The sequence below is a fragment of the Sporosarcina sp. FSL K6-6792 genome (assembly GCF_038004885.1).
Taxonomy (GTDB): Bacteria; Bacillota; Bacilli; order Bacillales_A; family Planococcaceae; genus Sporosarcina; species Sporosarcina psychrophila.
In genome coordinates this window covers 1-115,343 of sequence record NZ_JBBOSA010000001.1, presented here as the reverse complement: position 1 = coordinate 115,343, position 115,343 = coordinate 1, and the positions used below count along the sequence as shown (strand labels likewise).

Here is a 115,343-nt window from a genome sequence, read left to right as displayed (position 1 = left end):
TGTTGCCAAGTGTCGACTTTGTCGTTCTGTAAATCCAGCTAATTGACCTTTTTCAATCGCCTTGGCCATAAATCGGTTCATATTTGATGAACCACCAATATCACCACCTGAGATTGGCAAATTCTTCGTCACACACTTATTAAAATGACGAATTTCTTCATGACTAAGCTGATCAACTATTTTATCCACCACAGTTTCCGCCATTTTACGATAGCCGGTCAATTTCCCACCTGCAATTGTAATAAGACCTTTCTCCGATTCCCAAATCTCATCTTTTCTCGATACTTCCGACGGACCTTTGCCCTCCTCATGGATGAGTGGTCTGACTCCTGCCCAACTTGACTCTACGTTTTCCGCTGTCAAGTTAAGACTAGGGAACATATATTGAATCGCATTTAAGATATACGAGCGATCCTCTTCAGTAATTTGCATCACTTTCGGATCTCCTTCATAGAATGTATCCGTTGTTCCCACATAAGCTTTTCCATCGCGAGGCACTGCAAAAATCATACGTTTATCGGGTGTGTCAAAATAAACTGCTTGGTGCAACGGAAAGTCTTTTTGATCGAATACAAGATGCACACCTTTTGATAAAATTAAGTGTTTTCCTTTTGTTGTAGCCTCGCCTTCGATCCCCTTCACATCATCTACCCAAGGTCCAGCCGCATTGACAACTTTTTTCGCCTTAATAACAACTTTTTTATTTGTTAATGTATCTAACACTTGCACACCAGCAATTTTTTCTTGTTTATAAATAAAGGTTTCTGCTTTCGCATAGTTTGCTAAGGTTGCGCCTTTTTCAGCGGCCGCTTTCATAACTTCAATTGTTAGGCGAGCATCATCAGTGCGGTATTCGACGTAAATGCCGCCGCCTAATAATCCTTCTTGTTTCACAAGCGGTGCTTTCTGAAGGGTTTCTTCTTTTGTTAACATCCTTCTTCTTTCAGCTTTCTTAACGCCTGCGAGAAAGTCATATACTTTCAAACCAAAGGAAGTCGAGTATTTGCCAAACGTTCCTCCTTTATGAAAAGGAAGGACCATCCATTCTGGAGTCGTGACATGTGGTCCATTTTCATAGACGATTGCCCGCTCTTTTCCAAGTTCCGCTACTTCTTTAATTTGAAATTGTTTTAAATAACGTAATCCGCCATGGACAAGTTTTGTCGAACGGCTTGAAGTGCCCGAAGCAAAGTCTTGCATCTCGACAAGCGCTGTTTTCAACCCACGTGCCGTAGCATCTAAAGCGATTCCAGCTCCTGAAATTCCGCCTCCGATTATGAGTAAATCAAATTCCTCTGTTGCTAATTTGTCTAATGTCTCTTCCCGTTCTAATGATGAAAAGTTTGTCATTTATCTCGTCTCCTTCTAAATTATGGTATTTTATAAGTGAAAAAGAGACCTCAAGAAATAAGTTGCGATACGCAACCATTCCCTGAGGTCTCTCATTAGCTCAAACCCAATATATTAACTTACATCTAGTTTATCATATATCCAATGAATTACATAATAGTTTGTTTCATCGGTAGATACAATCGTCGTCCCCTTGTTCATTTGTATACAATGACTTTTATTTTCAGGATTAAATACCAATGAATCCTCCGCAATCACCTGCAAAAACAAGCCATTTGGAATCCGATAATGCTTGTTTTTTCATTAAATTACTTTTCATTCAAATCCTCACATTTATCAGAATTCCATCATGAATTTGATTATATTTTGATAGTTTCTTTCTCAATACTATCTACTTTAATACTAGTAATTATTGAACCATTTACCTCTTGAACACCTTCTACCCTTTCATTCACCTCATGAATTCCCTCAATTTTTTTAGGAATTAATACAAGAAATAACAAAGACCCCGCCGCAAGTGCTATAAAAATCAATGACGTATTAGCTAACGCATTTACTCCATTGCCTTTAGCGGCGAATAAAGCAAACCCTACTAGTGCGAAAGAAGCCCCTAAACGTTGTGCAACATTCTCAATCACTGTATTAGTAAATGTAATAACATTCATACGGGATAAAGTTGCTTTTGAAACAATAATCGCTTTTATTACTGGGTTATTGAAACCAGAGCCAATTCCTATTAAACTCATTGCGATAAATAGATACGTAAATGAAGCATCTATCTTAACCATGGTTAGCATAACTAAGCCTACAATAAAAGTAACTATACCCGTTCCGAGCATCACACGAGCAGAAAACCTTTTAATAATTCTACCACTCAATATTGCAGCCCCTGAAGCCCCTAAGAATATCGCCATTTGCAAGATGCCAACAGTCGTAGCAGATTTCCCTTGTACATTTTGCACAAAAAATGTCAATAAATACATGACGCCCGCGAACCCAACCAGCAACAAAACAGCCATCACTGTCGGAACCCAAAAACTTCGGTTAGTCACATAATTCAAGTCAAGCAGAGGTTCTTTCCGTCTTTTTTCAACACTGATTAATAAGAATAAGCCAATAGCAAAAACCGCAAAGGAAGGCAGCCACAAACCGGAAGTAAATCCATAATTATTAATAAACGTTGGGATTGTTAAAAGACCTACTAATACAACTAGTACGAAAACCACACCTAAGAAGTCGAAAGAACGTCGAGTCTCCATTTTAATACTTGGTACGCCTAAGAAAAACAATGAAAATGCGACGCCTCCAAGAACTGCAGTAAACCAAAAACTAGATGTCCATCCTAAAGTATCTACAAATATCCCGCTTAATACCGGACCAAATAGGGCACCAATAGTAGATAATGCGATAAATAAACCAAGTGTCTTTCCACGCTTCTCGCCCGTGAAAAACCTTCCGGCATAAGCAATGCCAGAAGGAGCTATAGCAGCGCCGGCCATTCCTTTGAAAAAGAGACCTACTACTAATACCCAAAAAGCCGGTGAAAGTGCAACCAACATAGATCCTATCACCATAAATACTGCGCCTAATAGAATAACAACCTTTAGACTAAAAGCATCACCTAGCCATCCTAATAAAGGCTGGAATCCAGTTAGGCCAAGAGCAAGTCCTAACTGCATCCATACCGCATGCCCTGGACCTAAATCAAAACTTGCTAACATGTGGGGATATGCTGGTAGGTGTGTAGCTAAACTTAACATAACAAAGAATGTCCCAAAGCATATAAAATAAAAACCTCTAGTAATTGATTTCTCATCAAATAATTTTTCTTCCACTATTATTACCCCCTTGGTTTTTAAGTAGATACGTTCTGGTTGGAGTCGTAGGAAATCTAGCCAAACACCGCAATAAGAATATTCAGTTAATTTTACGGATTTTCTTTTGCTTAACTCCCCTTTTGAATTATCTCCTACTTCCATTTCCACATTGAACAAGCGTATCGAAACCAGCAAAAAAATGTTGAATACGGAGCACTTATTCAGAATTTAATGCTCACTTCAACTTAATCCCCAAACAGTTCACTTAGAAAAGAGCGACCAAGAATTAATTCACTTAAATTAACGTCTTCAACTTCTCAATTTCATTATAAAAATGGGGCAACTGTATAGTTGCCCTTAAATTTACTATCCTAGCTCGATAACACACGCTTTTTTATGCGTGTATTCTAGTATCGAATCGGTGCCGTATCCACTTTCTTTAAATCCACCAAATGGTAACCCAGGACCTACCCTGCCATAAGTGTTCACCCAGATATTACCTGCCGCAATTCTACGAATCATCTGATGGGCACGACTCAGATCATTCGTCCATACCCCTGCACCTAAACCAAAAGAGGTATCATTTGCAATTGCAACCGCTTCTTCTACTGTATCAAAAGGCATAACAGTTGCAACCGGACCAAAAATCTCCTCTTGGCAGATGCGAAGGGAATTACTGTTAACCTTTAACAATGTTGGTTCGACCCAATAACCCTCGGATAGTTGCGGCTGGTCAGAAAAGAAAACTTCTCCACCATGTCTTCCACCAAAGACTATTTCAGCTCCCTCTTCTACACCTAAGTCAATATAAGAACAAACCTTCTCATACTGCGCCAAGTTGGCGATTGGCCCCATTGTACTTTCCGGATTCATTGGGTCACCTAGTCTCGTTATTTCTGGATTCAACATTTTTCCTTTAATGCGTGTTATCATCTCCGCGAAGATAGATCGTTGAATAAGTATTCTGGAACCGCCGACACATAATTGCCCTGCGTTTCCTGTAAAAATACTTCCGGTTATTCCATCAGCCGCTTTATCTAAATCTGCATCTGCAAAGACAATATTTGGAGACTTTCCTCCAAGTTCAAATATTAATGGTTTAGGATTTCCAGCTATAGTTTGAGCAATTGCCTTAGCAGTTGTTCCAGAACCAGTTAAGCTCACTTTGTTTATTTCTGGATGACTAACTAAAGCATCTCCTATTTCACTACCTAAACCCGAAATAACACTAAGTACACCTGGAGGTAGAATTTCGGCTAACAATTCACCATAACGTAGTGAAGATGCCGCTGCGTGCTCCGATGGTTTAATTATTACTGTATTACCTGCTACAAGAGCATAGGCTGCTTTTATCGTGAATGTAAACAGTGGTGCATTCCAAGGCGTTATCCCTAACACTACCCCTAAAGGTTCACGTAGCGTACACCCGAAGCTACTCTTTCCCATTTGAATCGTTTCACCTTCACTGCCTTCAGATGCGGCTCCCGCCGCATCATACCATATTTGTTTTAGCGCAGGAATAAGACCATAGCTAGTTTCCCTAATGACCCACCCATTTCCCCTTGTTTCCAACGCTGATAATTCCTCACCATGCTCGGCTAGTAAATCACCAATGCGCCTCATGTATTCTGCCCGTTCTATAGAAGGTAGTTCCGCCCAGCTTGGAAAAGCTTTACGTGCTGAAGCTACGACCGTTTCAACATCTTCTATAGTACTTCTTGGTATTTTAGCCCAAACCTTGCCTGTTGAAGGGTCAATATTATCTAACATGTCTCCCGTAGATGCTGGAGTTTGATCCCCGTTTATTAGATTATGATACTTTTTCAATTCATTAGCAGTGATCAAAACTAATTCACCCTTTCTAATGGTTGGGATAAGTAGATTTATATTACCATCCTAATGCTAAAGCTACCTGTTCATTGTTATGTTGAGTTGAACCAAGATAATTTTCAAAGAACCGAGCACGCTTCAAATATAGGTGACAATCGATTTCTTCAGTGAACCCAATTCCACCATGGATTTGGATATTTTGCGAAGCTATGCGGATAAAAGCTTCTGTTGAAAAAGATCTTGCACTGTGTATCGCGCCTTCACGGTCTTCATAGTCATTTTCAAGTGCCCAGTTAGCGTAATGACTTAAAGAACGAGCTGCTTCCAAGTCCATTTTCATATCTGCAATCCGATGCTTAATTGCTTGAAAACGACCAATTGGTTGACCAAATTGCTTGCGAATAGTTGCGTAATCTGTGGCCATATCAACAACCCGCTCCATACCTCCAACCATCATGCTGCTAAGCGCTGCATTCAAGTATAATAATCCCTCTTGTAAAATTGGCCACCCTTGATTGATTGGGCCAAGTAGTTGTTCTTTCGAAATTCTTACATTAGTAAAGGTTAACTCAGTTAGGTGACGCGTTTCATCTATACATTGTTGTACTTTAATTACTGTTTCATTTGTGCGATCCAGTAGCACTAGGGATAGCCCATCTCCCTCATTACCTTCATCCGTCCGAACGAGAAGTATAATTGTATCAGCTAGATCCCCATCAGGAACCAATGTTTTAATCCCATCTATAATCAAATCATCGCCATCTAATCGTGCACAACACTCAATTTCATCCGGATTGTAGTCTTTCTTCGGTTCTAACCAAGCAAGGGTTATACTTCTAGATCCTGATGCAATATCCGTTAAGTACTTTTCTTTCTGTCCTTCCGAACCATACTTCTCAAGTAGCGGGACCGCCAAAGCCATTGTTTCCAAATAAGCCCCTGGCAATATCACTTTTCCGATTTCCTCAAAGACAGGAACGAGGTCTAATGCTTCGAGACCTAGACCTCCATATTCTTCTGAAATAGTGATACCCATACAACCAAGTTCAGCCAAACCAGAAAAGACTGATTGTAAAGCTTTTATATCACCTTTAATAAACTCCCTAGCAACCTTGGTTTGTCCAACGTCATTTAAGTATTTGCAAACAAACCCACGGAACATTTCTTGTTCTTGATTTAACGAAAAATCCATATGATCCACACCTCCATTTAATCTATCGGCCCATATCTTTTGGCAAACCAAGTATTCTCTCTCCAATTGTATTGCGGAGAACTTCACTTGTTCCTCCACCAATCGTCATTCCAAATGACTGAAGAAATTTCTCTTGCCAGCTTGAGTCCACAAGTGCATCTTCTTTCCATAAAACGCCCTGATGACCTTGAATCGACATAGCAAATCCAAATAACTCTTTTGTTAATTCACTGACCATTAGCTTATCCATTGAACCTTCTGCACCAGGTTGACCATCTTTAAGCGTTTTTGTCAGGTGTCTATAATAATTCAAGAGAGAACCACGAAAACGAATATAGATACTAACCATCTTCTGACGTATAAAAGGATCTTTTAGCATTGGCTGTCCATTTACACGAAGTTCTTTTGTTAACGCAACTAATTCATCAAACTGTTGCTCTAACGTAAATAATTGAGCTCCAATACCTGTACGTTCATGCATGAGCAAGGCAATCATGACTCTCCAACCTTCATCAAGCTCACCCACCATATCAGTGTCATACGCGACTGCATCGGTTAAATACACTTCATTAAACTCTTGCTCTCCGTCCATCTGTACAATCGGTTTAGTCTCAACTCCTGGTTGATTCATATCTAAGAGAAATACAGTGATTCCTTTGTGTTTTTTTTCTTGATGGCTTGTTCGAACTAGCAAGAAGCATCGATCGGCCAAATGGCCAAAACTCGTCCAAACCTTCTGACCGTTAATAATCCATCGATCACCTGACTTTACAGCACTCGTTTGAATAGCGGATAAGTCCGATCCAGCATTTGGTTCTGAGTATCCTTGACTCCAAACTTCTTCTCCAGTGAGTATTTTATTAATATACCGTTCTTTCTGTTCTTCAGTGCCTATTTGCATTAATGTCGGAGCAACCATGTGAAGACCTATATAATTGACAAGTGGTGGCGCCTTTACCCGTACCATTTCTTGTTGGTAGACGATTTCTTCCATCAATGTAGCATCTCGTCCCCCATACTGTTTAGGCCAAGCAATAGCTGCCCATCCACCTTCATATAAAGTATTTTGCCACTTTCTCAAGAAATCTGAGTACTCATCCACTTCTTCGGGCAATTTTCTATTTCCTTCTAACCATCCTGCTGGCAGGTTATTCTCTAGCCATGTCCTTAATTCCAAACGAAATTCTTCTTCTTTCTTTGTGAATGAGAAATCCATAAATTATTCCTCCTCCTTGTAGAGTTGTCTATTTCACTGAAATCCATTGTGGAAGTGCTCTGTCTTCCAAGATATCTTCCCATATCATTTGAACAGGCATGCCAATTTCAATATCTTCTGGTTTACACTGCAGTACATTACATGTGATTTTCACTTCTGGTACTTCTGCTAACTCAGCTTGCGCAATAATCAATGGCAATTCATCCTGGAAACCAGGTAAGAATGGGCGATAGGAAATGACATACGAATAAATTCTTGCTTTTACATCACTGCCAAGATTTATCCAGCTAAGTTCCGTGCTTCCACACTTTGCACAACTTGGTCCAGGAGGATGTGCATACTCATGACAACTATCACATCTTTGCAAGCTCAACTCATGGCGATCGGCCGCATCCCAATAAGGACTGTTATCTTGATTTTTGAGTGGAATTGGTTTTTGGTATCCCATTGTAATCCCTCCTAATTTCTAAGTATCATTGCACCGGCAATATCTGGACCACTCCAGCCCGTACATATTCCAATTTCACATTCTTTCACTTGACGATCTGTTCCTTTATACTGATGGCGCAATTGCCTAACAATTTCTAGCACGTTATTCATACCGTGTGTATAGCCTTCGGATAACATCCCTCCAGCTGTATTGGTTGGCAACTTGCCACCTATCCGCAAATTACCTTCTGCAACAAAGTTTCCGATTTCCCCTTTAGGCGCAAGACCATACGCTTCAAGTTGGCGAAGAACTACCCAGCTAAAACAATCATAGATAGAAGCAACTTGAATATCTTCCGGCTTCACACCGGCAGACTTATACAATTCAGCTGCCACATAATCTGATGCCACCTGGTCCAAATCGGACCAATAATGAGCATGTGGATGACATTGCCTAGCTGACATCCCCATAATATATACAGGTTTTGATTTACAATCCTTGGCTCTCTCCGCCGATGTCACAATAATTGCGTTTGCTTCATCCAACTCAAGACAAGAATCATGTATATTAAATGGATAACTGATATCCGGAGTTTCTAGATACTGTTGCATTGTCAAAGGTTTACCATGCAAAAATGCTTTTGGATTCCTTTGCGCATGCTCATAGAAACTTGTGCAAACATGTCCAAGATGTTCTTTAGTAATTCCCGTTTTATGCATATGACGAGTTGCAAACATACCAAACCACTGTGAAGGGCTTGCGGAACCATATGGAATAATATAACTTCCACCTGGTAAAGCTTCTTGTAACATATCAGGATCATATCCACGACCCACACGTTGCCCTGAACTACCGTTCATAGAGCGGAAGATTAAAACAGTATTTAATTGTCCCGTTTCAATTAGTCCGACAGCATCTGCTATTAACATCTCCGTACTGCTCCCACCACCTAAAATATCCTTAACATACTTCGGACGGACACCTAGATAGGTTGCCAACTGATGGGAAGTACAAGAGTCATTCTCGTTATAACTCATAAACCCATCAATATCTCGAGCATCTAGACCAGCATCATTAAGGGCCGCTCTGGCAGCATCTAATGCTAAATGCAGTGGAGTTGTTCCAGACTTTCGCGAACGTTCACTTTCTCCTACTCCAACAATTGCATAGCGGTCAGCTATTTTCCCCATGATAAAACCTCCGTATTTCTATTTACTTGGATTTTTCTTATCGAAAACGTAATGTGGACTTACCGGAACCAACTACCTCACCAGGTGCTTTTTCAGCTTTTAGTGCTAAATCAACAAAGCGTACACCAACTTCTTCATAAACCTTTTCTACAATTGCGGAACATGTAATTCGGTCACCTGGTCTGGTCACTGCACCAAATCGCATACGAAATCGAGATGGTTCGGCACAATCTCCAGCGATCCCCATGACATATTCACCCAAAAACCCCATCACCAACATGCCATGGGCAATTACGCCATCCATTCCAACCTTTTGAGCAAATTCATCATCCGTATGTAGCGGATTGAAATCTCCTGATGCACCTGCATACTTCACTAATTGTACTTTTGTAATCGTTTGCTTTGTTAATGATTCAAGCTGCTGTCCTTCTTTCAGTGACTCAAATTCCAACACCATTCGATTCCCTCCATTTCTTAGTTGGCCAAATTCCGATACACAATCGTCATTTGACTGATTGCCACCATCTCTCCAGTACCATCCCTCATTTCAGTATCAAGTACTAAGAACTGCATACTCCCGCTTTTACCAACACGCTCATATAAATCAGCTATCTTCATCTGGCAGTGTAGACGATCTCCCGGACGAATAGATTGGTAGTAAATAAATTCCTGTTCCCCATGTAGCATTCGTCTAGTATCAAGGTCAATTGGCAACTCTCCACCTTCCGACGCAACAGCAATTGGAAAGGTGGGAGGTGCAATCAGTCCTCCATACGTTGTTTTGGCAGCATATTCTTCGTCAAGGTATAATGGATTAGAATCACCGATTGCTTCTACAAATTGTCGAACATGTCTTTTCTCTACTTCAAAAATAAATGATTTCCCTGATAAACCAATAATACTTTTATCTAAATCCACCTAATTTACCCCCCAACTAATGTTGTTTGATTTACCGAATCTCGGACTACAAGCATAGCGTCTGCTGCCTTAATTCCTTTCTCGTATACAATAAGAGGATTTATATCCAATTCATCTATATAATCACCATAATCCGAAACTAAAGCTGATACTTTTAATAAAACATCGACAATCGCATCTACATCGACTAGCGGTTTACCACGAGCTCCTTTAAGGATTTTGTAACTTTTAATTTCTTCAATCATTTCAAAAGCATCATTTTTTGTTAGTGGTGCAACTCTAAACGAAATATCTTGAAAAATTTCTACAAATATTCCTCCTAGACCAAACATAATAACGTGTCCGAAAACGGGATCATTTGTTACACCTACAATCACTTCGACTCCTTCGGGTAACATCTCTTGTACTGAAACGCCATTGATTTCAGCATTCGGATTATAGTTATTTGCATTCCGAATAATTTCTTTAAAAGCGTTACGTACTTCTAGTTCATTTTTTATATTCAACCTAATTGCATCTGCTTCTGATTTATGGAGTATATCCGGCGAATCCACTTTTAGAACTACGGGATATCCTATCTCATTTGCATAACGAATAGCTTCTTTTTCCGTGGTGGAAATGGCTCTAGTAGTTGTCGGAATCCCATATGAATTCAATATATCACTGGCTTGGGATTCGCTTAATTTGGTTCCGGGTAGTAATAAATCTGCCAACTCTATTTCCCCCTTGATTTCCGGTACTTTTTGAATAGTACCTTGTTTGGCTTTTCTGTATTTATCGCTATATTCAACTAACTTCGCCAGGGCTCGTATAGGATTTAAGTTTCCCGGAATGACAGGAATTCCATTTTTCTCCAACTCAGAGGCCGATACCGGAATAGACATTCCTTCTAACGGAAAAGTTGTTATTAAAATGAATTTACTCGAATTTCTACACAGGTCCATAAATTCTTTCAGCAATGGATCATCTGCTTTCCACCGCATCGGAAATTCTGTAAAAATGATAATATCAGTATCTGGATCATTAACAAGAACTCTAAGGGGTTCAAGATATAACTCTGGATTTGAAACAGCTGCAGCTGCTGTTAAATCAATCGGGTTGGAAGTGCTCGCAAATGGCGGGATATTGCGTTTTATTTCCTCCTGAACGTTAATTTTCAAAGGGTTAATTTTAAGTCCATAAGCTTCACAACGGTCTGCTTCATTTATTCCTCGACCACCTGAACTCGTAACAATTACAGTATTTCCACCAGCTGGTAGTTTTTTTGTAAGAAATAGTTTAGAGAAAGAAATGATATCTTCATAATCATCTGCCCGAACAATTCCAGTTTGTTTAAAAAAGCCATCATAGATTTTATCTGAACCCGCTAATGAACCCGTATGAGAGGCCGCCGCTCTAATACCTGCTGAACTACGCCCTGTCTTCAAAATAATGATTGGCTTATTTATAGTTAATGCTTGTTCCGCAAGCTGTCGTAATTTCCCAGGATTCTTTTCTCCTTCTAAATAGCCACTAATTACGCTAGTTTTCGGATCATGAATCATATACTCAATTACATCTGAAAATTCCGTTTCCACTTCATTTCCCACACTCACAAAATAATTGAAGCTAAGCCCGCTCTGGGCAGCTGCAATATAAGTTAAAACTCCAAATGCGCCACTTTGTGTAACAAAACCTACACTTTTTTGATCATTTAAAGGGATATTTGTGAGGCCCGCCGAAAAAGTACCGATTAATCCATTAGTAGTATTCACTAACCCCACACAATTTGGACCGATAAGTCGAATGCCACTCTCTTTGGCAATTTTGCAAATTGATTGTTGTTCTTTGATCCCTTCTTCTCCTGCCTCGGAAAACCCCGAAGCAAAAATAATTGCGGCTTTAACCTTATTTCGAACACACTCCTCAAGACTTGACTTCACCCTGTTAGCGCTTACACAGAATATCGCTAAATCAATTTGCTTCGATACTTCTGATAGAGAAGAATAGCATCTTAATCCTTCAATCATTTCCGATTTCGGATTTATCGGATAAATATCGCCCTTAAATTTCCCATCCAATAAAGCTTTCACTTGCATATACCCTATTTTCCCTTTATTTTCAGATGCCCCCAATATTGCTACAGAGGTAGGATTAAATAATGGTTCTAGCGTTAAATGTGAAGCCGGCTCATGAGTCATTTCTCAACACCCCTTCTTATATTAATGAATATCCTATTAGTAATCTTAAATGATTGAGTTATTTTATTCTGAAAATTAAATCAACTGAGTTAATTTAATTGTTAAGCTGTGAAATTATTAAATAAATGACGATAACGCCTTTCATATCAAGGGTTAAAAAAAGCTCCAGATTATTTATGATCTCAATAAGCCCGACAACCGTACATACCAACCCCGACAAACGACTAATATGAACGCAGCAATAAAAAAGAACCCCATGCACAATACTTACCTGTGCACAAGATTCTTCTACTGTCTCTCCTATAAGACTGCTTCATTGAGCTTAAATTTCATGTTATGTCGACAGAAGATTTCCCCCAAGAGATTCCACCCACTTTATCATACGTGTTTGTATTTTATTTGATGGCATTTTTATTTCTCTTTCAATATTACTTAAATAGGAAACTGATATATCTAATTCCTCTGATACCTGCAATAAAGTAAATCCAAAACTTTTTCGGATTGCTCTAATTTGTTCACCGATGTGTTCCACATCTCTTTGCTTATCCATGAACTTTGGTTGTTCGGGAGATTTACGTTGAACTTTTCGATTTCTTTCTATCGGACGATAATGTTCCTTAATTGTTACGGGGGGCTCAATCAAAACCGTTGAATTTTCCCAAATTCGGGACCACCCATTAGTAGATGCAATCGATTCATCCCATTTCTCATAATGCCACGCTGCAATGACCCCATCCTCAAGTAATGTGTCAAAAGCTTGTTCCAATCTATCTCTCGTACGAGACGGTGTACGCTCGTTCATTTCTTTACCTGTCGCTTCTAATAGGGTTCTTATTTTATGGGGCTGCAAATAGTCTCCTTTTCTTGCTTGGGTTCTCCACCTCCAACTTAAATATCTAATGAGGTTTTTTTCCCATCTTTGTCGATAGGGATTATATTGTAACGCTTGTATGGGAAGTAGTGCGACCTGTCTCCCTGATCCGTAAAGATAGTGGGAAAATACTTCACCGATAGTAAACACAAACTTCTTTTCCATCGGTTGTTCTTCTATATGATGCTGATCGCCATTTTGATTATTAAAAATAAACGCTCGTCCTTGTAGTTTCATCTGAATAGGCTTTCCTTTTTTATAAACAATTGCTTTTTCCAAATCAATCCACAAACTCTGCACTCTTGAGAGCGCTTTCAAAACTTGTTGTCGTTGATCAATTTCATATCCACCTCTTCGACCACTCCCCCCCAGTTTTTGTTTTAAACCGCGAATGGATAACAAATCATCAAGATGAATTTCTATACTATCTTTATGATGCTTTGCCTTGGATAAAAAAAAACAACAAAGTGCGTCAAATATATCAACATCCAGTTCCGATAATTCCTTTGTTAGACTCCAAGCCTTTTGAACTGTAGTGTCATCAATTGATATTCCTTTGTCGCTATATTTGCATGGGATTATTTGTACTATTCCTTCGACACTTCCTTTACTTAATCGAACTGTTGGCCAAGGCGTGTGCTCATAACTCATAAATTTCTTTTTAGAAAGTGCTTCCCTTACCAATTGATAAGGTGCATTACTCATCACAAGTAAGTTGCCTTGATCAATCAATGTAAATGTAATATCTTTTTTCACTACCAATCCTGACTGCTTATCTAACTGCGCTTCTTCTTTAACATCAAGCAGTTCCATTATTCCCTCGATGGAAATTTCATCAATCCCCATTAAGGACATCACTTTTTTTATCCACGCTAGTGTATAATTATTTATTATTTTTGTGAATTTCTCCATGAACGCTAAGTCTTCCGAAAAACTTTCAGTAATAGACTTGTAAAATAACTCATTTAATTCGCTTTTATTTAATTTCTCCATTTCACTAAAGCCAATCGAACTTTCTATATCTTCAAGAATCCAATCAGTTAGATAAATTCTAAACCAATTGCAAAAGTCTTCCCAAATAAGGTTTTCATTCAAAAATGTATCCTTTTTCAAAATGGAATCGAATTTTTGTATCAAGTGATCTATAAAACCTTTATCATTTAATTTCGAATGAGTTTTTATAGGGATTCCAAGATAGTCTTCATATTTTTTTATTAAGTAACCAACAATATTTTCACCTATACGCAAAATTAAATGATTTCTAGCTGCTAGGCGTAAGTTTATAAATAATTTTTCATTTTCTTGATAGGATTGCTCCCAAATAATAAATGTATTAGATTTGAAGTTATTTTGGAAGACTGGCATATTTGTTATATTTCCCTGAATAATATTCTTATAAAGTGATTCCTCAGAACCATTATCACTAGGCTTTATTTTTTGGTTATAAATACATAGCACTTGAAAACTATTAATCTTACTTGACAAATTTCCAGATAAGGACTTATTTCTATTAGTTGAAGGAACAATGTCATCTATCTCAAACCCATTAAAATTTCTCAATTTGGAGACCCCCTAGCAAGCTAATTCTATTTAGCTTACCACAAAATATTTATTAATTCAGCATTTTCAAATTACCATTACTTTCTTTGCAAGAATCGCTCAGACTTCCAGCTTCATGAGTATATGTAATGTAAGCATTTTGATAGATAGGTACTAATTCTGATACTTGTCCAAGCCGAGAATATACACCTTATTACTTTGAAACATCAAGGGGTTCTTCAAAAAAACCTCTCTAATTCAAGGTGGTGAAAATAGAAAGATTCTAATCTCAGCCGTAAAGCCTGTCTAAGAGCTTTTCATATTTCTCTACTAATAGAAGGTAAGCAGACATACACTTTAGTAACTACGACAAGGGGCAGGCTAATATAGCTGGATAACAAAGGGTGGAGGCGTCTTATTCATTGATGGAAAAAGCACTTATTTTCATAATTTTATTGAGAATTTTATCAGGAAGTATTGATATTACAGCAGCAATGTTTATGTTTAAATTTAATGATTTAGAAAAAGCCTTTTATATCAACACCCTACTTGCTTTAGTAGGTCCATGTATTTTAATTATTACGACAGGAATAGCATTGGTTGGACTAACTGAAAAAATTTCATTCGTAAGGATGATTTGTCTCTTTGGCGGAATTTTACTCATCCTTATCAGCTTAAAATCTAAATAAGAAAAGCATAAGTCCCTTCGGTGAATAAACCGATAGGACTATAAGCTTGCAACCTTGTAAAAAAAAGTTTATTTTTCTATTGCATTATAATAAATTAAATGTTATTATCCGAATAGAAGTTTAATAGCGGATCACATGTTACTGACTCGATCAGGCATGGTGGTAAACTTAGAAGGTTTTTTAAAAATCTTCTTTTTTACCCCATGCCTTTTCTTGTTCTGCTCGTTGTGATTGCACAATATAAATCGAGGGATACGAGCCCTACATCACCGACAATAAAGGAGTCCACAGACATGCTTTCAAAATTATTCAAGAAGAGTAAATTACAGATATTCGCACCTATTAATGGAGAAATAATCCCACTTGACCAAGTTCCGGACCCAGTCTTTAGCCAAAAAATGTTGGGCGAAGGAGTCGCTATCATGCCAAAGCAAGGTAGTATTCATGCTCCTATAGATGGAACTGTCATCTTAGTATCCGATACAAAGCACGCCATTGGCCTCCGTTCAAGTGATGGGACAGAAATTCTTATTCACATCGGATTGGAAACGGTTTCATTAAAAGGAAATGGTTTTACAGTATTAGTCAAAGCAGGCGACGCAGTTTCGGTCGGTCAATCACTTATCGAAGTAGATTGGGATTATATTCGCGAACATGCCAAAAGCATTATAACACCCATCGTGATTACAAATAGTGCGGAACGGAATGTAAAGTGCGAAGTTGCAAAAGAAGGCATCATGGGAGAAACAGTGTTAATGACAATTTCCACTAAGTAATGCATGAGTATATCCAGTGAAAAGAAGGCGGTGACTTTCGATGAAAATAACAAAGATTCTCAATAATAACGCTGTCGTCGTACTAGATGGCCAGCATGAGAAGATTGCTGTTGGCACTGGGATTGCTTTTAATAAGAAACGCAACGATATTGTGAATGTCAAAAAAATCGAAAAGTTATTTGTTATGAGGGAGAATGACAAGTTACAGCAGCTTCTAAGTCGAATTCCAGAAGAGCATTTCACCATCTCAGAAGAAATTATTACATACGCAGAGGCGTATATGGGCACGAAATTAAACGAGCATATTCACATCGTCCTTACTGATCATCTGTCATTTGCAATCGAAAGAATTAGAGATGGTATTCATCTAAATAATAAGTTATTGCATGAAATAAAAATACTTTATAGAAGAGAATTTGAAATTGGGCTTTGGGCAATCCAACATATAAAAGAAAGATGTCAAGTGGACATGCCTGAGGATGAAGCCGCTTATATTGCCCTTCATATCCATACCATGAAACCGCAAGGAGGTGATTTGCATCAAACCGTAAGACAAACGGCGATTATTAGAGACATGGTCCAAACAATCAAGGAACACTTAATGATCACGATTGAAGAGAATGATATTTCTTATCATCGCCTGATTACGCATCTTCGCTCCGCCTTAACAAGAATGAATCAGTATGGGCTTCACACGATGGATGAGGAAATGTTGGTCATGATTAAAAAGAAGTTTCCTCTTTCATATAATTGTGCAACCGAGGTTGCAAAGGAATTAGTTGTGTTACATGCAGTCGAGCTGCATGAACAAGAGTTGGGCTATATCGCACTTCATATTGAACGATTAAGAAAGCAATAAAGTTAACATGAGTCGTCATCATATATATTCTTCCGAACAAACTATCTAAAAACTATGAATAGGGGTGAGTTTAACATGATGAAATACCTTCAAAAGCTTGGCCGTTCTTTGATGTTACCTGTAGCTGTATTACCTGCTGCGGCAATTTTAATGGGGATCGGGTATTGGATTGACCATGATGGTTGGGGTTCAGGAAACGTATTAGCTGCCTTCTTAATCAAAGCCGGGTCTTCGATTCTCGACAGCCAAAATATGTCTATTCTTTTCGCAGTCGGGGTTGCACTGGGTATGTCCAAAGATAAGGATGGCTCTGCCGCGTTAAGTGGTTTGGTCGCTTTCCTCGTAACTACGACATTGCTATCAACAGATTCGGTAGCTATGTTACTTAGCACGGATATTGCTAATGTAAATCCTGCATTTGAAAAAATTGAAAACCAATTTATCGGGATATTGTCTGGAATTATCGCATCCATTATGTACAATCGTTTTAGTCATGTACAGTTACCGGATGCACTTGCCTTCTTTAGTGGAAAACGCTTAGTTCCCATTATGACAGCTGCCGCTATGTTAGTCGCTTCAGCAGCATTATTCTTTATCTGGCCTATTGTATACACAGCTTTAGTTAGTTTTGGTGAAGGTATTAGTGGATTAGGTGCTACTGGTGCAGGATTATACGGCTTCTTTAACCGACTATTGATCCCTACTGGATTACACCATGCATTGAACTCCGTATTTTGGTTTGATGTTGCTGGTATTAATGACATTGGTAACTTCTGGGCTGGAACAGGCACGAAGGGTGTTACCGGAATGTATCAGGCAGGTTTCTTCCCAATTATGATGTTTGGGCTACCAGCTGCAGCACTTGCAATGTATCATACAGCTAAAACAAAAAGAAAAAAACAAGCAGCATCTTTGATGTTAGCAGCAGGTTTCGCTGCATTCTTTACAGGTGTTACTGAACCACTTGAATTTGCATTTATGTTCTTGGCACCAGCTCTTTATGTTGTGCATGCTGCGTTAACAGGTTTATCGTTGTTTATTGCCGCTACGTTCCACTGGACGGCAGGATTTGGATTTAGTGCTGGTTTTGTCGATTTAGTCTTGAGTTTCAGATTACCACTTGCTAACCAACCCTATATGTTAATCGTTCAAGGTTTAGTCTTTGCAGTCATTTACTACTTCCTATTCCGTTTCTTAATCGTGAAATTCAACTTAAAAACACCAGGTAGAGAAGACGATGAGGATGTAGCAGATGAGGACGTAGACGGAGTAGCAAGCACAACAACAGGTAATAAATTCTCAGGCATGGCCGCTACGATTTTTGATGGCTTAGGCGGAGACGCTAACGTAACTTCCGTTGACTACTGTGCAACACGCTTACGTGTAGAAGTAAAAGATATGAATGCGGTCAACCAAAAGAAAATTAAAGATACAGGCGTACCAGGAATAAACGTGGTAGGTCCACAAAGTATTCAAGTTATTGTTGGCACAAATGTACAATTCGTTGCGGATGAAATCGAAAAAATCCGCAAATGATAATATGCGATTATAAAAAAGACCAGGTCTCTGCAGATCTGGTCTTTTTGTATTTTAAAAACAACTATATATGTAGAACAAATGAATACGGCATATGCGCTTTACAAAGTCTTTTGGGAGGTCACTGAAAAAGCTCCAATACTTAGAGCTAATTAGAACTCCTACCAATACCGCTTCGCCGCTTTGTGGATGCCTCCCGCGATAAGCCAGAAAGGAGACCGCTTTCAGTCTTATCGCTCCGGCTACCACGAAGTCGCGCCTTCGCTGGATGGACTATGTGAGAAAGAGCATTTCGTTATCGGAATGAGACCTGCAATCTCTAGTGCGTCCTTCTTGAACGAAATCACTTTCAAAAAATAATCACATTATAATCTCGGCATATACACTTCGAATCATAACTCTCTTCAATAATGAACAACGCTAGCGTAGGCGCGGCAAAGGGGTAGCCGAAGCCGTGAGACTGGATGCGAAGCGCCAATCCAGGCTTAGGGCGAGAGGCATCCCCAAAGCGCCAAGCGTTCTACAATCCATACCCCGAATTACACCTCTCTCATTATTGAGCGCCACAATAGATTCAATAGGATTTTTTAATTCAACATATATACTTATGAATACCTGTATAAATTGAGCGTATGCGCCTTACAAGAGGTAGCCGATGCGGGTTTGATGAAATATTTCACTATATACATACTCGTGATTACTACCTTCTCTTTACTAGCATTCTTAGCCCAATAAATAGTGCCCATGCATCATTCTTTTCATCAATAAAGAACCGAATCGGCTTCTCGAGCGGCATAATAACTAGTGTTGTCTCATTACTTGCACGAAGTGCGTAGGTTTTATTATCAATTGTTGCCATGACGGTTTGATCTTCTAATGAAATATCAACTTGGGACCCTTCAGCTGATATATATGTCCCGAGTACACGCTGTTTTTGTTCTTTAGTCATTTCAAATTCAGGCTCTGTGTTTCTCTTTTGGTCGATTGGGATACCTAATGCAGTATTCACAGCCGCAAGCCAAATTGCGTCGGCACTTACACCGCTCATATTCGCTAAAACGACAGCAACAATTCCCTTTTCTGGAATGAAACCAAAATTAGAAGATACACCCGGCTGGCCTCCGCCATGTTCGACTAATGTAACCGCTGAGTAATTTGGAGTCGTTTGAAGGGCAAACCCATAAAAACTCTTGCCATTCGTTTGATGAACGGGTTGTGCCATTTGTGAAGTATACGCCCTACTGACAATATTCCTTTCAAGTACATCCACATAGATGTTTCCGTATTTCAACAAATCAACTACCGTCGACCGAATACCACCCCCAACGGCATAATTTCCTAACGTCGGCCACGGACATGCTACCGGCTTACCATCCTCCAGCACATATGGTGTTGTGACATTTTCAAAACTCTGTAATCCAAGAAGATTATATGTCGTTCTGGTCATTTGTAAGGGGTTTATAATTTGATTATTGATATATGCCTGATAATTTTCACCAGTTATTTTTTCAATAATTGCGCCCAGTAAGAGAAACATATCATTGTTATAGCACATATATTCCCCAGGCTTCCCTACCCAGCTCCATGCTTTTTCGTTTAAATAATGAAGATGTTCATCGAATTTCGTGAGTTGTTCCTTTCGCTCCATTGTTGCAAGACCTGTTGTGTGAGAAAGGAGGTGACGTATTTTTATATCCTCCATATCGGCATAATCGACTAATTGAAATTCAGGAAGATGCTCGATCACCGCGTCTTCAACTTGTAAACGCCCTTCTTCTGCCAGTTTCATAATAGCAAGTGCGGTAAATGATTTTGTGATTGACGCGATTCCGAAAATCGTTTCTGAGGTGACCGGCTCATTCGTTTCAAAATTCCTTGTCCCAAATCCTCGCTCATAAATGGATTGTCCGTTTTTCGAAAGTGCAACTGCAACACCCGGTATTTGTTCCTTTTCCATTACTTCCTCTATAAACTTTTCAAATTGTTCCCACTGCATCAATTGTATCAATCCCTTCGTAAGTTTATTGTTATTAAGTAGATAGGTAGTATTAGACAGGAAATGATTGTGTTAATAATAAGACTGTATAGGTTGAAATCTAGAACACCATTGAATCCGCTGCGGCACTCGGGGATGCCTTCCGCCATAAGCCAAGAAGCTTTGCTGCCAGTCTTAGGGCTTCGGCTACCCCTTTTAAGGCGCCTTCGCTTAATTAATTATAGATATTACATTTATAGGGATTATGCTAGTAGATAACGTTATCTTAAGCGATCTTTAGCAAACAAAAAAGTTGCCCCTGCTAATCAGGACAACTCTACATTAATTGGAACTGCATCTTGTCGGGACATTACTTTTTCATCGTGCAAATGACACGCGACAAAGTGGCCCTTCTCTACTTCCATAAACGCCGGTTCAAGTTCCGCACAAACTTTCATCGCTTTCGGACATCTCGTCCGGAACCTACATCCACTTGGAATATCGATTGGACTAGGGACGTCACCTTTCAGGACAATTTGTTTTCTAGAGCGCTCCAGGTTCGGATCGGGTAATGGGATAGCTGAAAGTAGAGCCTCTGTATAAGGATGCAATGGTTTCTCATAAAGCGTTTCACTTTCCGTTAACTCCACAATTTTCCCTAAATACATAACTGCAATTCGATCGCTTATGTATTTCACCATTGATAAATCATGCGCAATGAATAAAAAAGTAAGCTCTTTTTCTTTTTGGAGTTTCTTCAATAAGTTGACGATTTGGGCCTGTATCGATACATCCAGTGCAGCGATTGGTTCATCTGCGACAATAAATTCTGGCTCAACGGCCAATGCACGTGCAATACCGATACGTTGCCTTTGCCCTCCGCTGAATTCATGAGGATACCTTTGCGAATGTTTTTTGTTCAAGCCAACAAGCTCTAGCAGTTCATTCACTTTTTCTTCCCGTTCTTTCAATGATAACTCGGATGAATGAATGACTAGCCCCTCTGAAATGATTTCCATAACAGTCATACGCGGATTCAATGAAGAATAGGGATCTTGGAAAATCATTTGCATATTGCGCTTCTTCTTTTTTTGCTCTTGTTTACCGCGTTTTGAATGGACTACTTCATTAGCAAAAAGAATTTCTCCACTCGAAGGCTCATAAATTTGAGTAATGGTTCTCCCGACTGTCGATTTCCCACATCCTGACTCACCAACAAGACCCAGCGTCTCCCCTCTTTTTATCGTAAAACTAATTCCATCAACGGCTTTTAATGTACTATTCTTATTAAGCTTGAAATGTTTTTTCAATTCTGTAACGACTAACAAATCTTCATTCATATTCATTATTTTGCACTCCTAACTTTTTCCGGGACATGTTCGGCCGGCGTTCGCACATCTTGCAGCCAACATGAAACTGAGTGACTTTCACCAAGCTGCGTCGTTTCTGGATGGAAGTCATGACAGACCTTCATCGTATACGGACAGCGGGCAGCAAATGGACAGCCTGTACCAAGTGTTGCTAGGTCTGGCGGTGAACCCGGAATAGGAATAAGTGGTTCGGATCGACTGGCATTCAAGTTAGGCATGGAATGAAGAAGTCCTAACGTATACGGGTGTTGTGGTTTATAAAAAATTTCATCTAGCGTCCCTTGCTCCACGATTTCACCCGCATACATGACAGCGACTCGATTAGCCATGTTTGCGACAACGCCAAGATCATGCGTTATTAAAACAATTGCCGTATCCATTTTTTCTTGCAAGTCCTTCATTAACCGCAGGATTTGCGCTTGAATTGTTACATCGAGAGCTGTTGTCGGCTCGTCAGCTATTAATACTTTGGGATTACAAGCAAGCGCCATTGCAATGACAACGCGCTGCCTCATTCCACCTGAAAACTGATGCGGATATCCATCTAGGCGTTCTTCAGCATTCGGTATACCGACCATTTTAAGCATTTGAAATGCTCTTTGTTTGGCCTCTTTTTTTGTCATCTTTTGATGTTTTATGAGGCCCTCCATAATTTGTTTCCCGATTTTCATCGTCGGATTCAAGGATGTCATTGGATCTTGGAACACCATTGATATTTCTGAGCCTCTTACCTTCTGCATATCACTTAACGATAGTTTTAAAAGATCCCGCCCCTCGTAAGTAATGTCCCCTTGTGGAATTAAGGTATTATGCTTTGGTAAAAGACGCATAATTGACTTTGCGGTAACGGATTTCCCTGAACCTGATTCACCAACAATCGCCAACGTTTCACCTTTGTTTAACTTAAAATTCACACCTCTTACTGCCTTAACCGCACCTGTTTGGGTCTGGAAGGAAATGTGTAAATTATTGACTGACAATATTTCTTCATTCATTAAAGACCCACTCCCTATTTTCTCATTTTCGGATCTAACGCATCACGTAATCCATCAGCGAGTAGATTGAAGCAAATCATAATCGTACTTATTACAAGTGCTGGGAATAGTAGCTTGTATGCGAAATACCTCATAGATTTATAACCATCTTCAATTAACACACCAAGCGATGCTTGTGGCGCCTGCAATCCTAAGCCTATGAAACTTAAAAAGGCTTCGAAGAATATAGCTGTAGGAATTGTAAACATGATGGTAACGATAATCGGCCCCATTACGTTTGGCAATAAATGCCTCCAAATCAATCTAGAATTTGATGCACCGAGCGTTTGGGAAGCTAGGACAAATTCTTGACTTTTCAATTGCAAAATTTGTCCGCGTACAACACGTGCCATTCCTACCCACCCGGTTATCACCATCGCTAAAATAATGGACGTAATACCCGGTTCAAGAATGAGTATGAATAAGATAATGATAATCAAATTCGGTATTCCCATTAATACTTCAATTATTCGTTGCATAACATTATCTACTCTGCCTCCGTAGAAGGAGGAGATACCGCCATAAACGACACCAATAACTAAATCTAAAGCCGCAGCAACAAGCGCAATGAAGAGTGAGATTTGCGTTCCTTTCCATACCCTTGTCCATAAATCCCGGCCAAATTCATCTGTCCCGAACCAGTAATTTGCTTCTATATTTCTTTTTTCATAAACATCTACACCTTTTATATCTGTTCCATCAAAACCAAGCCACCCAAGTCCAGGGACTTTTGCAGGTAAATTAGAGTGAACCAAGTTTTGACTTCGGTACGTATGTTCATTCATTAAGGGACCTATTAGGGCCAAAATGATTAGCAATACGAGTAAAACCAGTGAAATAACTGCTCCCTTATTCTTAAATAATCGGTGGAATGCCTCTTGCCAAAATGAGACAGATGGCGAGTTGATGTCTTCCAATTCCATTGGATCCAGCGGTGCGGGCACGAATAGATCAGCTGTAATTCCATCTGTATTCATTTTAAAGTTATCCGTAGATTTGCTTTGAATGGACGAATCTTTTTCGATTTTGTTCATGCCTGTCCCCCCTGTTTATAATCAATCCGAGGATCCAGAAGACCATATAAAATATCAACAATAAAGACAACGAATATGAACAACGCACTATAAAACAAGGTAATTCCCATAATTACGCTATAATCGAGGACCATAATTGACAATGTGAACTGTTCCCCGAGACCAGGTACTGAAAATATCTTTTCAATAACTAATGTTCCTGTCATGATCGATACTGCTAACGGACCGAGCATCGTAACAACAGGGATTAGCGCATTTCGAATGACATGTTTCGCCATAACCGTGGATTCGTGCAAGCCTTTTGCCCTTGCTGTCGTCACATAATCCTGTCCTAATACTTCGAGCATTTCACTTCGGATGAAACGTGCGACCGTTGCGATAACTGTTACGGAAAGTGCGAACGACGGTAAAATGGTACTCGCATAACTTTCCCATAGAGCAACAGGTAACAATTCATACTTCACACCGATGAAGTATTGTAGCAATGCTGCAAAAACGAACGATGGGATAGACATCCCGAGTACTGCAAGTGTCACAGCACCATAGTCAAGAAGTGTATTATGTCGTAATGCAGAAATAATACCGAGTACTAGCCCTACAATCGTCCCAAATACAAGTGCTTGTAAACCAATGAGCGCAGAAGGGCCAATACGATTAACGATCATACTTTTTACAGTTCGTCCTTCGTATTGGAATGAATAGCCAAGATCGCCTTGTACTAAATTCCCTAAATAGCGAATGTATTGGATTGCTGCCGGTTGATCTAATCCATATTTGGCATTTAAAATAACGAGTTGCTTATCAGATAACTTTTCCGGGTTTGTAAACGGCGTTCCCGGAAGGAATTGCATAAGAAAGAACGTTGCTGTGATAATGATAAACAATGTAATAATCATAAAACCGAATCTTTTTACTATGTAGCGCTTCAAATCGGACACCCCAATTCCTTAAAAAGCTCTTGATTTTCCTACTATAAAGGTTGATATAAAATATCCCATTGAATTCGCTTCGGCTACCCCTTGTAAGGCGCCTTCGCTCAGATTAAAGAGATATTCATTTCCTCAAGTTATTCAACAATCAGAAAACGAAGATGCTCCAGTTGGATACACCTTCGCTTATCTGTTGCTTAAATCATATGTTTATTCGATGTGAGCCCATTTGTAAGTGAATTCAGCACCCGTTGGATGTTTAGCTAAATCTTTGATTTTATCACGTACAAGAATAGCAGACCCTCGTTGATAAAGAGGCGCAACTGCTGCATCTTCTTCCAACAAAACCTTTTCAATACCAAGCAACATCTCGTAACGCTTGCTTAGATCCGTCTCACCGCGTGCATCATGAACTAATGCATCTAATTTTGGATTGCTATAATCCATACGGTTAGAAGAACTGCCTTTTACCCACATATCTAAATAGGTCATCGGGTCACTATAATCTGGTCCCCATGTAGAAAGAGAAAGTTCATAGTCAACTGCTTTTTCAATTTCAAGACGCTGAGCGAATGGTACAGCTTTAATATCAAGCTTAAATCCAGGTAGATTGTCTTCAAGCTGCGCTTGTAAGTACTCAGCTACTTTTTTCATTTCATCCGAGTCAGCAATATTGAGTGACACTGTCAATTCTGTTTGTCCAACTTCAGCTAAAGCCTTTTCCCATATTGCTTTTGCTTCTTCAGGAGTCCCTTTATTGAAGTCTCCATTTAACTCTCGGTAATCCTTATTCTCAGGCGAGAAGTAAAATCCTTCTCCAACTACTCCGTATATTGGTGAAGAACCGTCTTTCAAAATAACATCTGTCAAACCTTGACGGTCAACTGCCATTCCAATCGCACGGCGAATTTCTGAATTCTTTAGCACTGGATGGTTGTGATTAAAGCGTAAGAAGACAATACCTGAGTCTTTTTCAACTTTAAAGTTTTTATCCTCAACATATTGGTCGATAAGTGCAGAAGTTAATTTGACGCGGTCAATCTTCTCTGTCTCATATAAATTCGCTCCGGCAGACGGATCTTTAACGACAAATACATTTACCTCTTCAATTTTCACTGTGCCTGCATCCCAATAATCTTCATTTTTAACAAGTTTCCAGCTTTGTTCTTGTGACCAGTTAACAAGTTTGAATGGACCATTTGCTAAAATGTTGTCAGCTTCGAGTGCATACTGATCTCCAAGCTTTTCTACATACTTTTGATTTTGCGGTAAGAATGTCGGGAATGCCAGTAATGTTTCAAATAATGGATTTGCACTTTCAAGTGTCACTTCAAGCGTTTTTTCTCCTGTTGCCTTAATACCAAGTTCTGCTGCATCCATTTCTTCGTTCATGATAGCTTCGGAATTCTTGATGCCTGCAGTAACAAGCATGTAATTATATGCACCAGCTTCTTTCATAACACGTTTCCACGCGTATTCAAAATCGGCAGCTGTTACAGGTTCGCCGTTGCTCCACTTCGCGTCTCTAATTGTAAATGTATGAACGATGCCATCTTCACTTTTCTCATGCTTCTCTGCGAGCGCGGGAACAGATTGGTTACTTTGATCCTGACGATACAGCCCCTCATTCACGTTATTCAAAACGTCAAATGCAATAGCGTCATGCGCTTTTGTTGAATCCAATGTTGGAATATCAGCCGTTGCACTCAAATTAAGTACTTGTGCAACCTTGCCGTCTGCTTCTTTTTCATCCTCTTTCTTGTCGTCTTTCTCTTCAGTTGATGAGCTGAAATTACAACCCGAAACAATCAAAGAAAAAATGGCCAAGAAAATTAAGCCTAACCATGTTTTTTTCTTCATTTCCCATTCCCCCCTTGTACTATTCTAGTAACTATATATAATTGTAAGTGCTTACAATCACAATAGCAATAATATTTTTAATTAATAGATATATCCCTATTAATCTATAAATAAGGTAGGAGTTGTTAACCTCTATGAAAAAGAAAAGCTTACTTCTTTCTTTTTGCATCACATCTTTCGTTATTTTATTCTCTACTGTATTTATGGCCCCAAAGTATATCATTATTTTACTTGATTTATTTTTCTATATCGGCATCATCATGTTACTAATCGGCAGTGTATTACTCATCATCCAAGATGGTTTTTTCACTAGATTTATCAACAACTCGAGACGTTTCTATTCAACCCTTAGCAAACGCGAGCAAGTTATACAGGACGTAGAAGGTAAAAACGGAGAAAACCCGAGTTATTTAAAACAGTTTCCCTTACTAGCCTATATTTTACCCCTCGGCGCTTTCTACTTCTCACTCAGCTTGATTGGCTCTCTTATTACCGTTCAATTAGGACGATGATCCATAAAGTTTTGGTAGGCAAAACCTTTGACCGTCTCTTCACTGTATTTTTTTAGCAACTCATTTAGTAAATTCGGATGCATAGATGCATCTTCCAAATTAACAATCTTCGACGAGATACCATCGAAGTCTGAGCCTAACCCAATTTGTTTCTCTCCGCCTAAAGAACAGAAATGGTCAATATGTTCGATTAGGTCTTTTATCGCAACTTCCCCTTGTACCTTCACAAACGGCGGATTGTAGACAACATGGACGAGCCCATTTTTTTCAAACAGTGTTCTTGCCTGATCATCTGTCAGATTACGAACATGATTGCATAATGCTCTGGCATTCGAATGGCTCGCAATTGGATAGTTTGCTTCTTCCATGACATCCCAAAAAGCCTTTTCACACAAATGGGAGACATCGGTCAAAATTTTATGTTCATTATTGAAATGAACAATCTCTTTGCCAAACGACGTCAGCCCCGCTCCACGTGGTTCTCCCGCTCCGTCTGCTGCCAAGTTGGCATTATTCCAAGTAAGACCAATCGAACGGACTCCCAATTGATGAAGAATAGATAGCTTTTGCAGATCGTTTCCGATTGCATCCACACCTTCAAGCGTCAACATCGCTCCAATTTCTCCGTCTTTTAACTGATCGAAATCGCTCCACTCCTTGATCAGTTTCATATTCGGATTGTTCCCAAGCACATCTGTATAGAAATAATGGATTTGATCTAAAGCAGCTTGAAATTTCTGATCCGACTTCATTTCGGGATACACGAAGATAGCGAATGCTTGTACCTTTACTCCACCCTTTATTTGTTTTTCATAACTCGTATCGAGTTCCAAAGAATCTTGAAACTTCATTTCCCCCTTTGATTCATACAATCTCAGCAATACGTCACAATGTAAGTCGATAACTTTCAATTTATTTGCCCCTTTCAGATACACAAATAGAATTAACAATTAGAACTATCTGTTAATAGAAATAGTAGCAAACAACTAGTTGGATTTCAACTTCATATTCGCAAAAATAAATCCATCACCTGTATAGTCCAAGTGATGGATTTCGAGCATCTATTCGATAAACAGTCATGAAGGTTTCACAACTCACACTACTCCCCTACAAAGGTACTGTAGGTTTAGTCAATACCTAAACAATACAATACATTTCATTTAAAAATAATCGTATTGACGAAAGCAGTTGGGTTACTATACAATTAATGAGTCAACCAATATTTTAATAAAGTTAACACAAAAAGGGGATTTGCACACTATGACTGAGTCAAGTTACAAACTACGAATGATGATTATTTCAGCACTATTCGCAGCAATTATTGGTGTATTAGCGCAAGTTACAGTTCCATTACCACTTGTACCAATTACTGGACAAACGCTTGCCATCGGACTTGCTGCGACAATATTGGGCGCACGATATGGTACATTGTCAGTACTCATTTATTTATGCATGGGCGCAATAGGGATACCGGTATTCGCACAGATGTCTGGTGGTTTAGGGATTCTAGTCGGGCCAACTGGTGGGTATTTGATCGGGTTCATCCCAACTGCACTTATCATTGGCTTTTTTCTTGAAAAAACGAGCTTTACGGTTAAAAATGCAATCATCGCAAACGTCATCGGAATGTTTATTGCGTTAACTTTTGGAACGGTTTGGTTAAAAGTCATTGCAAATCTTTCTTGGACCGCAGCATTTACAGGTGGATTTGCACCGTTTCTTCTTGTTGGCTTTATTAAAGCGACACTGGCAGCATGGGCTGGCATTACTGTTAGAAATAGGTTGAAATCAACTAATCTAATATATGAATGGAACGCTGAAGTAAAATAAATCATACCGGATTCCTAAACGGCTAGTAATTGTTTTGGAATTCGGCATTTCACACTTTTCATCTGCTATTCAACCTACTTTCTCCCCCAATAATACTCTAGTAGATTAACGTCCCATTCCACTATGTCATACATATTCTAAACGCCAGATATGAGGATTCTTTGCCATACGGAAAATATCATTGTAGTAATCGTCTTCTTCCCGAGAACTGTAATCGACAAATAATTATTGTGAATTTGGGAACGCTATCTCTTGAAGGTTTTTAAAAAAGTTGAAGGAGGAAGTATAATGACTAACATCAAACCGAATGATTCAGATGACAATGTAAATAGGCTAAAGAAAACCATCAGTAATATGGAAGCAGCCGAAGCAGCGATGGAATTCGCCGAGGGGAAAGAACTTGCTGCAATCAAGGAGAAAAACGAGCGACGTAAAGAAAGCATTGAAGGATTACAAACTGAAATACGGGCAGAAGAAGAATCACGAATTAACGGGTATAAAAAAAGAATGTAAGTATAGGTTTAGCCGACACTGTGCCTAGTTGTGCATTTCTACTACGTATGTATGCTTCGCACAATTTCTTAGCTATATGTATAGTATCGACAACAGAACCCACCACGCCTCTTACAATACGGACCATGGTGGGTTATTTTAACATTAAATATTTTTCCACAGATAAAGCCTAGGACTATTCCTATACTGATTAATAATAATTGCCAGACAGATAATCGAGCAATTTATGTATCTAAATATATATACATAAGTATCCTTCAATTATTACAACGTTTCAATTAACCGTTTCTCATCAAGTTCTGTCGATTTAACAACGGATTCAGTTATATAATAGTCCGATCTTGAATGGTAGAATTTTCACCATTGGATATCGTCGTGATCGTTCTATCATAAGGCATGGTGCCCAGATTTTTTAAAAACATTGAAACAAAAGCCAGTACAAAATCAATTTGGTATACAAATATCTAAGTATCAAATAAACGTACCCGCCTAAGCAGAGTTGGTCATCTAACCCTCTAGCAAAATACTTCCACTACAAATTTATTCGTTACGTATCTTGTTATTTTGTAACTTCTTTCTTCAAACCCTTCCTTCGTATTCCGTAAACGATAACTAACAATAAGGGAAATATAATTCCAACTACTAATGTAAGAGAATTCCCCGTCGTATTGTCCCAATTCTGTTTATAGATAATATTAGGATATATAACAAGGGAAAGAACCACGGTAATTATCCCTATTGGCATTATTAAGGGGCGATAATCTTTCAAATAAAAAATTTGTGCAATCGCTAAAACAGCAGCGTAAAAATAAAGAATCATTTTAAAATAGAGAGAAAGAATCCATAGTAAAGCCATTAATACTTCAATTCTTTCTATGAAATTTCCAACACTAATTCTTTTGGCCAATTCATAGCTTGGATAAATTTCGTTTGCCGTTTTTCCTGCTCCTAACACAGAAATACTCAAAAATGTAATGAGAATAATAATAAGTCCACCAATTAAATTTCCAAGTAGAAAGGTTTTTTTTGCCTGTTTAACATCATTTACAAATGCGGGGAAAATCATTAATAAAACAATTGCATTTCCAGAAGACATAAGGACATAAAAGATGGAGGATTTGATCATCGTTTTCGGTTCTGCCTCAAACACAGGCTTTAGGTGGTCAACCTGGATATCGGGTGCAATTAAAACGGTAAATATAATAAAGATGATGATGAAAAAGGCACCAAAGATTTCTGCAGAACGTGCGATGGTCTCTAACCCGAGGTAAACGCCCATTACCACAACTCCAGCCATCAGAATATTAAGCGCTGACAAGGGCGTATTCGGCATGATATGGGTATTAAAAAAATTACCTGATTGAAATAAAAGAGTTGAAGCATAAAGAAGTGACATCATTGCAAATAAAACTGAAACGGCATTACCAATCCATTTTCCATATACCTTTTGATTGATTTGAACATAAGTGAGGTGAGGAAACCAAAGTGCTATCGCCGTGAAAAACCATACCACTAATAACCCAATTCCTGTACCAATTATTGCTGTAATCCAAGCATCTTGGTTCGTTTTTGCTGCTAAAACTGATGGAACTTCTAAAATGCTCGTCCCAATCGTAAAAAAGATAACTAACACTAGAAACTGATTTGAATTTATTTTAATATTATGCATCATTTCAACTCTTCACCTTTCTTACCTCTCAATTTAACTAACGGAAGAGCGTATCATTTATTGGTCTTAGAATGAAAGTTAGTAAGTCCATTGGATTTGGAATGGGTTTTCCTAATGCTTGAGCAATCCCTAAACCTGTTCCAACAGAAAGAAAGAGTAAAAAGACAACTAATTCTTTTTTATTTTTTTTTAGTAAGAGGGATGGAACTTCAAACCGTACGATTGCTACTACTATCAACAGGATTCCAATAATTTTCAGCATATTTCTTTATTCCTCTAACTTTTGTAAGAATGAATTACTTACTGTACCCGTATGATATATTTTCATATCAACTTCAACGTTCACTGTTAATTCCGGAAATATTTCATCCCACTGATTTTTAATTTTTTTCCATGTTTTCGGATTTGATCGATGAATGGCTTGTCCAAATCCAAAAATATCTGTCTTATATTGTTTTTGTACCGTTTCAATTGTTTGATGAATGATTTCCTTCAATTCTTTTTCATAACTTTTTTCTAACGCATCTATTGCTTTTGTGTCTTTCAGATCGATGTGACATTCCACTGCTCCCACATTCCCCTCTACCTCGATAGTTACATTTACTTCCGGCTCCCCTTTGTTAATCTTTCCTTTCAATTCAGATTTAGAATTAATTACCTCTATCGAAACTTTCCCTTCCTCGGGACATGAAATAGATGCAACTGTCGATTTAACGGAGTCGATAATATAGTTATATCCCTTACTTTCACTTTCATTTAACCATCCCACTAGTTTATCTTTCTTAAATACCGCCAAATAATCATATTGAATTTGGGTAGCAGGCGTAATCGACTCCACATTCTGTTTGCTGGAACCTACTTCTCGGTTTCCAAACACCTGAATACCCGTTAAGACTGCATCCTTTCCATCAGTTATCAAATCGCCTAACAACTCATCTAATGTAACCCCTTTCGTAACGGCCCAGTTTTCCTCAGACGTTTTAAGCGTATTAAACATTTTATTTGCTGGTATGCTTTCAATCGGTGTTGTGACATTCAGTGTTTCTGCAGCTGTATTATCCTTTGCAACAACAACATAAAAATCAGATCGTAGTTCCCAATCTCTTGATAGTAAATCTAATGACTCACTTACACCTGCTTTAGCTAATTCCTCTCCAATCACAAGCATTCGAAGATGACCGGGATATATCTTTCTGGGTGAGTCGATTGTCATTTTTCGAAAGGCTTCAAATATTGTTTCACCGTCTGCTTGAAACAACGTTACTGTTGAACGACCAGAACTTTGTTTCATGGATACTTCCGACGGTACAACTACTTGAGCAGTTAATTGAAATTCTTCATCCACTTTATCAATTCCTAGCGCTAATGTAATCGCAATCTCATTTAATTCCCTCCTGTCCCAACACCCCGTTAAAACAAGACTCAGAATTAGGAGCACGAAAGTATATTTTTTCATCATTAAGGCTCCTTTTTACTCCTCATTTTTTGGTGGCTTTGGTTTTGCAGAAGCCGAATCTTGTTGCCGAACTATATTTTGTTGATTGATAAGACGAGGTCGAGTAATCATCGCCCATCTAGGCAATCGAATAAATGTATCCTTTTGATCGGAAATATTAAATGGACCCAATGGAGACATGTAGGGAATGCCAAAAGAACGAATACTACATAAATGCAGTACGAGGGCAATTAAACCCACCATAATTCCAAATAAACCGAACGAGGCAGCTATTCCCATAAAACCAAAACGCAGTAATCTTACAGCAATCGCTATATCATAAGTTGGAGAAACAAAGCTCGCAATAGCAGTTATTGAAACAATAATTACCATCGCCGCAGAAATTACACCTGCTTCGACAGCTGCTGTTCCTATGACGAATGCACCTACAATAGACATGGCAGATCCAATCGATCGAGGCATTCTTACGCCTGCTTCCCGTAATATTTCAAAGGTCAATTCCATTAGTAATGCTTCAAAAAATGCAGGAAATGGAACACCTTCTCTTTGGGCAGTCAGACTAATTAGCAGTGCTGGTGGCAGCATTGTCTGATGAAAAGTTGTGATTGCAATAAACAATGCTGGTGCTAGCAATGCAATACCAAATGAGCCAAAACGAAGGAGTCTAATAAAACTCGAAATATCCGCACGTTGATAATAGTCCTCAGAAGATTGGAAAAATTGAATGAACAATGCAGGTACGATTAGTACAAATGGTGTTCCATCTACCAAAATGGCTATTCTTCCTTCCAGTAGTGCTGCCGCTACCGCATCTGGACGTTCTGTATTGAAAATAGTGGGAAAAGGTGAATACGGTGAATCCTCAATTAATTCTTCGATATTTCCACTTTCAAGAATTCCATCAATATCTATATTATCCAAGCGTAAATGGACTTCTTTTACTACCTTTTCATCTGCAACACCGTTAATATACATCAACGCAATGTCCGTTTTCGTCCGTGTTCCAATCACCTTTGACTCCACCCAAAGATTAGGATCTTTCAGTTTCCGCCGAACTAATGCCGTATTTACACGTAAGTTTTCGGAAAATCCTTCACGGGGTCCTCTCACTACCGTTTGAGCCACTGGTTCTGTTACCCCACGCTCAAGCCAGTGCTTATTGGAAATGACTAATCCTTGTGTATTGCCATCGATTAGTATTATTGTATCGCCCGACAAAAGACCATTATAAAGTACTTCAAAAGTAGTAAATTCTTTAATTTCTCCTACTGTCATGGAAAAATCTTTTAAAATGCTAATAATACTTTGCCCAGTTGACAACTTTACCTGTAATTCAATATCTTTAGTATCCAACATAAGTGTTTCTAAAATGAATTCTTGTAACGAAGTTGTATTTGTTAACCCATCAGTGTATATAATGCCCGCTTTAATGCTTCCTTCTTTTCCAATTCGAATTTCTCGAAAGACAATATCCGTACTTTTCCCAAGTGTATCTTTTAAGATTTGTACATTTTCCTGAAGACTAACTTTCAGACCGTCTTTTTCATTTGGGTCCACCATTTGACTTTGTGAGGGAACAGCGACGTTTGATTTATTTATTTTTCTCTTTTTAAAAAACCGCATACTCTCTATCCCTCACTTTCTATTATGAATACGATTAAATTCATCTAATAAAAATCACATTATTCGGCGGGTCATGTCCCTTTTATAGTATTCAGCATGAGCTATTTCTCTTTTTTTCATACGTTTGTTATGCTGTAGTCCATTGGTATTCTTGTAAGCTTAAACTAACTCTGTTTTGATTTTAACCGCCTATTTATCAATCAATACTTACTTTATTAGACAATAGGCATTTCAGTTTCGCTGCAAAAAACACCTCGCTCCTGGATGAGCGAATACCATCGCAGATACGCATACTTTGGATTCCATCAACAATCCTTCTCTTAACTGCATACCAATATCTTCAGGTCTTTTCAAATTAAATAACTTGGCTTGTTTCTAGTAAAATCACGTCACTTTCACTTGTATCTAAAAGTCATGTCTTACTTAAGAGAACCTATTTTCACATGTGACAAGCAGCTTTTTCGTCGCAGGTCCAATTGCTCCAGCACAAAACTTGGCCACTGGTGTAATGATTTCTTCTGTATATTCCCCACAAATTATGCTCTCAGAAATTAATGTCATGTACTTTGTCTCCAAGATGATAGTCATTCAACACAACTGGCTTTCCATCGAACGTGATCGATTAAATGAAATCGGAACCCATTCCTAAATAACCTCGATGACTATTTTCAATAACCTCTCGATTGCTGATTAAATTCATTGCCAAATAAATTACACGTATATTGTACAGCGTGCAAAATACGCTCCATACTATTGCGTGAGCAATCGAAACACCTCAGTATTATTTCTGTAGATGAAATACTACATGGGATTAATTTCGCCTTCTTTGCCACTACTATATTTGCGATTAGTAGTCTATTTTCCTAGATTTTGTTGGCCATTTGAATACGAAGAAAATCAAGAAATGGTTATCGGTAAAAATCACCTTAAGAGTTTCCACGTGAGAGGAGCAAAATAAGTAATTCACATTTCTCAATACACATTAAAAAACCAGACATTGAGCTGTCTGGTTTTCTTGCTATGCTCATGCAATTGTAGTGCCCCACTTAGGTACCCAATAAATTGAGTCGTTTCATAAATATAGCCTGAATTGGGTATACTCATATTGTATCTGCATTTTTGAGAGAGATAGAAGATGAATACATAGACTTACTGATACAGGAGGATTGGCGATGAATATACTAATCGAATGGATTTACAAATCTCCAAAAGGAGCAGAAACCGTCTTCCGCTCCGAGGAGATGCCGGCAGCACAAGCCATACTAGTTGCGGAAGACTTGGCACGGACCGGACGTACCAAAAATGTACTTTTCATTGATCAGTTCGACAGTACGTGGACGGTCAAAGAGATGAAAGGTTATTTGAAAGGAATTGAAACCGAACCACATAACATCACGGTTTATTTCGACGGCGGCTTCGATCTTACAACACGTAAATCAGGATTAGGCTGCGTCATCTATTATGAACAAAGCGGGAAATCGTATAGGTTACGGCAAAATGCACCTTCTGCCGAACTCTCATCGAATAACGAGGCAGAATATGCAGCACTCTACCTTGGCCTACAGGAGCTCGAGTATTTGAATGTCCATCATCTACCTGTCCGCTTCATCGGGGATTCACAGGTGGTCATCAACCAGCTGACCGAGGAATGGCCAGCGCTCGAAAATAATTTGTCCAACTGGGCAGACCGGATAGAAGATAAGCTGAAAGACCTCGGCATCCAACCAGAATACAAACTGGTACAGCGGAAGCTAAATTCAGAAGCGGATCGGCTGGCAACACAAGCGCTGAATGGAATTTCGATTACGGCCACGATCGAAGTTACAGTGGATTAATAAGTCTATAAAGTTCAACTAAAGGCTATCTACAAACAGTCATGAAAGTTAAACCTTCATGACTGTTTCTTATATATACCAGAAATTGTAGTCGGTAATTCCTGGTGAAATTTCATTAAGTATTTCTTACTTGCCTTTACTCAATTTCTTCACAGTTACCTCTCAATCAGATATGTAAATCCCCCCGAATTCCCCTTCCCACTATTAAATCTTTTGAATCTACTTATTATAGGAAACAGACATAAGAACAGTTTCAATGCCCTAACTATTATCCCAAGTTTATTAAATGGGTATTCCAGATTAACTCACTACAAATACCTTTTCAGCTATATCCAATCATTGAACTGAATGAGGTTCTTCTTATCAGAGAATTTGTAAATTAAGCAAAAGGTATAATACATTTTTAATAGGGTGAAAGGCATATATGTATATTCCGGATTGAATTTCGAGCAAAACAACTTTCCCATTGCCTGATTCTATTATGAAAGAGTGCTCCAAATTTTGATAAAAACCATTATTCCCGGAAAATAAATTTCTGGAAATCGGGACAACTTGTAACACATTCCAACAATTTTAATATATTAGTAATAGCTTATACAAAAGGAGGTGATAAAATGCGTGATTATAGAAACGAAGACAAATGTAAGTATTACCATGAATACGGATGTGAAGACAAGCGAAAAGATAAATGCAAATGTGACGACAAACGTAAAGATAAATGCAAATGTGAAGATAAACATAAAGATGATCATAGGTTAAAACCTATGGTATTATCAACAGGTGTATTGAATACGGTTGTTGGCCAAACTGCAGCTCATATTGAAGTAGCTAACCTTGATCCAACTAGAACCTTTCAAGTAAGGGTACAAGTTATCAATTGGAATAGCGGTGGTCCAGAAGTCCTACTCAATCAATTAGTGACTCTTTTACCGAATCAACACATCAACTTAAGTCAATTCGTTGAACCATTCCACTATGAAGTTAGAATCTTTCATCCTGGAAGTCCGAATGTTATTGCGAATACTTTTGCAATAAATGCAGAGACTTTCACTCTTCCTGGTTTAACCTTCAATCAAAAAGACCTTATGAAGTTAGATGTATCTTTCATTTAATTTCAAATTCCCCCAATAAATAACCCAGAAGCACCTCATGCTTTTGGGTTATTTTTCTATTACCTGTACATCTAAACATTCACAAGTGTTTCTTACACAGCATACTTCAAACTAGTATAATGTTTTACAAGACTGTTTTCACACGGTCCTATAGCCCCCTTACTAAAATCGAAAAGAGAGTTGGGACAAACAATGATGAATATAGACATACCTTTGTTGAATAAAGCAGCGGGAGAAAAAGCAACTTCTTACATAGCAACATTAACAAAACCTTTAGGAAGTTTGGGCAGGTTGGAAGAAATCGCAATTAGTCTGGCAGAAATGACAGGTAATTTGACTCTAGAGATTACACCACCAGGTATCATCGTATTTGCTGCCGATCATGGCATTGTAAAAGAAGGTGTATCCGCTTATCCACAGGAAGTGACGCTCCAAATGGTAGCAAATATTGTAAATGGCGGAGCCGCTATCAATGTATTTGGTCGACAAATCGGTGCAAAATTCAAAGTCGTCGACGTAGGTGTAGCGGGAGATGTAACAGAGGAGCAAGTCGTTCATAAGAAAATACGTCAGGGCACTGGAAGCTTCCTCACCGAATTAGCAATGACACGAGAAGAAGCAGAAAAAGCGGTGCTCACCGGTTATGAAGAAGGGATTCAGATTATAGAAAGTGGGATTAAATGCCTGATTATCGGTGAAGTCGGTATCGGCAACACGACAGCAAGTAGCGCTGTTCTAGCATCGATTACTGGTGCAGACCCCGCTGCAATTGTCGGATTTGGGACTGGTATTTCCACTGAACAGCATAATCGGAAAGTTGCGGTTGTTCGTGATGCAATCAGCTTACATCAGCCGAAACCGACGGATGCCATTGATATCCTGTCGAAAGTGGGCGGACTTGAAATGGCGGCAATGGCTGGTGCAATGCTCGCCGCTGCAGAAAAGCGGATACCTATTCTTGTCGATGGTTTTATCTGTACGGTTTCCGCTTGTCTAGCTAAATTGATGGCTCCTACTGTAGTAGATTATATGATTTTATCGCATCAATCAGTAGAACCTGGACATACAACGGCAGTCAAACATTTGCAAAAAGAGCCGTTACTCCAACTAAATATGCGTCTCGGCGAAGGGACCGGTGCAGCCGTCGCTTTCCCGATTCTACAATCCGCAGTCAATATGATCAATGAGATGGCTACATTCGAAAATTCCGGTGTATCGGGCAAAGACGATACAGAAGTGATAATGAATTCATAACAATGCAATATTTATAGAACAATTTTAAAACCTGACGCATAAGTGAATGGTGGTCAAAAAAATAGCGAAAACGCCAAGTTCGCTTCGAAATTGGCGTTTTCATTAAATATATCTAGACATTCCCACAGTTATTCCCAACAAGCCAAGAACTGAAGAAGACCATCTCCTGTAATTTTCGGATGCATATATGCACTGATCAATCATGATCGTTTATACTTTCAAGTTTATTTGAAAAATATGACAGCATCCATGCAATTAACTTTCTATCCAAAAACGTCTAACCACCGTTCCATCTTCTTCAATAAAGCTCTTGTCTTCAATGCCACCATTCTTCACTATCGTTTTTGCTGATCCAATATTGTCTTCATTACAAGTTACCAGTACCCGATCGATTCCGAGTTCACCGCATTTCTTCAACGCCTCTGCAAGAATCCATGTCGCATAGCCTTTCCTTCTTTCCGAAGGTCTCACACCATATCCGATATGCCCGCCGACATTATGTAAGTAATCTGTCAGATCGTGCCTGATGTCAACCATCGCTAATACCCGGTCATTATAATCCACCAAAAAATAGTTCGTGCTAGGCACCCATTTTCCGTCTCCGCTTTCTCGGATTTGCAGTGCTTCTAAATACGTTTCATAGTCCTCGTGACCAGCTACATTAAAACTGCTGGGCGTTATCCGGGATTCATCCCACTCTTTCACGTAATCTTCATGCTCGTTTTTCCATTCAATGGATGGTCTCACTAATCGCATAGCCATTTCCCCATTCCCCGTTTTTATAAATTACCTGTTAAAGACTCAAAAACAAACAATTCATTCGCCGACTTAAATTTGCGGATTGCAGCTTCAAATGCTTTTAGCCTTGCTAACTTTTAATTTCTTTCCTTTGATTGTCGTTTCTTTCATTGCCTGCATAACTAATGAACCTTTGTCATTCAGAATATCAACATAAGTCAACTCATCCTGAATGGTAATTATACCGATATCATCTGCTGTTACTCCAGCTATCTTCGCAATCGTGCCAACAAAGTCTACGGCTCGAAGCTTCTTCTTTTTTCCACCATTGAAATGGAGTTTCATGACATCCTTGTTTGGTTGCATATGTATAGTATTTTTGGTTTTCTGACGACCACTGACTTTTTCATCGAAAGCATTTTTTCCAACAGCTACTTTCTGCTGCGTCGGCGCTTCCAAAACAGGTATCTCAAAGCCAATGTATGCTTCAATTGCTTTAAGGAGTTTGCTGTCATTTGGAGTTGCAAACGTAATTGCTTTTCCTTTATTACCAGCACGACCGGTTCTGCCAGTTCGATGAACATAGCTCTCTTTTTCCATGGGAACGTCAAAGTTGATGACAAGTGTTATTTTAGCTACATCAATTCCCCTTGCAGCTACATCGGTCGCCACAAGATAACGAAAATTCCCCATTTTGAAGCCTTCCATAACCGCAAATCGGTCCTCCTGTACAATTCCACCATGGATCTTTTCACAAGAATAGTTAGACCTTTCCAATTCTGCAAACACAGTGTCTACACGCCCCTTAGTTCTGCAGAAGATAATACAGCTATCTGGGTTTTCAACAACAGTAATGTTTTTCAGCAACGCCATTTTCCCTGCTTCTTTCACTTCAATTACGCTATGTTCAATTGCACTCGTCGTGACTCCCGTAGAAGTGATTTGAATAGAAATAGGTTTTTTCATATAGGTATGGCAAAGATTCTCAACCTTTTTAGGCAACGTAGCGGAAAATACCATCGTTACTCTAGTAGGCGGAAGTTTTTGTATGATAGCTTCTACTTGGGCAACAAAGCCCATGGTCAACATTTCATCAGCTTCATCTATAACCAAGTATTTTATTTCATCTACACGTAATGTTCCTCTTTCAATATGGTCCATCACACGTCCAGGTGTACCGACTACTATATGCGTTTTTTGTTCCAACTCTTCCTCTTGTTTACTAATGGATTCTTTGCCGTAAACCGCCAGGGCTTTAATTCTTTTAAAACGCCCAATAGCTGTTACATCCTCTTGAATTTGAACAGCAAGCTCTCGAGTCGGTGTAAGAATTAATGCCTGTGGATTTTCCTTCTCCCAATCAATCATTTCGCAAAGAGGGATACCAAAAGATGCCGTCTTGCCACTGCCTGTTTGAGATTTCACGATGAGATCCTGATTTTCCAGTGCTCTCGGCATGACTTCACTTTGAACCTCCGTTGGCCTTTCATATTTCAACAAGGCAAGTGCTCTTGTTATTTCATCGCTTATATTATAATCCTCAAAACTTCTTTCACTCATATAAGTAACCTCATTTATTATTATTTGACCCCGTTTTTTATGATTAAGTATAGTCATCCCTAAACTAAAATAATGCTACCCAATACATAAGGTAGCATTATTTTGTACTGCTAGCAAACCATGAAAAGCCAATTATTAAGTCCCACAAAATGTTTGGTATGGCCTTGTTGATTGCGCGGGAAGTGTGGAATAATCATCCTTCCCAGGCGTGTACGCATACGGATTTGATAGAACTTCTAATAGCCTTTCCATCACACTGTAATCACCTTGGTTCACCGCGGCTTCTAGTGCAGCTTCTACCCGATGGTTCCGTGGGATTAGTACAGGATTACTATCCCGCATTAACTGCTGTGAGCTGATCTTTGACTCTTGCTGTCTGCCTAGTCTTGACTGCCACAGTGCATACCAGTTGGTAAATTCCGGAGTCCCAAAAAGGACATTATCTTCTAAATTATCATACGTTAACGCGCGAAAAGTATTGGTAAAGTCAGCGCGATGCTTCTGCATTAGTCGAAGAAGGTCTTCAATAAGTGATTCATCCTGTTTCTCTTCATTAAATAGTCCTAGTTTCGCTCTCATTCCCGCGAGCCAATTTCCATGATAGTGCTCAGGGAAATCGGAAATGGCATCTTGCGCCAGTTTGGCACCCTCTGCATAATCTTCATGCAGTAATGGTATTAGGGTTTCAGCAAATCGCGCAAGATTCCACCCGACGATATTCGGCTGATTGCCGTAAGAGTAGCGACCTTGAATGTCAATGGAACTGAAGACCGTTGCTGGGTCATAGGTATCCATGAAGGCACACGGACCATAATCGATGGTCTCCCCACTTATCGTCATGTTATCGGTATTCATTACTCCATGGATAAAACCAACCAGTTGCCATTGTGCAACCAAGGCCGCCTGACGCTTGATCACTCCCTGAAGCAACGCAAGATAGCGCCTTTCATCAGTTACAACTTCAGGAAAATGGCGCTGTAGTGCGTAGTCGGCCAAAACTTGTAGTCCCTCATCCGTTCCCCATTTTGCAGCGTATTGAAAGGTTCCGAAGCGTAGATGACTGACGGCCACACGAGTCATAATGGCACCTGGAAGATCGGTTTCACGGATGATAAATTCACCGGTTGTCACTACTGCTAGACTTCGAGTAGTAGGAATACCAAGCGCATGCATGGCTTCACTGATGATGTATTCGCGTAACATTGGTCCAAGTGCCGCGCGACCATCTCCCCCGCGGGAATAGGGTGTTCGGCCCGAACCCTTAAGCTGAATATCAAACCGTTCACCTAAAGGGGTTATCTGTTCGCCAATTAACATAGCCCGGCCGTCCCCTAACATCGCAAAGTGCCCAAATTGATGGCCCGCATACGCTTGAGCAAGCGGCAAAGCGCCTTCAGGAATTCGATTTCCAGCAAGCACCGCCACCCCATCTTCGCTTTGCAACTCATGGACATCCAACCCCAAGGAAGTTGCCAAGGAATCATTGGAAATGATCAACTTCGGTGACTGTACAGGGTTAGGGCTGAGGTTGGTAAAAAATGTTTTTGGCAGATGGGCATAACTATTATCTAAATTCCAGCCTGATTCTATTAGTTCTTTTCGATTTGTCATCGTATCTTCTATCTTCCTTTCGTCTGTTTGCCTGATTTTTTTATATAAAACATAAATCATGGTATACCTATCCATCAGGTAGTCCCACGTAGTGTCTTCTTCTGTTAATTTAGTATACCCTTTCCACACGTTGGTAACTCCCTTAGTTTTTCGCTACCTATGCAGGCTACATGAATGTGAATTCTCTAAGTGTCGTATCTAGTGGTCGACAGCGTGCCTACCAAAAACATTCTAGGTTCTTTTTGTCGTTTAGGTACGTGTGTACTGCAAGCAATACTCAAAACTTACGCCATTTTTTAACACGACATTGGAACCATCAGGTCAGTGTGATATACCCGGCCATTTCACCATAATATAGTATAAATGGATTTAACTGAAATCCCGTGTGGATAAGAACTTTCCTGCGACACATACTTTGGTAATACAAAAATTGAGCACATTTTTTTCAGTTCAGTAAATAATCACACCGAAAGAGGGGTATTCTATTGGCAAAAAAAGTTCTTTTATTTGGTGACATTGGAATAGATGACACAGTGGCCATTATCTACGCCTACTTTAATGACGAGATTGATATCGTCGGAGTGGTAGCCGATTATGGGAATGTATCAAGAGAAGATGCAATGTCAAATATTCGCTATTTGTTTAACCTATTTAATTTCCCCAATAACATTCCAGTCATAAGTGGTGCAGAAATGCCGATGACTGCAGAACTCCCCACCTACTATCCGGAAATCCATGGCGTACATGGTCTCGGGCCAATAGTACCGGATGACTATGAATTCGTGATAGAAAACTTCCTGGAGATTGTAAATATAATTAAAACGTATAAGGATGAGCTGATTATCGTAAATATTGGCCGCCTGACTTCTCTTGCTACATTGTTTATTCTTTATAAAGAATTAATGGGTAACGTGAAGGAATTTTATATTATGGGGGGAGCATTCGGGGTACCTGGAAATGTAACACCTGTCGCGGAAGCAAACTTCCATGCAGATCCTGTAGCGGTGAAAATCGTCCTTTCTTATGCCAATAATGTCACAATAATCCCTTTAAACGCAACACAAAAAGCAATTGTAACACCTGAAATGGTCGATTATATTGATCACTTTGGAAAAACCGCAATCTTTAAGTCGTTAATGAACTTTTACACCGAATTTTATCAAGAACGGGATCCAACTCTTCAAGGAAGCCCCGTGCATGACGCGCTTACACTTATGGCGGTCATACACCCTGAAATGTTTACGTTCAATTCGCGCCCTATCGAAATCGGGCAGCATTTGGAGGGACCTGCAAGGGGGCAAAGTATTGCTGATATACGCCCAGGTGACCAATTTTATGACAACGAAAAAAATCACCGCATTGCATTTGACTTGGACTACGAGACATTTTTCCACAACTTCCTGTCTGTCATGACAGGTAAACAGTCAAAATAAGGTGAGTTCTACTCATTCAAAGACGCCACTTCTAAGCAGTGTAAAATCAACATGGACGTTAACTTTCATTTCCTTGTACAACTCATGCCATTTCTCTTCCGTCAATTCAGAATGACGTACAGAGCTTCTGTAATACTCACCATAGCCAAAAACATCCGATCCAATTTTTTGGCAGTAGGCAATTACCCTCGAAATTTCACTTGACAGACTATTACTAATTGCTTTTTCAAGCGCTTCTGTATTTTTGATTTTCCCTGTATTAACATTTGGTTTTATTTCTAATAATCTGGCTTGCACTGTAAGGTGTAAGTCAAATTCGGGCGTTGTGGCATTGACTAACTTCACATCTTTATGCGTTTTAATTGGATCGAATACCAAGTTAATTTCATCGGGGGGATTCTTCATTACAGATGAAGGTAAATCATCGCCTTTTATTTTTAATTCATATACTCCAGCGTGATAGTCATCTCGACTTAACTTTATATAGAAGCTATCATCAACAGATATTTCACCTATCATTTTGTCCTTTTTAAATAAAGCGATTCCAGAAATCTCTATAAGCTCCTCATCTCTTCTTATAATAGGCATCGCTATGTCCTTACCCATGAAATAATAATCTTTGGCTACTTCATGAAGTGTGGATAAAACCACTTGCTCACTTTTAACGTTTTGTTCTAACAGCTTATAAATATGTTCCCCAATATCCTCTATATCTGGATACTGATATTCTAGAAAGGGTTTCGTTTGACCTTCAACAACTGCCATAATAACATCCCCACTCATTGCAGGATTTTTCAACAAGTTATCAATGTAATGACCAATGCCGTCTTTGGCAAATTCATCACCGAATAAGACCCCCCTCAATTGTCCGTTCATTATTTTTTCAGCTGCTCTGCGATTGATTTTTGCACGTGTCCCTTGACTTGTTTCGTTTTCAGCGGTAATAACTGCAACTTTACTTTCTAACTCTGTGCTCACTTGGCGTACAACTGCTGTAGTCTCCACGCTTTCCTCCTTCCCCAAATCATAGCCAATTAAAGTGACTAAACCTACTCTTTCAAGGAGTTTTGTTTCTGCACATCCTACCAAAGCAATGCAAAGAAATAGCAGTAGTAAAAAATAACGAAGTTTTTTCATTCTATTTGCTCCTTACGTGATTTAAATTTCCTTTTCGCCACTGCTAAGAGATACAAGATGATAGGATATACAAATACAATATAAAACGCCACTTGGCCATAGTAATCATTAAATGTATTTATTTGAGGTCGAGTTTTAAGCATTAAACTTACAGCGAATATGATGAACGAGAATACCCAGACAAATTTATTCGCACTTACCTTTACTAGTCGTCTGGTTCCGCGAAAAGCGGCCCATAGAAATAGACACAGGTTCGGCAATATAATTAGCATCCAAAAACAAACTGCTACATACTCAAATCTTTCAATGAACGGAAATTTAACAATACTAAACAGAGACAAAGTCGCCCAAATGGTTTTCGTTAATTGTTCCCCGCTGAAATACGTTAGCGTAACCAACATGATGGCAAGGTAAATCAAGGTCGTCATGAGCAAACCAAGATGAATATATTTTTTTGCATTCTTTTTATCCTTTACAAAGGGATAAATCACATATAATATTTCAAATCCAACAATTGTAAAGGTCATGGACTTTACACCTTTCAGTATTCCGCTCATATCGGCCTCTAAAATAGGAAGAAGACTTCTCAATTCCATATATTTCATTGGATAAGCCAACAAGGGGAAAAGCCATATGGAAAGTACAAAGCTAAAAAAAGAAACGCCCACAATTACCCGTAGACCGCCCGTAAACGTATAAATCACGATTAGCAGCAATGAAGCTGAAAAAAACCAAGTATTCAAATCCGGAAAAACCCATGTTTGAACAACTTCAATATAGTTTCTCAAAACGGAGAAAAAAGCACCTGAACAATAAAAAATATAAATTATATTAAATAAATTCCCTATCCATTTACCAAATACATCTTGATGAATGCCGTATAAATCATTTGAACCGTATATTTCCAATGTTTTAAGCATGAAAATCACGATAATATGCGTAGCGAGACCTGCAAGTAGTACAGAAATCCATGCATCATGTTTTGCGTCCTGGTATATAATCCGTTGAAACCCTTGTATCCCGATTCCGATTTGAGCAGTATGAATGATGAAAAAAAGTAGAAAAGCATTAATTGTATCAGTGGGACCAATTTGTATGGAATTTTTCACTTATTTCACCTTCTGTTCACTTTTTTCAGGATTTATGGGTTCGGGTTTATATTTGTCCTCATCTTCCGGTCTTGTATTTGAAGGTCGCTTAAATGTAAATGGCAACGGTAGTCTAACAAGACTATCCCGCCAATCAAGCAAGCGAGGAGGATAAAAAGGCGCTGTATACGGAGAACCTAGGCTTGTTTGACGCAAAAGATGGATTAGGATAAAACAAAGTCCCAGCATAATGCCGTAAAACCCCCAAAGTCCTGCTAATACGATTAATGGAAAGCGAATGATCCTGATGACGTTACCCATCATATAGCTTGGTGTTGTGAAGGATGACAATGCCCCTAAGGCGACAATAATAATTAAAATATTACTTGTAATTCCTGCTTGCACAGCTGCGGTTCCAATAACAATACCGCCAACAATACCGATGGTTTGACCAACCTTCGATGGTAGTCTAATTCCAGCTTCTCTCAGTAGCTCGATAATGAGTTCTAACAGTAGAGCCTCCAATAAAGGCGGGAAAGGAACCAATGCTCTTGATTCACTCAGCGGAACTATAAGCGATTGCGGAATTACTTCATAATGAAATGTCAATGCTGCTACATATAAAGGGGATAAAAAAACAGATAAGACGACTGCACTAAATCTTAATAACCGCGTAAATGTAGCAATCGGCCACCGTAGATTTTGATCTTCCTGACTTTGGAAGAACTCAAGAAATGAGTGTGGACAAACAATTGCAAGAGAACTTCCATCCACGATAACGCCCAATTTACCATTCAAAAGTTCAGCACAAAGCTTATCCGGTCTTTCTGTTAGTAACATTTGCGGAAAAATCGATAATGAGTTGTCGTCTATCATTTGTTCGAGAATCGAGCTATCTAATACTGAATCCACTTTAAGGTCGGCAATTCTTTGTCTTAGCGTGTTCACCATTTCATCGGAAGCAATACCTTTAATGTACAACATCGAAATTGCTGTCTTCGATTGCTTTCCAACTTCTAATTTTTCATTGCATAGATTTGGATTTTTTATATATCTCCGAATCAAGGATATATTTGTTGATAGACTTTCATTAAAACCGACTTGGGCACCGATGACCTGGGATTCATTTTCCGGTGCTGACAAAGCCCGTGAATCATTAGTGGGGATAGTAGCCAATACAACTTGCGAGTAGCCTTCAACATGAATAAGTACGGTCCCATTCATTATTGCTATTACGGCATCCCCTACTTTGTCAGTCAATTTCACCTGTGCTATTGTCAGGTTGGATGTAATATTTTCTGGTGATTCATTTGTATGCTTCAATAGGACTTGAAGGATATGATTATTTAACGTCGGGACATCCACTAGATTATCTATATAAATGAGCCTAAGATTCGGGGTTATCGATTTAGTGATTAAATCAGATGAATTGTGAGTAGCCTCTTTTATCGACTGTATAAAAACATCACCAGAAGTTGAAATCTGTATTTGAAGTTCTTCTGTGTTTTCTTCAGCCACAACTGTTTCCTGTTTTTCTTTTGAAGATCGTTTGGACTTTTTGTTAAACAGTAGACTCACCTCATTTGTATCTTTGTCCCTAGAATAGCCTTTTGAGGGAGAATCTATACCCTTCTTACGGCTTCAGTTAACGGGAAGAGATGGGGTTAATGGGGCGTACGCACTCTGTCTCCCCATTTTTCAAGGCGTTGTTTTTTCAAAATATCCTGGAATTGGTCATTCCAATCAACCATAGTTATTAGCAGATTTGGAAATACTTCAGTCAAAAGAGCGTACGAATTCCCGTTCCACTTCCGTATATAAAATTTTCAGTTCATGTTCTCTAGCTATATTCACCAATGAAAATACTTTTATGTTGAACACTCACTACTAAGTGGTAGTCTAGCAAAAACTACCTAAAACCAACCTCTATACCAATCCCTTCCAGACACTTCGGTTTTCAACATAAAGGGTTCAGCTCTTCCCTCTGCGGGTATCACAAGTTGTGAAGCTTGTTTTACAGAAGGGGATATATATATGTTTGGACTCAAAGATTTACTGTCATTGATTACTTCAGCATTTATCATCTTGCCTCTTGTCATTTTTTTGAGGGAGTCTGGTTACTTTATTGTCAGTGGCATTTTCGGTGTTAAGAACCCAAGGTTGACCATTGGATCAGGTCCTCGGATTTTCAAAATCGGATTCTTTGATGTGCGAAAATATTATCATGTGTATAGTTGGTTTTCCTATGACTCGTTGAAAAGAAAAAATAATTTTGCATATATATGTGTTTACTTGGGACCGATTCTTTCCAATCTTGTATTTGCTGTTACTATAAATGCACTTCTAGCCAATGGGATGCTTCACGAGTATAGAACATTTTGGGAGCGATTTATTTTCTATGCGTTCTATTATGTACTTTTTGACGCCATTCCCATGATAACTGTAAACGGTAAGCCGAATAACGGAATGATCATTTATGAAATGCTACGGCATGGTAAACGAACCGACTACAATAACGAGCCTTTTATCCCAGCGACTAGTGACGTGGAAGAGCAATATCAGAAAGAAATGGAAGGTATTCAAGAACTGGAAGAGGATAAAAAAAAGGCTAAACAAAGTATTATAAAGGAAATCCAAGACTTAAAGAAGAAATGAATGAATACACTCCTATCCCATCACGTGTATGAAATGTTTAACAAAAGAGGAAGTGAACCAAAACTTATTGGTGAACTTCCTCTTTCTTGGTTGCAACGTCCTACATTTTCCACAAAGTTTATACCTTCATATTGGCCCCCTTTGCTAATGAAGATCATTGTACAACTTTAAAACTCTATTCTAGTAAGTAATAGAATAGAGCTTTAACCACTTCATATTAAATTGACATGCCTTCTTACAACTGCGTTTGTTCTTGGAGCTTTGCCGCGAGATATTTACGCGCGTCGGCGGTCAGAATCTGCAACCGAACTTCTTCCTGCCGTTCAAACTCGACAAACATCCCGCTTAAATTTTCATACACATAATGGACTTTAAAGCCCCTATCTAAATAGTCATCTACTTTTTTCATTTCATCCATGCTTAGTAAATAATCAGACATACACACACCTCGCTTTTCTTATTCTGCACCTTTTGCTTCGATTTCTTGCACGACAATATCGTCCCAATCGTGACCAACTGTAATACCTAAATACTTGGCGTCACTAGGATCGTCTAGTTCGGCTTGCGGGTACTTTTTAAACCACCAATATTTCGCCAAGACATAGTACACGAGTGCCCCCACGAAAAAGCCCACCAATGAAGAATACGTTGGGAACATATTCGCTAAGACACCACCAATCACCCAAGCGATTAGCCCCGCTAAGTTAAAGCCATTCATATACTTATATTGGCCGTCTAACTCGTACAGATCTTTTACGTTCACACGACGTTTACGGATTAAATAATAATCGGCGAATAATATCCCCACAATTGCTGTTAAAATACCACCAATTATTAATAGCGCATTTACTAAGACGCCAAATAGACTCCATGGCTGTGCTAAAATCCCAATAATTCCCGCAATAATAACCCCAGCCCAGAACGGTACTTTGGGTCCACCAATGTTTGAGAAAATCGTGGCCGCAGGAATCACGTTTGCGGACGTATTTGTCGACCATTGCGCTAACACAATCATCAGCAATAAAATTCCTAACGCAATTCCACTTGCACTTTGCTGCAAGGCATTTATCGGATCAGCAGATGCCACGGCCATATAACATACTGCACCAATGGCTACGATAAATGTGTTGGTAATCGGCATCACAATTAAAGAACCAACTAACTGTGTTTTATTGCGTTTGAACCAATTGCGCTCATTTTTTGGCGCTTTAAAGAAACGTGATAGTGTTGGCATATCAGCTGCTAACGTTGCCCAGAATCCCATGTTCGCCATCATCACGACCATGAAAGCAGTAAAAGCTGCCATCCCTGTCGTTGGTGATTCCACCCATGCCCACACGTCTTTCCCTTGTGCCGTTGCTTTATCGGCAAGCGTATAGTACATCCAGCACGATATTAAAATAATAACCGGCGCCGCAAAATCCGCAAAGCGCTCAATGGATTTAATGCCAAGCGATGTGTTAATTAACTGCAATGCCGCAAAAATAAGGAAACATAAAAACCAATTATTAAAGTCGAATAATAAATTCAAAATCCCATTGATGGCCATTGCACCAAAATAGGTGTTAAGACCGAACCAACAAGCCGCTGTCACCCCACGAACGAGCGATGGTATATGCGTGCCAATTGTACCAAATGGGGCACGCATATAAACCGGGAAGGACAAGCCGTGCTCAATACCAATATCACCGATTAATGTCATAAATACGCCGATTAAAACAGAACCTATCATTGTCGCTAAAATCACCATCGGCAATGGCAAACTTATAATAGCAGATCCACCAATTGCAAAGGCGGCTAAAACGATGGCCATGCCTACCCAAATCACTGCAAAACCAAATGTTCCGATACTTCTTTTTTGATGTGTAACTGGAAGTAAATCTGGTGATTTTAAATAATCCCCACCATTCGCCATTCATGTCTCTCCCCTATAGTAGATTTCCAGTTAACAATGAAAAGCGGCTGGCGGCTGGAGCCTGGAGCCTGGACACAATGAATAGTGGAAGGCGCCTTGATAGACCCGAAGAGCGCTGGATGACCTTAAGATAAATGCGCTCTTTGCCCCTTTAACTTAGAACTGAAGCGACTCGAGCGGCTAGGCGCTTCAGTCTAGACACTGCTCCAAGTCTAAAAACGTATACTTTCTTACCTGCAAACAAACAATTGACCTCTTTTTTATGGCTCTACACCAAAATCTGTACTTGAGAGCATATTCCACTACTGATGAACTTTACTTTTTAACGAGCAAAACTGCTGATAAGTGATTGACGGTCGTTCCAAGTCATTGGCGCAATAGAGGACATTCTTTCGACCATCGAAATCGCACCGTCTACTGGGCACACAATCGAGCATAAATTACAGCCTACACAATCTTCTTCACGCACCTTTAGCATCGGACGACCACTCTCTGTGTACATGTCAATACATTGATGTGACGTATCTTCACACGCAATATGGCATTTATTGCAATTAATACAGACATCATTATTAATTTCAGCAACAACTTTGTAGTTTAAATCTAAGTCACCCCAGTTAGAATAACGTTGTACCGACTGACCGACAATATCCATCACCGAGGCAATGCCCTTCTCATCCAGATAATTATTAAGTCCGTCAATCATATCTTCGACAATACTAAACCCGTGGTGCATCGCTGCAGTACAAACTTGTACGCCTGTTGCACCCATCAGCAGAAATTCCGCAGCATCCTGCCAATTTGAAATCCCACCAATGCCTGAAATTGGTACATTGACGAAAGGATTTCGCGCACATTCTGCGACCATATTTAGTGCAATCGGTTTGACAGCAGGCCCACAATATCCGCCATGTGCCCCCTTCCCACCAACATGTGGAACCGTATTCCATGAATCTAAATCGACACCCGCTAAGCTGTTAATCGTATTAATCATACTAACGGCATCTGCCCCACCACGCACTGCCGCTTCCGCCGTCATCGTAATATCCGTAATGTTTGGCGTTAACTTGACGATAACAGGTGTACGTGCAACTTCCTTCGCCCAGTGCGTTTGCTTTTCAACCAATTCAGGGACTTGACCAGAAGCAGCCCCCATTCCTCGTTCTGCCATCCCATGTGGACAACCAAAATTAAGCTCAAGACCATCAACCCCGACAGCTTCTACTTTTTTGACAATCTCATGCCACTTTTCCTGCTGTGGCTCTACCATTAATGAAGCAATAATGGCATGATTAGGAAACCTTTTTTTCGTTTCAAGAATTTCCTGTAAATTAACCTCTAACGGACGATCTGTAATGAGCTCAATATTATTAAAACCCGCTACTCTCTGTCCGTTAAAGCTGACAGCCGCAAAGCGCGATGAAACATTTAAAATTGGTTCACCCAATGTTTTCCAGACTGCGCCACCCCAGCCCGCTTCAAATGCACGTTGCACTTGATAGCCCGAATTAGTCGGTGGTGCAGATGCTAACCAAAATGGATTCGGTGATTTAATCCCCGCTAAGTCAATTCGTAAGTCCGCCATGCTACATATCCCCCCTATGCAATCTCGCTCGGTTTTCTTAAACGCTCATGAATAATGTAAGCAGCATCTTTACCTTGCTGTGCAGCTGTTACCACCATTGCTTCCCCTTGGCCATTACCGAACACGACATCTCCACAGGCAAACACTTTGTCATTCGATGTTTGCATAGTCGTTTCGTCAATGTCTACAACTCCATTCGTATGTTGTAATCCAAACGCTTCAATGAGTGAGACAAAGCGCGTTTGTCCAATTGCTTTAATGACCGCGTCCACCTCTATAACAAACTCAGATCCTTTGATTACTTCAGGTCGTTGCCTGCCGTCTACACCCGCCTCTCCAAGTTTCATCTTGACGCATTCAAGTCCCACTACTTTCCCTGCCTCATCACCGATAATTTGTTTCGGCGCTGTCAGCCACTTAAATCCAACGCCATCCTGCTTGGCAAATTCATATTCAAACTGATAGGCAGTCATCTCTTTTTCTGTTCTTCTATAGAGAATGTCTACCTGCTCCGCACCTAGTCGCACAGCACAGGTTGCACCATCGATAGCTGTGTTACCAGCACCGATGACCGCAACACGTTTACCGATTAAGTCCTCTGTCAGTGCACCCATTTTCGTGTGCTTTACAAACTCAATAGCATCATGAACGCCAGCTAGTTCCTCACCTTTAATACCAAGATTAGGCACGGCCCCCATACCAACCGCTAAAATAACACTGTCATATTGCGCTAAAATTTCTGAAGCAGAAATATCCACGCCTACTGTTGTGTTTGTTTTAATGTCAACACCAAGCTTTACAACTTGCGCCACTTCCCAATCCACTACATCATTCGGTAATCGGAATGACACGATGCCGTAGTTGCCCAAGCCACCCGCCTTTGCTTCTGCTTCAAAAATTGTGACACTATAGCCAAAGCGACTAAGCTCACGTGCTGCCGATAAACCAGCTGGACCAGCGCCAACGATCGCTACCTTTTGTCCATTTGATTGACCTTTTTTAAATAGCTCGACGTCTGATTCCATCGCCCAATCTGTTGCATAACGTTGCAAATGCCCTATTTTAATAGGCTTTGTCGAGGAATTTAACACACATGCACCTTCACATAATTCCTCGGTCGGGCATACTCGCGCACAGCTTGCACCAACCGGGTTGGCCTCCATAATTGTCATGGCCGAACCTTTCATATTACTGGAAGCAATTTTTTTGATGAAATTCGGAATTTGAATACTTGTCGGACAAGCTGTAATACAAGGTGCGTCATAGCAGTACAGACAACGATTAGCCTCTTCTTGTGCTTCATTTTTTGTCATCCTGCTAGTCATTTCCACAAAATTCCGTTCGAGTTGCGAAGTCATTGAAACATTCCTCCTCATGGATTGATGTTTACACGTTGATTGTTTGCGCGATCGTCGGTTGTAGTGCACGCTTGATATATCGGCCATTGCCTAATGCTCCTACAAATTGTTTGTTTTTAATGACGTATTCTCCACGCACAAGTACACTGATTGGCTCTCCAGTCACTTCCCAGCCCTCATACGGGTTGTAGTCTACATTCATATGATGGGTATTCGCTGAAATTTCACGTTTTACAGTAGGATCAAAAATTACGATATCCGCGTCAGAACCAATAGCAATCGTTCCTTTTTGTGGATATAAGCCGAAAATTTTTGCGGCACTTGTCGAAATCATATCGACAAAGTCATAGATGGAAATTCGCCCTTTCGCCACACCTTCAGAAAATAAAATGCTGAAACGATCTTCGATAAACGGTCCACCATTTGGTATTTTAGAAAAGTCATTTAACCCTAATTGCTTTTTCCCGTTAAAGCTAAATGAACATTGGTCCGAACCAATTGTTTGCAGTTGCTTGGCTTTTAACGCATTCCACAAATGCTCTTGATGATATTTCGGGCGAAGTGGCGGTGACCAAACATATTTCGCTCCCTCGAAGCCTGGCTGTGCTAACGCTGACTGATCGAGCGTTAAATAAGGTGGACATGTTTCGCCATACACGTCATAGCCCTTTTCACGCGCTGCGATAATTTCATCCAAAGCCTCTTTACACGTCACATGTACAACATACAGCTTGGCACCTGCGATATGCGCTAGTTCAATGGCCCGTTTCGTCGCCTCACCCTCTAATTCCGCGGGACGTGTCAGTGCGTGATAAATTGGCGCCGTCTGACCAGCTTGCTTCGCCTCCTCAACTAATTCATCGATGACTGAGCCATTTTCACAGTGCACCATGACAACAGCGCCAATGTCTTTTGCAATTTTAAAGGCTTTGAACAGCGTACGGTCTGTCGCCTGGAATTCTTTCGCGTAAGCCATGAACACCTTGACAGACGTAATCCCTTCCTGCTCTAGTAACAACGGTAACTCGGCCTCTGTTTCAGGCGTTAAATCACCAATCATTAAATGGAAACCGTAGTCAATGGCTGATTTGCCCTTTGCTTTTACATGCCACTTTGCCACAGCCGTCGCAAGTTTTTCTTCACCCGCAGATAAGCAAAAATCTAAAATAGTCGTCGTCCCACCAAATGCTGCTGCAACTGTTCCCGACTTCCAATCATCGTCTGTCACCGTGTTGTTGAACGGCATATCCAAATGCGTATGCGGATCAATTCCCCCAGGCATCACGTATTTACCCGTAGCATCTACAATTTCCGCTCCATAAGCTGATAAGTTTTTGCCGATTTGCACAATTTTTCCATTCTCTATTAAAATATCTGCCTCATACATATCTGTTGCTGTCACAATAAGTCCACCTGTAATCACTTTTTTCACACTACCCTCACCCTTCGATTAATTAATGTAAAGTTTGTCAATATCCATTAATACGCTAGCTCTCCACCGTGGAGGGGTGGTAATTTCCGTCTAGCTGGGGTCGTCCAACCTTCACTCCAATCAACCCGCATTCTAATGATATGCAGTTTAATCCAACGTCATCTCTAACTTTTAGTGATGAACCAATATGCTAGCGAATTATAGTATTTCAGCCTGCACTCATCATGAGTTTAGTGTGTATTTTTCGCCCATGCTGAACTTCTTTTGTAGTGTCAACACGGTTTCCAGTAACACGTCTGCCCCCTTTGCACAGTCTTCAAATGTTGTTTCTTCCTCCTCGCAATGACTTTTCCCCTTGATACTTGGAACAAAAATCATTGCCGAGGGGATGAAGCTCGCGATATACTGTGCATCGTGCCCCGCCCCGCTGAACATACGTTGGAAGGAATAACCAAAGTCATGGCATGATTTTTCCACTTCATTGCAAATAGCTGCATCAAATAATACGGTCTCCCGCCCCCATAGCTTGACCGGGCTAATGTGGCAACCGCTTTCCTCTGAAGCTAGACCTGTCAATAGCTTTTCTACTTTGAGCATCACCGCTGGATTTTGATGACGCGAATCCATGGTAAACACTACTTCGTTAGGAATGACTGTATGAATATTAGGTGCCACGTGCATACGCCCAAATGTGAACACAAGCTCTTCGTCGATTTTACCTAGCTGCTCATGCAAAGATGAAATTATACGAGACGCCACAATCATCGGGTCTTTACGCATCGACATTGGCGTTGTGCCAGCGTGATTTGATTCACCTGTCACGGTAATTTCATAGCACACCATGCCTAAAACGCCTTCTACCACCCCAATGTCACGTTGCTTTGCTGCTAATACCGGTCCTTGTTCAATATGCAGCTCAATATATGCAAGGGCTTCTGTTAAGCGATTTCCTTGCTCCCCCGCGTAGCCACTCGCCTGTAATGCTTCTTGAAAAGTAATACCATTTTTATCGATAGATTCTAGCATTTTTTCTTTACTGAATTTTGAAGCAATGACACCGGAACTCATCATCGCCGGATCGAAGCGCGCACCTTCTTCATTCGTAAAATTCACAAGCATTAATGGGATCTCGAGCTCAATGTCGTTTTCCTTTAACGTTCGTATCGCCTCTATTGCGGTTAAAATACCTAAGACACCATCAAACCTGCCACCTTTTTCAACCGAATCTAAATGTGATCCCATTACGATGGGTGGGCACTCTTTTTTTCCTGGTAGAATCGCATAGATATTTGCCATATCGTCTACTTGAATATCCATGCCTAACTCTATGCATATTTCACAAAAATAGTCTCTCGCTAATACATCCTCTTTTGAAAGGGACAAACGGGTTACGCCTCCATTGGCAGTTGCACCAAATTGACTAAATTGTTCAATTAACCCCTGTAATCTACTACTATTACATTTATACATATGCAAGTCCTCTCTTTCACAGTAATAAAATAGTGGTTGTATACGAAAATTCTAAATTAATAGTTATCGGTAAGTGGTTGTTTATGACAATCATAAAATAGAAACTATTTGGAAGATATGGATATAAAACTAAGAAAGTATGTGCAAGTGCACAATATTTATGGTACGTTATTTGTATAATAAGGGGGGCTGTTATGGGAACGATTGGCAAAATCCTAGAGGGAGCTCTATTCCCGATGCTGACATTAGTAGCTGGAGAAAGCGGTTTGTATCGAAAAGTTTCAGGTATTAACGTAGTAGAAAGCATTGATTTAATCACGTTTTGCCGACCAAATGAATTAGTTGTGACAACAGGCATTAACTTTCCACACCAAAATACATCCTTAGAACAACTCGTTAAACTGGCGTACACTAAAAAAATAGCTGGTATTATCGTGAATACGGGACCTTATATTCCTGACATTTCTGAATCGGTCATCTCGTTTGCCAATGAGCATGAATTGCCCATTTTTCAAATGCCTTGGGACCGCCGTGTAGCCGACCTTTTAAAAACGACATTTCAATTTATCGCCACCCACGAGCAAGAACAATCCACCGAAGACCAAGTCCTTTACAACTTACTGTTTCATTACAAACAGCACGTCGATTCCACAAGGCAAAATTTAACCCAACTTGGATTTCCACAAGGCGCAGAATTGGCCATCATCACTTGTACAACAACAGATGCACGCAGTAGCATTGGCCGTTACGAGGTCCTCATTCAGTTCGCATTCCAAAATAGATATAAACGTTTTTTAAGACTCAAGCACAAAAACCACCTCATCTTTCTCATCAATCGAACACAAATCACTACATCCAATAGTCCTTTCTCAAAAACAGTTGAAGACATCTACGACAAAATCACCCAGAAAAACGGAAGCTTAAATGTCATCATCGGCAAAGGTAATTTTTATGAAGACTACGAAAATATCCATAAAAGCTACGAGGAATCACTCACTGTCATTCAATTAGCACAGTTGCATAACAACCGCTTCTTATACAAATATAAAGAAATTGGAGCCTATAAAATTATTATGGGTGTGCAAAACCGGACATTAATTGAATCTTTTAGCCAGGATATACTTGGGCAGCTTTATCGATATGATGATTTACACAACACCGATTACGTGTCTTTTTTACGTATTTTCCTTGAAGAAAACGGCAGTACGAGCAAAATTAGTGAACGTCTATTCATTCATCGCAACACTGTCCTATATAAAATCAAAAAAGTTGAACTGCTATTAGATATGGACGCCACCAACCCTTTTACAAAAACCAATTTGTATATGGCCTTTTTAATAGAAGATGTGTTGACGCATCAATAATTATGCGTGATAGGAGGACACTATGAATGAATTTCCACTCACTGTAGCAGATGTACTGACGAAAAAGTTATTCAGTAGCGCGAATCTTCTTGCTGGTGCAGAGGGGCAACTCAATATCATCAAATGGGTGCATATCGTCGAAACTATGGATGCTGCAAAATTATTAAAGGGCAATGAATTAATTTTGACGACGGGTATTCATTTGAAAAACAATGATGATGACTTCCATCACTTTATTCACCAATTAATAGCATCCAAATCAGCTGGGCTGTGCATTGAGCTCGGTAGCGTCATTCAAGAAATTCCTGATTGCATACAGCAACTGGCGACGGACTACCAATTCCCTCTCATCATCTTTCATCAGGAGGTAGCCTTTGTCGAAATCACACAAGAAATACACAGTATCCTCATCAATCAGCAATATGGCATGGTGAAAAACCTAGAGAACTACGCACAGCAAATTAATAAATATACACTGACCGCCAACAATTACGAGCAAATTTTAATGCACCTCTATAAACATCTTGGCTTGCAGGTCATCTTTACATTTAATGGGCAAAAGCCTGTGTTTATTCCTAATATTCAGCAGGACAAGTATGATAAGATGCAACAACAGGCAAGCCCTGATTATATGGAAAAACATGTTATTCGCTGTGAGGTGAATATTTTCAACCAATATTATGGGGAGGTTTGTTTGTTTTCCCCACAGCGCGTCGTCAATGAATACGATGCACTGATTTTAGATCGCACGGTTATTGCACTTTCACACTATTTATTGCGGGTTTTGTATAGCGAGGAAAAAAAGGCTGTGGAGGATCGTGAAGTTCTAGAGCAATGGCTGAATGGGTTATCCAATACGGAGGAATTAACGCATTTCCTGCAAGACCATCATGCAGATATCACGACAAGTAATTGGCTGGTCATGATTCATCAAATCCACAAAAGCAAAAGCAGTGACTTAACGTACTATAAGCTGTTTACGCGCAATATTTTAGAGAAGTTAGATTTCTATCCGTTTATCATAGAAAAGCAACAACAGCTTATTTTTATTTTAGCGAATTTACATGCGCAAGAAACATATAAGCAACGTATCGAACAAGCCATTACACAAATCCATGACAATCAGCAAAAATATAAATATGGTGACTTTAAAATTTCAGTCGCTGTAGGAAAATACGTGACTCATTTCCAAGCTCTCAATACTAGCTTTCTAACAGCCAAAGACACCTTACACATTCGATGGAAAGATCCACAGCTTTCGTATTTTTACGAGGATTTACACCTCCATCATTTAATTTTGCAATTACAAAAAAATCCATATATTATGGACATGATGACCGAATATATACAGCCCGTTATTGACTATGACCGCAAGCATAGCAGTAAATTAGTCGAAACGTTAAAAGTATATTTACACACCAATGGTCAAAAAAAAGACACTGCCGAACGCCTGTTTATCGTTAGACAAACACTGTACCATCGTTTGGAAAAAATTGAGCAGTTGCTAGGCTCAGATTTTATGCAAACAGAAAAGCGATTAGCACTAGAGTTAATACTGTTTAGCTACAACTAACCATTCTCTTCACTCACCTTATGTGAAAAGCAACAGCCTATTTATTTTACATTGTGTATAATGCTATTTTTACCGAAAAATCGGATAATAGATTTATAGCATGACACTAGCGTCGCATTATTTCTACCCACTCGCTCTAAATACTCAAAATATTCATTAATTTAATTTTTGCAAACTAAAAAGTCTTTCATAATGGATAAAGCCAGCTGGTACCCTTCCAAATCCAGATGAAAACGAACTTGTCGCACAAGTATAATTGTATATAAAAACCAAATGGATGGAATCACCTCTATTGAAGTGTTTCCCTTTTTGGCTCTGAACTGTGAAATTTAATAGAGTGAATTTTCTGCCTGTATTTATGCAACGCTAGTGATAGCATGATGATAAATGAAGGAGTGATGATGCTCGATGACGAATTTAACGAGTCAAAATTGGCAAGTAAAAGATGAACAATATGTATGGCATTCCATGAAGCCCTACAACCCAAATGCGACGACAATCATTCAGAAATCGAAGGGCGCTTGGATAACGGACATTGATGGGAAACGTTATTTAGATGCCATGTCTGGTTTATGGTGTGTGAACGTGGGCTACGGGCGAGAGGAACTCGCCAAAGTCGCTTACGAGCAATTACTGGAAAATGCCTATACTCCTCTATCCGTTGGGCACATCCCTGCCATTCAACTGAGCGAAAAAATCAGCGAATTATTAGGCGATGATTATGTAGTGTTTTTCTCTAATAGTGGTTCAGAGGCGAATGAAGCCGCCTTCAAAATCGCACGTCAATACCATCAGCAAAAAGGTCATACAAATCGCACCAAATTTATTTCCCGCTATCGTGCCTACCACGGCAATACAATGGGGGCATTAGCGGCAACAGGGCAAGCACAACGCAAATATAAGTACGAACCGTTAGCACCTGGTTTCCTCCATGTTGCACCACCAGATGCCTACCGTGCAAACGAAGATCATATTACAGAGCCAACTGCCCTACCTTCTGTTCAGGCAATCGATAATGTCATGACTTGGGAATCATCCGAGACGATTGCCGGCGTAATACTTGAGCCTATTATTACCGGTGGCGGCGTGATTATGCCCCATGAGGACTATTTGCGTGGGGTAAAAGCTGTTTGTGAAAAGCATGGGGCCCTGCTCATTGTCGATGAAGTAATTTGCGGCTTCGGTCGTACAGGCAAAGCATTTGGCTTCCAAAACTATGGCATTCAGCCGGATATTGTCACAATGGCAAAAGGCTTAACAAGTGCTTATATGCCGTTATCTGCTACAGCTGTGCGTCGCGAAATTTATGAGGCTTTCAATGGGAGTGAGGAGTACGACTTTTTCCGCCACGTCAACACATTCGGTGGTTCTCCAGCAGCTTGTGCGGTTGCCCTCAAAAATATCGAAATCATGGAAAATGAAAATTTATTTGCTCGCTCAGAAGAAATGGGCGCAATAATTCATGCGGAACTACAAGAACGCTTAAAGGATCATCCAAATGTCGGCAACATCCGCGGGAAAGGCTTACTGATTGGCATTGAGCTTGTGAGTGACAAAAACAGCAAAGCGCCACTTGATGTAACTGCTGTCAACAAAGTCATCGCTTTATGTAAAGAACAAGGGTTAATCATCGGGAAAAATGGTGTCACGGTTGCAGGCTTTAACAATACGTTAACTCTCGCTCCACCACTGATTATTTCATTAGCAGAAAAAGATGTGATTGTTGAAAAACTTACGCACGCTTTAAATGAACTACTGCAAAAAGCGTAAAACACAAGGGGGAAATGAATGTATGGTAACAAATACAGAGGTAAAAGAACTAGGGCATTTTATTAATGGTGAAATCGTTGCAGGCACAAGTGGTCACTTCTCAGATGTTTTCAATCCGAGTTTAGGGGCAGTGATTGCACGCGTCCCTATTGCAACGAAAGAGGAAGTGCAAAGCGCAATTGCAACAGCTAAAGCAGCCTTTCCGGCATGGCGCGCCCTATCGATTGGCAAACGCGTTGAAATTGTCATGAAGTTTCGTCAATTGATGACCGCACGTATGGATGCGCTCATCGACATCATTTGTATCGAAAGCGGGAAAACAATCGAGGATGCCAAGGGTGAAATCACACGTGGTTTAGAATCCGTCGACTTAGCCATCAATGCCCCTCACCTATTAAAAGGTGAGTACTCCGTCAATGTTGGTGGGAATATTAATGCTTATTCCGCAAAAGCACCACTCGGCGTTGTTGCAGCGATTTCCCCATTCAACTTTCCAGTGATGGTGCCACTTGCCATTACAACTATGGCGGTCGCAGTCGGCAATTCCGTCATTTTAAAGCCGTCCGAGCGCGTGCCCTGCTCCGCATTATTTTTATCGGAACTCTGGAAAGAAGCGGGTTTACCCGATGGTGTTTGGACAGTCATCAATGGCGACAAGGATGCGGTCAACGAGCTATTAGAAAACCCTGCTGTTGAAGCCATTTCGTTTGTCGGCTCCACAGCTGTCGCTGATTATATTTACACAACCGGTTCAAAATACGGCAAGCGCGTTACGGCATTAGGTGGCGGTAAAAACAATATGATTGTCATGCCAGATGCAGATTTAGAACAGGTCGCAAACGCATTTTTAGGCGCGGCCTACGGTGCCGCTTCCCAACGCTGTATGGCTATTTCCACAATCATTCCCGTTGGCGAAGAAACAGCGAATAACCTTGTCAAAGTACTGGCTGATAAAATCGCAAAATTAAAAGTAGGGCCATACACAGATTCAGACGTTGATTTTGGGCCTGTTATTACAAAGCAATCAAAGGACGCGATCATTGGCTTTATCGACCGTAGCCTAGATGAAGGTGCTACACTCGTATGCGATGGTCGCAATCCAGACATCGCTAAAAATTCCAATGGCTTCTATCTAGGTCCTACCCTATTAGATAACGTCAAACCTGGCATGGAAATTTATGAGCAAGAGGTATTTGGACCTGCTCGTAATGTCGTTCGGGTAGATTCATTAGAGCAAGCAATCGACTTAATCAATGCACATGAGCTCGGTAACGGTGTGACAATTTTCACAAATAACGGAGCGGCCGCTCGCAAATTTACAACGGAGATTGACGTCGGCATGGTTGGGGTAAACGTACCAATTCCAATTCCTGTTGGTTATCATAACTTTGGCGGTTGGAAACGCTCAAGATTCGGTGAGGGGCATATGTTTGGGCCTGACCAAGCCCGCTTCTTCACCAAGACCAAAACCATTTCAGAAAAGTGGTTTGAAGAAAACAGCGAATCCGCGGCAACATTTGCTTTTCCAAGTAACAACGACTGATGGTTTGCGTGAAAAAACTACTATTATATGTTGACATAAAGAATCCACTCAACAACGCTTGAGGCGCCTTCGCTGGAGATTATATAAAATCATTAGTTCAACATATATAGTCATTCAAAAGTCATTGAACTGATATACTCCCCATTAGATAGACAGATGAAAGAAAAAGATCTGTTTAAGCTAGGGGGAGTATTTTTTATGGCTCGATGTACCCCGATACACATCCAGACATCCCGTTAATCATAATAGAAGTCATTCAATCCATAGCACTCCAAAAGCACAACTATACAAGTAGCGGCAAGAGAGAGATCAAGTTAGTTACACTATATATGTTGAACAAATGAATTGGGCGGCTGCTTATATGTTGAACAAATGAATTGGGCGGCTGCTGAAAAGTCTGATACATGAAATGAAATAGAACTACTACCAATGCCGCTTCGACGCTTTGTGGATGCCTCCCTCGATAAGCCAGAAAGAAAGAGTATTTCATTATCTATGAAGAAATCTGCAGCCTGGATTGCGTCTTTCTTGAATATAATTAGTATGAAATAGTAATCACATTAAAGTCTCGGCATATACATTTCAAACTCACATTTCTCTCGATAATGAACAACCTAGCGCAGGCGCGGCAAAGGTATCCTCAAAGCGCCAAGCGTTCTATAATCCACACCCCGAATTAAAACTCTCTCCATATTGAGCGCCACAGTAGATTCAATGGGATTCATTAATTCAACATATTTAATTAAGTTTGGTTAATCATCAGACGTGTTGATTAATACAAAAAATAACACCGGAATCCCGCCGAGGTTTGGTCGATGGATTTCCGGTGTTTTCTATTAAATAGAATGAGATGTAAGTCTCTCACATTTTATTTCTTCATATCACATGTGCTAACTGCTACAGAATCATGACTATCTGCTTCTGTCATTAAGTTTTGGATGTTCTTTTTTCTCTTTAAACCGTTTCCAAACAATAAGTGGTATCAAAAGCAACGAAAGGTACATGCCGAGAAAGCCTAAAACAGCATAGCTTGAGTAGGCTACAATGATTCCTGACAATATACTGCCTGCAGTTCCAGCTAAAGCCACCCACACATCAACGGAACCTTGTGTTTTTGCACGTGTTGTCATATCAGTTGAATCGATGATGATTGCTGTTCCGCTGATTAAGCCGAAATTCCATCCAAGTCCTAGCATTATCAGCGCAATCGTCAACCAAACGAGGGAATCACCTGGAGAAAAGGCTGCTAGTAATCCCGCAATTGATAACGTGACACCCGAAGCAATGACCATCACTGTACGACCGAATTTATCGACTAATAGACCTGTACCAAGCGATGGCAAATACATCGCCGCAATATGTAGACTAATCACCATTCCAACGACCGTCAGTCCAGATCCATGGTTTTGCATATGGATTGGGGTCATTGTCATGATTGCAACCATGACGAGATGAGACAAGACGAGAACCATCGCACCGACAAAAATACCGATTCGGTTTACTTTACTCTGTCGTGTTTTATTTACTGTTGTAGTATTTGAATCAACTTGTCTTTCCTGCTTTACCGCAATTGCTCTTGCAACTAGAAATGGATCAGGACGCAAATAGAAGAACAACGTTAGTCCAGCTACGAGGTACGCCGCCGCTGCTAATATGAATGGCCCCGCTAAAGCTGGTATACCTAGCGTCATTGCGAAGTTCCCCATCGGTGTCACTAAATTAGGTCCCGCCACCGCACCTATCGTAGTTGAAACCATTGCGATGCTAATGGCAGTCGCACGCTGCTTGTCACTAGCCAAATCTGTTCCGGCGTAACGCGCCTGTAGATTCGTCGAAGTCCCTGCACCATAAACAAATAGCGAAATAAATAATAACAACACATTGTCCATAGTCGTTGCGAAGATGACACCTATCGCACCGATTCCACCTGTGATAAACCCAAGTGACAACCCGTACCGACGACCAAAACGCTGCGAAATCCTGCCCACTAAGAACGCTGCAAGCGCAGATCCAAGTGTAAACAATGCAGCCGGCAACCCTGCAAAGCTGGCAGTTCCTAACATATCCCTAGCAATTAATGCCCCCACAGTAATCCCAGCTGCAAGCCCCGCCCCACCAAAAATCTGGGACATCACGACAACGAATAGCGACCGCTTATAAAGCTTTTGTTGTGCTTCAATTGAATCTACATAGTGTGCTAGCCCTAACGAGTCCTTTTTTCTCATATGGAAATCCCCCTTTACCAACTCAAAGAAACCAATAGTACCAAATTTAAGGGTAGTCATCTAGCATACTATCCGTGACTTTATTTTAACACCCCCGTACACTACAAGGGATTTATATAACAAATCATCTATTTATGTGATTCAATATCCCATTTGATGGTTTATTGTGCTATTAAAAAATCCCGCTTTGGTACGCATTATGAAATGGCGTAGCGGGTGAAGTTGTTATTTGTTATTTGTTTGTGCTTGGTCTTGCGCTATTAAGCTGTTTTTTGTGCGCAGACACTTTATTTTTGAGTACGGTACAGGATTTTTTATTTTACTCAATCAAGAGAATCTTACAGGACTTCAAGCGCAAGTTGTTGTAATAATACACTATGCAAAGCTAGTGGACACCCCACACTTATTTCAACGCCCCAAAAAAGCATCGATTATAGCACCGATAATTTCTATTTTCATTTCAGGAAATAACGTACTATTTTTTATTTCCTTAACACTAGTTCTTTCAATTTCGTGGCATTTTCCTTGTCCATTGTACCGTAAGTATTTTCAACCCTATCAATAATTGTTGCCGTTTCATTACCATCATTAAACCAAATAAAGTATTCAACTAATTTTTCAGTCATATGTTTATCAACACTGAAAAATAAAGTTACTTTTACATCTTCTCTTCTATCCATCTCAGCTTTTACATTTTGTTGCCATTCAATTTGGTCAAACATCACCCTCGACAAATCCACAATATCTTTATCGGTAATCATTACCGCTTCGTCATAGCTTTCATCAGATTTCACCAATTGAACATCAACTCTAGTTAATTGTTTCACATTCACTTTACTTAGTTTTTCCTCATTATTGCTACAGCTTATCAAAAGCAAGGTAGATATTAAAATGATGGTAAGGGACTTAATCATTTTTTTCACAACGAACACCTCCTATTTCAGTATGTAAAGATTTAATTACATTCCTGTTGCATTAATATGTGCGTGAAATTAGTAATACACATAACCCCCAAAATAGGAAGGAGTCCAAACGAAAAAATTCTTTATAAGGGAATGCACAGGCACTCTTTACTCAATTTCTCACCAGTCACGCATCAGATAGCATTGGGTATGAAAGCTCTTTATTTAACAATTGTAATCGGACAATTTACATGCTTCATTACTTTGTGACTGACGCTGCCGATTATCATTTCTTGAAAAGTATTTAAGCCGCGACTCCCGATGACAAGTTGGTCAATTCCTTCTGAATTCACATACTTTATTATTTCTTGACTTGGATTCCCCTTCAACATGATAGTCTTCGTCTTCACTCCGACATCTTTTGCTAGTTCTAAAATAGGATGCACTTTTTGCTCTCGTTTCAATGTTAAGCTCTCTGGGCTTTGCGATAACAGACGCTCATCTTTCGCCTTATTATAATCTGATACATAAATAACTTCTAACTGCGCGTCAGGTAAGTAACGGACAAGCGTAATAGCATGTTTTGCCGCACGTAAAGCATTTTCTGATCCATCAATTGCTACAGCAATCTTCATGTGGATTCCTCCCTTATGTTAATCGTTTGTACAATTGTTCACTTGAAGAATTTAACCCTTGAATCTGTACCTTCACACCTTTTTGCTCAAGCTTCTGTTTCACTTTATATATTGCACCGACTGCAGATTCATCCCACAGCTGACTGTTTTCAAAATTAATGACGATTTCATTTTCTGTAACATTGTCGAATGACTGAATAAATTTCGTAGTAGATGCAAAAAACAAAGGTCCTTTCACCTGATATCCATCCAAATCATGCGTTACGGTCACACGAGAAATTTTTGCAACAAAGAATAGCGCACTTAATATAACACCAATAACAACTCCAATCGCTAAATTATGTGTATATAAAATAATCGCAATTGTAATGAGCATAACAAGTGATTCCGATTTAGGCGCTTGTTTCAAAAACTTAAACGAACCCCAATTAAATGTTGTAATACTAACCATAATCATCACCCCGACAAGAACGGGCATCGGAATTTTGATAACTATGTCACCTAAAACGATAATTAAAAACAGTAGAAATACACCCGCGGTTAATGTTGATAAGCGTCCTCGTCCACCTGATTTAATATTGATGATTGATTGACCAATCAAAGCACAACCTGCCATCCCACCGAAAAAACCAGTGATAAAGTTGGCGATCCCTTGTCCACGTGCTTCTTTATTTTTATTACTCGACGTATCAGTCATATCATCCAATACTTGGGAAGTAAGTAATGATTCCAATAAACCAACAATCGATAAAGCCAAAGCATAAGGGAATATGATTTTTAACGTTTCAAAGTTAAGTGGAATATCTGGAAGAAAAAAAACCGGCAATGAATTTGGCATCGTCCCTAGATCACCAATCGTCTGTAACTTCACACCACTTATGAGCGCAATACAAGTCATAACGACAATCGCAACAAGAGGTGCAGGAATAGCCGTGAAAAATCGTGGAATCGCGTACACTAAAATTAATGTAACAATCGCAAATAGATAGGTCATACTATTTGAGCCCAGTAAATAAGGCAATTGTGTAATGAAAATCATAATCCCTAGTGCATTCACAAATCCAAGCATGACGGAGTTTGGGATGAAGCGCATTAAATTCGCAACACCAAGTCCACCGAGTATTAATTGAATAATTCCTGTTAAAATTGTGGCTGCAAGTACATATTGTAGACCATGATTCGCCATTAAGCTGACGAGCACTAAAGCCATCGCACCTGTCGCAGCTGAAATTAAACCAGGTCGGCCACCTACAAACGAAATAATGACCGCAATTGTAAATGAAGCATATAACGCGACACGTGGATCTACACCCACAATGAACGCAAAAGCCAATGCTTCAGGAATGAGTGCCAGTCCTACAACCATACCTGCTAAAAGATCGGCACGCACATTCCCAAACCACTGTTGTTTTAAAGTATACATACGGTTCCCCTTTCATGATGTCTAAAATTATAAAAAAGCTTATGCCAATGTTAGAATGTTAATATCATATCATTTTTAGTCCCATAAGGTAATACTTTTGGGAAGTTAGGAGCGAAAAAATGAAATACGGATATATCCGTCCGATTGTCTTGGATCAACATTGCGCCCACCAATTAAATGAACTTTTCATTGATACATTATGTAAAGAGACACATGGACTTGCCAGGAAAAGAACAGAGCTTGAACACTTATTAATGGCACTTAAAAAAGATGATGAACTATTCGTCCAAAATATTGTAGTATTAGCTGATTCCCTGCAGCAGCTTTTAGATATTTTACGACTAGCAGAACGAGATCAAATCGCCATTCACTTCCTCGATGAACAATTATCCAATCAAACAATACAAAAAGCTTCACTACTTCAAAGTGCTACTTTTTTCGCGGATTTACAATCTAAATTTCTAAGCCATTCTTCTACATTTACGCTACAAGCTGCTAAACAGCAGGGTAAATCGATTGGTCGTCCACGAAAACCAGATGACAATTTACAGCTGGCTTTTTCAATGTATGACAGTAAAAATTATACGTTATATGACATAAAAGAAGCGACTGGAATTAGTAAGTCTACTTTATATCGCTATTTGGATGATCGTTCTACATCGTTATCCGACGAGACAGAATAGCAGATATAAAATTAAATATGTTGTAATAAAGAATCTTACCAACAACGCTTGGCGCTAGGGGGTGCCTCCCAAGTGGTCTTCTTTCTGGCTTATCGCGGGAGGCATCCACAAAGCGTCAAAGCGGTATTGGCAGGAATTCTAATTAGTTCTAAGTATTAGGACTTTTTCAACGATCTCTCAAATGCCCTTGTAAAGCGCATACGCAGGATTCATTGGTTCAACATATATAGTTTATATTTCAAACGCAGTAAAACTGCCTGCGTCATCAAAATCATAAACTTGAATAACCCTGTCTGAAAATTGTTCTACTATATGTATGCTGCTTCCGAGCACTAGGGAAAGAACGTTGAAATCCTTTTCTTTTTTCTTTTTGTTGAATTCTAGTAGAAATGAATCGTTTAAAGTGTCCTCACCATCCGTAACGAAAACCAAATCGGCTTGTTTAAACCGACTTTCATTGATTACATTCATCGCTTGATCAAGCGGAAGTGCAAAATTCGTACCACCACCTAGAAAGGTTCGAGCCAAACTAACCATATCAGACCCTTTAATTTCCCCTTTTTCATATTTATGAATTTCTGTCAGAGTAGAGAATAATATTAAGCAAAAATCCCTTCGCTGCCTTTTCGCAATGGACATTAGGGTTAGTATAAAACCTTTGGATTGTGTATCCAGTTTGTACATACTGCCTGACTGATCTAGACAAAGTACGATTGGACCCTTCTCCAATACCTCACGCCCTTTCTGTTCATATTGCATGGTTTGGCCTTCCACAAAGCGACGAAGAAAATCGTTCTTCGATAGTGAATGCATGTATAAGCCAAATTCCATCGGGAGTAACCTCTCGATATCGTTGCCTAACGTAACTCCCCTTCTTCCCATAGACTCCTTATGTATGGATTTCTGCTTTTTACGGGCTATCTGTTTGAATCTACCCGCCCACTCCGCTATTTCTTTCATCGTTTTATCAGAAGCCATTTTTTCAGCTAATGCTAGTTGGTCGCGTAAAGGAACCTTTTTTAATTCCACATCACCACTCCCTGCACTACAGCCGCCAAGCAAAGACTTTAGACCGTCTTTCACTTGTTTTGTTTCTTGCATGGCTTGAGCCAATGCTTGTGAAAAGCTATGACTATTATTTTGAAGCAACTGTTGCAATTTCTCATCAAATTTAGTCATCATTTCATTAAAAATCTCTTCTGACACCCGACTTCCACTTCCCGGCTCTTCTTGCCAATCCTGCTCTTGAAGTCGCCTTTGCATTGCGTGAATTTCCTGGATCTGTTTTTGAAAGTCTTCATCTTCCTCTTTTTGGTCAGCTAGCCATTGATTCGTCTTTTCTCCGAATTTCACCGTGCCGATAGCTGACAATAAATCATCCAATCGGGTGAAGCTTCGGTAGTATACAAAGGATTCATCCGCCATGATTCTGTCCATGAGTGTTTTATTCACCTTAAGTACACTGTCTACGTCCCCTGCCAAAATTTCTGGTTTCATCTTATATAAGGAAGCCCAAATATCAGCCAATAATGGTTCGAACATTGGCAAAGCACCTTCACCTCTTACCTTTTGAAGACCCAGAGACATGTCGAAAATTTCTTTGAAACGTCTTTTATCGTATGCGTCCGTATTCAAGACTGAACGATTCTTCATAAAGAATACCCCCTTTCACATATTAAAAAAGGTGCTGGTGGAGCCCCTCTTGTCATTTTGGGATTCAAAATACCACGGTTCTAAAATACTATCCAGGATTTCATGTTCCATCGAGGTCACTTTATCAAGTAATGGGCCAATATCAGCCTTCCTACTTTGATTGATACTTTGGAGGTTCTTCAAATCAGCCACTAAAGCTTTCATTTTTTGAGTTGCTTCCATTCCTGCTTCTGGCGAATGATCCTGCAGGATGGCGTAGAATACTTCATTTGCTTCATTTTGTATGGAGTAGAGAATCTGAGTAACAACATCTTGTGAATGGTTGCGAATAATGGAAGACACGGTATCTTTTTGATCCACCGTTTCCCAGAGTACATTTTCCAGGATGACAATATCATCTATCTTCACAACTTGCCTTTGGTTTATCAACGCCTTCGCTTGAAGGACTGAAAGCGACTGTTGAAACCGCCTGTCAGAAGGCCGAATTCCCTCGTCACGCAAATTAGTACGAATTTCCGAAAGAATTTCATACACTTCATCCGGTATTGTAACCCTGTCCGTCAAAAACTGGAGTTGAATCAATTCATCCATCGTAAAGGAAGGCATGGCCTGATTTTGACCGGTCCCCTTCATCATAGAAACAAAATTCGTATCATCCGCAATATAGTCTAGCTCGAACCGAAGTAAAAACCTGTCGAAAAGAGCTTCAAGCCCTTCTCCTTCTTCAGGATATTCGTTCGAAGCACCAATAACTGACATTAAAGGAACCTTTACTGGCGTTCCGTTATTATAGAAGAGTCGTTCGTTGATAAGCGTCAGTAAACTATTCAAGATTGCCGAGTTTGCTTTGAATATTTCGTCAAGGAAAACTAGATTAGCTTCTGGCATTTTAGTTGTTGTATTCCTCTTGTACACACCTTGTTCAAGGTCTTTTAACGACAACGGGCCAAAAACTTCTTCGGGTGTACTGAACCTTGTCAGCAACCATTGGAAGTATTCTGTTCCTTGTACGATTTTTGCTAATTCAAACGCCAATGCGGATTTCGCAGTTCCAGCAGGTCCAATCATGAGCATATGCTGTCTAGAGAGCAGAGCTACAAGAATCCCCTCAACTTCGTTCTCTCGTTCGAAAAACCTTGAATTGAGTGCCTGTCTGATTTCCTCTAATTTTTTTAAATTAGTAATTGTCATTTTATATAACTCCTAACTTTGGAATGTAATTAAAAAAGGTATTCGGCTTCAAATGCATCTTGCTTTCTTTTACAAAGAACATGTCGAATTTGCCTCTGAAAGATTCTTGTTCTACATAACAGTTTGATGGATACTCAGTCATTTTAATCATCCAATTACTATATTTTCACCATAGATGTCTTTGCACCAACTATTCTTATAGGTAACGTCATACTACTGTTGAGTAACTCATTCAGTTGGCGCTGGAAATCCGATGAATCATCCCACTTAAATAGAAGTCATCTATCGAGAAATAAACAGCGCCTACAGTTTACAACGGGGGGGGTTCTTCAATATCGGACAGTGGTATAGACAATGATAATCATGTGAAAGGCAGTGACTGGCGCCAGTCACTGTCTCATACAATAGTTAGAAAAATGAAACTTTTGTGACATAATTTCCGTATAAGGAGTAGATAAAAAAGAGGAAGTGGTTGAGACTATGTACCATAAATCACATTCGAATCGTATTTCTTTTTCATAGAGAGGGTCTTTCGAGGGAAGACTGGCGTTGTCATATCTGCAGCTCTTACATTCCTATTACTTGTAGGCTGCACTCAAGACGAACCACTAGACAAAAACATAGAACTTATTCAAGGCTATCTGGAGTATGAATTGACTACTCCAAATAAAGAAGCAATACAAGACACAATGAACTGTGGAAGTGGGTTGAGAAACAGAACCAGGCGAGCGTACCATTCAGTAAAGAGTATAGCGCATATTTAAAGGATAGCTACGGACCTTATTTTTCCGAAAGTGGTTACGATAAATTAGTGAGAACTTATGTATTAATGTTCCACTTAGCGGCGGACAAATACGATTATCAGACAACTGTTAGTAAAATCGTTATAGAGCAAAATAAAGACACCCCAACGAATTATTACTTTACTGTTTATATTGAATATGAAAAAAAAGGGGAAGATAAAGTGGATGCAGAAATAACAGGGATAGCGATTCTTCGCCCAGGTGGAATTGAGGAGATTAAGTACCTTGGTGATAAGAAAATGTTGAGAACGCTTCTATCAGACGATTAAGAAGGAAAGTAGATGATGAAATTTCAAAAGAAATCACCCAACTAATGGATGCTTATAGTTGTAGTTGATAAGTTGTTGTAAAGTGTCTCTCATAACTCACAAAAAAACTATATAAAAAGAGCGCTTATAGGGCGCCCTTTTTTAATGCTTTTATCGATGATAGTCTTCTCTTTAACGTTCTGAGTAAAGTACGATTTCCATTGTTATTTGTTTATTCCCCAAAAAGAGACCCCGTTAGTTATGACACTGAAATTCTTCTGTTATCTCTTCACTCGTGAAATCGTCATCCCATCCCCGATTGGAATAAGAAGCGATTCCAATTGGGGATGATTTGCTACCGTTTCATTGAATGTTTTCATTAATTCTGTATAACGTTTTGATTTCGCCTCCGGATCCACTATACTACCGCCAGCCAGTACGTTATCCGTCACGATTAACGCACCCGCCTCCGCAAGTCGAATGCAATAGTCTAAGTAATTTTCATAGTTTTCTTTATCTGCATCGATAAAGAAAAAATCAAATCGCTGCCCCTCGTCAACTAATCCTTCAAGGCTTTGCAAAGCTGGCCCCGTCCTATAAGATACTTGATCACCAAAGCCTGCCTTCGCTAAATTGCTAGCTGCTAACGTTGCATATCTCTCCTCTAATTCAAGGGAAGTTAATTTCCCTTCACTACCAAACCCTTTGGCAAGACAAATTCCACTATAGCCGCCAAGCGCCCCAATTTCCAGCACATTTTTCGCCCCTGAAATGGCTGTCAGCATCGTAAGTAGCTTGCCAGAAGAAGGTGAAACCGATATGGCAGGCATACCGTTTCCTTCGATCGATGCAATCACTTCCTCCATCAGAGTATCTTGCTTCGTAAACACTGAATCGATATATCCGTTAATTTTTTTCATCCAACTCAATCCCTTCCTCATTAGCATCTACCATTGGCTTGCGATCCGACATTTCATCTACATTGATTTCAAAAAGTTGAATAAACTCATTAATGATCATATCAATCGCTTTTAATTCACCGACTAAAATTGGCTGGATTGATAGAAACTCGGGTTGATCTAACTGTTGCATAATAGTTGAACGCTTTAGATGCATACGCTCTAAAAACGCAATTGCTCTTCCTCGACGAAAGGTTTTCGCACCACGCTGATGCACGCCCTCTTCCCCACCGTGGCGTCTGCCACGATGACGACCTTCTCCCTTGATATGTTCTTCTCTCATTTGTATTCTCCTCCCTTTGTATACGTTTGTATACTTAGTGTCATTATCTTAATTGTATACAAACGTATACATACTGTCAATGTTACGTCGTTTGTGTTTATTATAAAAAATAGAGGCTTGGGACTGTTCTTAATCATTTCCCTTTGTTGAATGAATCAAGGCTCGTTAACTCATCGATTGTTATCTTCAGTAAATCTTTCCACATGTCAAATCCATCCCGTTTGGGTAAGCATGAAGTAAACTCTTTGATTTCAGAATTGCCTTGGAGCAGACGCTATATAGAAAGTGACAATGACTTAAATTCATAACGATATGTTATAAAGATCGAGTAAGTAGTTATTCACTCGTTCCCAAAATCTTTAGCACTTCGTGTACCTGTACCTTCGGAAAGCGACGGATCAAAGACCACCATACGATTAACGAAAATAGCTGTTTAGGGGTGCGACTTTATCGCACCCCTAAACAGCTATAAATCCCGATAATGATGCAGTAGTCGTTCAATCCAAAGCGATCCGCAAGCACGTGTACATGAGGTGTCTAGTATTCACCGCAAAAGTAAGCAGTAATTTAATGGTTAAATTTAGTTGATTACCATTTGTACAATTAACTCTTTTACTCTCCCTAAAATATAGACTTAATATCACATCCATACCGCGCCAATGAATAATAAAAGGGTGAATGCTACTAAGGGACTGTCCTTCTACGCTTTACGCACCAGAAGAATTTGACCGTTCTTTCATTTTTTGATGCAGCTCATTCAGCCGCGTCATCAGCTCATCATATTCAGACAAGCTGATGTTACAAAGCTGAATTTCTTCTGCGACTCGTTTCGTGATAGGACCCTGTTCGCGATGCGCTTTTTCTTCTAAATAAATATAAACTTTTCGTTCATCTTCTTTTGAGCGTTCTTTTCGTACCCAGCCATTTTCCTGCATACGTGTAATCATCGGTGTCAGCGTTCCGGTTCCGAGGTCGAGTCGTGTACCAAGTTCTTTCATCGATACTTCGTCTTTTTCCCATAATGCTAAAAGCACCAAATATTGTGGATACGTCAAACCAAACGGCTGCAACACACTTGTATACAGCTTATTAAACTCTCCAGCCGTTTCGTATACAGCGAAACAAAGCTGGCTGTTCAATGACAGAAAATCCTTCATGATAAAATCTTGTTCAAATCTTCTTCGATTTTTCCAGGTTCAGTTTGCGGCGAATATCGCTCTACAACCTCCCCATGTTGATTCACTAAAAACTTCGTAAAGTTCCACTTGATTTTTTTCGAAAACAACCCTTTTTTCTCTGTCGTTAAATGAGTGAAAAGTGGATCCGCATTGTCACCGTTCACGTCTATTTTCGCGAAAATGGGGAAAGTGACACCATAATTCACTTGGCAGAATTCTGTTGTTTCATTAATATCGTCAAACTCTTGATTATTAAACTGATCGCAAGGAAATCCCAAAACCGTCAGCCCTTCATCTTTGTACTTTTCATAAAGCGACTGCAATCCGCCATACTGAGGGGTTAATCCACATTTACTAGCTGTATTTACAATAATTAGAGGCTTGCCTTCATATTCTTTCAGTGACGTGATTTCCCCATTTGTTTTTTTTACTTCAAAATCATAAACTGATACCATTTTAAGTCTCCTTTTAGTTAATCACTATTTCAACATCAACGTTACCATTGAGTGCTTTAGAGTACGGACAGTAGTGGTGCGCTTTATTCACATATTCTTCCGCGACGGAATGGTCAACGCCCTCAATTGTTACTTCGAGCTTGACGCCAAGTTTAACACCTTTATCTTCTTTATCTGGGTAAAGAGAAACAGTCGCTATTACTTCACTGCTTAAAAAGTCAACTTTCCCCTTCTCCAACTGTAACTCAAGCGCACTGTTAAAGCATGCGCTGTAACCTGCAGCAAATAGCTGCTCCGGATTCGTTGCAGTTGTGACATCGCCCCCTAATGCTGCTGGTTTTGCAACATCCAAATTGAAAATATTGTCCGGTGAATAGACATACCCATCACGTCCGCCTGTGTTAATGATCGTCGTTTCATAAAGTGCTTTCATGTCAAAAACTCCTTTTTCTTTTATTTAAATCGTTCACAACTAAATCGTACACGATCCATATTAAAAATGCAAATATAATCTAATTTCTCTTTTTGTTATTTCTACGTTGTGACACCCCATAGATAATCACCAAAAGAACAGAGCCTGTTTATGATGGAATTCGTCAGTGGATCGCTAATTCGGGGTTTTGAATGCTGAAGCATAAAAAAATTTTAAAAATCCCTTTGGATACTAGTATCCAAAGGGATAAACCGCTGTAACTTTTAATAACCAGTAAGACTTTATTTCAGATGTGTATGGTTTCTGACACTCATACAACTGGAGCCAGTTTATATTAGCATTATTTACTTCTCACGAATAATACTTTATACCACTGATTTACTAGAAACGGCATACAGGACAAGCAATAAATATAACCTAATTGTATCCCACTTAATGTTGCGACTTCAAACACACCCGTAAGCGATGGAACAAATAACACTAAATGTAAACATAGAAAACCTATTAAAAATGCTAGCCAAGTATAGAGATTCGAAAACACACCTATTGTGAAGATTGATTCTTTAGATCTAGAATTGAAGCCATGTACTAATCTTGACAAACATAATGTTGCAAATGCCATTGTGCTTGCTGTTTGCGTATCCCCCGTTGACAACCCTATTCGAAAAGCAATAATCGTAGCTATAGCAATTAATAAGCCTTCGAGTATCACTTGAGTCGTAAATGTTTTATTTAATAATGGAGTGTTAATATCTCTTGGCTTGTCCTTCATTGTGTTTTTATTATGCGGCTCTAAACCTATTGCAATTGCCGGCAAACTATCGGTAAGTAAGTTAATAAATAATAGATGCACGGGTGCAAAAGGGACGGGTAAACCTAATACTGTTGCATATAAAACAACAAAAATAGCACCTGCATTCCCTGATAATAAAAATAGAATGGCGTTTTTAATATTCGTATAGAGGCTTCTTCCATTCGAAATAGCTTTGACAATCGTTGAAAAATTATCATCCGTTAAGATCATAGAGGATGCATCTTTCGCTACCTCAGTACCGGTTATCCCCATCGCCACACCGATATCGGCTTGTTTTAAGGCAGGACCATCATTGACACCATCTCCCGTCATCGCAACTACATTTCCTTTTTCCTGCCAAGCTTTAACGATGCGAATTTTATGCTCTGGTGTTACACGGGCATAGACAGAGAAATCTTGAACCTTTTTTTGTAGTTGTTGATCAGTTAATCCTTCAATTTCATGTCCTTCGATCGCTTCTGATGGATCGTTTAAAATACCAATTTGTTTGGCTATAGCAGTTGCTGTTATTTTATGGTCACCTGTAATCATAACTGGTTTAATACCTGCTTTTATACAGCTTTCAACCGCTGATTTTGACTCTTTTCTCGGAGGATCCATCATCGCTATTAATCCGACAAAGATTAAATCTTTTTCGACTTCGACATCGATTAGTTGATTTTTCGATATCTCTTTGTAAGCAATTGCAAGTACTCGTAAACCATTCATAGAAAAGTCACGATTCACTTCTTCAATTTTATTACGATGTTCATCCGTAATATAAAGTACACCTTCTGAGGTTTCAATTTTCGCAATTTTGGATAGAAGAACATCTATTGCTCCCTTTGTAATCAAAGTATAGCGCTGATTGAACTGATGTACTGTACTCATTAGCTTTCTGTCTGAATCAAAAGGTATTTCGGACAGCCTTGGATAGTGATTTCTTACGATTAATTCGTCAAGATTGTACTGCTTCCCCAATTTCACAAGTGCAATTTCAGTTGGATCACCAATTTCTTTACCATCTCTTTCCAAGGCGTCATTACACAATAGTGCCTTTACGATAAGATTTTTCTCAATCGCATTTTCTGTATGTAGTTCATCATGCGAAATGACTTTTTGATTAATATATACTTGTTGAACACTCATTTTGTTTTCCGTTAATGTTCCCGTTTTATCTGAACAAATAACGGATATACTTCCCAGACTTTCAACAGCATAGAGTTTACGTATAATGGCATTTTCCTTCGCCATTTTTTGTGTCCCAAATGCCAGCACAATGGTAATAATCGAACTTAACGCTTCCGGAATTGCCGCAACCGCCAGCGAAACAGCAAACATAAACGAGTCTACTAACTCGCGTCCTCGAAAAAGATCAATAATGAAAATGGCTAAACAGATCATCGTAATTCCTAAAGCTAATTTTTCCCCAAAACGATCTAAATTTACTTGCAAAGGTGTTTTCTTCTCTTTCGCAGTATCCAGTAAATTTGCGATTTTCCCGAATTCCGTTTCCATACCAATGGATGTAACAATGGCGGTACCACGTCCATTGGTGACAAAGCTTCCAGTGAACACCATATTCTTTTTATCGCCAATCGTAACACGATCTTCTTTGATGGGCGCGGTACTTTTCGCAACAGCCAATGATTCACCTGTTAGTGAACTTTCATTAATATGCAAATTATGGCTTTCTGCTAATCTGCCATCAGCACTTATATAGTCACCAGCCTCTAAATAGAGAAGATCTCCAACTACTATATCTTCTGAAGAAATCTCTACTATCTGTTTATCTCGCATCACTTTTGCAACTGGAGAGGTCAATGCTTTCAGATTATCCAAAGACTGTTCTGCCTTCACATGCTGCACAGTGCCCAGGATTGCGTTTAATATAACGACAATCATAATCACAATCGTGCTTTCTACTTCACCTAATAGAAATGAAATGAAAGCGGCAATCAATAATATAATGACTAATAAATCTTTAAACTGTCCAAAGAAAACGGAGAATGTACTTGTCCTTTTTCCTTCCAGCAATTCATTATAACCGTATACTTCTTGCCTATTTTGGACGTCATAATCGCTCAATCCTTGATTTGTCACGTCCAACATCTCCATGACTTCAACTGATGATTGTTGATGAAATTCTGACATTCGATTCCCCTTCCAACGTAAATTTAGTAGACAATACAATAGCACTAAAGCCTAGAAGTGAAATCTCTATGGGTTATATTCAGTAGAAAAAAAACTTCTATTTAATAATCTTTCTGTTAGCAAATCTCGATTCCCGACGAGCAGACCTCTTATGGATTGTCCTATCTTATGTAGGGAGTGAATCCACTTGAATATATTCCAGAAAACAGCATTCGATAATAAGCTTTTCAATTTTGTTTCCAATCTACTCCACCTCCATAATACTCTACCAATACTATTCCTAGTTCTGTTCCAGTATGCTAATAATCAATATACAAATTAAGTTATTTATTGTATCGGTGAAAACATAAAATAGATTCACTATTACTCTTTAGTTGATTTTAATTAGATTAGTTTGGTCCACAAAAAAATAACACCTGAAGTCCACCGACGTTTGGTCAATGGATTTCAGGTGTTTTCTATTCTAAATACGGTACTTATTCACTAAACCAATTATGTGTGGAAATACAGTTTTGTTTGAAATATAGAATAGACAACTTTCTAGAGGGATTGTAAATGCCCGAAGATGCACTTTCGGGCACTCTCGCACGTTATACAATGCGTTCTTTGCTTACTAGTAGCAAAGGTACCGCCTAAATAGGTAATCATGTTATTCACTAATCATCAGGTGTGGAAGTGCTACTAATTTGTGCTTGGTATAGAAACAGCCAACCGATTAGAAATTAATTGAGTGTCTTTCCATGTCAAAAGGTTTTCAACATATCCTAATGTATCTGCATTTGTTGGTCCAATAATGCGCTGTAGGGCCAATAGATCATAATTGTAACTTTCGTTAGTTGTAATGATTGGATGTAAAGCTCCTAAGGCAAGAACTTCACCTTTTAACGGATTTTTTAGTAGTCCATTATCATCGTAATACTGTGCTAAATAATCATGGCCTTTGTTGCTGATATCTATGGTGAACAATAGGTTTTGCCGAGAACTTTCAACACGCACTTTATAGAAATCCTCATAATTTACTTGGAATGTGTATTTTTCATTGTAGCTATCGACATTAAAGAGTTCATGTAAACTGTTATTTCTAAAGGAATAGATATAAAAGATGCCATATCCCCCACTCCCACCCGTTTCAATGCTTACCATTATGTCAGGTACAAGATCGTTGTCAAAATCGCCAAGGAACAACCGTGCATTATATCCCGCGTTGTTTTTGAGATGTACGGTTGTACTTTTATAAGACTTGCCATCTTGAATAATAAGTGTAATATTGTCAGCAAAGATACCCGGTGGTCCAGCGACTTGACCATATAAATAAACCGTGTCTAGAATACCGTCTCCGTTTACATCTCCTGTCTTCAAGTCCAACAATGTACGATTCCCGTAAAACGCAATCCCTCCTGTTCAAATTCAATTGTTGTCCTTGCACTATATGCTGAAATTAGCTAGAGGATTTCCTTCCAGCAAAACGGAGCCCGACATTATGCTTCTATATCATTTAAGACTTCCAACGATTCCAACACATGATCTAGAAATTCTGCAATGTCACCCATATGTTCCTCGTTAATTTTAGATTTGAATTTCACTTCAATAAAGTTCTGGTAACTTGACGCTTCTTGTTCATACACGAAGCTTACTGTTTGCGTTAACTGAATGTCAGTTTCCCAAATGATATTTAATGCTTGCTCAATTCGCTTGCATTGTACGGCTACATTTTGAACAGGTTTGTTAAAGCGTACTACTAATAAACAACCTAGATTTTTACTAGGCAGCTCTAAAATCTCCCCTGCCAAATCTTTTACGGATGCCCGTAATACAATCTCTGCTGTCACATGGGGGTGATCTGCTAGCGTAAATTGAATAGCAAAATCTCGAGCCATAATGGCAAAATCCATTCGGTCGACCCGGTTAGTAATCATGATTTTCCGATCTACATTATCTAAATCATACACCTGATTTTCAAATGCTACTTTTAGATTTTCAAAAATTGTGGGATCATACAAATTGCTTCCTCCAAGTAACAACCGATTTTAGTTGTGCTTTATTTTCCGCAACATTTTTTATGTTTTTTCCCACTGCCACATGGGCAAGGTTCATTCCGGCCCGTTCTCCCACCCTCAATTACGCTAAATGGGGTGCTAGGTAGCGGCATTAAATGGTGTTTCTCCATTTGTGCAAGTTCATGAGGTGTATGACCTCTATTTTCCCAAATGCGCGTGGTGTTCGCAATCATGGTGATAACTTGCATATATTCATTCATTTGCTTCATATCTTTACATTTAAAACGCCCTAAAAAATTCTGCACTACTCCTTGGAAATTAACGTGCACACCTTGTAATTGACCGACCAATTCATCAATTTCATCTTTAATCATGAGCGTACTACCACCATAAAAGTCTTTCGCAAGCATATTTCCAAGCTTTTCTTGGTGGCTTGTCTTTTCATAATATAAATCATCTGCGTAGCGCAGTAGCTCTTCTTTTGTAGGTACATAAAATGGCTTTCCTATGGTTCCTTCTAAAAACGCAGAATAATTCTCGACATATTCAATGGCTTCATGGATCAATGCACTCTTATGTGTAAACACACTTTCTTTAGCTAGCTGTTTTGCGGAATGAGTATCTGCTAACAGTGCCTGTAGTTCACTACTCGATACAGCTGGCTCATTTTGAGAATTATAAATCTCCAAAAACTTTGGATACTCAATCAATCCATATAAATTAGTACATGCTATAGCATACTGGACGATAAGGTTTTTGTTAGGCAGTAAGTCAGGATCTACCGACTTTGCACCGCGATATTTATCAGATAGCACATGATAATTTTCATGATCGATATATTGCCATTCTGTCTTTTTGTATTTCACATATTTTAAACGATCATTCAGCCAAGCAATGTCCAAAGGTAAGTAGAACTGCTCCTCCGCCCATGCATATGTGGATAAATAATCTGGATGTGTCGAATCTTGATACACTTCTAGAAAAGCTTCATATCCTGGGGGACCGCCAACATCCTCCGGTGGCGCCGTTCCTTCTCCATTAAGTAATGTGGGATAGCCAAAATAATAATCCTCTACTATTTCTTCAAGCTCCACAAGAATCCGCCAGTCGTCACCAAAATCATAGTTATAAATGAAATGACTGTGTTTTTCAAGATACGAATCTATTTTTATACTCGCTGGCTGCTTGACCGTTTTACCATAATAGGTCTTCCCTTTATATTCGTCTAAAATCGATTCATTATTTGTGATAAAATAATCATCTATTTCCACTCCAAAGGTATGGTACGGCTCAAGTGTGCTTTGAAAATTTGTGACGTTCTGGATTGTTTCATGTAAACGGTTAAATGTCGCACCTGCGGGTAAAATAATGCGCCTCCAGATATGCGGCTTTATGTCTTCAAAGGAAAGTTTTAAAATATATGCTTTCATATGTCACCCTCGTCAATTATTTTCATCTAATGTTATGGCTACTACCTATTTTAACGTAATTAATCCACAACATCGAAGAAAAGACCTTTCGCATGTTCAGTAAACTTGCGAAAGGTCTTACCTATTTGGGATAGTTTCTCACAGAAATACTTCAAATTCATTTCAAATAAAATAAACCACCATTGATGATGTCAATTTTAATTCTCGCTTCGTATTGTTGGTCCATCGCTTCTTTCTCAATCTCATAACAATCCGGCTTATTTTCTACCCCTTCATAGAAGTATTCTAATACCCTGCGATCCTTTCGCCATCTCAACTTCGCTTCTTCAGCCCATGTGTGATCAGCTTTCTGTATGAAGTTATCAATTATCCCATCCAATCGTTCAAGGGCACGAATGGGTTTAATAATATAAGGTAAATTAAAGGTGTTTTCCGATTTAGTGGTATCTAAATCCACTGCACTTAACAATTCCTGAAACCCTTCATTCACCTGGCCCGTCATTAAGTTTATACCTAACGAATGAAGAATTTCCTTCGTTTGATCGCTGTAATATGAAATTTTATAATTAACAGCTAACCAAGGTGTTAATATGGTTTGCGTTCCAAGTTTATCTGCTACCCGTTCATACATCTGGACATATGAACCCATCTCTTTTGTTGCTTCAAACAGTTGACTGAGCCGTGGGGAACCGAAGTGTATAACTTCCCCTTTAACGTCTTCAACAAGCCTATTTTTATCAGTGATAAAAGTTAGTTGTGCTGGACTGGGCACGCCATCTGTACTCTCTAAGTATTTCCAATAATATGGTCTATTCATAATTTTTTTATCCATATCAACCGTTAATTGAACGTTGATATAATAATCATTGTCATTTACTATTTGGCAATTGTTTTCATTAAAAAACTGCAGTAAATAACTGTGAATTTGTTGTGGGTACATGTAATTCCTCCTTCAATTCCCCAAGCTTTTTCACCTCAAATGGACTCTTTAAAAGCAGATAAAATATCATCCAACTCACCCACTACTTGTTCAAAGACCCCAATTTTAACATGAAGTAAATCCAATATTTGGTCTTCGATTGTATTCTGAATGGCTAAATTATAAATATGAACGTCATGCTCTTGCCCTAACCGATGGACACGTCCAATGCGTTGCTCTAACTTCATGGGGTTCCAAGGTAAATCATAGTTAATGACGTGATGACAAAATTGTAGATTAATCCCTTCACTGCCGGATTCCGTCGCAATTAGCACCTGCGCTTGTTCTTTAAACAGCTGCTTCATCCACTCCCGTTTATTCTTATTGAATTGTCCGTTAAAAGGGACGCTTGTGATTCCTTTTGACTGTAAATACCATTGCAAATAGGTTTGACTTGCTCGATATTCGGTAAAGAGTATAACCTTATCATTTGCCTGAGTAATAATTTCATAAGCTTTTTCTGCTTTTGAATTTATGTCTAGTCCCATCAACTTTTGAATAATTCCTTCCACATAAGAAATGTCTTCTGGTTTAATGCATTTTTGAAGCATGTTAGTTAACGTTAAGCATGTAGCTTCCTTACTGCTGCACATTTCCCTTTGCAGCGTTATCATAGAGAAGGCATCCGAAAAAACGGGACAAACATTTTTAAGTTCTGAAATCAGATCGTATACTTCTTGTTCTTCTTTCGTAAAATCAATCGGTATTATTTGAACACGACGATTTGTCCATTCAATTCCAGTATCCTGCCTTCTATTTCTTACCATCACTTGATTAACCAATTCTTTTAAATAATCGTCGTGTTCCACATTGTGCTTACTCGCGGAAAAAGACGATTGAAAGGTTTCGTAATTTCCTAAGTGCCCTGGTTTTAGTAATGAAATGAGATAGAAGAGTTCGAATACATCATTTTGAATTGGCGTGGCAGTCAATAACAAACAAAACTTTTTCTTTAAGTTTTGTACAAACTCATAATTTTTAGTTTTGTGGTTCTTTAATTTATGAGCTTCATCAATGATGATTAAATCATACTCTTGATCATAGATGTTTTCTTTATGGGGGCTTCTTTTTGCCATATCTATACTCATAACGACAATCGTACAATGGTTTAAATCGTAATTTTTTTTATATTGCATCGCTGGAATATGAAATTTTTGGTTCAGTTCTTCAATCCATTGATTGACAAGTGATGCTGGAACCAAAATTAACGCCTTCTTCACAAGGCCTCTGATTAAATACTCTTTCAAGATCAAACCAGCTTCGATGGTTTTACCAAGTCCCACTTCATCTGCAAGAATCGCTTTTCCATTCATCCTTTCAATGACCGTTTCCGCCACTTTCAATTGATGGGCTAGGGGTGTAAGATTGGGTAAATATTTAGGTGATTGAAGGCCATTAAAATCTGTAATCAAGTTCGTTTTTACCGCCTCATAACTCATCCTATATAATGTCCAATTATCCCATGCCTCACGATTCTCCAGTCGCTCTGTAAAGCCTTCTTTCCACTCAGACGACCTTTCAATTATCATAACCATCACCTCATTATCACTTTTTCTTTCTCATTAGGTTGTCCCAAAAAGAAGTTCCTATGTTTATTGAATTGAAGTTCAAATTTCAGATGTGATTTTTATTGAAAATTCAAAAAGACATGAAACGCTTAACCCTAAAGGTCAAACATTCCATGTCCTATTGTTTTATTCATAAAGGTTTCCGAAGTATACACCTAGTTCGTGAATCCTTTTTATCAGTACCTGTTTACACCTAAATGAGTTAAATTTTTAACTCTATTTTAGCATCTTCTTTTAGCTCTTCAACATGTTTAGCAAGTAACTTCTGTTGTTGTTCTTGATTAATCATTTCTTGGATTTGTTCACTTACTTCTTTAAGCGGTGGCATCTCTTGTCCCGCTTCTTTTGATGAAGACGCAGCTTGATCGTAGTATTCTTTAATTTCTTTATCTGATACTTTTTTCGCTGGAGCTATCTTATCTTGGTACTTTTTATAGATGATGGAATCTGCGATTTGTTCTTTCAATGTTTTTACATCCATGCTTTGAGCTTTGAGCGCTTTCTTCATTTCTTTTTCGCCGCCAAATTGCTTTTCAAATACTGAATACTCTTTATCAATTTCAGATGCAGATGCTTTTATTTCAGCTTCCTTTGCTTTTTGAAGAATCAATGCCTGGTTAACAAGCATATCAAGTGCTTGCATTTTTACTTGTTCCGCTGATTCTTTGCTCGATGGGTCTTGTCCCATTTGTTGCATTTGACCTTGAATTGATGTCACCGCTGCATTATAGTTGTCACCTTTAAGTTCTTCCTTATTTACAACAGCCACAATCTTCTTGTCATCCACTTGCTGTTCAGCTAGCTTCTCTTGCATCTCTTTTGCAGATGCTTCTTGCTCTTTTGTAGCTTCTGGTTCCTTAGTATCTTCTTGTTTAGTTTCTTCTTGTTTGGTTTCTTCTTGAGGCTTTTTATCAGTTGCCGCTTTATCTTCGCCACCGCAAGCAGCTAAACTTAATGCTAGTGCACCTGCTATAAATGGAACTAGTACTTTTTTGATCTTCATATCATGTAAACCCCTCTCAAATCTGCCGCTCTTTTTTTCTAAAGCTTAGTTTGTATCTTAACGAACATTCATCAAAAGATAAACCCATATCCCTCCACGACACCGAATTGTCACCTGCATGTCATTTAGCAATCACTACAAACGCCTATTAGACGCAGATCTATCGAAATACTGTCATTGAATTATTACAAGGTCAAGTTACGTAAAGTTTGCACATTTTCAATCTAATTTGCTCTATTCATTGGATTTTCACTACAGAAGTATAGTACATCTACTCTAGAAATTAGTAATTTAACTATATATGTTGAATTAATGAGTCCCATTGAATCTGCCGTGGCGCTCAATAATAGGAGAGTTGTAATTCGGGGTGTGGATTGTAGAACGCTTGGCGCTTTGGGGATGGCTTCGGCGACCCCTGTTAAGGCGCCTGCGCTAGGGTGTTCATTATCGAGAGAAATGTGATTTTGAGATGTATATGGAGAGACTTTAATGTGATTACTATTTCATACTAATTATAGTCAAGAAATCCGCAATCTGGGTTGCAGACTTCATCACAGCTAATGAAATGCGCTTTCTCACATAGACAATCCAGCGAAGACGCGACTTCGTGGTAGCCGGAGCGATAAGACTGAAAGCGGTCTTTCTTTCCGGCTTATCGCGGGAGGCATCCACAAAGCGGTGAAGCGGTATTAGGGAGAAGCCTAATTCATTCCAAATACAAGGGCTTTTTCAGTGGCCTCCCAAAAGCCCTAGTAAAGCGCAAACGCCGTATTCATTTGTTCAACATATATAGCACAAAATAAAGACCATGAACATGAAGAAAAATTCACATTGACAGTTACTGACACCATTCATCCTCTCCGGGTTGTGGTTGAAGCTGCCCCCATACTTCATATGGTGAATATTGTGTATTTCAAAGTACTCATTTATAATTAACTTATGCAAATTTTTACTTACCCATAAAAACTACAATCTGATTTTTTTCAAATTGTTAAGAGGAGGAAATATGAAACTAGGAGCATTCTCTTCAAGTCTAAGTGTAAAAGACATTCATAAATCAAAAGCATTTTACGAAAACCTGGGATTTCAAGTGTTTGGAGGGGATATAACCCACAACTGGCTTATTATGAAGAATGAAAGTTGCATAATAGGACTATTCCAAGGAATGTTTGAAAAAAACATTCTGACTTTTAATCCAGGCTGGAATGAAAATGCCGAAAATCTCGATTCGTTTACGGATATACGAGACCTTCAAAAACATCTTAAAGCAAAAGGAATTAAAATGTTGACTGAAGCAGATGAGTCAAGCGTAGGTCCTGCGAGTTTTACAATTGAAGATCCAGATGGGAATTCCATTCTTGTAGATCAACACGTTTAATGAAGAGCTAATAACGTTTCAAGGAACTTTAGACTGATTTTATGACCACCCATTTCACTTCTTATATAGACACTTAAAACGAAAAAGGATACATCGAATAATTATTTCTTAAGCTCAAAAAAACACTGGAAACCCATCTATGTTCTGCCGATGGATTTCCAGTGTTTTTTTCGGAACATCAGTAAAGTGAAATGATGATGTGTTCCTTTGTTAAGTAAATTCATTATGGGTTGAACTTTCAGGATGCTCCTCTTGCACACAACATACCCAAAATTTATTTTCCGACGGGATCTATTGGTTCTTTCCCCGTTAAAACAGCTACTAAATTCTCTGCCGCTCGCATCGCCATTGCCGCTTCCGTTCTCGCTGTAGCTGATCCGATGTGAGGGACTGTCACGACATTCGACATTTGAAGTAATGGATTAGTTGGATCCACAGGCTCTTTTTCGAATACATCCAGACCTGCTCCATGAATTTCTCCGTTTTGCAAAGCATGAATAAGCGCTTGTTCATCGACAGTCTGACCGCGAGATATATTTATGAAAACAGCAGATTTCTTCATCAATTTGAATTCCTCTTTACCAATGATTTGGAACGTTTCAGACGTAAGAGGTGTCATCAACACAATATAGTCGGCACGTGTTAACAGTGACGTCAAATCGCAATACTCCGCACCATACTTCTCTTCAGCTTCCGGTTTTCTATTCCGATTAAAATAAAGAACATCCATATTAAATCCGAATTTTGCTCTTCTCGCAATCGCTTCTCCAATTCGCCCCATCCCAATGATGCCTAACGTGGTACTATGTACATCTTCCCCATAGATTTCGCGATAATTTGTCGTCGGTTTCCAGCTTCCCTCTTTGACGAATCGATCCAACTCAGTGATACGTCTAGCTGTGGATAAAATGAGGGCAAATGCTAAATCTGCAACTGTTTCATCCAATACATATGGCATATTGGTTCCAATTACATTTCGTTTAGTCATAGCGTCTATATCAAAATTATTGTAACCAACAGATACGTTACTAATGACTTTTAGGTGAGGGGCGTGATTCAGTAACTCCTCATCAATTCTTCCAACCATACTGCTACCCCCAGTATATAACCCTTCAACATCAGCAATTTCCTCTAACAGAATATCCCTCGGAGTTCGCCCATCGCCATGCCATTCACGAATATCACAATACTGATCCATATAGTCTTTCACTTGGTCAGGTATAGAATATGTTGAATAAATTTTTGGTTTCACTTTTCATTCCCCCTACTATTCACTAGCTTCTAACTCCATTGTGCCATAGTTTACAATCTTCGACACGTGAAATTCCATAGTGTCAGTTGCCCACTAGCGTTGCATAGCAGTAAAATAATGGTTTTTATGTCACTAGCTAATGAAAAGAAGTTCAAATAATGCAAAAAAAGGGGCTCCTACTGTAAAATAAAACTGACGACTAATCAGTTACCTACTCTACAGAAAGGAGCTTCCTTATGAAAAGTGTAGAGGAAAACTTAGTCTTTCGTCAATATTTATCTCTATTGCCAGTTAACATTTTGGCTTGTCCATTGATGAATTATGATGCGAAAAAGCTAACTGACTTTTCCCTTGTGAAAATCTTGATTATGGCCAACTTATGTAAGTGGGAAAGTCTTCGCGAAATCGAAGAAGGCATTCGGTCAAAAAAATCGTTTCAAAGAGATTTGGGGCTTACGTCAATTGGTTACTCACAAATTAGTCGTCGACTCATCGATTTGAATACGGCTGATCTGGCCGACTTGCTCGGCCGCTTAGCTCGACACTATTGGCTATTACAAAGGCATGCAGAAGGGATAAATCCCAAAGTCGGGATTTTGCGTATTATTGATGGAACCTATATCAAGCTACCAGACAACGCATCAAATTGGACAGCCATTTCCAAAGTATCCAGTGGGATTAAACTGCATATTCGTGTAGTAGTTGCTTCTTCGAATAGTATATTTCCCGAAAAAATGATTCCATCCACGGGAAATATAGCGGACTCTGATGCCGTGAATCACATCATCGATGATGATGCTTTGTATGTAATGGATCGAGGGTATGCACATAAAACGAAGATGGGTGGCTGGTTGCAACGTAATATACAATTTCTCGTGCGTGTTCGGAAAACTTTCACGACAGAAACACTCAAATCATATACACCCACTCTACCAAATGTCGTGAAAAATGAATTGGTGTCAATTCGGACACGTGAAGAACCGTTACGCTACATTGAATTTGTTGATTCTGAGGGCACATCCTTCCATCTAATCACGAATCGTCTCGATTTAAGTGAAGCAGAAATTTTAGAGACATACAAGAACCGCTGGTACATCGAGCTCTTCTTCAAATGGATTAAGCAGCATTTAAAGGTCAGCCATTTGTTCAGCCATTCGCCCGCAGGTATTTGGAATCAGCTGTTTATCACGTTGATTACCTTTGCCCTTATTGAAATCATGCGACTCATTCATCAACCTAAAAAGTCAGTATGGGCGTTTTTAAGGGTATTTCGTCTCTATATTTTCAATCCAATCAGCCAACTTTTAACTACCTGTAAACGTCGGTTAAAGAAAAGCAAAGGAAGGCAAAGGTTGCCGGATTCCAAACCGATAGAAATCCGTTTTGGAGAAGATTTCGCGATTGTAAGCCCGATTACTAAAGAGCATTTTTTAAGAAAAAACTCTACTGTATAAAAAAAGAAAACAATTCTTCATTTACGGACGTGTTTCCTTTTTTTGTTTTATAGGTGGTATAATCTATCTTTTTTTACTATTTATGAATACTATGCAACGCTAGTGTCAGTTGCCTTTGCAAGAAACTATCGTAACTATCTAAACTTTCATGATTTATTACTGTAGGTACCTACAATAGTTCGAATTTTGATCGCAACTTCAGTAATTCTGCATCATCTCCGGAAAGTTTTGCCACGACAACTGCATTTTTCACTTGAATAGTGTAGGAACGCGACATTCTACTAGCCACAATAAGACTCCTTAGTAAATATGTCATGAATAGATAGTCGAAAGCGGGGTGAAAATAGTGCAGTGAAAATGAAGGTCATCAAGCCCCACTCACCAGTTTTTTATGCAAATAAATGGTTAACCAACAGACGTGATGTTGTAATAAAGAATCCTCCCAACAAAGCTTGGCCTCAGTAGACGTCTTCGCTGGACATTATATAGAATCAGTAGTTCAATTTATGTAGAATAGTCGCATGAACAAATTTATACAGTATAGTAATACCAATTCATCGATATATATTCCCCATTTTACTTATGATTAATTAAGGCTGTTTTCGCATAGATTGTTGCTTTTTGACCATACTGTTAAAAGGTTGATACAATACGGTTAAGAAGGCATTCAAGTATGTGGACAGATGTATATGAAGACTTCAGCGACTTAACCAAATTGGAGCAATTGGCGTTGTTTGAAGCAATGAAACAAGACTTATTTCCAGATGACCCAGATAAAATCACATCACTACTTAAAAGCATTCGTGAAGCACGCTTTGCTTCTGGTTTGGGTTGCGTCCATTGTGGGAGTACGTCAGTCAAACGTAATGGCAAATATCGCTCAAGACAACGGTACCTGTGTAGTGGCTGCGGGAAATCGTTTAACGACATGACCAACACGCCATTTTCAGGCTCACGTTACCCCGAAAAGTGGGTCAAATACATTGAGCTGATGGTGGAAGGCTATAAAAATTGCTGAACGCCTACAAATTCATCTCTCTACGGCATTTTACTGGAGACATAAAATCTTGAATGCATTAGGAAGCCAAGGCTTTAATCAACTACAAGGTATCGTTGAAAGTGATGAAACCTTCTTTCGTGAGTCTATGAAAGGAAATGAAATCCCCCATAGAAAGGCGAAGAAGCGTGGAGAGAAAGATGAAAAACGGGGAATTTCCAACCTGAAAATTGCCGTTGTAGTCGCACAAGACCGAAATGGAAGTGTGGTTGCTCGTATTGCGGGAAGAGGTCGCCCAAAAGCCGAAGAAATTGACACGGTGATAGGTGAATACATTCACCCATCTGCTTTGCTATCTACAGACACAGCTACGAACTATAAGAAGTTCGCAAAAATAAAAGGACTCAAGCACGAAACGGTAAATGAACGACAAAAACAACGTGTTAAGAAGGGTATCTATCACATCCAACACGTAAACAACTTCCACAATCGTTTAAAGTCTTGGATGGTACGTTTTCAAGGAGTTGCCACCAAGTACCTTGACAACTACCTTTACTGGTTCCGCTGGCTTGACCTCGGCAAGAATTTATCATTTGAGAATCGGGTAGAGCAAATGCTTATTTCAGCGTGTCAAAAATCCAATCATACAACGGTAGCAATGTTGAAAACAACGTAAAAAAAGACCAATTTAATTGGTCCCATGGAACTTAACGGGTAACGCTGAACGAACCATGATTTTGTAACCATTTATCAATTGCTTGTTTGGAAAAGTATAACGTGCCATTAATCTGTATATACGGAAGTTCACTTGATGTACTGTTTTCTCCAGATGGAATTGGTCCCAACATGCTAACATCTTCCTCGCTCAAACCTAAATAAATAGCTAACTCACTCTTATTAAAAAATTGTGGTTTTATTACTTCTTTTTCTTTTTCAGTTTTTAGTGAAACTTCTTTAACACTGGTTGAATTTTCTCTTAATTCGTTAGTGATTAACCAACTTCCTATCATAAAGGATAACGCCAAACAAAAAATAGATAGTGCTATTAAGTTGTTTTTCATACTTTACACCCCTTTCGTTTACTTTCTCTTATTCTATACTTTCCCCTCTAAATTTACGCTCTATTAGCAACAATCTTTACGAAAAGAGCCTTAATTAAAAAGAACTGTCTTCCTAAGTCTGTAAAAAGACCGTAAAGACAGTTCCCTTTCTTCTTACGAATTAAAATAGCATTCAGAAGATTTTTTATATCACATCTAGTTTAGTGGTTGGCCACTCCTGCTTCTCTTTTCTCCGTTACTCAGACAAGAGTTTAATTGCTTCGTCTAATGATTTCTCGATTGCAATCGGAGCATATGTAAACCACGGATCATCACCAATATAATAGACATCATTATTTTTTACAGCGTCAATACTTTTCCACAAAGAACTTTCTTCGATTTGAGAAAGCATACTATCCTTCTGCTGTGTTTCTTCCCCATACGTTAACATGATAATTTTGTCCCCTGCATAATCCGGCAACTTCTCCATTGATATATCTTCGTAAACAAACTCTTCAAAATCAGGGTCTTTTGCCAGCTTTTCTTGAATGAACGAAGGCGGAGTTAATTGTAATGATCGATAAAGGACATGACCAATGTTTCGTGCGCCATAAAGTCTAAGTGTATCTTTCTCATATGTCATAAAAATCGATACGACTTGATCTTTACCTATTTTACCAGCAATTTTTTCTCTTCCTTCAGCAGCTTTATCATCTAATCTGGCAATCCACTCATCGGCTTCTTTCTCTCTACCCAAGACATTAGCTACCTCTTTAAATTGAGTGAAAACATCTCCATACATCCATGGAATGACAATCGTAGGCGCAATTTTACTTAGTTGCTCCACTTCTTCAGGATCTGCTGAAATAATTAAGTCCGGTGCCATTTCCAGCACTTTCTCGATGCTGAATGGACTTCCAAGGTCTTCTACCCCAGCTTGTAATTCGCCTAAATAGTTATTGTCCAATACATGTGTTGGTGCGCCAATCGGCTTCACACCAAGCGCAAGCATCGCATCTAAATATTGAGTCGTCACAACACGCTGTGGATTGACGGGGATCTCTACTTCTCTTCCGGTTACATCCTTATAGATTCTTGTAGATGTATTCATTTCTTTGCTTTCACTTGATTTTGCTTCTTTTTCAGAATCTGTTTTATTAGTTTCTTGTTCGCTACATCCCCCCAGCGCTAAGGATAGAAGCGTTATTATAAATAATGTGTGAAATAATAGTTTTGGTTTCATCTTTTGTTACTCCTTTTTCCTCTGCAATTCAACGCTTCTCGATACTAAGTTAGAAAGACACGCTGGTATGCCACTATTAAAATAAGTTAGTTTTTCACTGCATACAAATGTTTGACCAATTCACGATTTTTCTCTTTAAAGATGTCATTATGTGAAGAGACCATTCCGTGCCCATAAGCATCTGGCGCGATATATTGTTTCGCTTTATTCACAGCATTAGCCGCGTCCTGAAACGCCCCTGCTATTAAATGAAGCTTCCCTTCATGATTCAAAATATCTCCTGCTGCAAAGAGCCCTGGTACAGATGTTTCACTCATGGGACTGCCTGCAACACTGTATTCATTCGCCATTTCTATATCTAACCCACTATTCGAAGTCAATTCTTTATCACGATCATAGCCATGATTAATAATCACTTCATCAACAGACAGCTGAATCAGATCTCCATCTTCTCCGTTAACTAACTCCACCTTCTCAATCGTTTCGTGGTCACTTGCTGCAATGAGTTTTTGGATTGATGTATTCAATAAGCACTCGACAGAACTATTGAATAGCTTCGATACTTCTGCCTCATGCCCTTTCAACATATCTTTCCGGTAAGTTAAATAGACTTTTTCCGCAATCGGTTCCAACTCATTCGCCCAGTCAACAGCGGCATTACCGCCTCCGGAAATCAATACGGTTTTCCCTTTAAAACGTGCAAGAGATTTCACTGTATAATGCAAATTTGCAACTTCAAAACGTTCTGCGCCTTCAATTTCTAATTTTGTTGGTTTCAAGATTCCCCCACCAACAGCTAAAATGACTGTTTTGGACAAATGCTTTTGGTTTGTAGATGTCTGAATAACAAAATTTCCATCCTCATTTTTGTTAATCGAAGTTACTTTTTCCCCTAATACAAGCTCGGGCTCAAAAGTTAATCCTTGCTGAATTACTTGTTCAATCAGTCGTTCTCCTGTAACCGGTGTGAGCCCGCCAATATCCCAAATCATTTTCTCCGGATAGACATGCACTTTTCCGCCCAAATAAGGTTGGAACTCGATGATCTTAGTTTTCATTTCCCTTAAACCACTATAAAAAGCGGAAAAAAGTCCCGCTGGGCCACCACCAATAATTGTTACATCATATAACTGTTCTGAATTCATCATCCATGCTCCTTTTTCATTTAGTCATTATGCAGCGCGAGAAAGCCAAACTAGTACCCAAAATACAATCTGTCGCCACGATATCTATTATCAATTTTCTTTATAGGCGAAATACCTTCTCTACGCCTAGCTAAACGTAAAAATTTACCTGAAATGATCTTTCCTCATCTTTTTGATAATGATAATCATTCTCACTATTTAACAGTATAAATCATTGTGGAATCGTTTTCAATACTTAACTAACAATCACAACGATATTGTTAAAATACGCTCACGTAGCACTACCATGAAAAAATTACTTCGTTGGATTTTCAATCAGCATGTCTACAAACAAGTCTATTTGCTCATAAATCGCAATCGGATCGTATCGGTAATATGTATCAAAGTCGTTATAAAACACTCGATTATTCTTCATCGCATCCAATCCTTGCCAAACAGACGAATCCTTCAAGTTCTTTAAAGCCTCTCCTTTTTTCTCAGGATCGTAGGTTGTCAAAAACATATAGTCTGCGGCGTACTCTGGTAATACTTCCATTGACAGCTGGAGTGTTTGTTCTTCATTGTTGTTTTCATGTGGCATGTTAAGTTCCAACGCATTATACAGTGCTTGCCCCCCGCGTCCTGCATTGTCTCCAAAGATCCAAAGATCACCTTTGTCCGTTAATTCATAAATACCGAATGTTGCATCTGCATCAATAACGGCTGATAGCTTTTCCCTTCCTTCTTTTGCTTTCTGGTCAAATTTGCTTATGAATTTATCCGCTTCCTCATGATTTCCGGTAATATCTGCAAACAATTTGATCGTTTCTTGAATATTTGTTGCCGTTCCATATGGAATATGAATTGTTGGTGCAATTTTCGAAAGTTGCTCGTAATTTTCATCATACATAACAACAATTAAATCAGGTTTTAGTTCTAATACCTTTTCAATATTCACTGGCGTTCCAATCTCGACGGCATCTTTTAATAAATCCTTAATAAATGGATTGTCAAAAGCTGTTGGCTCAACACCTACGACATTTGCGTCAACAGAAAGCAACTCTCCTCCGTAATAATCTGTAACAATTCGCAATGGCTTTGTTGGGATTTCAACGGTACCTCTTTCGGTCTCGAACGACCGAGTTTCTGCGGTTTGTTGCTCTATTTCTGCTTTTTCTGTCTCATTCTCTGTTTCTGAAGGTTTTGTCGTTGATTTATTACACGCAATTAGTATTGAAGCCAGCAAGAATAGCATTGCAGTCATGATCATTAATTTGTTTTTCTTCACAATCGTTTAACCCCTTTTCTAAATAACTTTTTTACTCAAGTTAATCAACACGAGTGAGAATGAGAATCATTTTCACTAACTAAGTGTATACGACAAAATCGAAAAATACAATAACTTATTTTCACGTCTGTTGATTAACCATTTATTCGCATAAAATACTAGGGAGTAGGACTTTATGACCTTCATTTTCACTGCACTATTTTCGGCCCGCTTTCTACTAACGATTCATGACAGATTTACTGAGGGGTCCTACTATGGCTAGAAGTCAGTCAATCCGAAGCAATCGAAAAATGCAACTATACAAGTAGCGCCTAGTAGGAGATTATGTTATTCACTGGTTACTTTTGGTTAATAAACAGATGTGACTTATTTTATTAATCCTAAATAGACATCCATCAAATTCGATGTTAAAAAATAAAGAAGCCCTTATGAAGCCAACCTACTTTGAGTAATCAAATAATATCGCAAAGAAAAGATGCTCCTTAAGCCATACAACAGGCTGTGGAGCACCTTTTTCTATTTTTCTAAACTAGTGAGCCAAGTTACAAGCTCTTCTGTCTGAGCAAGGACAGCAATCGGATCATAATACCATGAACGTTCCTCTGGCCATACATAGAGGTGACCATTCTTGACCGCTGGGAGGCTGCCCCAAACAGGATCTGCTTCAAAATCGGCAACTGTTCGACTGTTGGAAGTCATAATGATATAATCACCTGCGTAACTTTCTAACATTTCCGCCGAGAGTTCGGCCCATTGCTTCTCCATAATTTCATCGGCAATAACGCTAGGTGGTTTGCGTCCTAGTGCTTGGTAGACTGGCTGTCCGCCACGGCCGAAATTATCACCGTATACATATGTTGATTTGTCAATGTCCTCCATAATCGAGAAACTTGCATCTTTGCCGATAGCTGCATCAACCTTAGCTTTAGCGTCTGCAATTTGCTGGTCATAATTATTTAGCCAAACTTCTGCTTCCTTTTCTTTACCAAGTAGTTGACCGAAAAAGGTCAGTTCCTCGTGAGCATTTTTCAAATCACCATATGGAATAACGATTGTTGGAGCGATTTTGCTTAAAATCTCATAGCTCTCTCCATTTCCAGTAATGATAAGATCCGGGTTAAGGGCAAGAATACTTTCAGCAGACGGACTTCCGTAAACTCCAGTATCAGAAACACCCAAAAGTTCATCTTCAAAATAATAGTTATTAATTGTCAGTTCCGGTGCTCCCACCGGAATAACATCTAAAGCAATCAGACTGCCAAGGTATTCCTCTGCTACAATACGTTGCGGTTTGACAGGTATTTCAATCTCTCCATTTACTGTAGCAATGGTTTTCGTTGTGCTGTTCGTGTTAGCTTCAGAATTTTGGTCCGATTCCACTTTATCGGCCGCCCCGCTATTTGAAGCTTTCTCTGTCGCTCCGCAAGCGGAAAGGACTATCAAGATTAGAAATAATACTAACGGAACAATTAGCCTCAGCCTCTGCGCCCAATGATGGTTTTCTTGTGTATACAACTTTAAATCCCCCTTAATTAATAATGATAATCATTATCACTTATAATATTAAGGAGTTTGGACGAAATTGTCTATGCACAAAAATGATCCGTCCCCTTTCATTCTTGTGATATTAACACCCTCATCAGCTCATGCAACTGAGCCTGGGAGGACAGCGGGTCATAGCCATAAAACAAATCTGGCTGGTCAATTAAGTACATCCGATTTTGTTTGATTGCCTCCATCTTCAGCCAAGACTCTGACTGAAATAAGCGCTTCATTCGTTTCTTTGTCCCTGGATTTGAAGGTACCCCAGTAATAAAGATATGGTCGGCTGGGTGGTCTGCGATAGCTTCAAACTCTTCCTCTACAAACCCCCGTTGTTCAATACCATGCTTAAGCAAAGAGCCTGGAGGACGAAAGCCGATATCTTCATACAAGATTTGGCTTCCTCTCCCATGACTACTATGAATGCTGTAAGCCGAACTTGTACCAATCTCCCACAATACTGCTGTTCCCCGTTTTCCAAGCTGCTGGTCCAGTTTCTGATTAAAGGTCCATATTTGTTCATCGTAATGGGCGAGCCATTCCTCTACCTGCTGTTGTCTTTCTACAACGTCAGCAATGAGGCGAAATTGCTCTCTCCAGCTCATGTTCATAAAAGGAAGGCCAAGTACGGGAGCCAGTGGTAGAAGTTCTTTGCTTCCCTTCGCAGTAAAATAATCAATGATTAAATCAGGCTGAGTGGAAGCAATGGTGTCATAAAAAGAGGTGGAGCTTATGCCAGATTCATTAAGCTTTTGCAAGGGAGTCACAGGGTTTACACTTTCCATCCAAGAGGAATATACGCCTAGTTCCGGAGTGATACCTAATGCCAGTAAGCATGCAGTATGATTACTATTAAGAGCAACCACCCGTTTTTGCTTTTGATGATAGGCTGTAGGAGATAAACCGACAAATTGCTTAAATTTCCGACTTAAATAAGCACCTTCTTTATAGCCCACTTCCTGTGCCAATTTCTCTAGTTTTGGCATATCGTATAGCAGCCTATTCTGAGATGCACGAATTCGTAACAAGGCAAGATAGTCACTGAAGGTTTGAGAAGTATGTCTGCGAAATGCACGCGAGAAATGTTCAGGGCTTACTTGTGCGATTGTGGCCATCTGCTCACGCGTCACATCCTCATGGAAATGTGTGTCTATATAATGAAGAACTTGTTCCATCCACGCGTTACTTTTCTGTTGTTGTCCCTCTAGTTCATCATATAGCACCGCTAATAGCTCAACGAATAATTGTTGAAATTGAAACGGTTTACGTTCACTTAGTTGTTTAGAAGCCCTTTCTAGCTCGGCCGTCAGACTTAATATGTTCAAAGAACAGTTCCGAAGAGGTTCAGGATGCTTTAATACATTCGGTTGAATACCATCAGACGTTAAGCAACGGTAGCTAATCAATGTCCCCTTAAAACTTGTATGCAATTGTGTAGACACCTTCAATTCATGGGAATTATGCCATAGCATTACACAACCACGTGACAATTCGTATTGCTGTTCTTGAAGATTTAGTAAACCGCTTCCATTTATAATAACGAGAATACAAGGGAATCGTGTCATTTCTTCATCAATACTAGGTAAAGAACCTTCCCAGTTAGCTATGCTTACAGGGTAATAATATGTATGAGATAATGAGATATTATGCTTAGATAAATGATCAGCCATCACTACATCCCCTCTTAATCACTTAATTTCCAACTAGTAACAGTACAATTGACTATACCTAAGTATCTCAATTATATAGAAATCATTTCCTCACATAAAATCACACATGTGCTGATTAACCAACAAAAACAGTAAATAACTGAACCAAACACTAGGCGCTTCGTGTACAGTATAATTGGATCACTTTTGGATTAAACGACCTCTATACGATTACCAAGATGTCTTGATGTGTAGGAATGCGAGTTAATCACATCCCTACACATTTTTTTGATAATCGTATGGTGTTTATTCACCCTTCGCGCTCCAAATGCATACGTACACAAAGTGCTAACGTTTTTCCGGACGAGAGAATAGCTGTGCTTCTTATCTGTGTAAAAGCCGCCAAAGATACAATTTTGGCGGCTGATGTCTTCTCCAGAGTCTTGTCTTTTTTATTTAAGAAAGAGTGGATAGGTTACACTTAGTTGGACAATTAAATTAAGGGCTAGTAGAATAATACACAAGAAGTGAGGAGATCTACTATGTCCGTAAAAAGAAGAACGTTTTCTACAGATTTCAAAAAACAAGTGGTAGCTCTATATGAAAACGGGAAAAGCCGACAAGATATTGTCAAAGAATATGAATTAACCGCATCAGCTCTTGATAGGTGGATTACACAATTTAGGCAGTCAGGTTCTTTCTTAGAGAAAGATAATCACTCTCCAGAGGAACAGGAATTGATTGCCTTACGGAAGAGAAATAAGCAACTGGAAATGGAAGTAGATATTTTAAAGCAAGCAGCGCTGATCATGGGACGAAAATAGATGTGATTCAACAAAACCGTCACACCTATTCGGTATCAGCAATGTGTAAAGTCCTAAAAATTGCGCGTAGCACCTTCTATTATGACACTGAAGTATCCGCTCAAAAAGAACAAGTAAAACAGGCAGAAGAACGCGTATTAAAAGAAAAGATCGCTAAGGTTTTCAATGAAAACCGACACGTTTATGGTACTCGGAAACTAAAAATAGAACTAGATAAAGAGACAGAAGGCCTTACAATCTCGAGACGCCGAATTGGAAGATTGATGAGCGAACTTGGACTTCAATCAAAATACGCCAAACCTTCCTATAAACCAATGGCAACAAGACCAAATGAAGAATCCGTTCGAAACGTATTAAATCGAGAATTTGAAGTGGACAAAGAGATGTCTGTGTTAGTAAGCGACTTAACATACGTAAAAGTAGGATACCGTTGGAGTTACGTTTGTTTCTTAATCGATCTATACAATCGTGAAATTGTCGGGTGGAGCGTCGGAGCACAAAAAGACGCTGCTTTAGTTCAGCGTGCCTTCGATTCTGTTAAATACCCATTGGGAAACGTGAACTTATTTCATACAGATCGCGGTTCTGAATTTAAAAACGTTGGTATCGATGAATTATTAAGTGGATACAAAATTAAAAGATCACTCAGCCATAAAGGGAATCCTTATGATAATGCAGTGGCAGAGGCAACATTTAAGATTTTAAAAACAGAATTGATCAACGGAGCACATTATCAAACCCTTAACCAGCTGTCTCTTGAGCTTTTCGATTATGTCAATTGGTATAATAATATCCGTTCGCACAGTACATTAGGCTACCTAAGTCCGGTTGCTTATAAAAAAATAGCCCTTAATAATATCGTTTGATTTAGTGTTGACATACCAAGAGTCTCTTTCTTATAGTCCATTGCATGATAAGATGCATACTCTTTTTTTAAAGTAAGTAAGGAACACACTGTAGAAAGTACTAGAGTGCCATTTTCTTTCCATAGCTTGGGTTCTCTTTTACACACCAAATTGTGCTTCGTGTAGTCTATTATAAGCCCCTTTTAGATCGAGTAACTCTTGATGACTGCCTTGTTCTGTAATACCTTCCTCTGTCACAACAATTATCCGATCTGCATTTTTAATCGTTGCTAATCGATGTGCAATCACAAGTGTTGTACGCCCAATAGATAACTCAGTTAAGGCCTGTTGAATTGCGACCTCAGTTTCAGTATCAAGTGCTGATGTAGCTTCATCCAAAATGAGGATAGATGGATTTTTCAGGAACATTCGAGCTATAGATAGACGCTGTTTTTGTCCACCTGAAAGTTTAACACCACGCTCTCCTATCATCGTATCCATTCCTTCTGATTGAGAAAGAATAATATCTTCCAACTGAGCTCTTTTCGCCGCTTCCCATATCTCTTCTTCTGAAGCATCTAGATCGCCATATGCGATATTCTCTCGAATCGATCCGTCAAATAGAAAAACATCTTGTTGAACAATTCCAATTTGGGCACGGAGAGAGGCAAGGGTCATTTTTCTAGTTTCAATTCCATCTATCAGTAAAGAACCTTCCTTTATATCGTAAAAACGAGGTAATAGACTACAAATCGTCGTTTTTCCAGCACCTGATGGTCCAACAAGGGCTACTGTTTCTCCAGCACGAATCGTTAAATTAATATGCTCCAACACATTATCTTTACCTTCATAACCAAACGATACGTCCTCGAACTTTATATTTCCTTCCAAATGACCGACATCCATTGCATCCGGAGCATCTGCTACATCTGGCTCTGTATCTAGCATTTCAGTAAATCGCTTGAATCCAGCAATTCCTTTGGGATACATTTCAATAACACCATTGATTTGCTGAATCGGTCCTAAAAACACATTCGACAGTAGGATAAAGGCAAGGAACTCTCCGTACGTCATGTTTTTATTGATAACAAACCATGTTCCGCATAGTAGAACAAACAATGTGACAATTTTCATGAGAATATAGCTAATCGATGAATTCCAAGCCATAACACGATAAGCGATTAACTTTGAATCTCGAAAACGAACGTTGTTTTTATTGAATTGAGCAATTTCATGATCTTCATTGGAAAATGCTTGAACAACGCGCATTCCACTCACATTATTTTCGACACGTGCATTAAAATCTGCAATATCCGTAAAGAAGCGGCTAAATGCTACAGACATTTTCTTACTGAAGTATAAAGAAAGACTAATAATAAGTGGAACAATAATAAAAGTGAGTACAGCTAATTCTGGGTTTATCGTGAACATAATTGCAAATGCACCAGTGAGTGTCATAAGTGCTATGAAGAAATCCTCCGGTCCATGATGCGCGATTTCACCAATATCCATTAAATCGTTTGTCATTCTAGAAACTAAATGACCTGTTTTATTATTATCAAAAAATCGGAACGATAACTTCTGTACGTGCGTAAAGAGATCTTTTCGCATATCCGATTCTATATTAATGCCCAGCTTATGGCCCCAGTAAGTGACAACATAATGGAGAGCTGCACTAATAATATAAATTCCAAGTAACGAGACACACCCCCATAGAATCCAGGTCCAGTTTGAGCTAGGTAACAAATCATCCACTACACGATGGACCGCTAGTGGAAAGGCTAACTCTAGTAATGCGGCTATGACTGCACAGGAAAAGTCCAAAATGAAAAGTTTTTTATATGGTTTATAATAAGAGAAAAAACGTTTTAGCAATAGGTATCACATTCCTTACATTATTGTTTTTGTGTGGGGCCTTCATCAACTATTCACTTGGTGAAAATGTTAAGAGGCTAGGTCTGACAGCACCCCCCATTCAGAACTAGCCTCCCCTTTATGAATTATTTTTCTTTTTGTTTCTTTTCAACAAGCATATCCGCTACTTCTTCCGCTTGCGCTAACACGGCAATCGGATCATATGGCCAAAACCGTTTTCCATCAAGATAGAAAACATTATTCTTTTTGACTGCATCTACAGATTCCCAAACAGGATCCTCTTTATCTAACGTACCACCATGTGATTGATCGAAAAAGATATAGTCACCAGCATAATCAGTCAGTACTTCAAAGGAAACTTGTTTGAATGTCTCCCCAGCATCTATTAACTCTGTTTTAATACGCTCCTGCGGAGTTAACTGAAGATGTTTGTAGATTGCTTGTCCGCCTCGATAAATACCATCACCATAGATGTACGAGTCTTTACCGAATGCACCGAAGATAGAAACTGTTTCTCCCTCTCCCATTACCGCCTTGACTTTATCTCTTTGTTGTTGAATTTTCTCATCAAAAGAAGTCAGCCATTCTTCTGCTTCTTTGCTTTTGCCTAGCATCTCCCCAATTGCTCTTACTTCCTCGTAAGCATCGCTATATGTTTCGTAGGGAATAATCACAGTAGGTGCCATTTTGGAAAACTTCTCAAATGTGCTTTTTTCAGAATCCGCACTAATAATCAAATCTGGATTTAAACCCAATATTGTTTCCACAGCACTCTCACCGGTACTCTCAATACCAGTTATCAAATCCTGTATATGTACGTTCTCAAGATCTGTTTTTGTTGCACCAACAGGTTTTTCTCCAAGGATAAGTAGTGTAGGTAAATAGCTATCTACAACAATTCGTTTTGCGTTTGCCGGTATCTCAATATCGCCGTGAATTGTTTTAACAATTCTTGTTTCTGGTTGTTCACTTTCAGCCTTATCTTTCTTTGCTTCTTCCGTACCTTTCTTAGTATCAGATGTTTGACTGCTCGAACTTCCACAAGCAGCAATCATTATAGTAAGTATAACGAGTAATAGACTAAAGATAAGTTGAGATTTATTCTTAAACATTGATATCCTCCTTATTGATAACGATTTTCATTCTCAATGACATATAAAAAAATATAGCCAACTACGTCAATTTTAACGTGTTATTGTTTAAAATTGGAGTTGATTATATTCTCTTCTATACGAGTTTTACTTGGTAAGTGATTCTACAACACCATCAATAATTTGAGTATTAGCAATCGGTCCTGAATATAACCAGCTAGTCTCAGCGGCATATTCATAAATATGTCCATTTTTCACGGCCGGTATATTTTTCCATACTGGATCCAGTAACATTTCTGCGCCATTTCCTTTATCACTATTAATCAAGAAGATATGATCTGCATCTAGTTCAGCTAATCGTTCTAAGGAAATCTCCGACCAATTTCCTGTAGCGGTGCTTGAAATTTCTTTGACCACATTTGGAGTTGAAAGACCAAGATCACCGTATAAGACAGCTCCACTGGATACATTTTCGCTAACTATAAAGAATGTATTATTAACGAGCCAAACAGCTGCAGCTGATTCAGAGCCAATCGAATCCTGTATAATCTTCTTTGAGTCCGTTGCTTTTTTCTCATATTCTTCTAATACCTGTTTTGCTTCATCCGTTTTCTCGAAAATCTCACCTACTTTTAATAATTTTTCGCGCCAATCACTGTTATTCTCTACTTCAAGCACATATGTAGGCGCAATTTTTGAATACTGCTCGTATTTCCCCCCCTCCACTGCTTCCGCAGAGCTCATAACGAGTAAATCCGGAGAAAAGCTTGTCACGACTTCAAATGGAAGGTCATATGGAATTGTCGGTACGTCTTTTAAATAGTCTTGTAAATAATTTTGAATCGATGCGCCGTCATTTACTGTCCACTGTGCAAGAGGCGTAATATCGAGTGCTACTAAATTATCTTCTAAATAAGAAGCAATAATACGCTCAGGTTTTGCAGGTATTGTCACTTCATGCCCCATTGCATCTGTTAGTATTCGTTCTGTTGAAAGCTCTTCCGCTGCCTGTTCTGTTTTGGTATCTTTGGTTTTGGCACCATTTTCACTAGTGTCGCCACACCCAACTAAAGTTAGTGATAGTGCTAGAAAACTAGACATGATTACAGTTCTTTTTTTATTAGTTAACATCGATTCATTCTCCTACTATTCGTTTTTTTATCAAAGAAATAACAATTCTATAGAGTACAATAACTTCATAAGGATTTTTACACAGACGATGGCTCAGATACATCAATCTTTCAAGCGTGACAATAGGTAAAGGAAGTACGGTGCCCCAATAACAGCGACGACAATTCCTGCTGGTATCTCTGATGGCTGTAGTATCCAACGACCAAGTGTATCCGCAACAAGGACTAACAACCCCCCGGTCAAAGCTGCAGCTGGTATTAAAAATTGATGTCTAGATCCGACTAATTGACGTGCCAAATGAGGACCAATCAGCCCTACAAATCCGATACCACCACTAACTGACACGCTAGCTCCCGCTAATCCAACAGCTGCAGCAAGTAATATACGCCGCTCTTTTTCAATCGAGGCACCTAAGCCAGCTGCTGTTAAATCTCCTAAATTTAGTACGTTTAATACACGTGCTTTCGAAAATACAAATGGTATTAAAACGAGGATCCAGGGCAACAAGGACAGCACAAATTTCCAATTTGACCCCCAAATACTGCCCGCTAACCAAGTAGCAACAAATTGATAATTCTCTGGACTTAAGCGCAGTGTTAAAACAATCATGACCGAACTAATACCGGCCGCTACTGCCACACCCGTGAGCAGTAGCCGCATAGGTGAAATTCCCTCATGTCGTTTATAAGCTAACGAATAAATGATCACCGCTGTTATTCCTGCTCCTAAAAACGCTAAAACAGGAAGTAAAAAGACAGGTGTAGCTGTAGTTGATGGGAAAAATGATATAAATAGCATGACAGCTAGCCCAGCACCTGCGTTAATCCCCAATATGCCCGGATCCGCCAAAGCATTACGGGATATCCCTTGTAGCACACAGCCCGAAACTGCTAGTCCCATCCCTACCAATACTGCAATAACTATACGAGGTAATCGAAATTCAAATAGAATGAGGTGTTGCTTCTCCGTTCCAAACCCAAACAACGTTCGGATCACTTCAAACGGTGTCAATTTAATAAAACCGGTATTCATGCTAATCATGAAAGCAACGACAATGAGCAATCCAAGAACACCGATAATCATCAGATTTTTAGTTTTTGCCCGATGTTGGTTCTTTGTCATATTAATCTTTTCTTTCATAGTTCTTTTCCTCCTTTTCGTGCAAGATACAGGAAGAACGGAACCCCAATTAAAGCAATCAATGCGCCAATTGGTGTTTCATATGGAGGATTAATCATTCGTGCTCCGAGATCCGCCAAAACTACTAAAAGACCACCCAACACAATTGAACAAGGAATAATCCAACGATAATCATGACCAACTAGAAAACGAGTAAGATGAGGAACGATTAATCCAACAAAACCAACTGCCCCTACTACAGAAACAGCAGCTCCAGCTAGGATTAGCACAATAATCATCCCAACTAGTTTAATCGTCTTTGTTCGTTGTCCTAGTCCAATTGCTACTTCTTCTCCAAGGCTTAAGAGTGTGATTGAACGTGAAAGAATTAGTGCACCGATCATTGCAACGATAATCCATGGGGTCATGATTTGGAGATGAACCCATTTCGTTCCCGATACACCGCCAGCATACCAAAAGGCTAAATCTTGCCCAATACGGAAATAAAGGGCAACTCCTTCGCTAAGTGCTCCTAACAATGCGCTTACTGCAGCCCCAGCAAGGACAAGTCGCATTGGAGTCAAACCGCCTCGTGACATCGAGCCGACTCCATACACGATTCCAACACCTAGACCAGCACCTAAAAAGGAATACATGATTAAGTACATATATGGTAGGCCGGGCAAAAAAGCAAAACAAAGTGCCAGCATAAATGCAGCACCTGCATTTAAGCCCAAAAGACCGGAATCCGCTAGTGGATTCCGAGTCATCCCCTGCATAAGTGCACCAGCTACAGCAAAACATGATCCAACCATTGCAGCACCAAGAACGCGCGGCATGCGTATTTCTCGAATAATTTGATGCTGTGTTAGATCAGGATCAAAATGAAACACAGCCGTCCAAACAGTTGCTAACTTAATGTCTGCAGCTCCAAATGAAATGGATAGACCAATTGCAACAAGTAATGCAAACATACCTCCGAATAAAACAACAACAGCCACAATTGGATGTGAGTGTTTCTTAATTTCTGTTAGCTTTTCTATCTCGGCAGAAACCTCTGCTGAAGCAGACATACATTTTCCTCCCCAAAACGAACTTACAAACGGCATACCTCATTGAGAAAAAGGTTTACCGTTCCTTCTGACACAATTGATACGATAGACAAATTGGATTTTCACTAAATGGACAAGTTGTAATCCTGGCGTCTATGTTAAATACAAGCTGTAAATTAGCACAAGTCATCACCTCTTCTGGTGTCCCCTCTTTTACTAATGTGCCATCTTTCATGGCAATCAAATAATCAGAAAAACGGGATGCATGATTCAAATCGTGAAGAACCATGACAATTGTCCGGCCTTCCTCCTCATTAAGTCGCTGTAGGAGAAGTAAGATATCGAGTTGATGCGCTAAATCTAAATATGTAGTCGGTTCGTCGAGAATTAGAATTTCAGTGTCCTGCGCAAGCGCCATCGCAATCCACACGCGTTGCCTTTGTCCACCTGATAATGCTTCAACAGGGCGATCCTTAAACTCATTTAATCCGGTTACTTCAATTGCCCAGTAAATATACTCATAATCTTCCTTCTTTAATGAACCAAAGCCACTTTGGTGCGGGAAACGGCCATAGGAAACCAATTCAAATACAGTAAGTCCCCCTGGAGCGTTAGCTGACTGTGGCAAAATCGCCATCTTCTTGGCTACTTCTTTCGTTTCTAACTGATGGATTGCACGTCCATCAAGATAGACCGCACCGCTTTTCGTTTTCAATACGCGCGAAATCGCTTTCAATAAAGTAGATTTCCCACAGCCATTCGGACCAATGATCGTAGTTATCTTTTTTTCAGGAATAGACACACTTAATTCATCAATTATTAGTGTGCTTGAATAACCAATCGCAACTTGATCTACTGTAATAGCTGACATTTTCAGTACTTCCTTTCTATATGTAATCGTATCGATTGATTAAGGTTTCTTTCCTTCTTTTACTTTTCTAAGGATTAGTTATACGTTAAATTTAATTGATAACGATTATCACTCTCATTTATATACTAGATACTTTTTAGAAGATTGTCAACAGCTTACAGAAGTTAAAGTGAGATTAGTTTTTTTGTGCAGTATTTGATTGTAGTGGACCTTCAATAATCGCATCGTTACGGGAGGTGGAGGGCAACGTTGATTGTCTTAAATTTGGATTTTTTTTATAAATGAATACGGCGTATGCGCTTTACAAGGACTTTTGGGAGATCACTGAAAAAATCCCGATACTGAGAACTAATTAGAATTCCCGCCAATACCGCTTGGACGCTTTGTGGATGCCTCCCGCGATAAGCCAGAAAGAAGACCGCTTTCAGTCTTATCGCTCCGGCTACCACGAAGACGCGCCTTCGCTGGATGATCTATGTGAGAAAGTGCATTTCATAATTTGTGATAAGATCTGCAACCTGGAGTGCGTCTTTCTTGAATATAATTAATAACAACTAGTAATCACCTTATAATCTCAGCATGTACATCTCAAAATCACATTTCTCTCGATAATGAACACCCTAGCGAAGGCGCGGTAAAGACATCTCCAAAGTGCCAACTGTTCTACAATCCACACCCCGAATTACAACTCTCTCCTTATTGAGCGCCACAGCTTCAATGGGATTCTTTAATTCAACATATATAGTATATTTTCTTTAATATAAATAAGGATAACCTTGCCGATATAGCAAGGTTATCCTTATTTAAATTATATGCAATTACCATCAATTCGTTTATATGGAGGTGACTGCGGGAGTCCTCCAGCGTCCAGAGGCTCTATCAATTAAGCATCGTGTCTTCATCACTTTTGTATTCTAAAACATCTCCAGGCTGACAGTCTAAAGCCTTACAAATCGCCTCTAAAGTCGATAGTCGAACCGCCTTTGCCTTTCCATTTTTCAATATAGAAAGATTAGCCATCGTAATTCCAACCCTCTCCGAAAGTTCCGTAACGCTCATTTTCCTTTTAGCCAGCATCACATCAATATTGATTATAATTGCCATCGTTATCACCTCAGACTATTAAGTCATTTTCCGATTTTATATCAATCGCTTCTTGTAAAAGTCTTTGAAGAACAGCAGCGAATACTGCGATTACCATTGAAGCAAAGATAGGGACCATTCCAATTATTATGAGACCTGGGGCATCGTCTAGATCTGCTACGAGATAAACAAATGGGATAATTACAACATACAAACCACTGATTGACATTGCACAAAACTTGATTTTTTTCAGAGATTTGACAGACAGTTCAGAGAAAGATTGGTTCTTGTCAATATAGCTTAAAAGCTTAAATGCCTGATACAATGCAAAGAAAAACGGGATAACTGATACATAAATGCCTATTAAAATGGGATATAGTATGTGGGCATAGTCTGGATCTACTGGATTATTAGTTAACCAAGGTAACCCGAATATGCACAAAGCAAGAACTGGGATTCCAATAAGAAATACAGCTATCTTTAAAAAAAGTGTTGAACCTTGTTTCATAAAAAAACACCTCACTTATTTATTGTTAACTTTATTTTAGCACATATTTTATCGTTTAACAATAAAATATTATCATTTATTACCACATTTTTATCGTTATATGAATTTCCTTTTAATTTTAGACATAGATAAAAAGCATTTTTCATTACAAAGAAATGCTTTATAACTTAATGTATTCAATTTATAACTTGTTCAATCCAGTTGCCGCAAGAAACAAAAATGGATTTTACATTTTCTCTCGCTCATAAGTACCTTCCATATAGATCATTTTTAATTACTATATCTGTATATGCGCCTTTCTAATTTTCAACCATTACAAAATCGATATCCTGTAGTTTCAACTAACTTTTCTCGATACCAATCATTGGTTTGTTTAGATAACATGAAGCATGTGTAGCAATCCGCATATGTCTACTGTGTATATAACGTAAGCGTAAAATATAATCCACACCTATTTGGAAGTAGCTGATCAAAACATTAATATCTTCTGTATCTACATTGGCTAGTTGTTCAAACAGAATTGTGAGATATGTAAAAAGGTCATGGAAAAATATCCTTAATCTCTTTTTGGTTCTGATAGAAAAAGGTATTAAGTTATGAAACAGCTTTGAATTGAATCATACGTTGACTCCTTAATTGGCTCATTGGAAGTAATGATTTGAACTTCTTAATTGTTCAGCAATGAGTTGTATGCCTCCGTCAATCCAGTCAACATGTAGATTGGAAACATTCAGTTTTAAAATTCTGTCGACATAACTTCCTTCTAAGTAATTCCCGTTCACAGCTTCGATTAAGACATTATTTTTGCGGCAATCCTCAATTAAAGAACCCAAATTGATATTCGGAGGAACTTTTAGACTAGTGTGCATCACTAGTTCAGCGGCTTTTTTAATTTCGGGTAAGTGATTTTCTAGTGCCTCTTGTAAGACTTTAGCGCGCCCGATATAAGCCTTGCTCACCTTCTCTTGGTAATGAGCAAACATGCCGCTTTTAAGGTAAAGAGCTAGCGCTGCCTGTGAGACCATAGAGCTGTCAATGTCAGTTGTATTCTTGAACTTCTGAAATACAGGGACCAATTGAGAGGGTAAGACAACGAGGCCAAGACGCAAGCCAGGAAACATGATTTTGGAGAAGCTTTTTAAGTAAATGACCATTTCTTCAGCATCAAAAGCATAAAGCGGATCTCTGCGCTGACGGTATTCAAAGTCAGCCAAGTAATCATCCTCCACCAGATAGACGTTGTATGTTTTTGCGAGTTTGACAATCGCCTTTATCGTCGCAGTATCATAGGAACACCCCAAAGGATTGTGAAATCTTGGCATGGTATAGAAGAATTTAATATCCCCTTGCTGAAATATCCGTTCCAGTTCTTCTAAGTCTATTCCTTCTGTATTGCGTTTGATTCCCTTTACTGACAAATTGTAGGTTTGAAGTTGCTGAAGATAGAGGTGATAGGTTGGCTCTTCAACCAGAATTGTTGATCCTCCGTTAGGAAAGGGCATCATACTTAATATGAATAGTGCTTGCTGAATACCAGAAGTTATGAATAACTGGGACGGTTTGCTGAATACCTGATAATCCTCTAAAAGCTTTCTGCCTTCGTTCAGTAAGGCTGGCATTCCCTGAGGTGTCCCATAGTTAAATAATTCTTCCTGATATGTATCAATCGCTTTATTAATGCAGTGTTGGAAATCTTGAAATGGGAAAGCATGCCACGTTGGAGTAGCTGTCGCAAAATCATAGGCATAATTCATTTTTGGTTCTACCATTTTTAGATGATCCATCACGTAATATCCACTTTTCGGAACAGCGTATACCAGGTGTTGCTGTTCTAACATTTGTAGTGCAGCAATAATCGTTGTTTTATTTACACCCAAACGTTCGCTGAGGGACCGAATAGAAGATATTTTCTGACCTGCCTGCAACTGTTCCGTTTCAATTTGTTCTTTTAGCATTTGGTAAACAAGCATGTACTTTCTCATCTACCTGACCTCCTTATTCAATCCACTTGGAACTTTTCCTCATTATACCCTTTTACTGTACCGGTACAGTTACATTTTTTTTCGAAACTTCGGTATAGGAATACCTATATGCTTAACCTAATGAAGAAAAGGAGGGAAACCATGCATCCCAAGACATTGATAGCAGCTATTTCATTTTCAATTATTATAGGTTTATCTTTCTTGTTTGTTAAGTGGACATTAAGCACAGCGTCCCCACTTGAAACTTTAGCCCACCGCTTCACGATTGCCTGGGTCGGTGCAAGCCTTATTTTGCTTTTTCAAAAAAGACGGATACGGATTCAGAAGCAGCATCTTTCCTTGTTTCTCATGATTGCCTTGTTGTATCCAGTATTGTTTTTCGGATTTCAAGTATATGGGCTCAGCTATATATCTTCTTCCCAGGCTGGAATTTTTCAAGCGATTGTACCCATATTCACATTAAAACTTGCTAGCCTATTATTGAAGGAATCTTCGACAAGTAAACAAAAATTGGGCATTGCTTTTTCTGTCGTAGGCGTCGTATATCTGATGATTAATATGAATGGAGAACAAGGACTCACTAATTTTTGGGGAAGTCTCCTAATTATTTTTTCGTCTCTTTCCATCGCCTTTTACCATGTGCTTGTCCGCAAGTTAACAAAGCACTACACACCTTTTCAGCTTACCTATATCATCACATTGTTTGGATTTGTTTTCTTTAATGCATTTTCCCTTGGAAGCCGGATATTGAATGGTTCTGTAGAAAGTTATTTTGAATCGTTTGCTTCCCGAGAGTTTATACTCAGTATTCTATATTTAAGCCTGCTTTCATCTTTGTTGACGTCATTTCTCTCAAACTATGTGTTAGCTAAAATTCCAGCAGTGCAAATGAGCATTTTTAGTAATTTGGCCACACTCATCACAGTTTTAGCAGGGGTGGTCTTTCTTCAAGAGGCGTTCCTCCTCCACCATTTTATTGGAGCATTTCTGATTTTACTTGGCATTTACTTTGTTAACTTTTCAAGAAAATCCAAACAGATCAAAGAGGGTAATGTATGCCTATCAAAAGACTCAGAGATTTAGTAAGTTCACGCACTTCCCTATACTGCACTTCAAATACGATGAGTACATTCGGAAAGATACAGATTTAACAGAAGTCGAGTGGTTTCAAAGCTGTTACGGCTTAGGCAAATGGTGGATTATTGGTTTCTTTTATTGATAGTCCTGAGTTACCGGTTCTTTCAAAACAAATTTCAAAGACCATACAAACGGAAACTTTTTATAAATTTAATAGAAAATCGTTCGCACATCGAGGGCGAATATGAACGCTCTATAATTTTTCATAGGTATGTTCTATCTCAAAATCTATAGAACTTTGGTCGACATAAGGAATTCCTCTCCCGTAAATGCAACTCTTTCAAGTGTCTGGAAGGCTCCTGCTTTGATTTCCGTACCGATCAGATTATTCTAATCACTGTTCAGTGTAATTGCCGCCCACTGTTTAGACTCAAAATGGACGCCGGTGAGCCCACCCTTGAAGAGACTTTCGATATCTGCAAGCCATGTCTCCATGATGGAAAGGTCATTCTCTATAGTCATCAAAGCCCTCGTCTGGTTCGCATCAAATTCATACAAATCGGCAATCGTAATATCTCTTTAAAGAAATGGCGGCAGTCGGATTTCCCAACTACCACCACTTTATCATTCATTCAAGTTAACTTACTTTACATCTTTAACAACAACTTCATACATATCTCCAACTTTTTCATCTTCCGGTACCAATGCGTAATAATTTTGATCATTATCTAAAATAAATTGAACCAACTTTGTGCTTGTATCATTCCAGTAATTTTTCATACTAGAATAGTATTCTTCCACATCTTCTTTATAATCCAACTGCAATATATATTCTTTTTCGGTCATCGCAAAAACAATTAAACTTCCTAAGAGATTTTTTTGCTTATTTTCTTCTTTATATTCTTGTAGTAAGAACCAGATTTGGCCTAATCCTATAGTTTTTTTGTATTTTTCATAGAAACTACTATCATCCATAACCTCATAATCCTGTATCAATTCATTGATAAATGAGTGCCATCTTGTTGGAATAATCTTTTCCAATAAAGGATTTTTGTCAATTCCTTCAATTATTTCACCTAACTCTTCAATTTCATGTTCATTGTTGTATTCATTTGTAGAGAGGGGCTTGAATTTCATTGAATTCTTGTAATGCGCCAAATCATATGGATAGTGATTATGATTTATGAGGCTTGCATCATCAAGTTCGAGTATCTTTGCTAGTGCTGCTGTTTCAAAGCTCCAATACCCTATATATCCCGGTTCTTTATGGGAATTTTTCCATTCGTAATCATAATGACCTTTAAACCATTCCTTTTCCATATACGTTTGCATGCTTTTAGAAGCTTCTCTTTTATCAGTTTGCGCAAGTTCTATAATTTCTCTCGTTTTTGCATATGGATTTTCTTTAAAATAAACATTAGTGATTTTTTTCCAGCCAATATCACTAGCACATAATAAAAAGTCAATCACTGAATCACTCATATTTTTCTTCTCAACTAACTTACTTAGTCGTTCTATATTCTTTTTATCCGTTTCTAATAATATTCCTAAGGAAATCACCCAAAGTAGATTTACATATCCAACATTCCTAGTCCCTGTATGCTCTAAATTATCAATTGCATTATGAAAATCTTCTTCTATTGTACTAATGTCTTCTCCTAAGGAATACTTTGCAATAACATTATCCGTCTCATTTATAAAATTTGATAGATAAGTTTCTTCTATGATGCTTTTATTATCATTAGGATATCTTTGAATACCATTTTTTTCATCTTCTTCTAAACTATTAATTTCCTCTCTATCTTCTTCAATAATTTTTTTATTATATTCTATTCCTTCTCTACATTTTTCTTCTATACATAAATGATCTCTCATTATATTTGATTCCTCCTAGCTTTTGAATTATGGCCATTCTCCAATGATTTTACCATTGGCATCTAGCTTATATGTTTTTACATTTCCAGTACTATCAACTTTTGATAGTACTCTTTCTACTTCACCTTTTTTTAATGATCTCGCAATCTTTGTTGCTAATTGTTTATCTCCATCAACAGCTTTCAATACTCTACTTTTTTTAGTTACCACACCTGTCAACCAATCATCTGACATTTGTTTTCCATCTTTAGCTTTTCCTAATTGTGAACTACCAAACTTAGCTTCATCAATAACATATTTGATATTTGAATCCACATTTGCATTTTCGTATAGTCCGTCAATCCCTTTTACTATTTTATCATCTATACTTGATGGTGCATCTCTGCCTATTGGCTTTAAGTCAAACCCAGCATCTTTTAAACTTTGATTGTTTACTAGATTATCAGTTGATTTTATTTCACCAAAATTACCTTTTTGTTTATTTGTAGCTGTTTTCGTATCAAAGTCATCCACATTTGTTTTTTTACTTCCACCAGAACTGCCTTTTCCCGTAGCCTTACCAATATCACTCTCAACTTTCTTAGGACTTATCCACTTCACAATTGAAGACTTCCTAACAAGTCTAATACCCGCTGTACCCGCTTTTATCGCTGGCCCAAAAGGGGTAATCGAGGCCATGGACAGTCCCTTGGCCATGTAGGAACTATCGGGATCCGTGATTGTTTTTAAGTCATCCAGGATTAAGAAGTTAGCTACTCCCAACCCGGCTTTATCAATGAGGCTCAGTTCTTTGGGTCCGTAATCCTTTGAAACACGAACGAGTCCTTGGTTCATCATGATGTATTCGCCCGTATTCGGATCGATTGGGTAGTCATTCACAGGATTACCCACATGTTGTTCTTTTTCCATTGCGGCATAGAGTGCCTTCAATTGCTCATCTTCAGACGTATTCGCCCCTACTAGATTGCCAGGTTCATTACCGGATCCTTGTCCCCCATTTACGCCGTCCATCCCGGCTGTCCGTTGTGCTAAATCTGTCTGAAGTGTATTTTTCGCCGACAATGCTGCCCATTTATCCATCGGGAAGTCGATGGCCGTCACACCGTCAGTGAACAATCCTTCAATATCAGAAAGCCATTTTTCCATTGTCTTCAGGTCATTCTCAATCCCTATTAAAGCCCTCGTCTGGTTCGCATCAAATTCATACAAATCGGCAATCGTATGATCCCGTTTCCTCCGTGCATCCCGAACCCCTTCCTGCACATCACTATCATTCAAATGTGGAAGGGCAACGATATCGGCGACCTGATTCATAATGTCGTTCGCTTCGTCGGTGAGACTGCTTGTCAGTTGTGAAATTTCTGTAAGTCCGGCTTCAACTTCTCCTTCAAGGAATGTTTCACGGATGAACCCGTTC

General features: G+C 39.1%; 94 protein-coding genes and 1 pseudogene (1 of these 95 running past the window's edge). 23 read left to right on the top strand and 72 right to left on the bottom strand.

Translation table 11 applies throughout. The features are described 5' to 3' along the window. From MKZ26_RS00475 to MKZ26_RS00425, 11 genes are all read right to left on the bottom strand, one after another. Positions 1-1,350, bottom strand: the 5' portion of a protein-coding gene (locus MKZ26_RS00475) for a glycerol-3-phosphate dehydrogenase/oxidase (protein ID WP_340763762.1). Its footprint begins 297 nt before the window's first position; 1,350 of the gene's 1,647 nt are visible here — the first part of the coding sequence; it begins with the start codon at positions 1,348-1,350; its stop codon lies beyond the left edge, outside the window. 359 nt (positions 1,351-1,709) lie between these two features. Continuing rightward, complete coding sequence (locus tag MKZ26_RS00470; protein ID WP_340763760.1) at positions 1,710-3,185, bottom strand: MFS transporter; 1,476 nt, start codon at positions 3,183-3,185, stop codon at positions 1,710-1,712. A 348-nt stretch (positions 3,186-3,533) separates the two neighbouring features. Further along, on the bottom strand, positions 3,534-5,012 hold the full coding sequence (locus MKZ26_RS00465) for an aldehyde dehydrogenase family protein (protein ID WP_340763758.1): 1,479 nt from the start codon (positions 5,010-5,012) through the stop codon (positions 3,534-3,536). Positions 5,013-5,055: 43 nt separating this feature from the next. Further along, positions 5,056-6,189, bottom strand: a complete 1,134-nt coding sequence (locus MKZ26_RS00460; protein ID WP_340763756.1) for an acyl-CoA dehydrogenase family protein — start codon at positions 6,187-6,189, stop codon at positions 5,056-5,058. A 22-nt stretch (positions 6,190-6,211) separates the two neighbouring features. Next, complete coding sequence (locus tag MKZ26_RS00455; protein ID WP_340763754.1) at positions 6,212-7,405, bottom strand: acyl-CoA dehydrogenase family protein; 1,194 nt, start codon at positions 7,403-7,405, stop codon at positions 6,212-6,214. Between the two features lie 28 nt (positions 7,406-7,433). After that, the gene (locus tag MKZ26_RS00450; protein ID WP_340763752.1) at positions 7,434-7,853 is read right to left on the bottom strand and encodes a Zn-ribbon domain-containing OB-fold protein; all 420 of its coding nucleotides are present in this window, start codon (positions 7,851-7,853) and stop codon (positions 7,434-7,436) included. 11 nt (positions 7,854-7,864) lie between these two features. Next, positions 7,865-9,025, bottom strand: a complete 1,161-nt coding sequence (locus tag MKZ26_RS00445; protein WP_340763750.1) for a thiolase C-terminal domain-containing protein — start codon at positions 9,023-9,025, stop codon at positions 7,865-7,867. 37 nt (positions 9,026-9,062) lie between these two features. Then, positions 9,063-9,482, bottom strand: coding sequence for a MaoC/PaaZ C-terminal domain-containing protein (locus MKZ26_RS00440; protein ID WP_340763748.1), 420 nt, complete (start codon positions 9,480-9,482; stop codon positions 9,063-9,065). A 17-nt stretch (positions 9,483-9,499) separates the two neighbouring features. Further along, positions 9,500-9,943 (bottom strand): MaoC family dehydratase N-terminal domain-containing protein, encoded by a 444-nt coding sequence (locus MKZ26_RS00435; protein WP_340763747.1) that lies wholly within the window; start codon positions 9,941-9,943, stop codon positions 9,500-9,502. Between the two features lie 5 nt (positions 9,944-9,948). Continuing rightward, the gene (locus tag MKZ26_RS00430; protein WP_340763745.1) at positions 9,949-12,123 is read right to left on the bottom strand and encodes an acetate--CoA ligase family protein; all 2,175 of its coding nucleotides are present in this window, start codon (positions 12,121-12,123) and stop codon (positions 9,949-9,951) included. 334 nt (positions 12,124-12,457) lie between these two features. Then, positions 12,458-14,554, bottom strand: coding sequence for a helix-turn-helix domain-containing protein (locus MKZ26_RS00425; RefSeq protein ID WP_340763743.1), 2,097 nt, complete (start codon positions 14,552-14,554; stop codon positions 12,458-12,460). A 404-nt stretch (positions 14,555-14,958) separates the two neighbouring features. Between MKZ26_RS00425 and MKZ26_RS00420 the strand changes: the two genes are divergently transcribed. The 4 genes from MKZ26_RS00420 (at position 14,959) to nagE (ending at position 18,393) form a co-directional block, all read left to right on the top strand. Beyond that, positions 14,959-15,222 carry a YqhV family protein gene (locus MKZ26_RS00420; RefSeq protein WP_067213988.1) on the top strand — a complete coding sequence of 88 codons (264 nt, stop codon included), beginning with the start codon at positions 14,959-14,961 and terminating at the stop codon, positions 15,220-15,222. Positions 15,223-15,515: 293 nt separating this feature from the next. Further along, on the top strand, positions 15,516-15,998 hold the full coding sequence (locus MKZ26_RS00415) for a PTS sugar transporter subunit IIA (protein ID WP_340763741.1): 483 nt from the start codon (positions 15,516-15,518) through the stop codon (positions 15,996-15,998). Positions 15,999-16,038: 40 nt separating this feature from the next. Continuing rightward, the gene (locus tag MKZ26_RS00410; RefSeq protein WP_340763739.1) at positions 16,039-16,857 is read left to right on the top strand and encodes a PRD domain-containing protein; all 819 of its coding nucleotides are present in this window, start codon (positions 16,039-16,041) and stop codon (positions 16,855-16,857) included. Positions 16,858-16,932: 75 nt separating this feature from the next. Then, positions 16,933-18,393: an N-acetylglucosamine-specific PTS transporter subunit IIBC gene (gene nagE / locus MKZ26_RS00405; RefSeq protein ID WP_067210675.1), complete on the top strand. Its 1,461-nt coding sequence runs from the start codon at positions 16,933-16,935 to the stop codon at positions 18,391-18,393. 700 nt (positions 18,394-19,093) lie between these two features. On the opposite strand, the gene MKZ26_RS00400 is transcribed toward nagE, so the two are convergent. From MKZ26_RS00400 to MKZ26_RS00375, 6 genes are all read right to left on the bottom strand, one after another. Next, positions 19,094-20,389: a serine hydrolase domain-containing protein gene (locus MKZ26_RS00400; protein WP_340767584.1), complete on the bottom strand. Its 1,296-nt coding sequence runs from the start codon at positions 20,387-20,389 to the stop codon at positions 19,094-19,096. A 305-nt stretch (positions 20,390-20,694) separates the two neighbouring features. After that, positions 20,695-21,708, bottom strand: a complete 1,014-nt coding sequence (locus tag MKZ26_RS00395; RefSeq protein WP_340767583.1) for an ABC transporter ATP-binding protein — start codon at positions 21,706-21,708, stop codon at positions 20,695-20,697. Between the two features lie 5 nt (positions 21,709-21,713). Beyond that, positions 21,714-22,733, bottom strand: a complete 1,020-nt coding sequence (locus MKZ26_RS00390; RefSeq protein WP_340763737.1) for an ABC transporter ATP-binding protein — start codon at positions 22,731-22,733, stop codon at positions 21,714-21,716. A 14-nt stretch (positions 22,734-22,747) separates the two neighbouring features. Then, complete coding sequence (gene opp3C, locus MKZ26_RS00385) at positions 22,748-23,749, bottom strand: oligopeptide ABC transporter permease (RefSeq protein ID WP_067213991.1); 1,002 nt, start codon at positions 23,747-23,749, stop codon at positions 22,748-22,750. A gap of 53 nt (positions 23,750-23,802) precedes the next feature. Next, complete coding sequence (locus MKZ26_RS00380) at positions 23,803-24,735, bottom strand: ABC transporter permease (RefSeq protein ID WP_067210678.1); 933 nt, start codon at positions 24,733-24,735, stop codon at positions 23,803-23,805. A 210-nt stretch (positions 24,736-24,945) separates the two neighbouring features. Continuing rightward, positions 24,946-26,595: a peptide ABC transporter substrate-binding protein gene (locus MKZ26_RS00375; protein ID WP_340763736.1), complete on the bottom strand. Its 1,650-nt coding sequence runs from the start codon at positions 26,593-26,595 to the stop codon at positions 24,946-24,948. A gap of 134 nt (positions 26,596-26,729) precedes the next feature. On the opposite strand from MKZ26_RS00375, the gene MKZ26_RS00370 reads away from it, so the two are divergent. Next, on the top strand, positions 26,730-27,107 hold the full coding sequence (locus MKZ26_RS00370) for a DUF3899 domain-containing protein (protein ID WP_067210682.1): 378 nt from the start codon (positions 26,730-26,732) through the stop codon (positions 27,105-27,107). Here MKZ26_RS00370 and MKZ26_RS00365 read toward each other — a convergent pair. Next, positions 27,092-28,018, bottom strand: coding sequence for a dipeptidase (locus MKZ26_RS00365; RefSeq protein ID WP_340763735.1), 927 nt, complete (start codon positions 28,016-28,018; stop codon positions 27,092-27,094). The genes MKZ26_RS00370 and MKZ26_RS00365 overlap by 16 nt on opposite strands. A gap of 349 nt (positions 28,019-28,367) precedes the next feature. On the opposite strand from MKZ26_RS00365, the gene MKZ26_RS00360 reads away from it, so the two are divergent. Continuing rightward, positions 28,368-28,937 carry a biotin transporter BioY gene (locus MKZ26_RS00360; protein ID WP_340763733.1) on the top strand — a complete coding sequence of 190 codons (570 nt, stop codon included), beginning with the start codon at positions 28,368-28,370 and terminating at the stop codon, positions 28,935-28,937. A gap of 288 nt (positions 28,938-29,225) precedes the next feature. Further along, on the top strand, positions 29,226-29,450 hold the full coding sequence (locus MKZ26_RS00355) for a small, acid-soluble spore protein tlp (RefSeq protein ID WP_338656172.1): 225 nt from the start codon (positions 29,226-29,228) through the stop codon (positions 29,448-29,450). A 559-nt stretch (positions 29,451-30,009) separates the two neighbouring features. Here the strand turns inward: MKZ26_RS00355 and MKZ26_RS00350 are convergent. The 5 genes from MKZ26_RS00350 to MKZ26_RS00330 form a co-directional block, all read right to left on the bottom strand. Continuing rightward, on the bottom strand, positions 30,010-31,122 hold the full coding sequence (locus MKZ26_RS00350; RefSeq protein ID WP_340763730.1) for a GerAB/ArcD/ProY family transporter: 1,113 nt from the start codon (positions 31,120-31,122) through the stop codon (positions 30,010-30,012). A gap of 34 nt (positions 31,123-31,156) precedes the next feature. Beyond that, positions 31,157-31,381 (bottom strand): hypothetical protein, encoded by a 225-nt coding sequence (locus tag MKZ26_RS00345; RefSeq protein ID WP_340763729.1) that lies wholly within the window; start codon positions 31,379-31,381, stop codon positions 31,157-31,159. 6 nt (positions 31,382-31,387) lie between these two features. Beyond that, positions 31,388-32,575, bottom strand: coding sequence for a Ger(x)C family spore germination protein (locus MKZ26_RS00340; RefSeq protein WP_340763727.1), 1,188 nt, complete (start codon positions 32,573-32,575; stop codon positions 31,388-31,390). 15 nt (positions 32,576-32,590) lie between these two features. Then, positions 32,591-34,198: a spore germination protein gene (locus tag MKZ26_RS00335; protein ID WP_340763726.1), complete on the bottom strand. Its 1,608-nt coding sequence runs from the start codon at positions 34,196-34,198 to the stop codon at positions 32,591-32,593. Positions 34,199-34,621: 423 nt separating this feature from the next. After that, entirely contained in the window at positions 34,622-34,759 is a 138-nt protein-coding gene (locus MKZ26_RS00330; RefSeq protein WP_340763725.1) for a hypothetical protein, read from the bottom strand. A gap of 611 nt (positions 34,760-35,370) precedes the next feature. Between MKZ26_RS00330 and MKZ26_RS00325 the strand changes: the two genes are divergently transcribed. From MKZ26_RS00325 to cobT, 3 genes are all read left to right on the top strand, one after another. Continuing rightward, complete coding sequence (locus MKZ26_RS00325) at positions 35,371-36,033, top strand: ribonuclease H family protein (RefSeq protein ID WP_340763723.1); 663 nt, start codon at positions 35,371-35,373, stop codon at positions 36,031-36,033. Between the two features lie 614 nt (positions 36,034-36,647). Beyond that, positions 36,648-37,145: a hypothetical protein gene (locus tag MKZ26_RS00320; protein WP_340763722.1), complete on the top strand. Its 498-nt coding sequence runs from the start codon at positions 36,648-36,650 to the stop codon at positions 37,143-37,145. Between the two features lie 192 nt (positions 37,146-37,337). Beyond that, positions 37,338-38,399: a nicotinate-nucleotide--dimethylbenzimidazole phosphoribosyltransferase gene (cobT, locus tag MKZ26_RS00315; protein ID WP_445683390.1), complete on the top strand. Its 1,062-nt coding sequence runs from the start codon at positions 37,338-37,340 to the stop codon at positions 38,397-38,399. 255 nt (positions 38,400-38,654) lie between these two features. Here cobT and MKZ26_RS00310 read toward each other — a convergent pair whose 3' ends face one another. The 3 genes from MKZ26_RS00310 to MKZ26_RS00300 all read right to left on the bottom strand — a co-directional run bounded on the left by MKZ26_RS00310 (position 38,655) and on the right by MKZ26_RS00300 (position 42,308). Next, the gene (locus MKZ26_RS00310; protein WP_340763720.1) at positions 38,655-39,161 is read right to left on the bottom strand and encodes a GNAT family N-acetyltransferase; all 507 of its coding nucleotides are present in this window, start codon (positions 39,159-39,161) and stop codon (positions 38,655-38,657) included. An 87-nt stretch (positions 39,162-39,248) separates the two neighbouring features. Next, a complete protein-coding gene (locus MKZ26_RS00305) occupies positions 39,249-40,697 on the bottom strand; it encodes a DEAD/DEAH box helicase (protein WP_340763718.1) in 1,449 nt (482 codons plus the stop codon). A gap of 135 nt (positions 40,698-40,832) precedes the next feature. Further along, positions 40,833-42,308, bottom strand: coding sequence for a protein adenylyltransferase SelO (locus tag MKZ26_RS00300; RefSeq protein WP_340767581.1), 1,476 nt, complete (start codon positions 42,306-42,308; stop codon positions 40,833-40,835). 485 nt (positions 42,309-42,793) lie between these two features. Between MKZ26_RS00300 and MKZ26_RS00295 the strand changes: the two genes are divergently transcribed. Then, complete coding sequence (locus tag MKZ26_RS00295) at positions 42,794-43,741, top strand: nucleoside hydrolase (protein WP_340763716.1); 948 nt, start codon at positions 42,794-42,796, stop codon at positions 43,739-43,741. Between the two features lie 12 nt (positions 43,742-43,753). Here MKZ26_RS00295 and MKZ26_RS00290 read toward each other — a convergent pair whose 3' ends face one another. The 3 genes from MKZ26_RS00290 to MKZ26_RS00280 are packed head-to-tail and all read right to left on the bottom strand — an operon-like array spanning position 43,754 to position 47,544. Continuing rightward, complete coding sequence (locus MKZ26_RS00290; protein WP_340763715.1) at positions 43,754-44,878, bottom strand: Ger(x)C family spore germination protein; 1,125 nt, start codon at positions 44,876-44,878, stop codon at positions 43,754-43,756. Then, positions 44,875-45,987: a GerAB/ArcD/ProY family transporter gene (locus MKZ26_RS00285; protein ID WP_340763713.1), complete on the bottom strand. Its 1,113-nt coding sequence runs from the start codon at positions 45,985-45,987 to the stop codon at positions 44,875-44,877. The genes MKZ26_RS00290 and MKZ26_RS00285 overlap by 4 nt, the downstream gene beginning before the upstream one ends. Next, the gene (locus tag MKZ26_RS00280) at positions 45,988-47,544 is read right to left on the bottom strand and encodes a spore germination protein (protein WP_340763712.1); all 1,557 of its coding nucleotides are present in this window, start codon (positions 47,542-47,544) and stop codon (positions 45,988-45,990) included. A gap of 456 nt (positions 47,545-48,000) precedes the next feature. On the opposite strand from MKZ26_RS00280, the gene MKZ26_RS00275 reads away from it, so the two are divergent. Beyond that, positions 48,001-48,621: a hypothetical protein gene (locus MKZ26_RS00275; RefSeq protein WP_067210719.1), complete on the top strand. Its 621-nt coding sequence runs from the start codon at positions 48,001-48,003 to the stop codon at positions 48,619-48,621. 235 nt (positions 48,622-48,856) lie between these two features. On the opposite strand, the gene MKZ26_RS00270 is transcribed toward MKZ26_RS00275, so the two are convergent. The 6 genes from MKZ26_RS00270 to MKZ26_RS00245 form a co-directional block, all read right to left on the bottom strand. Next, positions 48,857-49,060, bottom strand: coding sequence for a hypothetical protein (locus tag MKZ26_RS00270; RefSeq protein ID WP_340763711.1), 204 nt, complete (start codon positions 49,058-49,060; stop codon positions 48,857-48,859). Positions 49,061-49,078: 18 nt separating this feature from the next. Next, a complete protein-coding gene (locus MKZ26_RS00265) occupies positions 49,079-50,536 on the bottom strand; it encodes an NCS1 family transporter (protein WP_340763709.1) in 1,458 nt (485 codons plus the stop codon). A gap of 322 nt (positions 50,537-50,858) precedes the next feature. Beyond that, on the bottom strand, positions 50,859-52,121 hold the full coding sequence (gene preA, locus MKZ26_RS00260) for an NAD-dependent dihydropyrimidine dehydrogenase subunit PreA (RefSeq protein ID WP_338656140.1): 1,263 nt from the start codon (positions 52,119-52,121) through the stop codon (positions 50,859-50,861). A 14-nt stretch (positions 52,122-52,135) separates the two neighbouring features. Beyond that, a complete protein-coding gene (locus MKZ26_RS00255; RefSeq protein ID WP_340763707.1) occupies positions 52,136-53,479 on the bottom strand; it encodes an NAD(P)-dependent oxidoreductase in 1,344 nt (447 codons plus the stop codon). 28 nt (positions 53,480-53,507) lie between these two features. After that, a complete protein-coding gene (hydA, locus tag MKZ26_RS00250; protein ID WP_340763705.1) occupies positions 53,508-54,911 on the bottom strand; it encodes a dihydropyrimidinase in 1,404 nt (467 codons plus the stop codon). Positions 54,912-55,133: 222 nt separating this feature from the next. Next, positions 55,134-56,381, bottom strand: coding sequence for a Zn-dependent hydrolase (locus MKZ26_RS00245; RefSeq protein WP_340763703.1), 1,248 nt, complete (start codon positions 56,379-56,381; stop codon positions 55,134-55,136). 194 nt (positions 56,382-56,575) lie between these two features. Between MKZ26_RS00245 and MKZ26_RS00240 the strand changes: the two genes are divergently transcribed. From MKZ26_RS00240 to MKZ26_RS00225, 4 genes are all read left to right on the top strand, one after another. Continuing rightward, a complete protein-coding gene (locus MKZ26_RS00240) occupies positions 56,576-57,745 on the top strand; it encodes a PucR family transcriptional regulator (protein ID WP_340763700.1) in 1,170 nt (389 codons plus the stop codon). Positions 57,746-57,767: 22 nt separating this feature from the next. Then, positions 57,768-59,318 (top strand): PucR family transcriptional regulator, encoded by a 1,551-nt coding sequence (locus MKZ26_RS00235; RefSeq protein WP_340763699.1) that lies wholly within the window; start codon positions 57,768-57,770, stop codon positions 59,316-59,318. Positions 59,319-59,726: 408 nt separating this feature from the next. Then, entirely contained in the window at positions 59,727-61,088 is a 1,362-nt protein-coding gene (locus MKZ26_RS00230; protein WP_340763697.1) for an aspartate aminotransferase family protein, read from the top strand. A gap of 22 nt (positions 61,089-61,110) precedes the next feature. After that, a complete protein-coding gene (locus tag MKZ26_RS00225) occupies positions 61,111-62,631 on the top strand; it encodes a CoA-acylating methylmalonate-semialdehyde dehydrogenase (protein ID WP_340763695.1) in 1,521 nt (506 codons plus the stop codon). A 911-nt stretch (positions 62,632-63,542) separates the two neighbouring features. Here the strand turns inward: MKZ26_RS00225 and MKZ26_RS00220 are convergent. The 4 genes from MKZ26_RS00220 to MKZ26_RS00205 all read right to left on the bottom strand — a co-directional run bounded on the left by MKZ26_RS00220 (position 63,543) and on the right by MKZ26_RS00205 (position 67,816). After that, positions 63,543-64,856 carry an MFS transporter gene (locus tag MKZ26_RS00220; protein WP_340763693.1) on the bottom strand — a complete coding sequence of 438 codons (1,314 nt, stop codon included), beginning with the start codon at positions 64,854-64,856 and terminating at the stop codon, positions 63,543-63,545. Between the two features lie 482 nt (positions 64,857-65,338). Beyond that, on the bottom strand, positions 65,339-65,779 hold the full coding sequence (locus MKZ26_RS00215; RefSeq protein WP_340763691.1) for a hypothetical protein: 441 nt from the start codon (positions 65,777-65,779) through the stop codon (positions 65,339-65,341). 200 nt (positions 65,780-65,979) lie between these two features. Continuing rightward, positions 65,980-66,393: a universal stress protein gene (locus tag MKZ26_RS00210; protein WP_338656125.1), complete on the bottom strand. Its 414-nt coding sequence runs from the start codon at positions 66,391-66,393 to the stop codon at positions 65,980-65,982. A 13-nt stretch (positions 66,394-66,406) separates the two neighbouring features. Continuing rightward, positions 66,407-67,816: a SulP family inorganic anion transporter gene (locus tag MKZ26_RS00205; RefSeq protein ID WP_340763690.1), complete on the bottom strand. Its 1,410-nt coding sequence runs from the start codon at positions 67,814-67,816 to the stop codon at positions 66,407-66,409. Between the two features lie 119 nt (positions 67,817-67,935). Between MKZ26_RS00205 and MKZ26_RS00200 the strand changes: the two genes are divergently transcribed. Further along, the gene (locus MKZ26_RS00200; RefSeq protein ID WP_338656122.1) at positions 67,936-68,499 is read left to right on the top strand and encodes a recombinase family protein; all 564 of its coding nucleotides are present in this window, start codon (positions 67,936-67,938) and stop codon (positions 68,497-68,499) included. A 231-nt stretch (positions 68,500-68,730) separates the two neighbouring features. On the opposite strand, the gene MKZ26_RS00195 is transcribed toward MKZ26_RS00200, so the two are convergent. Further along, positions 68,731-70,152 (bottom strand): vWA domain-containing protein, encoded by a 1,422-nt coding sequence (locus tag MKZ26_RS00195; RefSeq protein WP_340763688.1) that lies wholly within the window; start codon positions 70,150-70,152, stop codon positions 68,731-68,733. A gap of 15 nt (positions 70,153-70,167) precedes the next feature. Next, positions 70,168-71,343: an AAA family ATPase gene (locus MKZ26_RS00190; RefSeq protein WP_340763686.1), complete on the bottom strand. Its 1,176-nt coding sequence runs from the start codon at positions 71,341-71,343 to the stop codon at positions 70,168-70,170. Between the two features lie 811 nt (positions 71,344-72,154). Between MKZ26_RS00190 and MKZ26_RS00185 the strand changes: the two genes are divergently transcribed. Further along, positions 72,155-72,415 carry a hypothetical protein gene (locus tag MKZ26_RS00185; RefSeq protein ID WP_340742410.1) on the top strand — a complete coding sequence of 87 codons (261 nt, stop codon included), beginning with the start codon at positions 72,155-72,157 and terminating at the stop codon, positions 72,413-72,415. 260 nt (positions 72,416-72,675) lie between these two features. On the opposite strand, the gene MKZ26_RS00180 is transcribed toward MKZ26_RS00185, so the two are convergent. The 12 genes from MKZ26_RS00180 to MKZ26_RS00125 form a co-directional block, all read right to left on the bottom strand. Further along, positions 72,676-73,314, bottom strand: a complete 639-nt coding sequence (locus tag MKZ26_RS00180; RefSeq protein WP_340763685.1) for an O-methyltransferase — start codon at positions 73,312-73,314, stop codon at positions 72,676-72,678. Further along, complete coding sequence (locus tag MKZ26_RS00175; protein ID WP_187045253.1) at positions 73,301-73,636, bottom strand: hypothetical protein; 336 nt, start codon at positions 73,634-73,636, stop codon at positions 73,301-73,303. Before MKZ26_RS00175 ends, MKZ26_RS00180 begins: the two co-directional genes overlap by 14 nt. A gap of 707 nt (positions 73,637-74,343) precedes the next feature. Further along, positions 74,344-74,775: a MarR family winged helix-turn-helix transcriptional regulator gene (locus tag MKZ26_RS00170; protein WP_340763682.1), complete on the bottom strand. Its 432-nt coding sequence runs from the start codon at positions 74,773-74,775 to the stop codon at positions 74,344-74,346. Positions 74,776-74,789: 14 nt separating this feature from the next. After that, positions 74,790-75,269, bottom strand: a complete 480-nt coding sequence (locus MKZ26_RS00165) for a glutathione peroxidase (RefSeq protein WP_340763681.1) — start codon at positions 75,267-75,269, stop codon at positions 74,790-74,792. A 13-nt stretch (positions 75,270-75,282) separates the two neighbouring features. After that, a complete protein-coding gene (locus tag MKZ26_RS00160) occupies positions 75,283-75,702 on the bottom strand; it encodes an organic hydroperoxide resistance protein (protein ID WP_340742414.1) in 420 nt (139 codons plus the stop codon). Between the two features lie 340 nt (positions 75,703-76,042). Next, on the bottom strand, positions 76,043-78,649 hold the full coding sequence (locus MKZ26_RS00155) for a cation-translocating P-type ATPase (RefSeq protein ID WP_340763679.1): 2,607 nt from the start codon (positions 78,647-78,649) through the stop codon (positions 76,043-76,045). A 681-nt stretch (positions 78,650-79,330) separates the two neighbouring features. Continuing rightward, the gene (locus MKZ26_RS00150; protein WP_340763678.1) at positions 79,331-80,017 is read right to left on the bottom strand and encodes a VCBS repeat-containing protein; all 687 of its coding nucleotides are present in this window, start codon (positions 80,015-80,017) and stop codon (positions 79,331-79,333) included. A 110-nt stretch (positions 80,018-80,127) separates the two neighbouring features. Next, complete coding sequence (locus MKZ26_RS00145; protein ID WP_340763677.1) at positions 80,128-80,649, bottom strand: hypothetical protein; 522 nt, start codon at positions 80,647-80,649, stop codon at positions 80,128-80,130. Positions 80,650-80,687: 38 nt separating this feature from the next. Then, positions 80,688-82,076, bottom strand: a complete 1,389-nt coding sequence (locus MKZ26_RS00140; protein WP_340763676.1) for a plasmid pRiA4b ORF-3 family protein — start codon at positions 82,074-82,076, stop codon at positions 80,688-80,690. A 157-nt stretch (positions 82,077-82,233) separates the two neighbouring features. Next, positions 82,234-83,016 carry a YqhG family protein gene (locus tag MKZ26_RS00135; RefSeq protein WP_340763674.1) on the bottom strand — a complete coding sequence of 261 codons (783 nt, stop codon included), beginning with the start codon at positions 83,014-83,016 and terminating at the stop codon, positions 82,234-82,236. 35 nt (positions 83,017-83,051) lie between these two features. Continuing rightward, on the bottom strand, positions 83,052-84,584 hold the full coding sequence (locus tag MKZ26_RS00130; protein ID WP_340763672.1) for a DEAD/DEAH box helicase: 1,533 nt from the start codon (positions 84,582-84,584) through the stop codon (positions 83,052-83,054). Between the two features lie 241 nt (positions 84,585-84,825). Beyond that, the gene (locus MKZ26_RS00125; RefSeq protein WP_340763670.1) at positions 84,826-85,626 is read right to left on the bottom strand and encodes a SurA N-terminal domain-containing protein; all 801 of its coding nucleotides are present in this window, start codon (positions 85,624-85,626) and stop codon (positions 84,826-84,828) included. A 1,006-nt stretch (positions 85,627-86,632) separates the two neighbouring features. Here MKZ26_RS00125 and MKZ26_RS00120 point away from each other — a divergent pair. After that, on the top strand, positions 86,633-87,004 hold the full coding sequence (locus tag MKZ26_RS00120; protein ID WP_067210794.1) for a VOC family protein: 372 nt from the start codon (positions 86,633-86,635) through the stop codon (positions 87,002-87,004). Between the two features lie 274 nt (positions 87,005-87,278). Here the strand turns inward: MKZ26_RS00120 and MKZ26_RS00115 are convergent, their stop codons facing one another. Beyond that, positions 87,279-88,256 carry a 2-hydroxyacid dehydrogenase gene (locus tag MKZ26_RS00115; RefSeq protein ID WP_340763668.1) on the bottom strand — a complete coding sequence of 326 codons (978 nt, stop codon included), beginning with the start codon at positions 88,254-88,256 and terminating at the stop codon, positions 87,279-87,281. A gap of 236 nt (positions 88,257-88,492) precedes the next feature. Here MKZ26_RS00115 and MKZ26_RS00110 point away from each other — a divergent pair, with 236 nt between their 5' ends. Both MKZ26_RS00110 and MKZ26_RS00105 read left to right on the top strand, forming a co-directional pair. Then, positions 88,493-89,710, top strand: a complete 1,218-nt coding sequence (locus MKZ26_RS00110) for an IS4 family transposase (protein WP_340763666.1) — start codon at positions 88,493-88,495, stop codon at positions 89,708-89,710. Positions 89,711-90,383: 673 nt separating this feature from the next. Further along, a pseudogene (locus MKZ26_RS00105) lies at positions 90,384-91,383 on the top strand (IS1595 family transposase). Positions 91,384-91,414: 31 nt separating this feature from the next. Here MKZ26_RS00105 and MKZ26_RS00100 read toward each other — a convergent pair. The 6 genes from MKZ26_RS00100 to MKZ26_RS00075 form a co-directional block, all read right to left on the bottom strand. Further along, entirely contained in the window at positions 91,415-91,768 is a 354-nt protein-coding gene (locus MKZ26_RS00100) for a hypothetical protein (protein WP_067210801.1), read from the bottom strand. A 235-nt stretch (positions 91,769-92,003) separates the two neighbouring features. Continuing rightward, on the bottom strand, positions 92,004-92,990 hold the full coding sequence (locus tag MKZ26_RS00095) for an ABC transporter substrate-binding protein (protein ID WP_340763665.1): 987 nt from the start codon (positions 92,988-92,990) through the stop codon (positions 92,004-92,006). 86 nt (positions 92,991-93,076) lie between these two features. After that, on the bottom strand, positions 93,077-94,135 hold the full coding sequence (locus MKZ26_RS00090) for an NAD(P)/FAD-dependent oxidoreductase (protein WP_067210805.1): 1,059 nt from the start codon (positions 94,133-94,135) through the stop codon (positions 93,077-93,079). A 295-nt stretch (positions 94,136-94,430) separates the two neighbouring features. Next, positions 94,431-95,405: an iron-hydroxamate ABC transporter substrate-binding protein gene (locus MKZ26_RS00085; protein WP_445683444.1), complete on the bottom strand. Its 975-nt coding sequence runs from the start codon at positions 95,403-95,405 to the stop codon at positions 94,431-94,433. A 513-nt stretch (positions 95,406-95,918) separates the two neighbouring features. Then, the gene (locus MKZ26_RS00080; RefSeq protein ID WP_340763664.1) at positions 95,919-96,917 is read right to left on the bottom strand and encodes an ABC transporter substrate-binding protein; all 999 of its coding nucleotides are present in this window, start codon (positions 96,915-96,917) and stop codon (positions 95,919-95,921) included. 98 nt (positions 96,918-97,015) lie between these two features. Then, the gene (locus tag MKZ26_RS00075) at positions 97,016-98,614 is read right to left on the bottom strand and encodes an ABC transporter substrate-binding protein (protein WP_340763663.1); all 1,599 of its coding nucleotides are present in this window, start codon (positions 98,612-98,614) and stop codon (positions 97,016-97,018) included. 521 nt (positions 98,615-99,135) lie between these two features. Here MKZ26_RS00075 and MKZ26_RS00070 point away from each other — a divergent pair. Beyond that, a protein-coding gene (locus tag MKZ26_RS00070) for an IS3 family transposase (RefSeq protein ID WP_340763661.1) occupies positions 99,136-100,283 on the top strand; the annotation gives its coding sequence in 2 pieces (ribosomal slippage) (positions 99,136-99,382 and positions 99,382-100,283; 1,149 coding nt in all). Positions 100,284-100,421: 138 nt separating this feature from the next. On the opposite strand, the gene MKZ26_RS00065 is transcribed toward MKZ26_RS00070, so the two are convergent. From MKZ26_RS00065 to MKZ26_RS00025, 9 genes are all read right to left on the bottom strand, one after another. Then, positions 100,422-102,137: an ABC transporter ATP-binding protein gene (locus MKZ26_RS00065; RefSeq protein ID WP_340763660.1), complete on the bottom strand. Its 1,716-nt coding sequence runs from the start codon at positions 102,135-102,137 to the stop codon at positions 100,422-100,424. Between the two features lie 125 nt (positions 102,138-102,262). Continuing rightward, positions 102,263-103,249 carry an ABC transporter substrate-binding protein gene (locus MKZ26_RS00060; RefSeq protein WP_340763659.1) on the bottom strand — a complete coding sequence of 329 codons (987 nt, stop codon included), beginning with the start codon at positions 103,247-103,249 and terminating at the stop codon, positions 102,263-102,265. Positions 103,250-103,375: 126 nt separating this feature from the next. Next, positions 103,376-104,359, bottom strand: coding sequence for an iron-hydroxamate ABC transporter substrate-binding protein (locus tag MKZ26_RS00055; protein WP_067210817.1), 984 nt, complete (start codon positions 104,357-104,359; stop codon positions 103,376-103,378). A 102-nt stretch (positions 104,360-104,461) separates the two neighbouring features. After that, complete coding sequence (locus MKZ26_RS00050) at positions 104,462-105,481, bottom strand: FecCD family ABC transporter permease (protein ID WP_421103143.1); 1,020 nt, start codon at positions 105,479-105,481, stop codon at positions 104,462-104,464. 14 nt (positions 105,482-105,495) lie between these two features. Continuing rightward, a complete protein-coding gene (locus MKZ26_RS00045) occupies positions 105,496-106,551 on the bottom strand; it encodes a FecCD family ABC transporter permease (RefSeq protein WP_067210820.1) in 1,056 nt (351 codons plus the stop codon). Positions 106,552-106,606: 55 nt separating this feature from the next. Then, on the bottom strand, positions 106,607-107,401 hold the full coding sequence (locus tag MKZ26_RS00040; RefSeq protein WP_067210822.1) for an ABC transporter ATP-binding protein: 795 nt from the start codon (positions 107,399-107,401) through the stop codon (positions 106,607-106,609). 879 nt (positions 107,402-108,280) lie between these two features. Beyond that, complete coding sequence (locus MKZ26_RS00035) at positions 108,281-108,505, bottom strand: helix-turn-helix domain-containing protein (protein WP_067210825.1); 225 nt, start codon at positions 108,503-108,505, stop codon at positions 108,281-108,283. A 10-nt stretch (positions 108,506-108,515) separates the two neighbouring features. Beyond that, complete coding sequence (locus MKZ26_RS00030; protein ID WP_340763658.1) at positions 108,516-108,992, bottom strand: DUF2975 domain-containing protein; 477 nt, start codon at positions 108,990-108,992, stop codon at positions 108,516-108,518. Positions 108,993-109,633: 641 nt separating this feature from the next. Further along, positions 109,634-110,974, bottom strand: coding sequence for an aminotransferase-like domain-containing protein (locus tag MKZ26_RS00025; RefSeq protein ID WP_338656071.1), 1,341 nt, complete (start codon positions 110,972-110,974; stop codon positions 109,634-109,636). Positions 110,975-111,115: 141 nt separating this feature from the next. Between MKZ26_RS00025 and MKZ26_RS00020 the strand changes: the two genes are divergently transcribed. Then, complete coding sequence (locus tag MKZ26_RS00020; protein ID WP_340763656.1) at positions 111,116-112,057, top strand: DMT family transporter; 942 nt, start codon at positions 111,116-111,118, stop codon at positions 112,055-112,057. Between the two features lie 384 nt (positions 112,058-112,441). On the opposite strand, the gene MKZ26_RS00015 is transcribed toward MKZ26_RS00020, so the two are convergent. The 3 genes from MKZ26_RS00015 to MKZ26_RS00005 all read right to left on the bottom strand — a co-directional run. Continuing rightward, positions 112,442-112,618: a hypothetical protein gene (locus MKZ26_RS00015; RefSeq protein WP_340767579.1), complete on the bottom strand. Its 177-nt coding sequence runs from the start codon at positions 112,616-112,618 to the stop codon at positions 112,442-112,444. Positions 112,619-112,693: 75 nt separating this feature from the next. Then, the gene (locus MKZ26_RS00010) at positions 112,694-113,926 is read right to left on the bottom strand and encodes a PoNi-like cognate immunity protein (protein ID WP_340763654.1); all 1,233 of its coding nucleotides are present in this window, start codon (positions 113,924-113,926) and stop codon (positions 112,694-112,696) included. A 27-nt stretch (positions 113,927-113,953) separates the two neighbouring features. Further along, positions 113,954-115,343, bottom strand: a 1,390-nt coding sequence (locus MKZ26_RS00005) for a T7SS effector LXG polymorphic toxin (RefSeq protein ID WP_340763652.1), incomplete at its 5' end; no start/stop codon positions are given.

Coding starts and splice junctions, on each gene's coding strand:
- MKZ26_RS00225 (WP_340763695.1), top strand. CDS start 61,111: ATGGTAACAAATACAGAGGTAAAAGAACTAGGGCATTTTATTAATGGT.
- MKZ26_RS00200 (WP_338656122.1), top strand. CDS start 67,936: ATGAAATACGGATATATCCGTCCGATTGTCTTGGATCAACATTGCGCC.
- MKZ26_RS00135 (WP_340763674.1), bottom strand. CDS start 83,016: ATGTACCCACAACAAATTCACAGTTATTTACTGCAGTTTTTTAATGAA.
- MKZ26_RS00245 (WP_340763703.1), bottom strand. CDS start 56,381: ATGTATAAATGTAATAGTAGTAGATTACAGGGGTTAATTGAACAATTT.
- MKZ26_RS00050 (WP_421103143.1), bottom strand. CDS start 105,481: ATGACAAAGAACCAACATCGGGCAAAAACTAAAAATCTGATGATTATC.
- MKZ26_RS00020 (WP_340763656.1), top strand. CDS start 111,116: ATGCATCCCAAGACATTGATAGCAGCTATTTCATTTTCAATTATTATA.
- MKZ26_RS00035 (WP_067210825.1), bottom strand. CDS start 108,505: ATGGCAATTATAATCAATATTGATGTGATGCTGGCTAAAAGGAAAATG.
- MKZ26_RS00155 (WP_340763679.1), bottom strand. CDS start 78,649: ATGTCAGAATTTCATCAACAATCATCAGTTGAAGTCATGGAGATGTTG.
- MKZ26_RS00325 (WP_340763723.1), top strand. CDS start 35,371: ATGAATATACTAATCGAATGGATTTACAAATCTCCAAAAGGAGCAGAA.
- MKZ26_RS00235 (WP_340763699.1), top strand. CDS start 57,768: ATGAATGAATTTCCACTCACTGTAGCAGATGTACTGACGAAAAAGTTA.
- MKZ26_RS00310 (WP_340763720.1), bottom strand. CDS start 39,161: ATGGCTATGCGATTAGTGAGACCATCCATTGAATGGAAAAACGAGCAT.
- MKZ26_RS00110 (WP_340763666.1), top strand. CDS start 88,493: ATGAAAAGTGTAGAGGAAAACTTAGTCTTTCGTCAATATTTATCTCTA.
- MKZ26_RS00410 (WP_340763739.1), top strand. CDS start 16,039: ATGAAAATAACAAAGATTCTCAATAATAACGCTGTCGTCGTACTAGAT.
- MKZ26_RS00075 (WP_340763663.1), bottom strand. CDS start 98,614: ATGGCTGATCATTTATCTAAGCATAATATCTCATTATCTCATACATAT.
- MKZ26_RS00360 (WP_340763733.1), top strand. CDS start 28,368: ATGACTGAGTCAAGTTACAAACTACGAATGATGATTATTTCAGCACTA.
- MKZ26_RS00345 (WP_340763729.1), bottom strand. CDS start 31,381: ATGCTGAAAATTATTGGAATCCTGTTGATAGTAGTAGCAATCGTACGG.
- MKZ26_RS00290 (WP_340763715.1), bottom strand. CDS start 44,878: ATGAAAAAACTTCGTTATTTTTTACTACTGCTATTTCTTTGCATTGCT.
- MKZ26_RS00010 (WP_340763654.1), bottom strand. CDS start 113,926: ATGAGAGATCATTTATGTATAGAAGAAAAATGTAGAGAAGGAATAGAA.
- MKZ26_RS00270 (WP_340763711.1), bottom strand. CDS start 49,060: ATGTCTGATTATTTACTAAGCATGGATGAAATGAAAAAAGTAGATGAC.
- MKZ26_RS00265 (WP_340763709.1), bottom strand. CDS start 50,536: ATGGCGAATGGTGGGGATTATTTAAAATCACCAGATTTACTTCCAGTT.
- MKZ26_RS00395 (WP_340767583.1), bottom strand. CDS start 21,708: ATGAATGAAGATTTGTTAGTCGTTACAGAATTGAAAAAACATTTCAAG.
- MKZ26_RS00045 (WP_067210820.1), bottom strand. CDS start 106,551: ATGTCTGCTTCAGCAGAGGTTTCTGCCGAGATAGAAAAGCTAACAGAA.
- MKZ26_RS00330 (WP_340763725.1), bottom strand. CDS start 34,759: ATGACATTAATTTCTGAGAGCATAATTTGTGGGGAATATACAGAAGAA.
- MKZ26_RS00350 (WP_340763730.1), bottom strand. CDS start 31,122: ATGATGCATAATATTAAAATAAATTCAAATCAGTTTCTAGTGTTAGTT.
- MKZ26_RS00335 (WP_340763726.1), bottom strand. CDS start 34,198: ATGCGGTTTTTTAAAAAGAGAAAAATAAATAAATCAAACGTCGCTGTT.
- MKZ26_RS00120 (WP_067210794.1), top strand. CDS start 86,633: ATGAAACTAGGAGCATTCTCTTCAAGTCTAAGTGTAAAAGACATTCAT.
- MKZ26_RS00100 (WP_067210801.1), bottom strand. CDS start 91,768: ATGAAAAACAACTTAATAGCACTATCTATTTTTTGTTTGGCGTTATCC.
- MKZ26_RS00055 (WP_067210817.1), bottom strand. CDS start 104,359: ATGTTAACTAATAAAAAAAGAACTGTAATCATGTCTAGTTTTCTAGCA.
- MKZ26_RS00455 (WP_340763754.1), bottom strand. CDS start 7,405: ATGGATTTCTCATTCACAAAGAAAGAAGAAGAATTTCGTTTGGAATTA.
- MKZ26_RS00370 (WP_067210682.1), top strand. CDS start 26,730: ATGAAAAAGAAAAGCTTACTTCTTTCTTTTTGCATCACATCTTTCGTT.
- MKZ26_RS00400 (WP_340767584.1), bottom strand. CDS start 20,389: ATGCAGTGGGAACAATTTGAAAAGTTTATAGAGGAAGTAATGGAAAAG.
- MKZ26_RS00180 (WP_340763685.1), bottom strand. CDS start 73,314: ATGAAAAAAATTAACGGATATATCGATTCAGTGTTTACGAAGCAAGAT.
- MKZ26_RS00240 (WP_340763700.1), top strand. CDS start 56,576: ATGGGAACGATTGGCAAAATCCTAGAGGGAGCTCTATTCCCGATGCTG.
- MKZ26_RS00460 (WP_340763756.1), bottom strand. CDS start 6,189: ATGGATTTTTCGTTAAATCAAGAACAAGAAATGTTCCGTGGGTTTGTT.
- MKZ26_RS00440 (WP_340763748.1), bottom strand. CDS start 9,482: ATGGTGTTGGAATTTGAGTCACTGAAAGAAGGACAGCAGCTTGAATCA.
- MKZ26_RS00060 (WP_340763659.1), bottom strand. CDS start 103,249: ATGTTTAAGAATAAATCTCAACTTATCTTTAGTCTATTACTCGTTATA.
- nagE (WP_067210675.1), top strand. CDS start 16,933: ATGATGAAATACCTTCAAAAGCTTGGCCGTTCTTTGATGTTACCTGTA.
- MKZ26_RS00125 (WP_340763670.1), bottom strand. CDS start 85,626: ATGAAGATCAAAAAAGTACTAGTTCCATTTATAGCAGGTGCACTAGCA.
- MKZ26_RS00210 (WP_338656125.1), bottom strand. CDS start 66,393: ATGAAGATTGCTGTAGCAATTGATGGATCAGAAAATGCTTTACGTGCG.
- MKZ26_RS00305 (WP_340763718.1), bottom strand. CDS start 40,697: ATGAGTGAAAGAAGTTTTGAGGATTATAATATAAGCGATGAAATAACA.
- MKZ26_RS00205 (WP_340763690.1), bottom strand. CDS start 67,816: ATGTATACTTTAAAACAACAGTGGTTTGGGAATGTGCGTGCCGATCTT.
- MKZ26_RS00275 (WP_067210719.1), top strand. CDS start 48,001: ATGTTTGGACTCAAAGATTTACTGTCATTGATTACTTCAGCATTTATC.
- preA (WP_338656140.1), bottom strand. CDS start 52,121: ATGGCGGACTTACGAATTGACTTAGCGGGGATTAAATCACCGAATCCA.
- MKZ26_RS00420 (WP_067213988.1), top strand. CDS start 14,959: ATGGAAAAAGCACTTATTTTCATAATTTTATTGAGAATTTTATCAGGA.
- MKZ26_RS00445 (WP_340763750.1), bottom strand. CDS start 9,025: ATGGGGAAAATAGCTGACCGCTATGCAATTGTTGGAGTAGGAGAAAGT.
- MKZ26_RS00340 (WP_340763727.1), bottom strand. CDS start 32,575: ATGAAAAAATATACTTTCGTGCTCCTAATTCTGAGTCTTGTTTTAACG.
- MKZ26_RS00190 (WP_340763686.1), bottom strand. CDS start 71,343: ATGACAATTACTAATTTAAAAAAATTAGAGGAAATCAGACAGGCACTC.
- MKZ26_RS00175 (WP_187045253.1), bottom strand. CDS start 73,636: ATGAGAGAAGAACATATCAAGGGAGAAGGTCGTCATCGTGGCAGACGC.
- MKZ26_RS00095 (WP_340763665.1), bottom strand. CDS start 92,990: ATGAAACCAAAACTATTATTTCACACATTATTTATAATAACGCTTCTA.
- MKZ26_RS00030 (WP_340763658.1), bottom strand. CDS start 108,992: ATGAAACAAGGTTCAACACTTTTTTTAAAGATAGCTGTATTTCTTATT.
- MKZ26_RS00450 (WP_340763752.1), bottom strand. CDS start 7,853: ATGGGATACCAAAAACCAATTCCACTCAAAAATCAAGATAACAGTCCT.
- cobT (WP_445683390.1), top strand. CDS start 37,338: ATGATGAATATAGACATACCTTTGTTGAATAAAGCAGCGGGAGAAAAA.
- MKZ26_RS00300 (WP_340767581.1), bottom strand. CDS start 42,308: ATGACAAATCGAAAAGAACTAATAGAATCAGGCTGGAATTTAGATAAT.
- MKZ26_RS00415 (WP_340763741.1), top strand. CDS start 15,516: ATGCTTTCAAAATTATTCAAGAAGAGTAAATTACAGATATTCGCACCT.
- MKZ26_RS00195 (WP_340763688.1), bottom strand. CDS start 70,152: ATGAAGAATCGTTCAGTCTTGAATACGGACGCATACGATAAAAGACGT.
- MKZ26_RS00025 (WP_338656071.1), bottom strand. CDS start 110,974: ATGAGAAAGTACATGCTTGTTTACCAAATGCTAAAAGAACAAATTGAA.
- MKZ26_RS00165 (WP_340763681.1), bottom strand. CDS start 75,269: ATGGTATCAGTTTATGATTTTGAAGTAAAAAAAACAAATGGGGAAATC.
- MKZ26_RS00090 (WP_067210805.1), bottom strand. CDS start 94,135: ATGAATTCAGAACAGTTATATGATGTAACAATTATTGGTGGTGGCCCA.
- MKZ26_RS00255 (WP_340763707.1), bottom strand. CDS start 53,479: ATGACTTCGCAACTCGAACGGAATTTTGTGGAAATGACTAGCAGGATG.
- MKZ26_RS00140 (WP_340763676.1), bottom strand. CDS start 82,076: ATGAAAGCATATATTTTAAAACTTTCCTTTGAAGACATAAAGCCGCAT.
- MKZ26_RS00220 (WP_340763693.1), bottom strand. CDS start 64,856: ATGAGAAAAAAGGACTCGTTAGGGCTAGCACACTATGTAGATTCAATT.
- MKZ26_RS00375 (WP_340763736.1), bottom strand. CDS start 26,595: ATGAAGAAAAAAACATGGTTAGGCTTAATTTTCTTGGCCATTTTTTCT.
- MKZ26_RS00160 (WP_340742414.1), bottom strand. CDS start 75,702: ATGAAAGCACTTTATGAAACGACGATCATTAACACAGGCGGACGTGAT.
- MKZ26_RS00390 (WP_340763737.1), bottom strand. CDS start 22,733: ATGAATGAAGAAATATTGTCAGTCAATAATTTACACATTTCCTTCCAG.
- MKZ26_RS00230 (WP_340763697.1), top strand. CDS start 59,727: ATGACGAATTTAACGAGTCAAAATTGGCAAGTAAAAGATGAACAATAT.
- MKZ26_RS00355 (WP_338656172.1), top strand. CDS start 29,226: ATGACTAACATCAAACCGAATGATTCAGATGACAATGTAAATAGGCTA.
- MKZ26_RS00430 (WP_340763745.1), bottom strand. CDS start 12,123: ATGACTCATGAGCCGGCTTCACATTTAACGCTAGAACCATTATTTAAT.
- MKZ26_RS00130 (WP_340763672.1), bottom strand. CDS start 84,584: ATGATAATTGAAAGGTCGTCTGAGTGGAAAGAAGGCTTTACAGAGCGA.
- opp3C (WP_067213991.1), bottom strand. CDS start 23,749: ATGAATACAGATGGAATTACAGCTGATCTATTCGTGCCCGCACCGCTG.
- MKZ26_RS00040 (WP_067210822.1), bottom strand. CDS start 107,401: ATGTCAGCTATTACAGTAGATCAAGTTGCGATTGGTTATTCAAGCACA.
- MKZ26_RS00320 (WP_340763722.1), top strand. CDS start 36,648: ATGCGTGATTATAGAAACGAAGACAAATGTAAGTATTACCATGAATAC.